General features: G+C 67.3%; 92 protein-coding genes and 1 pseudogene (1 of these 93 running past the window's edge). 16 read left to right on the forward strand and 77 right to left on the reverse strand.

Features of this window, described 5'->3' with window-relative positions:
• The first annotated feature begins 170 nt into the window (after positions 1-170).
• Entirely contained in the window at positions 171-866 is a 696-nt protein-coding gene (locus tag C1Y63_RS05070; RefSeq protein WP_106015393.1) for a DUF4230 domain-containing protein, read from the forward strand.
• 146 nt (positions 867-1012) lie between these two features.
• Here C1Y63_RS05070 and C1Y63_RS05075 read toward each other — a convergent pair whose 3' ends face one another.
• A complete protein-coding gene (locus C1Y63_RS05075; RefSeq protein ID WP_233195586.1) occupies positions 1013-2659 on the reverse strand; it encodes a DUF885 domain-containing protein in 1647 nt (548 codons plus the stop codon).
• 501 nt (positions 2660-3160) lie between these two features.
• Between C1Y63_RS05075 and C1Y63_RS05080 the strand changes: the two genes are divergently transcribed.
• The gene (locus tag C1Y63_RS05080) at positions 3161-4531 is read left to right on the forward strand and encodes an MFS transporter (RefSeq protein ID WP_106015394.1); all 1371 of its coding nucleotides are present in this window, start codon (positions 3161-3163) and stop codon (positions 4529-4531) included.
• A 271-nt stretch (positions 4532-4802) separates the two neighbouring features.
• Complete coding sequence (locus tag C1Y63_RS05085) at positions 4803-5675, forward strand: hypothetical protein (protein WP_146128867.1); 873 nt, start codon at positions 4803-4805, stop codon at positions 5673-5675.
• A gap of 100 nt (positions 5676-5775) precedes the next feature.
• Here the strand turns inward: C1Y63_RS05085 and C1Y63_RS05090 are convergent, their stop codons facing one another.
• The 4 genes from C1Y63_RS05090 to guaB form a co-directional block, all read right to left on the reverse strand.
• Positions 5776-7221, reverse strand: a complete 1446-nt coding sequence (locus tag C1Y63_RS05090; protein WP_106015396.1) for a hypothetical protein — start codon at positions 7219-7221, stop codon at positions 5776-5778.
• A gap of 115 nt (positions 7222-7336) precedes the next feature.
• Positions 7337-9787 (reverse strand): DUF262 domain-containing protein, encoded by a 2451-nt coding sequence (locus C1Y63_RS05095; RefSeq protein ID WP_158256090.1) that lies wholly within the window; start codon positions 9785-9787, stop codon positions 7337-7339.
• A 223-nt stretch (positions 9788-10010) separates the two neighbouring features.
• The gene (locus C1Y63_RS05100; protein WP_106015398.1) at positions 10011-11120 is read right to left on the reverse strand and encodes a GuaB3 family IMP dehydrogenase-related protein; all 1110 of its coding nucleotides are present in this window, start codon (positions 11118-11120) and stop codon (positions 10011-10013) included.
• Positions 11121-11291: 171 nt separating this feature from the next.
• The gene (gene guaB / locus C1Y63_RS05105) at positions 11292-12818 is read right to left on the reverse strand and encodes an IMP dehydrogenase (RefSeq protein WP_106015481.1); all 1527 of its coding nucleotides are present in this window, start codon (positions 12816-12818) and stop codon (positions 11292-11294) included.
• A gap of 618 nt (positions 12819-13436) precedes the next feature.
• Between guaB and C1Y63_RS05110 the strand changes: the two genes are divergently transcribed.
• Positions 13437-13805 (forward strand): DUF5319 family protein, encoded by a 369-nt coding sequence (locus C1Y63_RS05110; protein ID WP_233195587.1) that lies wholly within the window; start codon positions 13437-13439, stop codon positions 13803-13805.
• Between the two features lie 169 nt (positions 13806-13974).
• Here C1Y63_RS05110 and C1Y63_RS05115 read toward each other — a convergent pair whose 3' ends face one another.
• From C1Y63_RS05115 to groES, 4 genes are all read right to left on the reverse strand, one after another.
• On the reverse strand, positions 13975-15024 hold the full coding sequence (locus tag C1Y63_RS05115) for a hypothetical protein (RefSeq protein WP_106015399.1): 1050 nt from the start codon (positions 15022-15024) through the stop codon (positions 13975-13977).
• Positions 15021-15587, reverse strand: coding sequence for a sigma-70 family RNA polymerase sigma factor (locus C1Y63_RS05120; protein ID WP_106015400.1), 567 nt, complete (start codon positions 15585-15587; stop codon positions 15021-15023). Before C1Y63_RS05120 ends, C1Y63_RS05115 begins: the two co-directional genes overlap by 4 nt.
• Before the next feature lie 485 nt (positions 15588-16072).
• On the reverse strand, positions 16073-17692 hold the full coding sequence (gene groL, locus C1Y63_RS05125) for a chaperonin GroEL (RefSeq protein WP_106015401.1): 1620 nt from the start codon (positions 17690-17692) through the stop codon (positions 16073-16075).
• 220 nt (positions 17693-17912) lie between these two features.
• Positions 17913-18209, reverse strand: coding sequence for a co-chaperone GroES (groES, locus tag C1Y63_RS05130; protein WP_106015402.1), 297 nt, complete (start codon positions 18207-18209; stop codon positions 17913-17915).
• 369 nt (positions 18210-18578) lie between these two features.
• Between groES and C1Y63_RS05135 the strand changes: the two genes are divergently transcribed.
• Both C1Y63_RS05135 and C1Y63_RS05140 read left to right on the forward strand, forming a co-directional pair.
• Positions 18579-19802, forward strand: coding sequence for a glutathionylspermidine synthase family protein (locus C1Y63_RS05135; RefSeq protein WP_106015403.1), 1224 nt, complete (start codon positions 18579-18581; stop codon positions 19800-19802).
• A 106-nt stretch (positions 19803-19908) separates the two neighbouring features.
• Positions 19909-20856 (forward strand): hypothetical protein, encoded by a 948-nt coding sequence (locus C1Y63_RS05140; protein WP_106015404.1) that lies wholly within the window; start codon positions 19909-19911, stop codon positions 20854-20856.
• A 79-nt stretch (positions 20857-20935) separates the two neighbouring features.
• Here C1Y63_RS05140 and tsaD read toward each other — a convergent pair whose 3' ends face one another.
• From tsaD to glmS, 8 genes and pseudogenes are all read right to left on the reverse strand, one after another.
• The gene (gene tsaD, locus C1Y63_RS05145; RefSeq protein WP_106015405.1) at positions 20936-22033 is read right to left on the reverse strand and encodes a tRNA (adenosine(37)-N6)-threonylcarbamoyltransferase complex transferase subunit TsaD; all 1098 of its coding nucleotides are present in this window, start codon (positions 22031-22033) and stop codon (positions 20936-20938) included.
• Between the two features lie 39 nt (positions 22034-22072).
• Positions 22073-22603: a ribosomal protein S18-alanine N-acetyltransferase gene (gene rimI / locus C1Y63_RS05150; RefSeq protein WP_106015406.1), complete on the reverse strand. Its 531-nt coding sequence runs from the start codon at positions 22601-22603 to the stop codon at positions 22073-22075.
• Between the two features lie 4 nt (positions 22604-22607).
• Positions 22608-23279 carry a tRNA (adenosine(37)-N6)-threonylcarbamoyltransferase complex dimerization subunit type 1 TsaB gene (tsaB, locus tag C1Y63_RS05155; RefSeq protein WP_106015407.1) on the reverse strand — a complete coding sequence of 224 codons (672 nt, stop codon included), beginning with the start codon at positions 23277-23279 and terminating at the stop codon, positions 22608-22610.
• Between the two features lie 30 nt (positions 23280-23309).
• Positions 23310-23831 (reverse strand): tRNA (adenosine(37)-N6)-threonylcarbamoyltransferase complex ATPase subunit type 1 TsaE, encoded by a 522-nt coding sequence (gene tsaE / locus C1Y63_RS13000; RefSeq protein ID WP_233195592.1) that lies wholly within the window; start codon positions 23829-23831, stop codon positions 23310-23312.
• Positions 23826-24905, reverse strand: a pseudogene (gene alr / locus C1Y63_RS05160) (alanine racemase); the annotation flags it as partial. The gene tsaE and the pseudogene alr, both read right to left, overlap by 6 nt.
• Positions 24906-24986: 81 nt before the next feature.
• Entirely contained in the window at positions 24987-26483 is a 1497-nt protein-coding gene (locus tag C1Y63_RS05165; protein WP_369831021.1) for an NAD(P)H-hydrate epimerase, read from the reverse strand.
• 213 nt (positions 26484-26696) lie between these two features.
• Positions 26697-28343 carry a trypsin-like serine protease gene (locus C1Y63_RS05170; RefSeq protein ID WP_146128868.1) on the reverse strand — a complete coding sequence of 549 codons (1647 nt, stop codon included), beginning with the start codon at positions 28341-28343 and terminating at the stop codon, positions 26697-26699.
• A 305-nt stretch (positions 28344-28648) separates the two neighbouring features.
• Positions 28649-30514 (reverse strand): glutamine--fructose-6-phosphate transaminase (isomerizing), encoded by a 1866-nt coding sequence (gene glmS / locus C1Y63_RS05175; protein WP_106015411.1) that lies wholly within the window; start codon positions 30512-30514, stop codon positions 28649-28651.
• 153 nt (positions 30515-30667) lie between these two features.
• On the opposite strand from glmS, the gene C1Y63_RS05180 reads away from it, so the two are divergent.
• A complete protein-coding gene (locus C1Y63_RS05180) occupies positions 30668-31504 on the forward strand; it encodes a dienelactone hydrolase family protein (RefSeq protein WP_106015412.1) in 837 nt (278 codons plus the stop codon).
• A 97-nt stretch (positions 31505-31601) separates the two neighbouring features.
• Here C1Y63_RS05180 and C1Y63_RS05185 read toward each other — a convergent pair whose 3' ends face one another.
• The 11 genes from C1Y63_RS05185 to eccCa all read right to left on the reverse strand — a co-directional run bounded on the left by C1Y63_RS05185 (position 31602) and on the right by eccCa (position 47908).
• Entirely contained in the window at positions 31602-31880 is a 279-nt protein-coding gene (locus C1Y63_RS05185; protein WP_106015413.1) for a hypothetical protein, read from the reverse strand.
• On the reverse strand, positions 31877-33904 hold the full coding sequence (locus tag C1Y63_RS13220; RefSeq protein ID WP_199189063.1) for a hypothetical protein: 2028 nt from the start codon (positions 33902-33904) through the stop codon (positions 31877-31879). Before C1Y63_RS13220 ends, C1Y63_RS05185 begins: the two co-directional genes overlap by 4 nt.
• Positions 33901-34260 carry a hypothetical protein gene (locus C1Y63_RS05195; RefSeq protein WP_106015414.1) on the reverse strand — a complete coding sequence of 120 codons (360 nt, stop codon included), beginning with the start codon at positions 34258-34260 and terminating at the stop codon, positions 33901-33903. Before C1Y63_RS05195 ends, C1Y63_RS13220 begins: the two co-directional genes overlap by 4 nt.
• A gap of 574 nt (positions 34261-34834) precedes the next feature.
• Positions 34835-36190 carry a phosphoglucosamine mutase gene (gene glmM, locus C1Y63_RS05200; RefSeq protein WP_106015415.1) on the reverse strand — a complete coding sequence of 452 codons (1356 nt, stop codon included), beginning with the start codon at positions 36188-36190 and terminating at the stop codon, positions 34835-34837.
• A gap of 164 nt (positions 36191-36354) precedes the next feature.
• Positions 36355-38259, reverse strand: coding sequence for an acyltransferase family protein (locus C1Y63_RS05205; RefSeq protein ID WP_233195588.1), 1905 nt, complete (start codon positions 38257-38259; stop codon positions 36355-36357).
• Between the two features lie 603 nt (positions 38260-38862).
• Positions 38863-39384 carry a 30S ribosomal protein S9 gene (gene rpsI / locus C1Y63_RS05210; protein WP_106015484.1) on the reverse strand — a complete coding sequence of 174 codons (522 nt, stop codon included), beginning with the start codon at positions 39382-39384 and terminating at the stop codon, positions 38863-38865.
• Positions 39385-39392: 8 nt separating this feature from the next.
• Complete coding sequence (rplM, locus tag C1Y63_RS05215; RefSeq protein WP_106015416.1) at positions 39393-39836, reverse strand: 50S ribosomal protein L13; 444 nt, start codon at positions 39834-39836, stop codon at positions 39393-39395.
• An 805-nt stretch (positions 39837-40641) separates the two neighbouring features.
• The gene (locus tag C1Y63_RS05220; RefSeq protein ID WP_106015417.1) at positions 40642-40935 is read right to left on the reverse strand and encodes a WXG100 family type VII secretion target; all 294 of its coding nucleotides are present in this window, start codon (positions 40933-40935) and stop codon (positions 40642-40644) included.
• A gap of 170 nt (positions 40936-41105) precedes the next feature.
• On the reverse strand, positions 41106-41420 hold the full coding sequence (locus tag C1Y63_RS05225) for a WXG100 family type VII secretion target (RefSeq protein WP_106015418.1): 315 nt from the start codon (positions 41418-41420) through the stop codon (positions 41106-41108).
• Positions 41421-41636: 216 nt separating this feature from the next.
• Positions 41637-43775 (reverse strand): type VII secretion-associated protein, encoded by a 2139-nt coding sequence (locus C1Y63_RS05230; RefSeq protein ID WP_106015419.1) that lies wholly within the window; start codon positions 43773-43775, stop codon positions 41637-41639.
• Positions 43772-47908 carry a type VII secretion protein EccCa gene (eccCa, locus tag C1Y63_RS05235; protein ID WP_106015420.1) on the reverse strand — a complete coding sequence of 1379 codons (4137 nt, stop codon included), beginning with the start codon at positions 47906-47908 and terminating at the stop codon, positions 43772-43774. Before eccCa ends, C1Y63_RS05230 begins: the two co-directional genes overlap by 4 nt.
• A gap of 690 nt (positions 47909-48598) precedes the next feature.
• Between eccCa and eccD the strand changes: the two genes are divergently transcribed.
• Positions 48599-50182 carry a type VII secretion integral membrane protein EccD gene (eccD, locus tag C1Y63_RS05240; RefSeq protein ID WP_106015421.1) on the forward strand — a complete coding sequence of 528 codons (1584 nt, stop codon included), beginning with the start codon at positions 48599-48601 and terminating at the stop codon, positions 50180-50182.
• Positions 50183-50376: 194 nt separating this feature from the next.
• Positions 50377-51780: a S8 family serine peptidase gene (locus C1Y63_RS05245; protein WP_158256092.1), complete on the forward strand. Its 1404-nt coding sequence runs from the start codon at positions 50377-50379 to the stop codon at positions 51778-51780.
• A 405-nt stretch (positions 51781-52185) separates the two neighbouring features.
• On the opposite strand, the gene C1Y63_RS05250 is transcribed toward C1Y63_RS05245, so the two are convergent.
• The 40 genes from C1Y63_RS05250 to rplN all read right to left on the reverse strand — a co-directional run bounded on the left by C1Y63_RS05250 (position 52186) and on the right by rplN (position 93710).
• A complete protein-coding gene (locus tag C1Y63_RS05250) occupies positions 52186-53775 on the reverse strand; it encodes a type VII secretion protein EccB (RefSeq protein ID WP_106015423.1) in 1590 nt (529 codons plus the stop codon).
• A gap of 269 nt (positions 53776-54044) precedes the next feature.
• A complete protein-coding gene (locus C1Y63_RS05255; RefSeq protein ID WP_106015424.1) occupies positions 54045-56348 on the reverse strand; it encodes a DUF6541 family protein in 2304 nt (767 codons plus the stop codon).
• 167 nt (positions 56349-56515) lie between these two features.
• Entirely contained in the window at positions 56516-57481 is a 966-nt protein-coding gene (truA, locus tag C1Y63_RS05260; RefSeq protein ID WP_106015425.1) for a tRNA pseudouridine(38-40) synthase TruA, read from the reverse strand.
• Positions 57482-57765: 284 nt separating this feature from the next.
• Positions 57766-58281 (reverse strand): 50S ribosomal protein L17, encoded by a 516-nt coding sequence (gene rplQ / locus C1Y63_RS05265; RefSeq protein WP_106015426.1) that lies wholly within the window; start codon positions 58279-58281, stop codon positions 57766-57768.
• Positions 58282-58360: 79 nt separating this feature from the next.
• Positions 58361-59377: a DNA-directed RNA polymerase subunit alpha gene (locus tag C1Y63_RS05270; RefSeq protein WP_106015427.1), complete on the reverse strand. Its 1017-nt coding sequence runs from the start codon at positions 59375-59377 to the stop codon at positions 58361-58363.
• 153 nt (positions 59378-59530) lie between these two features.
• Positions 59531-60136, reverse strand: a complete 606-nt coding sequence (gene rpsD, locus C1Y63_RS05275) for a 30S ribosomal protein S4 (protein ID WP_106015428.1) — start codon at positions 60134-60136, stop codon at positions 59531-59533.
• Positions 60137-60160: 24 nt separating this feature from the next.
• Positions 60161-60565, reverse strand: coding sequence for a 30S ribosomal protein S11 (gene rpsK, locus C1Y63_RS05280; protein WP_080793438.1), 405 nt, complete (start codon positions 60563-60565; stop codon positions 60161-60163).
• Positions 60566-60568: 3 nt separating this feature from the next.
• Positions 60569-60937 carry a 30S ribosomal protein S13 gene (rpsM, locus tag C1Y63_RS05285; RefSeq protein WP_075724783.1) on the reverse strand — a complete coding sequence of 123 codons (369 nt, stop codon included), beginning with the start codon at positions 60935-60937 and terminating at the stop codon, positions 60569-60571.
• A gap of 215 nt (positions 60938-61152) precedes the next feature.
• Entirely contained in the window at positions 61153-61374 is a 222-nt protein-coding gene (gene infA, locus C1Y63_RS05290; RefSeq protein ID WP_075724780.1) for a translation initiation factor IF-1, read from the reverse strand.
• 475 nt (positions 61375-61849) lie between these two features.
• Positions 61850-62569, reverse strand: a complete 720-nt coding sequence (locus C1Y63_RS05295; protein ID WP_106015429.1) for a L,D-transpeptidase — start codon at positions 62567-62569, stop codon at positions 61850-61852.
• A gap of 174 nt (positions 62570-62743) precedes the next feature.
• Complete coding sequence (gene map, locus C1Y63_RS05300; RefSeq protein ID WP_106015430.1) at positions 62744-63553, reverse strand: type I methionyl aminopeptidase; 810 nt, start codon at positions 63551-63553, stop codon at positions 62744-62746.
• A gap of 380 nt (positions 63554-63933) precedes the next feature.
• A complete protein-coding gene (locus C1Y63_RS05305) occupies positions 63934-64482 on the reverse strand; it encodes an adenylate kinase (protein ID WP_106015431.1) in 549 nt (182 codons plus the stop codon).
• On the reverse strand, positions 64479-65804 hold the full coding sequence (gene secY, locus C1Y63_RS05310; RefSeq protein ID WP_106015432.1) for a preprotein translocase subunit SecY: 1326 nt from the start codon (positions 65802-65804) through the stop codon (positions 64479-64481). Before secY ends, C1Y63_RS05305 begins: the two co-directional genes overlap by 4 nt.
• A gap of 110 nt (positions 65805-65914) precedes the next feature.
• Complete coding sequence (locus C1Y63_RS05315; protein ID WP_106015433.1) at positions 65915-66628, reverse strand: hypothetical protein; 714 nt, start codon at positions 66626-66628, stop codon at positions 65915-65917.
• Positions 66625-67914: a hypothetical protein gene (locus tag C1Y63_RS05320; RefSeq protein ID WP_146128869.1), complete on the reverse strand. Its 1290-nt coding sequence runs from the start codon at positions 67912-67914 to the stop codon at positions 66625-66627. The genes C1Y63_RS05315 and C1Y63_RS05320 overlap by 4 nt, the downstream gene beginning before the upstream one ends.
• Positions 67911-68666, reverse strand: a complete 756-nt coding sequence (locus C1Y63_RS05325; RefSeq protein WP_106015435.1) for an ATP-binding cassette domain-containing protein — start codon at positions 68664-68666, stop codon at positions 67911-67913. The genes C1Y63_RS05320 and C1Y63_RS05325 overlap by 4 nt, the downstream gene beginning before the upstream one ends.
• 283 nt (positions 68667-68949) lie before the next feature.
• Positions 68950-69609, reverse strand: a complete 660-nt coding sequence (locus C1Y63_RS05330; RefSeq protein ID WP_106015436.1) for a lipocalin family protein — start codon at positions 69607-69609, stop codon at positions 68950-68952.
• 94 nt (positions 69610-69703) lie between these two features.
• Positions 69704-70312 (reverse strand): lipocalin family protein, encoded by a 609-nt coding sequence (locus tag C1Y63_RS05335; RefSeq protein WP_106015437.1) that lies wholly within the window; start codon positions 70310-70312, stop codon positions 69704-69706.
• Positions 70313-70901: 589 nt separating this feature from the next.
• A complete protein-coding gene (gene rplO / locus C1Y63_RS05340) occupies positions 70902-71351 on the reverse strand; it encodes a 50S ribosomal protein L15 (protein ID WP_106015438.1) in 450 nt (149 codons plus the stop codon).
• 7 nt (positions 71352-71358) lie between these two features.
• A complete protein-coding gene (gene rpmD, locus C1Y63_RS05345) occupies positions 71359-71544 on the reverse strand; it encodes a 50S ribosomal protein L30 (protein WP_075724765.1) in 186 nt (61 codons plus the stop codon).
• Between the two features lie 6 nt (positions 71545-71550).
• On the reverse strand, positions 71551-72180 hold the full coding sequence (rpsE, locus tag C1Y63_RS05350) for a 30S ribosomal protein S5 (RefSeq protein WP_106015439.1): 630 nt from the start codon (positions 72178-72180) through the stop codon (positions 71551-71553).
• 40 nt (positions 72181-72220) lie between these two features.
• Positions 72221-72622 (reverse strand): 50S ribosomal protein L18, encoded by a 402-nt coding sequence (gene rplR, locus C1Y63_RS05355; protein ID WP_106015440.1) that lies wholly within the window; start codon positions 72620-72622, stop codon positions 72221-72223.
• Positions 72622-73158: a 50S ribosomal protein L6 gene (gene rplF / locus C1Y63_RS05360; protein WP_106015441.1), complete on the reverse strand. Its 537-nt coding sequence runs from the start codon at positions 73156-73158 to the stop codon at positions 72622-72624. The genes rplR and rplF overlap by 1 nt, the downstream gene beginning before the upstream one ends.
• Positions 73159-73175: 17 nt before the next feature.
• Positions 73176-73574 carry a 30S ribosomal protein S8 gene (gene rpsH, locus C1Y63_RS05365; protein WP_106015442.1) on the reverse strand — a complete coding sequence of 133 codons (399 nt, stop codon included), beginning with the start codon at positions 73572-73574 and terminating at the stop codon, positions 73176-73178.
• Between the two features lie 835 nt (positions 73575-74409).
• On the reverse strand, positions 74410-75741 hold the full coding sequence (locus tag C1Y63_RS05375) for a phosphatase PAP2 family protein (RefSeq protein ID WP_233195589.1): 1332 nt from the start codon (positions 75739-75741) through the stop codon (positions 74410-74412).
• 89 nt (positions 75742-75830) lie between these two features.
• Positions 75831-76700 (reverse strand): alpha/beta hydrolase, encoded by an 870-nt coding sequence (locus C1Y63_RS05380; protein WP_199189064.1) that lies wholly within the window; start codon positions 76698-76700, stop codon positions 75831-75833.
• 175 nt (positions 76701-76875) lie between these two features.
• Positions 76876-78117 (reverse strand): cation:proton antiporter, encoded by a 1242-nt coding sequence (locus C1Y63_RS05385; protein ID WP_106015444.1) that lies wholly within the window; start codon positions 78115-78117, stop codon positions 76876-76878.
• Between the two features lie 316 nt (positions 78118-78433).
• A complete protein-coding gene (locus tag C1Y63_RS05390; protein WP_106015445.1) occupies positions 78434-79243 on the reverse strand; it encodes an ATP-binding cassette domain-containing protein in 810 nt (269 codons plus the stop codon).
• Positions 79243-80310, reverse strand: a complete 1068-nt coding sequence (locus C1Y63_RS05395) for an ABC transporter permease (protein WP_106015446.1) — start codon at positions 80308-80310, stop codon at positions 79243-79245. Before C1Y63_RS05395 ends, C1Y63_RS05390 begins: the two co-directional genes overlap by 1 nt.
• Positions 80307-81272, reverse strand: coding sequence for a substrate-binding domain-containing protein (locus C1Y63_RS05400; protein ID WP_106015487.1), 966 nt, complete (start codon positions 81270-81272; stop codon positions 80307-80309). The genes C1Y63_RS05395 and C1Y63_RS05400 overlap by 4 nt, the downstream gene beginning before the upstream one ends.
• 532 nt (positions 81273-81804) lie before the next feature.
• A complete protein-coding gene (locus C1Y63_RS05405; RefSeq protein ID WP_106015447.1) occupies positions 81805-83094 on the reverse strand; it encodes an ABC transporter permease in 1290 nt (429 codons plus the stop codon).
• A gap of 3 nt (positions 83095-83097) precedes the next feature.
• The gene (locus C1Y63_RS05410; RefSeq protein WP_106015488.1) at positions 83098-83832 is read right to left on the reverse strand and encodes an ABC transporter ATP-binding protein; all 735 of its coding nucleotides are present in this window, start codon (positions 83830-83832) and stop codon (positions 83098-83100) included.
• 160 nt (positions 83833-83992) lie between these two features.
• On the reverse strand, positions 83993-85651 hold the full coding sequence (locus C1Y63_RS05415; RefSeq protein WP_106015448.1) for an HlyD family efflux transporter periplasmic adaptor subunit: 1659 nt from the start codon (positions 85649-85651) through the stop codon (positions 83993-83995).
• A 332-nt stretch (positions 85652-85983) separates the two neighbouring features.
• Positions 85984-87153 (reverse strand): ATP-grasp domain-containing protein, encoded by a 1170-nt coding sequence (locus C1Y63_RS05420; protein ID WP_106015449.1) that lies wholly within the window; start codon positions 87151-87153, stop codon positions 85984-85986.
• A 50-nt stretch (positions 87154-87203) separates the two neighbouring features.
• The gene (locus C1Y63_RS05425; RefSeq protein ID WP_146128870.1) at positions 87204-89651 is read right to left on the reverse strand and encodes an ATP-grasp domain-containing protein; all 2448 of its coding nucleotides are present in this window, start codon (positions 89649-89651) and stop codon (positions 87204-87206) included.
• A gap of 244 nt (positions 89652-89895) precedes the next feature.
• The gene (locus C1Y63_RS05430) at positions 89896-91047 is read right to left on the reverse strand and encodes an MFS transporter (RefSeq protein WP_106015451.1); all 1152 of its coding nucleotides are present in this window, start codon (positions 91045-91047) and stop codon (positions 89896-89898) included.
• Positions 91048-91395: 348 nt separating this feature from the next.
• The gene (locus tag C1Y63_RS05435; protein ID WP_106015452.1) at positions 91396-91923 is read right to left on the reverse strand and encodes a hypothetical protein; all 528 of its coding nucleotides are present in this window, start codon (positions 91921-91923) and stop codon (positions 91396-91398) included.
• 547 nt (positions 91924-92470) lie between these two features.
• Positions 92471-93025: a 50S ribosomal protein L5 gene (gene rplE / locus C1Y63_RS05440; protein WP_106015453.1), complete on the reverse strand. Its 555-nt coding sequence runs from the start codon at positions 93023-93025 to the stop codon at positions 92471-92473.
• Position 93026: 1 nt separating this feature from the next.
• Positions 93027-93341 carry a 50S ribosomal protein L24 gene (gene rplX / locus C1Y63_RS05445; RefSeq protein WP_106015454.1) on the reverse strand — a complete coding sequence of 105 codons (315 nt, stop codon included), beginning with the start codon at positions 93339-93341 and terminating at the stop codon, positions 93027-93029.
• On the reverse strand, positions 93342-93710 hold the full coding sequence (gene rplN, locus C1Y63_RS05450) for a 50S ribosomal protein L14 (protein ID WP_075724736.1): 369 nt from the start codon (positions 93708-93710) through the stop codon (positions 93342-93344).
• A gap of 661 nt (positions 93711-94371) precedes the next feature.
• Between rplN and C1Y63_RS05455 the strand changes: the two genes are divergently transcribed.
• Positions 94372-96021, forward strand: coding sequence for a hypothetical protein (locus C1Y63_RS05455; protein ID WP_106015455.1), 1650 nt, complete (start codon positions 94372-94374; stop codon positions 96019-96021).
• 362 nt (positions 96022-96383) lie between these two features.
• On the opposite strand, the gene C1Y63_RS05460 is transcribed toward C1Y63_RS05455, so the two are convergent.
• The 3 genes from C1Y63_RS05460 to C1Y63_RS05470 all read right to left on the reverse strand — a co-directional run bounded on the left by C1Y63_RS05460 (position 96384) and on the right by C1Y63_RS05470 (position 101369).
• Positions 96384-97721 carry a hypothetical protein gene (locus C1Y63_RS05460; RefSeq protein ID WP_146128871.1) on the reverse strand — a complete coding sequence of 446 codons (1338 nt, stop codon included), beginning with the start codon at positions 97719-97721 and terminating at the stop codon, positions 96384-96386.
• Positions 97722-98901: 1180 nt separating this feature from the next.
• A complete protein-coding gene (locus C1Y63_RS12675; RefSeq protein WP_158256093.1) occupies positions 98902-99849 on the reverse strand; it encodes a hypothetical protein in 948 nt (315 codons plus the stop codon).
• Positions 99834-101369, reverse strand: coding sequence for a hypothetical protein (locus tag C1Y63_RS05470; protein WP_106015457.1), 1536 nt, complete (start codon positions 101367-101369; stop codon positions 99834-99836). The genes C1Y63_RS12675 and C1Y63_RS05470 overlap by 16 nt, the downstream gene beginning before the upstream one ends.
• A 270-nt stretch (positions 101370-101639) precedes the next feature.
• Between C1Y63_RS05470 and C1Y63_RS05475 the strand changes: the two genes are divergently transcribed.
• The 3 genes from C1Y63_RS05475 (at position 101640) to hypE (ending at position 103921) form a co-directional block, all read left to right on the forward strand.
• Positions 101640-101852: a DUF2892 domain-containing protein gene (locus C1Y63_RS05475; RefSeq protein WP_106015458.1), complete on the forward strand. Its 213-nt coding sequence runs from the start codon at positions 101640-101642 to the stop codon at positions 101850-101852.
• 429 nt (positions 101853-102281) lie between these two features.
• Positions 102282-102533 carry a hypothetical protein gene (locus C1Y63_RS05480; RefSeq protein WP_106015459.1) on the forward strand — a complete coding sequence of 84 codons (252 nt, stop codon included), beginning with the start codon at positions 102282-102284 and terminating at the stop codon, positions 102531-102533.
• 281 nt (positions 102534-102814) lie between these two features.
• Complete coding sequence (gene hypE, locus C1Y63_RS05485) at positions 102815-103921, forward strand: hydrogenase expression/formation protein HypE (RefSeq protein WP_106015460.1); 1107 nt, start codon at positions 102815-102817, stop codon at positions 103919-103921.
• Between the two features lie 85 nt (positions 103922-104006).
• Here the strand turns inward: hypE and C1Y63_RS05490 are convergent, their stop codons facing one another.
• The gene (locus C1Y63_RS05490) at positions 104007-104876 is read right to left on the reverse strand and encodes a hypothetical protein (protein ID WP_146128872.1); all 870 of its coding nucleotides are present in this window, start codon (positions 104874-104876) and stop codon (positions 104007-104009) included.
• 662 nt (positions 104877-105538) lie between these two features.
• On the opposite strand from C1Y63_RS05490, the gene C1Y63_RS05495 reads away from it, so the two are divergent.
• The 3 genes from C1Y63_RS05495 to C1Y63_RS05505 all read left to right on the forward strand — a co-directional run bounded on the left by C1Y63_RS05495 (position 105539) and on the right by C1Y63_RS05505 (position 108889).
• Complete coding sequence (locus tag C1Y63_RS05495; RefSeq protein ID WP_233195590.1) at positions 105539-106738, forward strand: low temperature requirement protein A; 1200 nt, start codon at positions 105539-105541, stop codon at positions 106736-106738.
• A 41-nt stretch (positions 106739-106779) separates the two neighbouring features.
• Positions 106780-107121: a hypothetical protein gene (locus tag C1Y63_RS05500; RefSeq protein ID WP_106015462.1), complete on the forward strand. Its 342-nt coding sequence runs from the start codon at positions 106780-106782 to the stop codon at positions 107119-107121.
• A 211-nt stretch (positions 107122-107332) separates the two neighbouring features.
• The gene (locus C1Y63_RS05505; RefSeq protein WP_106015463.1) at positions 107333-108889 is read left to right on the forward strand and encodes a DUF5336 domain-containing protein; all 1557 of its coding nucleotides are present in this window, start codon (positions 107333-107335) and stop codon (positions 108887-108889) included.
• Between the two features lie 59 nt (positions 108890-108948).
• Here the strand turns inward: C1Y63_RS05505 and C1Y63_RS05510 are convergent, their stop codons facing one another.
• From C1Y63_RS05510 to kdpA, 5 genes are all read right to left on the reverse strand, one after another.
• On the reverse strand, positions 108949-109668 hold the full coding sequence (locus C1Y63_RS05510) for a response regulator transcription factor (RefSeq protein WP_106015464.1): 720 nt from the start codon (positions 109666-109668) through the stop codon (positions 108949-108951).
• Positions 109661-112354, reverse strand: coding sequence for an ATP-binding protein (locus C1Y63_RS05515; protein WP_369831020.1), 2694 nt, complete (start codon positions 112352-112354; stop codon positions 109661-109663). The genes C1Y63_RS05510 and C1Y63_RS05515 overlap by 8 nt, the downstream gene beginning before the upstream one ends.
• A gap of 135 nt (positions 112355-112489) precedes the next feature.
• Positions 112490-113056, reverse strand: coding sequence for a potassium-transporting ATPase subunit C (locus C1Y63_RS05520; RefSeq protein WP_106015465.1), 567 nt, complete (start codon positions 113054-113056; stop codon positions 112490-112492).
• 107 nt (positions 113057-113163) lie between these two features.
• On the reverse strand, positions 113164-115239 hold the full coding sequence (kdpB, locus tag C1Y63_RS05525) for a potassium-transporting ATPase subunit KdpB (RefSeq protein ID WP_106015466.1): 2076 nt from the start codon (positions 115237-115239) through the stop codon (positions 113164-113166).
• Positions 115236-115343, reverse strand: partial view of a potassium-transporting ATPase subunit KdpA gene (kdpA, locus tag C1Y63_RS05530; RefSeq protein WP_106015467.1) — the final stretch only. 1533 nt of this gene lie beyond the right edge of the window; only the last 108 of its 1641 coding nucleotides appear in the window; its start codon lies off the right edge, out of view; the stop codon is at positions 115236-115238. The genes kdpB and kdpA overlap by 4 nt, the downstream gene beginning before the upstream one ends.

Below are 115343 nucleotides of genomic sequence, written 5' to 3' on the forward strand. Positions count from 1 at the left end.
GTCGCGTCAGCCGGCACTGGATCGTTGAAAACAACGACCAGTGATCGGCGCTTTGGCATGCCCTCACACACCCTGCTAGGGAGGACCCGGCTGGTAGGCATGAGTATCACCAAGGACTACCAGCCGATTTGCGTTTAACATAGGAACACCCCCCGATAAAATCGGTGGTCATGAGCATAAACCGCCGCGGGCGCAGCCGCCTCGCTGTCGCCGCGATCTCAGTTTTGACCACCCTCGTCGTGGTCGCCGCAGCCCTCGCCGTGTACGGGATGCGCGGAGGATTCTTCGGGTCGAGGACCACCATCACGTCGACCACCCTGAAGGAATCCTTCAACAATATTTCTGAACTGGCGACCGAGGAATATGTGTTCACGAACGCCGGCAAACATTCCGAGAGCCACACGTTTAGGGGGAAGGACATCCCGCTCACGGAGACCTCGTTCGTCGTCACCTACGATGGGCGCGTCACCGCTGGTGTGAAGGACTTCTCCGCCATCGACACCAGCGTCAACCCGCTGACCAAGACCATCACCATCACCGTGCCCGCGGTGGAAGTGTTGAGCGCCAACATCGACGCCAAAAGCGTGCAGCCGTTCCACGAATCTAAGAGCGTGCTCAACCCGCTGAGCACGACAGATGTGTTCGATTTTGTTGCCAAGGAAGAGCGGGTTGTCACAGACAAAGCCATCCAAGGCGGGCTGCTGGACAAGGCCCAGAGCCGAGTGGAGGATCTCCTGCGCGCGCAGACCACTGCCCTGACGCAAGGCACCGAGCTGGAGAAGTACAAGGTGGAATTCACCGTCGCCCCGGCCGATAAGGCCAAGGACGCCGCCCCCGCGCCGAGCACCACCACCGCTGCGGAGTAACTTCCCCACCCCACGACCACCCACGCCGCCGGCAGGAGAACACAGTTCCTGCCGGCGGCGTCGTCGTGGTGGCAGCCTGCGGCCATGGGTGCACGGGGTGGGGTGTGCTCGGCCACCCCATCGCGCGCGGCGGGATCGGCGGGGTGTTAGCCGCCGAGGACGACGTCCCGGAGGATGCCCATCGGCAAACTCCCCGGGGCCAACGCTGCGGCGTGGAAGGCGCGCGTCGACATGCCGGCCGCTTCCGCATCCCGGCGCAAGTCCTGCCACAGTCGCTGCCCGAGGGCATACGAGGGGGCCTGGCCGGGCCAACCGAAGTAGCGGTGCAGTTCAAAGCGGCGGTTCGGGGCCGCCATGACGACGTTGCGGGCGAAGAACTCGTCGGCGTACTCGTAGGTCCACTGCCCGCCCTCCGGGGTGGGCTTGCCCAGGTGCACGCCGATGTCGATGAGGACGCGGGCGGCGCGGAGGCGCTGCGCGTCCAGCATGCCCATGCGGGTGCCGGGGTCTGCGTGGTAGCCCAACTCATCCATGAGGGCCTCCGCGTAGAGGGCCCAGCCCTCACCGTGCCCGGAGTTCCAGCACGCCAACCGCCGCCACGTGTTCAACTCATTTTGATTGCACATCGTCGCCCCCAGCTGCAGGTGGTGGCCCGGCACACCCTCGTGGTAAACGGTGGTGAGTTCCTGCCAAGTGTGGAAGGTGTCCTCCCCCTTCGGTACGGACCACCACATGCGGCCCGGGCGGGTGAAGTCGTCGCTGGGCGGGGTGTAGAAAATACCGCCGGTGCCGGCGGGGTCGATAAGGCACTCGATGGTGCGCACCCGGGGATCAATATCGAAGTGGGTGCCACCCAGGTCCGCGATCGCCTGGTCGGCGGTACACTGCATCCACTCCTGCAGCGCCTCCACCCCGTGGAGGGTGTAGCGTTCCTCCGCGTCGAGTCGACGGCACGCCTCCTGGGCGGTCACACCCGCCCCATAGAGGTCGGTGGCAATGGCATCTTGTTCCGCGGCGATGCGGGCCAGCTGCTCCGCGCCCCACTCGTAGGCCTCATCCAGGTCGACAGCGGCACCGACGAACTGGCGGGAGAACACCTCGTAGCGCTCCCGGCCCACCCCGTCCGCGGTGGGGGCCTGCGGCAGCAGGGTGGTCTCCAACCAGGTGGCGAGCTCCTCGCAGGCGGCCTGGGCCTGCGGGTCGCTGAACATGGACTCCGGGCCCACCAGGTCCCGCAGCTGGGTGACAACTTCCCCGATCTGGCGGGCGGCCGCCACCTGCCCCCGGGAGGCCGCCAGTTCCAGGGACTGCCGGTAGCCGGCCAGCGCCCGGGGAATCTTCGCCATGCGGGACGCCACCGCCTCCTTCTGCTCAGGAGTGTCCGTCGGCATGAGCAGCATCGTGTCGCGGATCGTTTGCAGCGGCGAGGCCAAATTATTCAGTGCCCGCAGGTCTTCGCCCATCTCCGCGAGTTCCAGTTCCACGCCCAGGCGGTCGACCAGCGCCTGGGCGGTGACGACGTCCACCCCGTCGAGCGGCTGCCCCTCGCACTCCCCGGAGGCGAGGGCACCGGCGGCGATGTCGTAGAGCTGCTTCGTACGGTCCGCCACTGCGGCGTGGAACTCTGGGGAGTAGTCCTCCAGCTCGTGGTCGAAGCCCGGCACACCGAACGCCGTCGCGGCGGTCGGCACGAGGCGGGCAAGATCATCCATGTAGGCGTCGCAGGCGCGGTCGAGGGCGCTGGGGTTCACGGCCGCATCGTGGGCAGCCGTGCGAGCAGTGGCGTCAGTCATGGGGTCCACTGTAACGAAGAGAACACCGGTACCTGCGGCGGGCACTGCCCAGCGATTGGCCGTTGCTACATTCCGGGGGCGTCTAAGAAACCCCACAAACTCGCCGCCTTCGTGCGGGGAGGATCTGCCCGTCGAAGAAACCTGGCGGGGTGTGTATGCCTCCTCCACTGCTGGCCTTGTGCGGGAACAGGTGGGCCCCCACCCGCTGGGGTGTGGTGGTGACGACCGGCATCGGGATGACCATCTCCCAGGGCCTCAGGGAGGACACGCTGCTCCGCTCGCCAGCACGTCGCGCACTGTGCACGCGTGGCAAACACCACGGATATTCACTGACACTTCTTCCCATAGTCGGCCACACCACAGCCTAAGGACTGCCATACTTGAAGAGGTCCTTATGCATCCCCCGTGCGGGGGAACACGAGGAACCATCCACACACCCCGCCCCGGCGTCCACCACACACCGCACGCCGGGCACACACCCCACACCCTGGAGGTTCCACCATGCACCTCGGCTGGCTTGCCGCCCCACCGGCGGCACCCCGCAAAACTCCCGCAGAAGTCGACCGGCTCTACCCGCGCCTGCGACTGCAGGTCTTCCTCGGCATCTTCATCGGCTACGCCGGGTTCTACCTCGTCCGCAACAACGTCTCCCTCATCGCGCCGCTCCTGCTCGACGCGAACGGCATCGACAAAGTCGGCGTCGGCATCATCGCCAACGCCGTCCTCTTCGCCTACGGGCTATCGAAGTTCTTCTCCGCGATGATCTCCGACCAGTCGAACGCCCGCTACTTCATGCCGCTCGGCCTGGCGCTGTCCGCACTGGTCAACATCGGCATCGCCACCATCCCCGTGCTCTCCGCCTCCGTCGGCGCATTCGCCCTGGTGATGTTCATCAACGGCTGGGTCCAAGGCATGGGCTGGCCGCCCGCCGGCCGCGTCCTCGTGCACTGGTACTCCACCAACGAACGCGGCTGGAAGACCTCCCTGTGGAACACCGCCCACAACGTCGGCGGCGCCGCACTGCCCGCCCTGACCGGCGCGGGGCTCGCGCACTACACCGACCAGTGGCAGGTCGCCTTCTGGCTGCCCGGCGCCGTCGCCCTCGTCGTCGCCCTCATCGGATTCCTCCTCATCCGCGACACCCCCGCATCCATGGGCCTGCCGCCCATCGAGGAATACCGCAACGACCCCGCCAAAGTCAGCGCAGCACCCGACGACGGGCTCAGCACCTGGCAGCGGATCCGCACCCACGTGCTCACCAACCGCACGATCGTCATGCTGGCCATCGCCAACGTCTTCGTCTACGCCCTGCGCTACGGGGTGCTCAACTGGATCACCGTGTTCCTCAACGAGAAACACCACGCAGAGATCGGCTCCGGCATGGTCGGCTTCGCCGCCTTCGAACTCGCCGGCATCCTCGGCACCCTCCTCTGCGGGGTGCTCTCCGACAAACTGTTCAAGGGCTACCGCTCCGGGGCGGGCATGCTGTTCACCGCCGGCACGGCAGTCTGCATCGCCATTTACTGGCTGGTGCCCGTCGGCACCCCCATGTGGGTACTCATCACCCTCGTCGCCCTCATCGGCGGCCTCATCTACGGCCCCGTCATGCTCATCGGCCTGCAGGCCATCGACCTGTCGCCACAGACCGTCGCCGGCACCGCCGCCGGATTCACCGGACTCTTCGGCTACCTGCTCGGCGCGACGCTGGCATCCACGGGCGTCGGCCTCGTCGTGCAGCACTACGGGTGGAACGTCACCTTCCTCGTGTTCCTCGCCTTCGCGGTCGCCACGGTGGTGCTCTTCGCGATCATCGGCCGCCGCGAGCGGGCACTCATGGCCGACCACGCGGCCCGCGTGCAGCAGCTCACCTAAGGGCGCAGGCCTGAACCCCTCGCGCCACACACTCACGCGCCGCACAGCGCGCCACCGCCCCGGCACCGCCCACCCCGCGGGGCCGGGGCGGAGGTGTATCCGCCGGCGGGTGGGCGCGCGACACGAGCGCCCGGCGCGCGGATGCTGCACCCCGCCACGCACGGGCACGTTGGGACACGTCGACGCAGGACAACACAGCACGCAGATGTGAGTTTGCCCACTTCCACCCACGAGGCGGGTCACAGTTGTTAACATCAGCCACACACGCATCATGACAATCATCGCCACCCCAGGAGGGCACCCCATGGGCTTCTTCGACCGCTTCCGCAGCAACCCCACCCCCGCACCGGACGACAACCTCTCCCGGTCCGCCGGCACCTACTTGCGGCACATCACCGAGGAGGAAGCCGACATCCTTAGCCACTGGTACGACATCGGCCGGGAGCTCTACGCCTTCGAAGATGGCGCCACCCTCGGAGAGATGGACGCGAAATTCTGCGCCGCCCGCGACGCGTACTGGGCCACCCCGAAAGAGGAACGCGAGGACCCCACCCCCTGGATCCTCGGAGCCGCCGGCATTGCAGGCGCCGCCGTCGCATCCCTCTCCAAGGAAGATCTCAGCTGGTACTTCCTCAGCGACGAATACGGCGAGGATCTCGTCGTCGGGCTTGTCACCGACAGCCACCAGATCACCGCCTGCCCGCGAACCGCCATGGAGAAACGCTGGATGCCCGACCACCCCTCCGGGCCCGCATTGTGGGTACAAAACTCCGTCGAAAAGCTCACCTCCGACATCACCAGCGCCCTCAACACGTGGAGCAACCATGACAGCCAAACCCTCCACGAGATCCTCGACGAGCGCGGCACCCTCGACGGCACCGTCGAACGCCACATTGTCGTCTTCCCCACCTCGGAACTCCGCTCCGCCGCCATGGGCGCCCTGACGCTCGGGGAGCCGGAATACACCTTCCTCATCCCCAGCGAACCCATCTACGACTCCGACGGCACCCCCGTCTTCGCCATGTTCCTCACGCCGACGAATGTCACCCCGCACGTCGAAGACAGCATCGTCCGCAACCGCAACCACATCCGCCAGATGATCGCCCCCTTCGAGGGACAGTACGGATACTGGACGCTCAACTAACACCCCACAACGCACCGCTGCCCGGCACCATGACTGAAGGTGCCGGGCAGCAGTCGTCTACGCACGCAACCGTCCGCCACGGGCGCGGCCTCAAGGAGGGCTAGATCATCAACCCAGCCTTGGCGAAAATCTCGAGCATCGTCCGCCGGCGCCGATGCTTGTCCACGAGGTAGGCGAAGAAATCCTCGTACTCCGCCACCGCCTCCGCGCCTGCGCGATGCGCCGCCTGCCGCATCTCCAGCAACATGGTGCGGGCCTTCCGGTAGGCCGGCTGCTTCGCCTCCTCCAACACGGACTGCACCACCTGCCCATACAAATCCAGCACATCCTCCGGGTGCTCCACCGCACGCAGCTCGCACAACTGGTAGGCGAGATCCTCGCCGAGGATGAACACCGGCTGAAACTCAGCCAGCCGCCACGCCTCATCACTCCGCCCCTGGCCCACCAGCCAGCGGATATAGCCCACCGGGTTGCGCTCCAGGAATCGCGGCTCCACCACATCCCGAACGAAGGCCTCCGCCTCCTGGCGGGCCTCGCCCGACAGTGCCGGAATCACCGACAGCAACCCATCGACAGACGACACCGTCCGCAGCCTTTCGTATGCCTCGCGCCGGAACTCGTACAACTCCTGCGCCGACATCTGGGGCGCCGCGAGCAGCGCAATCTCGTTGACCGCCTGATCCGCCAGCCACCCCGAGCTCAAGTGCGGCAACGCCTTTCGCCCCAAGGCCACGGCACGCTCCGGGAAACCCGCCTGATTAAGCGCGATCACAGAATCCCGCACCTTGGCGCCATTGTCCAAGTACGGTTCCACGAATGCTTCCAACGCATCCGCATCCCTCCGCACCACCGCCAGATCACGGCGCACGGAATCGAGGTACCACCGCTCCTGCCCACTGGACTCAATGAGCTGCTCAAACTCCGCCACCGCCGGCGCGTCCAACACGTCCGCATACTCAAGGATCTCCGGCGTGTAGAAACCCGAGACCCCCTTCGCATAGCCAGCGGAGAACATCCACTGCACCAGCCGCGACTGCGCTTGCGGCGACAAAGGAGCCAACGCCCGCGCCGTCTCCCCATGGGCAGCAAGCAGCCAAGCCAAAAAATCTCCGTGGTAGCCATCCGAAGAATCGGATACCAGCGCGTTCTCATCCACCGCCGCCAGGGCCCGCTCGAGCAACTCCAGCAACTCCGCCGACGGGCTTTCCTCCGCCTCCAAGCGCAACGCATCAACCGTTGGCCGCGCATCCAACGCCCAGACCCGCGCTTCACGATAACTGTAGAAGTCCCGGTGCGGCGCCAGCATCATCTCGACCAGCTGCTCCAGGTCCTTCAACCGGGCCGCCTGCTCAGGATCCAACGCCGATGGAGACTCACCACTGTCCACCCGCAGCGCAGCCTCGCGCAGCTGGTCACACACCTCGTCCAGCGCGGCGGCAATGAGCGGAACTCGAGCACGCACCTCGTCAGCAAGCGCATCCACGTCGAGCGCCACCGCATCAAACGAGCGCGCCTCGTGGCCCTCGACCGGATCATCAAAATTCATCGCTCGTCCTTCCCATGAGTCATATTCGCCAGCGGAACTCCGGCGTGCGCCGCACGCTGCCGCTGTACCAGTGACCAGTGTACAAAGCACCGGCAGCGGCCGGGCCATGTTTTCTCTACGTCGTCCCGCCGTCAGTGAAGCGCACGTGCAGCTCCTCCACCCAGCGGCACATCACCGCGACGGGCGCGACCAATTCGTGCAACTCCGCATTGGGAATATTCCGCCACGTGTCCAGCACCTGCACCACTGCGGACCCCAGCGTCGCATCGGCGACGTCCCCCAGATCCTTCCTGCCCTGCAGGCTACTCAGTTCCTGCGGAGTCAGCCTGCTTGTCACGAAGCGCTTCTCCGCCAGCTTCAGGAAGGGCTTGAGCAGGTCCAGCAGCTGTTCACTGGTGACGTCCGGAGTCTGGGCGAGCTGAGCGCTCGCCTGGCTGAGAGCCTCCACAATCCCTTCAGGCTCCTTCACCGGGGTGTTCTCGCGTGCGTCCTCCTCGACGGTCTCCGACGGGTAGTAGCTGATCGTGACTCGATCGAGGTCCTTTTCCATGTGCCGGCAGGCTGCACGGACAACGCCGAGGGATTGCATCGCCGAGAACGTGCCCCGCAGGTACACCGCCGGCGCGACCTCGCGCAGAATCACACCCTCCGGAACCTCGTTGCCAGTGGCGATGACGAAATTAGGATTGTTTCGCGCATAGGCGAGGAACGCATCACGCTGCTCACTGGCGAGATGCCCAAGCAACAGGTTCGTCAGCTCGGCCCAACTGCCCACAAAGACGTCACCGTCGCCCACATCGAAAGACCGCACCTTCAGATTCACCGGGCGGAAATCCTCCGCCAAAGTCACGGTGTCGTACTCCCGCATCGGGGGCGAAAAATCTGTCGAGGGCATCACCCAATAATCCAACGCCCGCTGGGTCAGCCGCTCAGTCCGGGCGGCCATCGCAGACTCGTCCCACCGCTCGGCGTTCTTCACGTCGTCGTTGAGCCGATAAGGAGTGACAGCGAATCCGCCGCGCATCGACTTCTTGTCAGCAAAACTGCGGTTGCTGTAGCTCGTGTTGTACCCCGTGATGGTGAGGTTTCCGAGGCTATGGATCCAGGTGCGGTGCACCCGTTCCCAATTCGGGCCGAGTTCTTCCCGCCACTGCTCCGTCAACGTCTGCGGCATGATGTGCTCCACCGAGAGCTCACCCGACTCGAGACCGCCTGCGACGTCCACCACGTCTTTACTGTCGGTGTTCTCCAGACAATGGAACAGATACGTGCGGTAGCTCTTCCGCAGCTTGTACACGGGCAAGCTCGCGAGCGAATTCGCCACATCCTCATCGCGCGGGAAGTAGCCCGAGGCGCCGTTGCGCTGCAACAGAGTGTGGATCAGCACGTCAGCGAAATCGACGTCCGGCTGACGCTTGCGCGCCAACTCGCGGTACAAGGTGGCGAAGGATTTATTCAGGCCCGTGGTCTGCACCCCGAACAGCATGCGCCGGGCGATATACGTGTCGACGATCTCGACGATACGGGTGAAGTCGGCGGGAGAAATCGTCCCCTCCCGCACTTCCTTCAGCACCGGCAGCATGAAGGGCTGCACGACATCGATGTTGAGGAGCTGGAAGCGCTTGAGTCGCTGATCTGCCGCCGGCACCCCTGTCGTCGCGTGGACGAAGTCCCGGAGGCTGATCGAGTACTCCCGCATCTCCTCCAACAGTTCCCGGGCATCCAGGTCGTTCTTCTTCCGGTAGTTCTGGAAGACCTCATAGACCCGGTCTTTGCGGGGTGCCTGCTCCAGCTTGGTCGTCAGATACGCGCGAATGAAGGCGTCCGTCTTGTACCCGACGTTGACCTCGATGACGTTCCAGTAGTGCTCATACAGGTGGCGCTGCGTCGCAATGTCCAACCCCATGAGGATCGCGTTACGGATCTTGTCCGCTTCGGCCAGCGCAAGCCCAGTCGAGTTCAACGACTCAAAGATGCGCTGGGGATCGTCCGTGGCCTGCAGATCGAGGTACATGACTTCGAGCTTCTCGAACGCCGACCACAGCTCATCGCCACTGATGTCGGAGGCACGAAGCCGACGCCGAAAGAAGCGGTAATTCGCCGTGATCGACGACGTCTCGATCGGCTCCCCTAAGCTTCCCTCCCCGAAAATCCGGTTGTATGCCTCCTGGTCATTTTTCACCGGCTTGAGCTTGATCTTCGCGCTCAGCTCCGCACAATCGTCATCCCGCATGAGGTAGGACTTCCGAATCCGGTGCGCAGTCCCCGGATCCAGATCAATCTCCCCCGCCGCTGCGCCATGCACCAACGCCAGCATCAGCAAACTCGAGGTCGTGATGCGCTGCTGGCCGTCGATAATGATCCTGCGGAAAGAGCCCTCGGGCTGGAAGACGACCACCCCGAAGAAGTGGTTCGCCAACCCCTTACGGGCGATGTCTTCGAGGTCTTCCACGAGCCGCTCGCAGTGGCGTTCCTGCCAGTCGTAGTTCCGCTGATAGACGGGGATGACGAGCTCATTGCTCGCACCATCGAACACCTTCGTCAGTTCGATCACATTGCCCTTCACCGTCTCCGCCTTTCGTCCCGTGGGGTGACACCGCGCTCGTCGAGCCGATGCATCTCCATCATTCTGCGCACTCACTATCCCACACCGCACAACCCGCCGTGGCCATGGCCCGCGCACCACGCCAACGCTGCGCGAACGCCATACCCACAACAGCACAAAGCCTGCCCTGGCGCGGGTGCGCGAGGACAGGCTGGGGGTGGGATGCACCCGGTGGGACGCCGGGTTAGACCGCGAGGTCGGCCTTCTGGAACTTCTTCAGCTCCGTGAAGCCGCACTTCGCCATCGCGCGCTTCAAACCACCCACGAAGTTGAGGGTGCCCGTCGGGTCAGAGCTCGGGCCGTGAAGCACGACAGCCAACGGCACCAGTTCTTCATCGTCGGCGTACGCCGCCATGGTGCCGCGCGGGAAGCGCGGGTGCGCGGCCACGGCGTTCCAGTACACGCCCTTGCCGCCGGCTTCCTGAGCTGCGGCCAGCGGCGCGCCGAGCACCACTGCGTCCGCACCGCATGCAATCGCCTTCACAGCGTCACCGGAGTACAAGATGCCGCCATCGGCGAGCACGTGCACGTAGCGGCCCTCAGTCTCGTCAAGGTAGTCGCGGCGGGCGGCAGCCACATCGGCGATGGCGGTCGCCATCGGGGTATCGATACCCAGCGCCCACGGGGAGGTCGTGTCGCCGCCACCGACGATGACGCCCGCCACACCGGCACGCATGAGGTGCAGCGCGGTGTGGTAGTCGTGCACGCCACCAGCGATAACCGGCACGTCGAGGGAACCGACGAACTCCTTGAGGTTGAGCGCCTCACCGGAGGGCTCCACGTGCTCCGCGGAGACGATGGTGCCCTGGATGAACAGGATTTCCGCGCCCGCCTTGATGACGACGGGGGCGAGCTCCCGGGCGTTCTGCGGAGAGACACGCACCGCGACCGTCGCCCCGGAGGCACGCACCTCGGCGATCCGCTCGGCGAGGAGCTCCTCGTCCAGCGGGGCTGCATGCAGGTCCTGCAGCACCTTGTTCGGGTCCTCCGCGAACGCGGCCTCACGCACCTGCGCCAGCGCGGCATCCAGGTCAGCGTGGCGCCCCCACAGGCCCTCCGCGTTGATGACACCCATGCCACCCTGGCGGTCCATCTCGATGACGAACTCCGGGGATGCCAGCGCATCCGTCGGGTGCGACACGAACGGCACATCAAAAGTGTACGCATCGATGTGCCAGGTGGTGTTCACGTCCTTGCTGCTGCGGGTCCGCCGCGACGGAATGATGGACACATCGTCCAGGTTGTACCCGCGACGGGCCTGACGCCCCATGCCGATTTCTACAAATTCTCGCATAACGCCTTCACTCTACCCGCCCACGCAGACCCAGCAGGGACGAATCCCCACGACGACACGTTATGACACGTCACCCCGAACGCGGCAACGCCGCCCCGCCCCACCCCGGTCACGGACGTGTGAAGGGGCGGGACGCAGGCGGCGCAGCAGCGGTGTCGACGCGGTCGACGGTTAGCGCTGGTAGTAGTTCGGCGCTTCCACCGTCATCTGAATGTCGTGCGGGTGGGACTCCCGCAGACCGGCGGCAGTGATCTGCACGAAGCGGGCCCGCTGCAGATCCTCGACCGTGGCGGAACCGGTGTAGCCCATCGCGGCGCGCAGGCCACCGACCAGCTGGTGGGTGATCGAATCGATCGGGCCGCGGAACGGCACCCGCCCCTCGATGCCCTCCGGCACGAGCTTCTCTTCGCTCTTCACATCCGCCTGGAAGTAGCGGTCCTTGGAGAAGCTGCGCTTCTCACCGGACAGGCCACGACCCTGCATGGCACCCAGGGACCCCATACCGCGGTACAGCTTGTACTGCTTGCCGTTGACGACGACCGTCTCGCCGGGGGCCTCCGCGGTACCGGCCAGCAGGGAGCCCAGCATGACAGTCGACGCGCCGGCGGCCAGCGCCTTGGCGATATCGCCGGAGAACTGCATGCCACCATCGGCGATGATCGGCACACCCGCCTCACGGGCCGGGACTGCCGCCTCCATGATGGCGGTGATCTGCGGGGCTCCCACACCCGCCACCACGCGGGTGGTGCAGATGGAGCCCGGGCCGATACCGACCTTGATCGCATCCGCGCCCGCCTCAATCATGGCCTTCGCCGCGGAACGGGTCGCCAGGTTACCGCCGATGACATCAACACGGTCACCGAACTCGCGCTTGACCTTCGACACCATCTCCAGCACACCCTTGTTGTGGGCGTGGGCGGTATCCACGACGAGGACATCGACGCCAGCATCGACCAGGGCTGCCGCGCGGTTCCACGAATCCTCACCCGTGCCGATGCCCGCGCCGACGAGCAGACGGCCGGAGGAATCCTTCGAGGCGTGCGGGTACTGCTCCGTCTTCACGAAGTCCTTCACCGTGATGAGGCCCACCAGCTTGCCGGCAGCATCAACGATCGGCAGCTTCTCCACCTTGTTCGTCGACAGCAGGTTCAACGCCTTCTCCTTGGAGACGCCCTCCTCCGCCACCACGAGCGGCATCGGGGTCATCACCTCAGAGACCTTGCGGGAGTAATCCTGCTCGAAGCGCATATCGCGGTTCGTGCAGATACCCACCAGGCGGCCCGTCTCATCCACAACCGGCAGGCCAGAAATACGGTAACGGGCGCACAGGGCATCCACCTCACCGATCGTCATGTCCGGGGTACAGGTCGCCGGGTTGGTCACCATGCCCGACTCGGAGCGCTTCACCATCTCCACCTGCTGGGCCTGATCCTCAATGGAGAGATTGCGGTGCAGCACGCCCATGCCACCCTGGCGGGCCATCGCGATCGCCATCCGCGACTCCGTCACGGTGTCCATCGCGGCCGACAGCAGCGGAATGTTCAGACGAATGTTGCGAGTCAGCTGAGAGGAGGTGTTGACCTCCGAGGGGATAACGTTCGACTCGTCCGGCAGGAGCAGCACATCATCGAAGGTCAAGCCAACGAGGGACACCTTGTTCGGGTCGTCGCCGCCGGTGGGAACGTGAGGAGCAGTCATGGTGAGGAAGAAATCCTTTGCGTGAAACGACAAGCAGTCGGTGGAGAAAACGACGAAAAAGAGAAGGAAACGGGCCAAGGACACAACCGGGACACCCGCAGCGGCGACACCCGCCACCCACCGTGTATCCGGCGGGAAACTGAGCACACCGAGCCGCTGACATCCACGTCACCCCACGCTCCTTAGCGGCGCACGCAACCGACCACGCAGGCCCACCCGCCGACGCGCACCGCGCGGCGGGCATCATCCCACCTGCGGCAAACACACACAGCCGAACAACATGGGGGACGCTGGTTGCTACTACCCTAGCGCGTTGACGAAGATTCGGCTCACTTGGTTTGCGCCCCCTCCCGGTACCCCCACGGCGCCACGTAGCAGGAGCGCTATCCCCGCCCGCCCCGGCTGCCGCACCCACTCTGCGAGTCTGCACGCCCACGCGCCCGACACAGCACGCCCACCAACACCTCCACATGCACAACCACGCACGTGTGGCGGGTAGCCCCGGGGGTGCTGCGGACCCGCAGGTCGCCGCCGCATATCCCCAAGACACGCCGAGTTATCCACAGGCTGGCAATCGCCACACTCGCCGGTTCCGGCCCCGGTGTTAGACTCTGCAACGTGTTCCCGAACGAATTGCCTCTGGACCCTTTCGCCAACGACCCCAACGACCCGGCGAAGCTGCTCGACGACCTTGATGACTTCCCGGTCATCACCCCGAAGGATCGTCAGGATGCAGCAGCCGACCTGCAGACCATCCAACTGGTCCGCCCCGTGCTGTCCCTGCGCGGCGTCGACGGCACCTGCTTTACCTGTGAAGACTGCGAGCAGGTTCACTACTACCCCTGGGACATGCTCGAGGCCGCTGTGCGCGCCACGATGAACGGTGAAGTCGCGCCCATCCACGAGCCTGCCGTCAACCAGGACCCCACCCGCTACGTCTCCTGGGACTACCTCCTAGGCTACGCCGACGGCATGATGCTGAGCTAACACCCCTTTCCCGCCCATCTTTCCCCTGTCGCGCACGCGCACCAGGGGAAGGTCGACGGCGGCTCGGCGCAGGCGCGCCCGCGGGAACACCACGACACACATGCGACAGCCCACGTCGCCAGGCACTGACTGTGCCGGCGCCCGTTGGCTGTTTTTCGTGATGTCGTCGTTAGTCGGCGACGCGGGTATCGATCTCCGCCACAATGCCATCATCGGGGCTGGCGACCGTGGTCTCCGCAATCGGGTCAATCTCGCCCACGTTCGGGGTGTCGACCGTCGGCTCAGGGATCACGACCTCCGGGGGAATCTCCACCGCCATCGTCGGCAGCTGCGTGGTGCGCTGCGGATCCGGTACCACCGGGTCAATCTCCGCCGGCGCCTGCGGGGCCACCGTCTTCGTCACCGTCGACACCACAGTCGTCGGGGCCTCAGACTTACGCTCCTCACTCGGCGGCTGCGGCGACGGGGTCGCCGTCACCGTCACGGTGTCGGTCGCGGTTTCCCGCTGCGTGACCGTCACCCGCGGCTGCTCCGCCGGCTTCGGGGTCGGCTTCTGATTGCTCAGGTCGTTGGCCAAGGCCTTCGCCTTGTCCAGCAATGCCAACGCGCCCTCGATATCACCGGAATCGGTGCGGCTTCCCGCCTCATCAAGGGTGGTCGCCAACTCCACAACAGCGGCATGGTCGCCAAAGATCGCGGTATTAGCGCCCCACAGCGGGGACCCCGGGGTGGCGTTGTGGATCGCCACCCCCGACCCTGCAATGAGCAGGGTGGCGGCGGCAGCGCCCACCAGGCCGGACATGAAGTTGCTGCCCCGGCGACGGCGACGGGCAGCCAGGTCGATGACCTGAGCCCCGCCCGCAGATGCGGTAGCGGTTGGCGTGGGTGCAGCAGATGCCGAAGGTGCGGCTTCGGCACCTGCTGCAAGTCGAGGATCGGCCGCAGCCGAATCGCCAAGCCCCGCGGACGCGGTTCCCACGGGCGGGAACACCGTCGTCGGCGCAGCATCCATCCCCGCATCGTCCACCAACACAGGGGCGGGCGGCATGGGGGCGGAGTCAATGCTGTGCTTCAGTTCCAGCAGCAGCCCGGCGAGCGGGTCCATCCCGCCGCTCGGGTCGGTACCCGCAGCCAACGCATCGAGGAACGCGTCATCTGCCGCGATCTCCCCAAGACGCTTGTCGACGAGGCCCTGGCCTTCGTCGTGTGCGTGCTTCATTGCTGCTCCTGGTCGTTCAACATTTTTCTCAAATTCGCGAGCGCCCGATGTTGGGCAACCCGCACAGCACCCGGGGTAGACCCCACAATGGCTGCTGTTTCCTCGGCGCTACGACCTTCAAACACTCGAAGGATGATGATGTCTCGCGCTTTGTCACTTAGTGCATCGAGCAGAAGGCGCACTCTGTTACTTCCATCCGCAACCAGCGCATATGCCTCAGGTGTGTCGTGCTCGAGGGCGGTTTCCGGCACCTCTTCTGTGGGCGAGGATTTATCCCTGCCCTGAAAGCGGTGGGCGTCGGCCACCTTGTTTGATGCGATGCCATACACGAACGCCATGAAGGGGCGCCCCTGATCGCGGTAGGTGCCGATCGACTGGGCCACCGCGAGACACACCTCCTGGGTGACATCCTCCGCGGTGGGGTGCTTGCCCGTCGACAGCCGGGCCCGCGTGTAGCGCAGCACCATGGGGTGGATGATCTCCATGATGCGCTGACTAGCCGCCCTGTCCCCGCCAGCGGCGGCCGGGACAAGGACGTTCAGCTCACTATCAATGGAGTTCATGTCGTCTTTGCTGTCGTGAAACGTGCGATGGGCAACAGAGCACACACCACCACACAGGCAGGCGTGGGCTCACCAGCGATCATCGGCAGCCACACAGGGGATCCCCGTGGTGCGGCAGGAGAACTGCAGCACAGCGCCGCCGACACGTCGCCGTGCATTGAATCGTAGCGTGGCGTGAAAACGTTTCATACCGGCTTGGCTCCGCACAGCACCCCGACACAGCGCCACCTCCCCGGGACGCCATCACCACGAGCCGCACACACCACCTGGGGTGTGCCCAGGTCACCGCGCCCTGCAGCCGCTCCCCACAGACCACCGTGTACGCATGCGCGCACCGAGGTGATTCTGCGCACCAGCAGCACTGCAGCCCCACGCTGCGCACTGGGGTTACACACGGCGCACAAGAAAACCGGACTGCGGCGCGTGTGGCGCAGCAGTCCGGCTTCAATCGTCTACGGGCACATCCTTGCCGCAGGCGGGGTGGATTAGTGGTGGTGGTGACCGTGGCCAGCGGCGGCCGGATCAACCTCCACCGGCTTGTCCACCACGGACGCCTCAGTGGTGAGCACCATGCGGGCCACCGAGGTGGCGTTGACGACCGCCGAGTGGGTGACCTTCACCGGGTCGATGATGCCCTGCTCAATGAGGTTGCCGTACTCGAGGGTCGCAGCGTTGAGGCCCTCACCGTTGCTCATCTCGGAAATCTTGGACACCGCCACGGCACCATCCAGGCCTGCGTTGTAGGCAATCCAGAACGCCGGCTTGCGCAGCGCACGAGCCAGAGCGGTCACACCAATCTTGGCGTCGCCCTCAAACTCGGTGGCGTAGGCGTCGAGTTCCTTCGCGATCTGCACCAGAGCGGAACCACCGCCGGCAATCACGCCTTCGTCGGCGGCAGCCTTCGCCGCGTTGATGGCGTCCTCGACGCGCAGCTTGCGCTCAGAGACCTCGGTCTCCGTGGCAGCGCCCACCTTGATGACGGCGATGCCGCCGGACAGCTTCGCCAGACGCTCGGTGGCCTTCTCCTTATCCCAGGAGGAGTCGGTGCTGTCGATCTCGCGGCGGATCTGCTCGCGGCGAGCCTCCACAGCCTCCGCGGTGCCATTGCCGTCGACGATGACGGTCTGGTCCTTGGTAACGGTGACACGGCGGGCACCACCGAAGTGCGCCAAGGTGACCTCCGGGAGGGACAGACCCACCTCCGGGTCGACGACAGTCGCGCCGGTGACGACGGCGAGGTCATCCATGAAAGCCTTACGACGATCACCGAAGTACGGGGACTTCACCGCGACCACCTTGAGGGTCTTCCGCAGGGAGTTCACGACCAGCATCTGCAGCGGCTCACCGTCGATGTCCTCGGCGATGATGAGCACCTGCTTGCCGGACTCGGCGATCTTCTCCAGCACCGGCAGGAAGTCCGGCAGGGAAGAAATCTTGTTCCGCACCAGCAGCACGAGGGCGTTGTCGAGCTCAGCCTTCTGGGCGTCGATATCGGTGATGAAGTACGGGGAGAGGAAGCCCTTCTCGAAGCTCACACCCTCGGTGACGTCCAGGGTGGTCTCCATCGACTGGGATTCCTCAACAGTCACCACGCCGTCCTTGCCGACCTTCTCCATGGCGGCGGCGACCATGTCGCCCACCTCCGGGTCGCGGGAGGACACGGTGGCCACGTTGGCGATCTCCGCAGCGGAGTTCACCTCCGTGGCGCGCGCCAGCAGCAGCTCCACGGTCTTCTCCGCGCCGGCCGCAATGCCCTTGTTGAGCTCAATCGGGTTCGCGCCCGCAGCAACGTTGCGCAGCCCCTCGTTAATCAGAGCCTGCGCCAGCAGGGTCGCCGTCGTCGTGCCGTCGCCGGCAATGTCGTTGGTCTTAATCGCGACAGACTTCACCAGCTGTGCGCCGAGGTTCTCAAACGGGTCCTCGACGTCGATATCGCGGGCGATGGTCACGCCATCGTTGGTGACCGTCGGGCCGCCGAAGGGCTTCTCCAGCACCACGTTGCGGCCACGCGGGCCGAGGGTGACCTTCACGGCGTCGGCCAGGGTGTCGACGCCAGCCTGAATGCCCTTGCGGGCCTGCTGATCAAATGCAATAAGTTTCGCCATAACAGTGTCTATCTTTGTCATCCCCCAGTGCGCCGCCCACCGGCACGCGCAGTGCGCGGGCGGGGTGACACCTGGGGGTCAGTGTGGATTTAAGAAATAAAAAGGGGGAAGAAGAGGAAGAAGAAAACCCGCCCGGCACCGCCGCACCCGGCGGCGCACCCCTCGTGTAGGGCGGGGCGCCGACGCAGCCGGGTGGTGCGAGCGGGGTGTCGAGAACGTCTTACTTCTCGATGACGGCGAGGATGTCGCGCTGGGCGAGGATGAGGTACTCCTGGCCCTGGTACTTGATCTCGGTGCCGCCGTACTTGGAGAAGATGACAACGTCGCCCTCGTTGACGTCCATGGGGACGCGCTTGCCGGACTCGTCAAAACGGCCAGCGCCGACGGCGATGACGGTAGCCTCCTGCGGCTTCTCCTTCGCGGAGTCCGGGATCACCAGGCCGGACGCGGTGGTGGTCTCAGCCTCATTGATCTGAACGAGAATCTTGTCTTCCAACGGCTTGATGTTGACAGCCATGTCGATGTCCTTCCTTGACATATGGGGGTAGCCACATACGTGGAGCGGGGTGTTGTTTATTCGCGTGGCCGCTGCGGGCTCACGCACTCAGCTATAACGCGTCGGCGATACCCCATCTTCCCGCCTGCGCCGGCCGTTGCCGGACGTGATGTCCTGGCGGTGGCTGCGGTGGCGTGGGGTACGTGACGTGCACAACCTCGTTAGCACTCTACCCTCGCAAGTGCCAGGGTTCAATGAGAGTTGAGCGTTGTTCGCTCAGAGCTTTCACGCCTGCCATCAGCCGCCCGCGGGCGGTAGGTTGGTAGCGACCGCGCGGGTGTTTCCCGCGCCCTGATGTTTCACCCACATTGCTCGTGAAGGGTTTTCGCCGTGCGCCGTTTCGCCGTGTTATCCAACCGCCCCAACTGGGAGCAGATTATCGCCGACGAGAACCTCGTCTACGACCTCGACGGGCCTGACGACACCGACCACTACTGGAACGAGGGCTACGTCTACGCGATGAAGCCCCTCGAGATTGAGGACGTGCGCGCCCAGATCGAGGGCCTGCACACCCTCTGCATGGACGCCATCGACTACATCAGCACCGGGGTGTTCGGGAACCTGGGCCTCACCCCGGAGTACTTCGCGCTCGCGAAACGCTCCTGGGAGGAGCACAAAGCCCACGCCGGCCGCCAGATGGACTTCTACGGCCGCTTCGACGTCATCCTCGACGACACCACGGGCAACGTGAAGCTGCTCGAGTACAACGCCGACACCCCCACCGGCATCGTGGAAGCCGCCGTCTCCCAGATGAGCCACTACCTGTTCCACTTCGACGGCGACGGCCGCTACCTGCAGTACAACCGCATCGGCGATGCCTTCATCGACCGGTGGTACGAGATCCTGCAGAACATGCCGACAGACTCGGAAGGGTACGTCGACAACGTCCTCTACTTCGCGTGCGTCCACGAAGAAACTGGCGAGGACGAAGCCAACCTGCGACTGCTGCAGCACACCGCGCAGATGGCCGGCTGGGACACCCGCTTCATCTACCTCGAGGACGTCGTCTACAACGCCGACGACAACTGCTTTGAGGACGAAGAAGGCCGCCGCATCACCAATATTTTCAAGCTGTACCCCTGGGAAGACATCGCCCTCGACGAGTTCGGTCAGGCCGTCATCAACTGTTTCGACATGACCCACTGGTTCGAGCCCCCGTGGAAAATGTTCCTGTCCACCAAGGTGCTCCTCGCCGCCCTGTGGAAACTGCACCCTGGCCACCCGAACCTCGTGCCCGCGTACTTCGGCTCCCCCGAGGACCTCACCCACTACGTGCAGAAGCCGATCTTCGGCCGGGAGGGCGACGGCGTCGCCATCATCCGCGACGGTGAACTCACCGGCGGCGAACCGGACGAAACCCCGGCGGAGAAAATGGTGTACCAGGAGTACATCCCCACCCCGAATCAGATCGACGAAGACGGCGTCGCCTGGAATCCCGTCATCGGCGCGTGGGTGGTCGGCGGGCACTGTGTTGGCTTCGGCATCCGCGAAACCACCGGCCCCGTCACCGACTACTACTGCAAGTTCACTCCCCTGGTGGTCGAACAGTTCTAACCGGGTCCGCCCCGCGGCTGAGAGTACACTTGGCCAGCAGACCCCAGGTTTTTGGGACCCTGGGACAACTCCCCCACACCTCGATGCGCAAAGGCCACAAGCAGAGTTGAAACACTATTCCCGCACCACGCTTCGCGCCGCGACCGGCTGCACCGTCCTCCTCAGTGGCGGGCTGGTCGCCTGCGGAACGGACGCGCCGCCGCCCGAGCTGCCGCCGGAACCGCCGGCCGCCGTCGCCCCCGCCGTCCCCGGCGAGGCCGAACAGGAAAAACCCAACAGTGACGCCAACGCCGCCGATGCTGCGCCCGCCGAGGGTGAGGAAGAGGAAGAAGCGGTGCGTGTCTGCGGCACCGCCGACGGCAGCCAGCAGCGCGTCGACGACGAGGAGTGCCTCGCCGCCATTGGCGACACCGACGACCCCACCGTCGTGCAGGAAGTTCACTACCACAACAACGGCAGCGGTATCCTCACGCCGCTGCTCTGGTACTACATCGGCCGCTCCTCTGCGTCCGGTTCCGGCCCCATCATCCCGGCCGTCGGTTCCTCCCTGGCGAACTCTGGCGCGACGAACACTCCGCCGAAGTCCGGTGTCATCGCGAAGAACGTCTCGCGGGACGCTCGCCCGTTCAGCGAGTCCTACCGGTCTGCGCAGACCTCCTCGAGGGTGAGCTCCACCGGTGCAGGTACCGGCAAGAAGGCCACGAGCGGCACCAATGGAACCACCGGCGGCACAGGCGACAAGAACTCCGCCAACCGTGGCACCACGGGTGGCACCAACACCGGTGGGACAAATACTGGCGGTACGAACACCGGCGGTACGAACAACGGCTCCGCCAACACCGGCGACTCCAAGTCGGGTGGCACCAATACCGGCGGCGCGAACACGGGCAGCGGCAGCGACGGCGTCACCAACAAGGGCACCTCGGATACGGGCCAGTCCCGCAACACCGGTGGCAGCGGCTCGCACTCTGACTCCCACTCGGGGACGAAGTCCGGCTCCAAGTCGGGCGGTTTCGGTGGCGGTAAAGCCACCGGCGGCCACAGCGGCGGATAGCCCGCACACGCCAACACCCCGGCACCTCACTGTTGTCATCCTGACGCACAGTGGCGGTGCCGGGGTGTTTCTCGTCGCGTTAGACCAGGGGGATTTCCACGTCGAGGGAAGGATCGCAGCCCACCGTCCAGGCGCTCGGCTGTCGGCCCTCGGCAATGAGCTGGGCGGCCAACGCGGCGATCATGACACCATTGTCGGTACACAGCTCAAAACGCGGCACCCGGAGAGTCACCCCGGCGCTTCGGCACCGATCGGCGGCGAGCTGCCGCAGACGACTGTTCGCAGCAACACCACCACCCAGCAGCAGCACCTTCGCGCCCGTTTCCTGGCAGGCTGCCACCGCCTTCTTCGTCAGCACATCCACGACAGCTTCCTGGAAGGACGCGCACACGTCGTTGATGTTGATCTCCTCCCCTGCGCGCTCCGCGGCCTCCACGTAGCGGGCCACAGCGGTCTTCAGCCCGGAGAAGGAGAAATCGTAGGCGGGGTCAGACTTCTTGCTCAGCCCACGGGGGAAGGCAATCGCCTTCGGGTTGCCTTCGGCTGCGAGGCGGTCAATGACCGGCCCGCCCGGGTATCCCAGCTTCAACAGACGGGCGACCTTGTCGTAGGCCTCGCCGGCCGCATCGTCGAGGGTGGAGCCCAACTCCCGCATGGGTGCACCCACCCGATCGACTTCCAGCAGTTGCGTGTGGCCGCCGGACACGAGCAGGGCCACCGCGTGAGGCAGCGGTTCCCCATCCACGTTGGCGACAGCAACGTGGCCGCCCAGGTGGTTGACGCCATAGAACGGCACACCCCACGCCGCGGCATAAGCTTTCGCCGCCGACGCCCCCACCAACAGGGCCCCCGCCAGGCCCGGGCCGATCGTGGCGGCAACAACGTCGGGGGCGGAAATCCCGGCGGTCGCCAGCGCATCCTCCATCACCTGGGTCATGGACTCCAGGTGCGCGCGGGAGGCGATTTCCGGAACCACACCACCGAAGCGGGCGTGCTCCTCCATGGAACTCGCCACCGAGTTGGCGAGGATCTCCACCTGGGGTTCCTCCCCCGGGGTGCATGTCAGGCGCACGATACCCACACCGGTCTCGTCACAGGAGGATTCCACACCCATGACGATGAGCGGGCGGCTGAGATCCAAAGCGGGTGCGGCGGTGGGCACTACGGTATCGGGCATGGGGCACATTCTATGCCGCACACCCCCACCCAGGGAGCATCAGGACTCGTCCTGCTCCTGCGGGGCCGCGTCCGTGGTGCGCTGCGGCTGCCGCATCATCGTGTACGCGTCCGCACCTGACGGCTGATAATAATTCTTGCGCGTGCCGGTAATGGTGAATCCGTAGGCCTCGTACAGGGCGATCGCGGGGGCGTTATCGGTGCGCACCTCGAGGAAAATCGGCCCGCCGTAGAACTCGGAGATCGCCACAAAGCGATCCATCAACACGCGCGCATACCCCCGCCGCTGGTAGGCGGGGTCGATGCCGATGGTGTGAATTTCGAACTCGCAGTCCTCAGGCTTACCCAGCATCGCGATGCCGGCGTAGCCGATGAGCAGCTGTTGGGGGTGGCTGCCGTCGAGGATGACCGTGTAGTCAGTCTGCGGGCTTGTCAGCTCATGGAGAAACGCCGCCTCGGACCAGGGATCGTCGCCCGGGAACAGGATCTGTTCCAACTCAGCACAGCGCTGCGCATCCCCGGGCTGCATGCCACGCAGGATCACCCCGTCACTTGATTCGTTGTCGGCCATGGGATTACAGGTTCTTCGGGATCTGGGCGTCGGGGCGGCGCAGATACAGCGGCACGACATCGATGGCGGGCGCTTGGACAAGAGCAGCCGGAGTGGGAATCCCCTCCGTGCGGGTCCCGGTGGCAGCGAGCTGCTCAGACAGGGCAGCGGGCACGCTGATAAGGGCGGCGGCACCGGTGACATCGGCCGGGGCGCTGACCTCGGGGCCGATGATGCGATGGCCCTCCGCGTAGCGGGCCCAATACACCTCACGTCGGCGCGCATCGGTGGCCACCAGGTCCGCGCCGGTCGCGATGGCAATGGCGTCGAGAGTACAGACACCAACGCAAGGCACCCCCAAAGCGTGGGCGAGTGCCTGGGCAGTAGCCATCCCCACGCGCAGCCCGGTGAACGGTCCGGGGCCGCAACCAACAACAACCTGATCGATCTCGGCCATCGTCATGCCCGCGTGAGCCAGCACCTCGTGCACGCGAGGAATGAGTTCTTCGTTGTGCTTCCGGCACTCCTGCAGAACGACCTCCGCGAGGACCTCCACGGACTCGGCGGGCACCCGCGTGGCCGCCGGCGGGGCGACCGCAAGATCCGTGTCGCGGCCGGTCACGGGGACGGCTGCGTCGTGGCGGACAAGCCCCACGACCAGCGTGGGGGTGGCGGTGTCAATCGCTAGGCTAAGCACGTTCACCACCCTAGCCCACCGGGGCACGGGTTACGCGCGCGGTGCGTGCCGCCACCGCCAGGAGATGATGCGGGCCTCGTCTTCGTCAAAGTCGAGTTCGCCCCCGCGCGAACCCTGGTGGGCGGATTCCCGGTCGATGACGATGTGCAGATAGCGCGACGCCAGTGACTCCACGAGCCCACCGCCCCATTCGGCGACGACAACGGCATCGTCGAGTTCACTATCAAGGTCAAGGGAGTCGAGCTCAGCGGCCAGGTCCACGCTCTGCCCCTCGCGGGCACCGTCAAGGAGTCGGTAGGCGTCAACATGGACCAGGTTCGGCCCGTCGCCGGCCGCGCGATGCTCCCGCGCCAGGACGAAGGTGGGGCTCGTGACCCGCCCCTTCACGTTGAGCCCCCGCGCGAGCCCCTGGGTGAAGGTCGTCTTCCCCGCCCCCAAAGGCCCCTCGAGGAGCACCACATCACCGGGGCGCAGCGCAGCACCAATCTCTTCGGCCAGTGCCCAGGTGTCCGCACGGGTGGCGCAGACTCGCTTGTTCACCTGCTGGCGCACGGTCCGCCCGGTGGGGCGGCAGAGCAGCTCATAGTTGATGGTGCCCATCGCCGCCGCGAGTTCCGTGGCCGTCATCTCCCCCGCGCTGCCATCACCGAAAAGGATTGCCTCGTCGCCGGCAGTAACCTGGTGCTCGTTGTCGCCCAGCCACACGACGATCTGATCCATGCACACCCGACCGACCTGCGGGTACCGGCGGCCACCAATGGTGACCTCCAGGTGACCTTGTGCATTGCGGGGAAGACCATCGGCGTAGCCGACCGGCACGACAGCGGTGTAGCCATCCGCAGGTGCCCGCCACGTCAAACCGTAGGAAGCGCCCTCCCCCGCGGCGATGGGCTTCACGACGACGACACGTGCACCCCACGTCATCGCCGGAACGAGGTGGTGCTCGCCACCGGGGGTGGGTTCCACACCGTAGAGGGCCACGCCGGGGCGCAGCATGTCGAAAGCGGCGGCATCGATGTCGAGGGAAGCGGGTGAATTCGCCGCATGGTTCACCGGAACCTCCAAGCCCTCCGCACGGGCCACAGCAATCGCCCGGTGCAACGCGTCGAGCTGTTCCTGCACGTGCGCTTGGGAGGCATCATCCAGCCCATCCGCGCAGGCAAGGTGAGTAAACAACCCGGTCACGTTCTCCTCACGCAGGAGGCGGAAGACGTCAATCCACTCCGACTCGTCCACTCCGGAGCGGTTGAGACCGGTATCAATCTTCACCGTCAGCCGGGCACCCAATCCCAGCACCCGGCGCGCGTGCGTCAACGACGGCACGGCCAGATCAATTCCTGCCGCCACGGCCGCCTCGATGTCCTGGTCGGGGGACCAGATCCACGCCAAGATTGGCTGGGTGATGCCCCCGGCGCGCAGCTGGTGTGCTTCTGCGAGGGTGGCGACACCGAACTGGTCGGCCCCGTGTGCGGCCATGACGGTGGCGACATCAACGGCACCGTGGTTGTATCCGTCGGCTTTCACCACGCACATCAGCTGCGTGCCCAGGGCGTCGGCACGCTGTCGGAGCACCCGTGTGTTGTGGGCAATCGCGTCGAGATTGATGGTGGTGTAGGCCAAATCCATGTCCCTGACAATAGTCGCCTCCGCGGGGGCTGGTGCGCCGCACCCCGGCGGTGAGGGGTGGCGGGTAGAGGCGGACGCTGGTTAGCGCTGTGTGTCGGCGATGATGCGGGCGATGGCCGGGGTGAGGTGCTCTGCCAGGTGCAGTGCGTCGATGGGTGCGTGCACATCTGCGGTCGCCTGCGCGTGGGCGTAGGCCGCCAGGGCGACTGCGGCCGCCTGTGGGGAGGCGGCGAGGAGTGCCCCCACGACTCCGCTGAGGACGTCGCCGCTGCCTGGGGTCGCCGCCCAGCTTGTTGGCGCGGTGATCACGTAGGCCGGCGCGTGGCCTTCGCTCACGATGGTGACGCGCCCTTTAAGCAGCACCACGCAGCCCAGTTCGCGGGCCAGTGACTGTACGGCGTCGACGCGGCGCGCGAACACGCTCTCGCGTCGAGCATCTGGGGGTACGAGTTCACAGGCCGCGGCGAGGCGGAGGTACTCCCCCTCGTGGGGTGTGAGTACGGTGAACTCCCCGCGTGCGGACCGTTGCCGAAGTCCCTGGCGGAGCGATTCATCGTGGGCCAGGAGGGTGACCGCGTCGGCGTCGACCACGAGGGGTTCCGGGGACTCCAGTGCCGCGTGGAGTTCCTCAGCCGCAGCGCTCTCGGTTCCCCTGCCGGGGCCGATCACCCGAGCGTCGCTGCGCCCTGAGGCGGCCACCACGGAGGGGAAGCGTTCGATGACAGACGCTGCAGCGTCGCCTGCGATGCGCACCATCGAACTCGTGGCCCGCACCGCGCCTGCGGCTGCCAGGACACCCGCACCGGGGTAGCGGGCGCTGCCCGCGTGGAGGGCGACTGTCCCCAGCGAATACTTGTGATCGCGATTCCCCGGCACGGGCCATACTCCGCCGGTGACGAGCCACATCTCAGGTCCAGCGGGCGAGTGGAGCTCCTGCGCGGCCAGCTGGGTGTCAATGCCCACCCCGCACAGCACCACCTCACCGCAGACTGCCGGCTGCAGGACGTGCACCGGCTTCAACCCACCAAACGTCACCGTCACGTCGGCCTCGATGCACGAGCCATCGTGGAGGTCCTCCCCCACGGGGCTTGCCCCACTGGGTACGTCCACTGCGACGACGGCCGTCCCTGCGGCCCGCGCTTCGGCCACGGCATGGGCCCACGTATCCCAAGGTGCCCGAAGACCACCCCGACCGCCGATGCCCAGGAGCGCATCAATCACGAGGTCGGCGCCGTCGACGACAGCGGGGTCCTCTGTGACCCGCAGCTGCCGGCGCGCCGCCAGCGCCGCCGTACCCTCCGCGTGCATGTCCGTCGAAGCCAACACAGTGATGTGCGCGCCCCGGCGCGCCAATTCGCTGGCGGCAAACAGTCCATCGCCCCCGTTATTGCCGGGGCCGCACAAGACGACGACCCGCGCACCGCTCACCCCGGTGGGCCGCCGCCGGGCGAGCACCTCTGCGCATTCGACGGCGAAGGCGAATGCTGCGGCTTTCATCAGTTCCAGTCCCTGCACACGCAGAAGTGGTTCCTCTGCGGCGCGCACCTGGTCGGGAGTAAACACGGGTACACCGACCACGGGCGTGCCCGGGACGCGCTGCGGCCCTGTCGCAAGCTCCTGTGCCTGCGGTGTGGACGTCACGAGCCCTTCATGGAGGACCAGACGGCGGGGGCGCGGGCGCACCGCCTTCGGCTGTGTGGCGGACAGTGGAACACGCGGGAACGTCGCCATGGAAACTCCAACAATGCATCGGGGCGGGGTGTGGGCCCAGTATAAGAACCTGCGGTGAATCTACGGGCGGTGCTGCAACCACACCGGCACAGCATCGTGGTGCTGCTGCGCCCACCCGAACAGCGCTGCAAGCACTGCCAGGATCGGGATCAGCCATCCCCACGCCGACGAGGAGCCTGCGGACGCGTCCTGCGTCCCACGCGGCGCAGGCGCCGTGGCCGTGGTGGTCACGGTCGTCGTCACGGGCGCCGGGCGCAGCGTCACAGTTTCCGTGGCGGTCGTCGTCACAGGTGCCGCCGGGATACGCACCGTCGTGGTGCGGGTGACGGGCGCGGACGGGATCTGCACGGTGGTGGTCACAGGTGCCGGGGTCACCGTTGCCGTCGCGGTGCGGGTCACGGTCGGCGGGGTTGCCGTCACGGTCGTCGTCGCCGTCACCGTGGCCGGTGCGGGTTCCTTCGTCACCGTCACGGGTGCGGGACGCACCGTCGTGGTGACCGGCTCACGCGTTGTCGTCTTCGTGACGGTGGCCGTCGCGGTCGTGGTCACAGGCGCAAGGGTCTTCGTCGTTGTCACCGTCGTCGGAACGGGTTCCTTGGTGACCGTCACGGGTGCCGGGCGCAGGGTCTCCGTGGCATGAACGGTCACGGTCGTGGGCTTCGGCGTGACTGTCACCGGCGCGGCCGTGGTGGTCACCGTCACCGGCTGTGGTTCCTTCGTCACCGTCGTGGTGCGGGCTGGCGCGGTGGTGGTCGTCGTGTGTGTCACCTCGACGGGGTCCGGGGTCACCGTCACCGTCGTCGTGGCGGACACGGTGGTCGTCACAGGCGCTGCCGTGACGGTGCTCGTCACTGTCGTTGGCGGCACCGGCGTGGTGTCTTTGACTGTCGGGATTGCCGGCCCCTCGCTCGAGACGTCAGGGATACCGGGGACCTGGATGCGGGTGTTATCGTCCTCCGCCGGCTGCACCGCACCCTTCGCCTCCGGGATCGGCAGACCCACCGTGCCCGCGATCCACGCTAGGTGCTCAGATACCGGGACCCAGAGGCCTTCTTCACCAGGTCCGACGGGCGAGTCATCGTTGCCCGTCGACAGCACACCCGACAGCGCCCCATCGACGAGAAGCGGGCCGCCAGAATCGCCCGGCCACAGCCGACCATGCTTCACCACACCGAGTACCAAAGCCGAGTTCGGATACTGGTATTCGCCATCGCGGATCACCACGCGGCGCTGCATCTCAACGTCGGAGACATGCAGCCGGTCATCGTCCTGCGCGGCCCCCAGGTTCGTGCCTTGCCAGTTGAGGCTCACGCCCTGATCGCGGGTGAACAGGTGCTCGCGATTGAGGGCCACGGGCGCGGCCGGCGCGTCGGCGTTGAGGTGCACAAGTAGCAAGTCTGCCGTCGTCGACGCAATGACTTCGACGGCGTGGAATCGCGGCCCAGAGCTGTCGACGCCAAAGCGGATCGTGCTGCGGCTGGTGCCGTTGACCCAAGAATTGGCCTGGTAGCAGTGGCCCGCAGTCAGTACCCATCGGGGCGCAATGAGCGTGCCGGTGCATTGCTCCTCATGGCCGGGGTCGCCCAGGACGAGATGCGCAGTCGCGGCAGCACCCGAGGTGGAGGCTGTCGCGACGGGGGCGTCCGGGTTCGGCACGTGGATGGAGACCTGAGCATCGGCGACGACTGGCCGGGCAACAAGGCTCACGGCAAGCAGAAGGCCAGAGATGCGAACTCGTGAAGACAACACGGTCAAAGGTGTCCTTTGGGTGGTCAGGCAGGCAGATCGGGGCACACGCGGACGTACGTGGGAGACATGGACGACCCCACACCACACACGATTGGTCAGACGTCGGAGTAATAGGTGTGTACCGAGTCAAAGTATACGACCACGCCACCGCCGCCGGAGCCACCAGAAGCACGCAGAAAAAAGGAAGAGACCGCCGTCTCACCTGCACATTCGGCGCAGGCAAGGACGGCGGTCTTTCACACTCGGCGTGTGCCGCGAGGGAGTTACTCGACGGTCACAGACTTCGCGAGGTTACGCGGCTTGTCGATGTCCTCGTTGCCGCACTGGCGGGCGATCTCCGCAGCAAGGAACTGCAGCGGAACAGTCGCCAGCAGCGGCTGCATGATGGTCGACGACTCCGGGATACGGATCAGCCAGTTCGCGAAGGGCTCCACCGCAGTGTCGCCTTCTTCGGCGATGACGATGGTCTTCGCACCACGGGCACGAATCTCCTGAATGTTGGAGACGATCTTGGAGTGCAGCACCTTCACACCACGCGGGGAGGGCACCACGACGACGACCGGCAGGTCGTCCTCGATGAGGGCGATGGGGCCGTGCTTCAGCTCGCCAGCGGGGAAGCCTTCAGCGTGAATGTACGCCAGCTCCTTGAGCTTCAGGGCACCCTCGAGGGCGACCGGGAAGCCCACGCCACGACCCAGGAACAGCATGGTCGGGATCGCGCCGAGCTCACGGGCGATGTCCAGAACCACCTCGTCCTGCTCGAGCAGCTCCTGCACCTTCGCGGGGATCGCGGACAGGTCAGCCCAGATATCAGCGATCTCATCCGGGTACTTCGTGCCCTTCGCCTGTGCGAGAGCCAGGCCCACAATGTAGTTCGCAGCGACCTGCGCCAGGAACGCCTTCGTGGACGCCACACCGATCTCGGGACCAGCGTGGGTGTAGAGCACCGCGTCAGACTCGCGCGGAATCTGCGCACCGTTGGTGTTGCACACGGCCAGCACCTTCGCGCCCTGCGCCTTCGCGTGGCGCACAGCCTCCAGGGTGTCGGCGGTCTCGCCGGACTGGGAGATCGCCATGACCAGGGTGCGGGAGTCCAGCACCGGATCGCGGTAACGGAACTCGGATGCGACCTCAATCTCGACGGGGATACGCACCCAGTGCTCGATGGCGTACTTGGCCAGCAAGCCGGAGTGGTACGCGGAACCACAGGCGACGACGAAGACCTTGTCGATGCTCTTCAGGTCCTGCTCGGTGAGGTTCTGCTCGTCGAGGACAACACGACCATCAACGAAGTGGCCGGCCAGGGTGTCACGCACAGCGTCCGGCTGCTCGTGAATCTCCTTGAGCATGAAGGAGTCGTAGCCACCCTTCTCAGCGGCAGCGAGATCCCAGTCGATGACGAAGGGCTTGCCCTCGGCGGCGGAGCCGTCGAAGTTCATGATGCGGTAGTCATCCTTGGTGATGATGACGACGTTGTCCTGGTTGAGTTCAACAGCGTTCTTGGTGAACTCAATGAACGCGGCAACGTCAGAACCGAGGAACATCTCGCCTTCGCCCACACCGACAATCAGCGGGGTGGAGCGACGAGCCGCGATGATGGTGTCGGGGTGATCTGCGTGCAGGAACAGCAGCGTGAACGCACCCTCCAGGCGGTTGAGCACCGCCAGGGCGGAGGCCTCAAAGTCGCCTGCGGTCTCGCCCTCGTTGTACGCCATCGCCAGCATGTGGGCGGCGACCTCAGAGTCCGTCTCGGAGAGCATCTTCACGCCAGCAGCCTCGAGCTCCTCGCGCAGGGGCGCAAAGTTCTCAATGATGCCGTTGTGCACAATCGCCACCTTCTTATCGAAGGAGTAGTGCGGGTGTGCGTTCGCGTCGGTGGGGCGACCGTGGGTGGCCCAGCGGGTATGACCGATAGCGGTCGTACCTGCCAGAGAGTCAGCTCCGACCTGCTCGATCAGAGCATCCAGGTTGGCGAGTTTGCCTTCCTTCTTCACCACATTGATGTGGCCCTTACCGTCCGCGACAGCGACACCAGAAGAGTCATAGCCGCGGTATTCCATTCGTCGCAGAGCTTCAACAGCGACGTTCAGGCCAGGGCGCTGGCCGACATATCCTACGATTCCACACATAGCGGCCAGCCTAGTTCACTCTGCGGGGTTTTGTCGCACCACCGCCGACAGCACGGTTCGTGCGTGTCAGCACATCCGCGACCACCACCGAAACGTCTGACCACTTGGGGGATTCAGCGCACCTGCTGGGGGCATCAACTATTGTTTTTAACCGTGGCTAGTGATTTGAAGAAGAACCTCTCCCGCCTCAGCAAGCGAGGCCCGCACCGCGTCCTCGTTGGCGATATGGACTACGCGGGGCTGCCCGGCAAGATCTACACCCCTGCCGAGGGCAACGCCTTGCCGGCCGTCGCCTTCGGCCACGACTGGATGACGAAGGTCGACAGCTACCACGGCACCCTGCGCCACCTGGCGAGCTGGGGCATCGTGGTCGCCGCCCCGAATACGGAAACGGGCCTGACCCCGAATCACGCTGGTTTTGCCCGCGACCTGACCAGCGCGCTGCAGGTTCTCACTGGCGTGAAGCTGGGCGAGGGCAAGGCCACCGTGTCCCCCGGCAAGCTGGGTGTCGTGGGCCACGGCATGGGCGGCGGTGCCGCTGTGCTGACCGCTGCAGGCCGCAGCCAGGTCAAGGCCTGTGCAGCCCTCTACCCCGCCGCCACGTCTCCCTCTGCGGAGGATGCTGCCCGCGTGGTGAACATCCCGGGTCTGATCCTGGGCGCTGGCGAAGACAGCCTGCTGGAGGCCGGCAACCCGGCCGCACTGGCTGAAGCGTGGAAGGGTGAGGTCTGCTACCGCGAGATCGACAAGTCCACCCAGGTGGGCTTCTCCGAGGCCATCGCTCCGAAGCTCGCACTCGGCCTGGGTCTGCCGCAGTACGGTGCCATCGACACCGCACGTGGCCTGCTCACTGGCTTCCTGCTCGCCACTCTCGCTGGTGAGCGCAAGTACCGCGACTTCGCTGACCCGGAGGCCTCCGCCAAGCATGTGACGTCCTACTGGGGCGAAGAACTCCACGAGAAGGCCACCCGCTACCGCAGCGATGACTAAGTCGTCACCAACCGCATAGCCACGCGGGTTCTCCCCCGCCACAGCCGCCGCACCACGCACACGATGTGCTCGGTGCGGCGGCTTTTCTTGGGGCGGATTACCAGCCTTTGTTGACGAGGCGACGCTGCGCTGCGGGAGTGCTGCGGTGGGTGTTGTTCCGGCCATTCATGTGAGGCTGCCGCCCTACTGTGGCCGCGGGACCCGTGGCTGTTGCCGCAGTGTCGCCGTTTTTCGTGCGATTCGACTGGGTTTGCTTGGCGATCTGGACGGTGTCTGCGTGTGCTTTCTCCACGATCTTTTCGAACGCTTCCATGCGCTCCAATGCGCGGGCACGGAAGCCCTCGAGGTAGTCGTCAAAGCTTTGGGTCGTGCTCACCAGCTGCCTGCCTTTCGGGGGATTCCTTTCACGGACGGTGGGGGTGCCGGCTGACCGGGCACGCACTCAGCTGCCGGCGGCGCCGGAGCAGGTGCGGGTTCCGGCGCAGGAGCGGGCGCCGGTGCCGCAGGCGCGGCAGCCGGAGTTGCGGCCGGTGCAGGCACAGGTGCCGGCGCGGGCGCAGGAGCTGCGGTCTGCGCGGGAGCCGAGGCAGCCTGCGGAGCAGGTGCCGCAACCGGCTCAGGGGCCGGTGCGGGAGCGGGTGCCTCACCGTGCGGGGGCAGGAAAGGCAGATTCAGCCCATCAAGTATCCCGTTGTCAATGGCTGCGCGAACCAAGGCACCGATGCCAGCAATCGCAGCACCCACACCCACCACGCCGAGAACGCCGCGCCCCACGGCACCCCAATCGATGGTGTCAATCGCATCGAAGATCTTGTCCACGATTGTCTTCGGGCCGCCGTCCACCACAACGAGCTCATCCTCATCGGTGGCAGTGTCAGTGTCGGTAGTGCTGTCACCCTTGGGCTCGGTAGAGCCCGTGGCCTCAGCATCCTTTCCGGCAGAATCTGCAGCGTCACCGGGGGTGGAGTCTGCGGAGTCAGTCTTGTCGCTCGTGGCGACGACGTCCTCGCAGTCTGCCCCGATCGTGGCTTCCTTCGTCGGCGGGCATGCCTCAGACGATGCGGTCTCAGTGACGGTCTGCTGCGGACACGAATCCGTATCCTTGCTCGCCCGCGCCGATTCCTGCACGGCTGCAACGTTCTTCGCGGCAGTGTTTTCACAGGAGCGGACAGCCGCTTCCTTCGCAGCGTGCTCCGCCGCCTTCGACGTTTGCTCCGGAGCGCACACTGTGTCTTCGACCGCGGGCTTCTGGGGATTCTCCTGCGGCGGGGTCACCGGGTTCGCCGGCTGGGTGGCCGGCTGCTGGGGTGCCGTCTGCTGCGGGGGCTGAACGCCCTGCTGCTGGGTGGACTGGCCACCCGGTGCGGTCACCGTGGTGCCGCCACCGCCAGAGTTTCCGCCGCCCGAACTGCCCCCGCCCGGGGACGAGGTGTCAGGGGTCGGACAGTCGGCAGGCGGCGTGGCCGGGCCGGTGTCCTCAGGAGTGCCCTGACCGGGAGGAGTGGTCTCCTCCGGCCCTTCCCGGGGAGGCTGCTGCTCCTTTGGAGGCGTGCAGTCCTCAGGCGGGTTCTTCGACTTGTCCCCGTCTTCCGGATTCTTCGACTTGCCCCCGTCTTCCGGCCCCTTCGGCGGGTCCTCCTCTTCGGCCACGCACTCACCGATGTCAGGCTTGTTCTTGTCACCGTCATCCGGAGTGCACTCACCGATTCCGAAGACACGGCTGAGGATTTCAGCGGCGATCGGCAGCAAGGCCATCGGCAGCGGCCGCAGGGGCAAGCGCAGGAGGGCACGCCCCATCTCCTTCAGGGCGATGAGGCAGCCTTCGACGGCCGAGTCGCGAAGACTACAGATCTCCAGGACGAGATTTTGGATGGCGTCGATGATCTGCCCGCCGATGGACGCAACCTGTTTAAACAGTGGCGCCTCAAGCACCGGGTTGAGCAAGCGCAGGAGGGTACGCACGGGGGCCAACAGGACCTGGATCGAGTTCATTGCCCCATCGATGAGAGCGTCCGCGCCGGCCACGATTTCTTCGATGATGCTGGCGCAGTGATCAGCGTTCTCTTTGAACTTTTCCCCGTCGGTGGCGCAGCGTTCCTGATCGTCGAAGAGTTTGCCGAGCGAATCGCTGATGCCGCCGGCCGCCACCCCAATGAGGAGATCCGTCAACAACGACATCGGGCTGCGCATCTTCGAGCCCCTGCCTTTGCGGCCCGCGAAGGCGCTACTCGCGCCCCGCAGCTGCCCCATGTCCATGCCATGGGTGTTGAGGTAGTCGTTGCGCGCCCGCTGCAGACCCTGGGTATCCGGGGTGTAGAAGCCCATGCTGTCGAAGGCGAAGTTGACTGCCTCCTGCGCGAGGGCGTCGATCGGCGTGCTGATGGCACCACGGGCGCTCATCGGGTCTCTCCCGTCGTTCCCATACCGCGGACATGCGTATGGGCGACGCTCGGGACCGCGGTGCGGTCATGCGCCTGGCTGTGGGCTTCGTCGGCGGCATCGATCTCCTCCACGGTGTGCCCGGCGGAGATCAGTGCGGCTTCGGTGTGGGCGATGGCGGTGGCGTGCCGCTGGTGCAGCTCCGCCATGATCTGGTTGATCTCGTGGGCGTGGTTGGAAAACGCCTGCCCCATGGAATCCGCATCGACCGCTGCGGGCGCGCGGGTTGCCGACGCCAGGTTCCGCAGTGTTTGTAGCGCGGAGTCCAGCGTGGCTCTCGTCTCCTGGGAGTCGAGAAACAGTTCTTGGAGTCCCATGGTGATGGTTTCTCCCCTTCTCGTCGTCGGTCATCACAAGCAGCCCCACAACGCGACTCCTCTGCAACACCCAGCCGCCGCGGTGGCGGCCAGGCTGCAGGAGTCCGTGCGTGGTGTGGGTCCACGGTGGTGGGCATCGGCGGGGTGCCGTGCATCAACCCTCGCGAGTCATGCCCAGGGAGACGTCCACCCGACATTGCTCCAGTCACGTGCCGAGTGTCGATGCGCTGTGCGGGCGCACCCACTGCACACAGAGACCTGCGGTCGGCACCTGCGGAAGGTGGTGGGGTGGAGTATCTCCCTCTGCTCTGCCTAGATACGAGTGGGGTGAAAAATGGTGCCCCCGGCACCGTGGAAAAAACCGAACCAGTCACCCCTCCCCCGCCCTACCTGCACTTTCCCACCAACACTGTGTCAGCAATCACTACCCGCGGCAGTGCGCGGCCCCGCCCCGGCTGAGCCACCACACCCCGTTGACGACGACACCCGCCGAGCCACCACAATCGTGGGAACCCGGCGGGTGCGAGCACTCCCCCGAAGGACACGGGGGAAGCGAAGAGAATCGTGCGGAGGTTTAGTCCTGCGGCTCGACGGCAGCGACCACCTGCGCCAGACGGTGGGTGATGTCGCGCGCCTGCTGATCGGTGGGGGCTTCCACCATGACGCGGAAGAGTTCCTCGGTGCCCGAGGGGCGCAGCAGCACGCGGCCCTGGTCGCCGAGCTCATTGACGACGTCCTGCATCGCCTTCTGCACGTTGAGATCGTCGAGGATGATGCGCTTGTCCTTCACCGGCACGTTGATCAGGTGCTGCGGGAGGCGCTGCATCGCGTTCGCGAGGCTGCGCAGCGACAGCTTGGTTTCCGCCATGCGGGCCATGATGGACAGGCCGGTGAGCACACCGTCGCCGGTGGTACCGAAGTCGCTCATGACGACGTGGCCGGACTGTTCGCCGCCGAGGGCGTAGCCGCCGCGGGCGAGTTCCTCCAGCACGTAGCGGTCGCCCACCTGGGTGGCCAGGGTGGTGATGCCCGCCTCCTTGAGGGAGAGCTTCAGACCCAGGTTGCTCATGACGGTGGCGACGAGGGTGGATTCGGTGAGCTTGCCGGCTTCCTCCATGGCGATGGCGAGGATGGCCATGATCTCGTCACCATCGACGAGGTTGCCTTCCGCATCGACGCAGAGGCAGCGGTCAGCGTCACCGTCGTGGGCGATACCCAGGTCGGCGCCGTGCTCCACGACGGCGGCCATGATGTCCTCCATGTGGGTGGAGCCGCACTCGTCGTTGATGTTGTAGGAGTTTGGGGTGTTGTGGATCGCGATGACCTCAGCGCCCGCAGCCTCATAGGCCAGGGGTGCGACCTCGCTGGCGGCACCGTTGGCGCAGTCAACGACCACCTTGATGCCGGTGAGGTCCTGACGCACAGCCTGGGTCAGGTGCACCAGGTAGCGTTCCTTCGCGTCCGGGGCTTCCTCGAGGACGCGGCCGACGCCGTGCCCGGTGGGGCCGGTCTCGGGGAGCTTCTCCATGGCGGCTTCGATCTCATCCTCCACCACGTCGGCGAGCTTCTTGCCGCCGGCGGCGAAGAACTTGATGCCGTTGTCGGGCATGGGGTTGTGGGAGGCGGAGATCATCACGCCCATGTCGGCACCGTAGTCATCGGTCAGGTAGGCCACGGCGGGGGTGGGCAGGACGCCCACGCGCAGCACGTCGACTCCCTGGCTGGCCATGCCGGCGGCCATCGCGGCGGCGAGCATCTCGCCGGAGACACGCGGGTCGCGCCCAATGATGGCGACGGGGCGCCGCTTGGAGGTGCGGTTCTCACTCGTCAACACGTGGGCTGCGGCGGCGCCCAGCCGCAGCGCCAAAGGCGCAGTGATTACTTGGTTCGCACGTCCGCGAACACCATCGGTACCAAAGAGTCGAGTCATGTGCCCCATTATGCCCCGGCAGGCCCAGCATTCCCGTATGCATAAGGTGCCGTGTCCCCCACATCGGTAGAACGCGCACGCCCACCGGCGGGCATGAGTAAACCCCGAGCGCACACGCACCAGGGGTGCTGCGGCCGGGGCTGAACTCTCTTCCGCTCGTCGGTTTACAGCCCGCACTCCTGCGGGGTGAGGCGATCGTCGTCGACCCACTGCTGCAGGGCTGCGGCGAAGTCCTCGGCGTAGACAACCGCACCGTCTTCGGTGGGGTGAATCATGTCCGGGCGGAGCAGCGCGTGGTTGCTCATGGCACTGCCACACCAGTCGGCGACGTAAAGGTTGTCGTAACGATCCAGTGCTGCGGCGATGGCTGCACGGGACTCGGGGATCCACCAACGGTCGCCGTAGGGGTTGGTGATGATGACAGTGCGGTCCGGGCCGAGGATCTCCATGACGGTGTCCATCGTCTCGCCCTGGATGTTGGAGTTCGTGCCGAAGCCGAGGAACACCACGTCCCGCAGCGCGCCCTGGGCGGCGTAGTCTTCCAGCACCGGCGGAATGGACACCAGCGCGCGGCTGACTTCACCGTCGACGTAGATGCCGGGGAACTTCTCCATGAGCGCCGGGGAGGATGCGAGCATCACCGAGTCACCGATGGCGATGATGTTGGAGCCTGCCGGCATGGTGCGCTGCGGGCCCTTCGGCGCCTCACTCGTGGGTGCGGGCGGCGGGGTCTGCTGCTGCGCGAGCTTCTTATATTCGGCAAGGTCCTTTTCCAGTGCGGACTGCGTCGGCGCGGTAGCCAGTGCCACGATCGCTCCCAGCACCAACAGGCCGACCACGCAGAGGCGGGCAAACGCGCGCCCCGCAGTAGAGCCGTCGGCAGTGACATGGTCGAGGAACTTCACCATGGTGCCTTTATAGCCCCCGCGGCGGATGGGTTCCTCAATCGCCAGGTAGCTCCACGCGGACACCGGCAGGCTGATCAGCATCGCGATGAGCCCGATCTCCCAGTACTGCCAGCCGGGCAGCAGGTGGCGCAGCAGCACCACGATCGGCCAGTGCCACAGGTACAGGGAGAAGGATCGCTCACCCAACCACCGCAGCGGAACAATGGAGACGATCTGCGCGAGCCAGCTGCGGCCCGCGACGACGCAGGCCACGAGGACTGCGGTGCACAGCGACGCCCCCACAAGGCCACCGCGGTAGGTGGCCGGTGCGGTGTCCGGCAGCACGTACATGAGCACGCCCAACCCCACGAGGGTGATGATGCCGCCCAGGTTGCGCAGCATCTGGTCCGCGCAAGGGTTCCGCTTGAGTGGCCACGAGTCTGCAGCCTTCGCGACCGGGGTGGTCAGCAGCAGCGCGGTCGCCGCACCGATGAGGAGACCGAAGGCGTGGGTGTCGGTGCCGTAGTAAACGCGGGTGGGGTCCGTCGCCGGGTCGTAGAGGAACGCCATCCACGCCGCCGAGGCGGCAGCACCAGCCAGGCACGCGGCGGGAAGCGACCATCCGATCTTCTTCCGCGTCAACAGCACAAACAGCAGCGGGAAGAACACGTAAAACTGTTCCTCCACCGCCAGGGACCAATAGTGGGCGAAGACCTGCACGCCACTATCGGCGAAGTAGGACTGAGAGCCAGCGATCTGCGTCCAGTTGTTCACGAAGAACAAGGTGCCGAAGAACTGGGTCGGCAACCCGACTGCGGGATCGCCGCCGACGATACCGGTAACAACCGTCATGATGACGAGCACGCTGACGGCCGCCGGCAGGATGCGGCGGGCACGGCGCACCCAGAACTTCTTGAGATCAATGCGACCCGTGGCAGCACGCTCACGGATGAGCAGTGAGGTGATGAGGAAGCCGGAGAGGACGAAGAACATGTCCACGCCGAGGTACCCGCCGGGCAGCAGCGGAGCGAAGAAGTGGTACAGCACCACCGCGCTCACAGCGATGCCGCGCAGCCCGTCGAGGGCCGGCACGCGGCGAATGCGGCTGTACTTCGTCGCCTGGGCGTCCGCCTCACTGAGGGGCTTGTCGACGGAGAGCACCTTCTCGGCGGTGCTCTCCACACGTTCGCCTACCGACTGTCCTGCCGTCGACGCTGTGCCCGTCCGGACGTCGACCCCTGGGGTCGGTTCAGAGGGACGGGACCTGCGCGCGCGGAAAGACACCGAAAGACACCTACTTAGAGTTCTGGAGAGAACAGTTCGACGATCCCGCCCCGGCGGCACCCTGTGCGCGGGCGGGAGAAAAAGACTTCAGAACAAGAGAAAACACAAAACAATCACCAGCCACATCGCACGGCGTGTGCCCCGGCACGGTGGTGCGCGGGAATCGCTGCGGTGGCTGATGAGCCTTTAGGGATGGTAGTCGCCCCGGGGGCACAAGTCACCTACAACTGATGCCCAACAAGGCCATCACCAGCACGAGCGCGGGCACCATTGTTCGTCCCGACACGCGTCCAAGATGGCCTCGTGCCATAGGAAACACCCGCGCCCGCGCGCATGGCGGGGAATGTGGGTTGCTCCACACGGGCGATACGTCACATGTGCAGCCGATGCCGGTGGGGCGGGCCTGCAGATGATGGGTATAAAAAACCACCCCGGTGCCACACAGAGTGTGCGACACGGGGGTGGTCGGTGGCCTGGGTGCCCCAGGCCTGGCAGTACCGCTTAGCGCTTGGAGTACTGCGGGGCGCGACGGGCCTTGTGCAGACCAGCCTTCTTGCGCTCCACGGCACGAGCGTCACGGGTGAGGAAGCCGGCCTTCTTCAGGGCGGCGCGATCAGCCGGGTTGTACAGGTTCAGTGCACGGGCGATCGCGAGGCGGAATGCGCCAGCCTGGCCGGTGGGGCCGCCACCGGTGAGGTTCGCGTGGATGTCGAACTGGTTCTCGCGGTCGATGAGGACCAGCGGAGCCTTGATCAGCTGCTGGTGCAGCTTGTTCGGGAAGTACTCTTCCAGGGTGCGGCCGTTGCAGATGAACTGGCCGGAGCCCTCCACCATGCGGACGCGGACGATGGCGCGCTTACGGCGACCAACGGTCTGGATCGGGCCTTCCAGCGGCATGACCGGAGCAGCGGTCTCGACCTCTTCAGCAACAGCCACGGCATCGCCGATGGTGTTGGTGAACTCTTCGGCGGCAGCGGCAGCAGCAGCGATGTCTGCAGCCTCGGCAACGGCGTTGTCGTTCATGTTCTCGGTCACTGGGCCACCTGCTTGATCTCGTAGGTCTCGGGCTTCTGAGCAGCGTACGGGTGCTCAGAGCCTGCGAACACGCGCAGCTTCTTGACGGAAGCGCGGGTCAGCTTGTTGTGCGGCATCATGCCCTCGATTGCTTCGAAGACAACGCGCTCGGGGTGCAGCTCCATGGAACGACCCAGGGTCATGGTCTTCAGACCACCCGGGTAGCCGGAGTGGCGGTAGCGGAACTCGCGGTCACGCTTGTTGGAGGAAATTGCAACCTTGTCAGCGTTGATGATGATGACGTAGTCACCGCAGTCAACGTTGGGGGCGAACTGGGGCTTGCCCTTGCCGCGGAGCAGGTTTGCGGCCTGCACGGCAAGACGACCCAGAACCACGTCGGTGGCGTCGATGACGTACCACTTACGGGTCACGTCACCGCTCTTCGGGTGGTAAGTAGACAAATTGACTCCTTATAAGTCTGTCTAAAGACTGCCAGCCAGATGTGCTGGTGGAAGGGATTTTTGGTGCTGCGGCGGCCGGTGGAGACCCGCAGGCAACCCTGCTGTGCACGTCGTCGAACGAGCGCACTCCACGCACAAACGTTAAAGACTACCCCACGCGCCCAGCGTGCGCTAGTCCGCACTTTCACCCAAGGGCTGTGTGGGCATGCGGAAGCCCCCGCGCGCGGCGTGGGATTTCGCGCACGCGGGGTCTGCCGCACCGCCGAGGCGTCAGGCGCCCGGGCGGTTGAGCGTGCCGGGTGTGTGGTGGGTGAAGGAAAGTAGGAAACAAGGACTGGTGTCGGGCCTGCGATCCCGACCCCGGCACGCGAGGTGCAGAAGAAAACAGTGGGAGGAATACTACGGTGACCGGGTGCACCTCCCCACTGGTGCGACGGCGGCCGACGCTGGGGGCGTTGTCGATGCCGTGGCAGCGGTGGGGATTGTGGTGCCGGCGGTCGCGGTGCTGCAGCACCTGCCGCAGAGGTGGAGGCGGGCGCGCCGTGGCATCCGGCACCTGCAGTCAGACTGTCGTCTGCGTGCTGTGTGTGCTGGTGTCATCGATCGCCTCCACCGACCCCGGGCACGCATCATCACGGTTCATGAGGTGTGCTCGGAGTGTGGGCGCGAGTGTGGGTGGCCTGCCGGGCCCGGAGGGCACCCACCGCGCCGAGCGACTGGTGGGGTGTTCGCCCCACGCGTCTGCGAGGCTGGCAGGCGGGGCGCGGACGGATGGGTAGCTCACGGTCAGCTCACGCCCCTGGGGTTAGTTGGCCCAGGTGCCGGCGGCGCGGCGGTTGATGTCGCTCATCCGGTCGTTACCCTCCTGCACCGTGTTGGCGATGGTGGCGAGGATGTTGTTGAGCTCGGCGGCGGCGTTGTCCCACTTCAGCTGGGCGGCCTGGTAGGCGGACGCGGAGTCACCTTCCCAGGTGGCGACCATGGGCTTGATCTGGGCCTTGAGCTCGTCGAGGAGCCCGTTGATGCGGCCGGAGGTCTGCTGGATGTCGCCGGAGGCGGCGGTGATCGCACCGAACTGGTACTTGATGGCGCTGTTCATGAGGAATGTCTCCTTACACGTGTGACACAGGGGTGGAAGGGCGCAGACGTCGGGCTTCGACCCGCGCCTGCTCCCGGGTGGGCACCGGCGGCTGTGTGCTGCCGGGCGCGGCGGAGGTGTGTGCCGCAGCCCGGCGCGCACACGGCGCGCGGTGGGGGCTTGACGTCCCGCTAGAGGGCGAGGCCGCCGCCGACGGTGTTGAAGGCGGTGGTGTTGCTGGCCTCAACGTCCTCGAAGCTGCGGGCGTTGGAGCGGATGTTGTCGGAGATCGCCTGGAGCGCCTCCTGCAGGTTGCGGGCGTTGGTGTTCCAGCGGACCATGAGGCTGTCGAAGCTGGCCTGGGCGTCGCCGGTCCAGGCGCCGCGGACGCCGTCGACGACGCCGCGGAGGCGGCTGAGCTCGCCCTGCACCTGGTTGTTGGTGTCATCGACGCGACCGGCGGTCGCGACCATGACGTCGGCTTCGGTCCTAAACAGTGCGGACATTTCTACCTCGTCTTTCACGATGAAATAGGGGTGAACAGTGTGGAAAAGGTGGTGACGGTGCCCGGCCCCTGTGGGAGCTGAGCCCCGCCGGGTGGTGGCGGGTGCCGTCGTGGGGTTCTGACACGCCTGGTGTCGCGACTGGTTCCCCCAGGTTGCGGGGTGTTCCTTCGCGTACGTCGGGGCGTGACAGGTGCCGGATGAACTCCCCGAGAGAGCTCACCCGGCTGCGGTCTCGGACGGCTGGAATGTGGCGAATGCCTGCGTGCAGGTGTCCGCGTGGTCGAGCCGTTCGCGACTGCGGGTGTGGCAGCCGAGGCTGATGTGTGTCTGCCCCTGTGCCCAGGCGAACCAGTGCACCGCCGAGCCGTCGTCCGGGTATTCCCGGTAGGCGATGACGTCGGGGGCGTGGCGCGCTGCGGCGGGCGTGGCGTAGGCACCGTCGGGGGCCCATGCGAGCAGGTCATCTGTTGCGATGTGCTCCTCGAGTGCGGTGCGTAGTGCCGCGCTGGTTGCCGCGTCCCCTGGCGCGGAGGGGTCCTCAAGTTGGTCGAAGGCGACCAGGATGCGGATCTCCGCGCCGGGGGCGGTGACGGTGAACGCGGTGTTCTCCGTCGCTGTCACCTCGTAGCCCTGGGGGACCTCGAGGAGGAACCCAGGGCCGGTGACGAGTGCCCGGCGGGCCGACCCCTCTGCCGCGGGATGCGACGGGGCACGGTGTGCGTGTCCCGGCGTGCCCGTGGGCCCAGGTGCCTGTGTGGCAGGTGGCGTCTCGGCGGGTGCTGCGGGGGCGCGATCTCGGTCAGGAGTGTTGCCTACGTGCAGCGCCAGTGCGAGGACTGCCGTCACCACGGTGGCCACCACCGCGGCGAAGCCGAGGCTGGTGGGGTTCACCTGGTGCCACAGGGGTGTGCGCGCGGCCGTTGCTCGTGCGCGTGGGCGTGGTCGGCGTGAGGAGTGCCCGTCCCGCAGACGCGGTTGCACGGTGTGCGTGTGCGGGCTGGGTGCTGGGCGCGCCCGTCGGCGTGTCCAGCGGCGGTGCCCTTCGGTGGCCTCATCCTGGGGTGGGTGTGCACGCCCACCGCGGGGAAGGATGTTGGCTTCCGGCACACGGGTGTCCTCACGGCCGTCCGCGCCCCACGTGAGCGTGGTGCGCCGATCCTGTGGCAGAGGGTGCTGGGTCGATGCGGGGTGGTGGGGCGGGTCTGCGGTGATATCCCCGTGTTCCTGCCCGACGGCTGCCGTCTCGGCACCAGCGGTGTCGTCCGGGCTGGGGTGCGGTTGCTCCCGCGGTGCGCTGTCGTCGTCCCTTGTGCCGGCCGCTGCATCAGGGGCCTGGGCCTCAAGGAGACGAGGTGGGCGCGGGTGCGGGGGCGGGTGCGCCCCGGGTGGGTGCTCTGTCGAGTTCCCACTGCCCGTGGAGTGCGTGGCGCGGTGTGCGGCACTGGTGGGTGCCGTGTCCGCGTCGCGCGTCCCGGGGTCGGTGGGCACGGTGTCGGCAGTCGTTGTTGTGTCTGCCGCCGGTGGGCTTTCCGTTCCCGGTACTTGTACAGAGGCGCCCGCGGCGAAAAGTGGTTCCTCCGGGGGTGAAGTTTTTTCTTCTGCGCTGGTGGAGGGAGTTTCTTCTACCCCCGTTGCTGCGGAGTCATCGTCGGGCGACACCTGTGGGGTGTGGTTCCCTGGCCACTGGTCGATGGTCGCGCCCGCGTCCTCGGGCCCCTCCCCCACCGGGGTGTCGGCAGGTGCCACCATGGCCGCAGCATGGTCGTCACCGTCTTCACCACCCGTGTCCAGGTGACTGCTGTCGGCGTCGGCGTGTGCGTCGCGAGGGCGGATGAGATCCGGAGCCTCCTCGCCTGCCGCCAGGAGTGCCGCGCGGGCGTCGTCGGCATCAGCATCAAGGTCGGCGTCGCCTACGACCGAGGTGTCTTCGGGCACCCACACGCAGTCCACGCGGGTGCCGCGTAGTGCGTCGGCGAGCAGGCGGTAAGTCGGTTCGTCGGCGTGGAGCTCGACACGCACGTCGGGCCACGCACCTGCGGCTGCGGCCTGAAGTTCCTCGAGCAGTGCGCGCATGCCGTGCTGATCGCGCAGGCTCGCCCGGGGCAGGTCGTAGCGGTAGCGGGTCGTGTCCCCGGCGACGATCGTCGCCGTCGGCGTGCTGCGCACCGTCACTGTGGTGGCCGCGGGGCGTTCTTTCGCCCAGGGCACCTGCATGCTGCGGGCGAGCAGCCCGCGTGGCTGCTGACGGGCGTGCCGGGGGCCGGTGCGCCTGTGCGCGGCGGGCGTGATGCGGTGGACTGCGGATGTTCCGCTGGCGGCGGGCGCCTGCGAGCATCCGGGGCTGCGGCGGCTCATGGCGTCGCCACCTGCATGAGCCCCTGGGAGATGCCGCGCACGGTGAGCGTGCCGCGCCCGACCGGCTGCGTCGAGGGCCGCACCCCGAAGACGGTGCCTTCGTCACGATCCCCGTCGAGGACCAGCGCTGCGGGCTGTTGGTCTTTGAGCTCCGCGAGGAACCCGCCGAACAGGGCGCGGCCGATGCCGCCCATCTTGCGCACATACACAATGTGCAGGCCGATATCGCGGGCGTGCGGCAGGAACTCCACGAGGGGGTTGAGGGTGCCCTCGACGAGGATGTCAGCGTCGTCGATGAGGACGAACAGGTCTGGCCCTGTCCACCAGGAGCGTTCCTTCAACTGCTTCGGCGTGATGTCTTGGCCGGGCAGACGCTCCCGGCAGGTGGCCACCAGGTCGCTGATCGTTGTGGTGGCTGCGGTGGTGGTGCCGCAGTAGGCGGCCACCATGGTGTCGGGGAATTCATCGAGGTGACTGCGGCGCGGGTCGATGATCACCAGGCGGACGTCCTCGCGGGGCAGGGCGGCGATCCCGGTGGCGACGGTCCGCAGGAGGGTGCTGCGCCCGGAGCGGGGCGAACCGACGATGACGAGGTGCCCGCTGGCGGCAGCGTCCCACACCTGGGTGGTGAGCCGGGGGCCACCGACCCCGATGGGGAACGCGAAGCGGTTCAGTCGGCGCTGGATGCGGGCGGCGTCCTCCGACAGGCCCGCGGTGTCCACCTCGGGTGGCGCGGGTGCCGGGTCGAGTTGTGCCATCGATACTGCCGCCGGCAGGGTTTTCAGCGGCGGCACCGGGTCCAGGTGCGCGTGGGAGGCCGCCATCTGGGCGAACATGCAGTCCTGCGAGGTGGCCTGGGCGAACAGCATCTGTTCCCCGTCGGGGGTGATGGCCCGCCCCGGGGCGCGGGCCGGCACTTTGTGTTGCGCGTCGCGGTCGAGCAGCCCCTCACCGTTTTCGGCGAGTTTGAGTTCCATGCGGGTTCCGATGAGGTCCCGGATGCTGGGCCGCAGCACGGTCCACCGTTGGGTGGTCATGACGAGGTGGACGCCGACGGCGGCCCCATCGGCGGCGATGGTGGTGACGTTGTCGACAACGTCCTCGTAGTCGCTGATGATGGTGTGCCAGCCGTCGATGATGAGGATGGTGTGCCGGGTGCGGGGTTCAGCAACCCAGGTGAGGACTTCGTCGATGATGCGCCGCACCCGCTCGGGGTCGTCGCGGGTGGCGATACCTGCGACGTGGGGGAGGCGCGCGAAGTCGCCCAGCCCATTGCCGAGGTCGAGGATGTACACGGCGACATCGTCGGTGGAGTGGGTGACTGCCAGGCCGATGAGCAGGCTGGCCATCGCCGTGGTCTTCCCGCTTTGGGGGCCACCGCAGATCGCCACGTGGCCGCCGTCGACCCCGAGGTCGAGGATGAAGGCATCTTGGCGCTGTTCAAAGGGCTTGTCGATGATGCCGAGCGGCACCCGCAGGTCAGTGCGCGTGCAGCAGGCGGAGTTGTCACCGAAGTGCAGGAAGTCGTCCCACCCGGCGGTGCGGTAGAGCTCCGGGAGGCTGATCGCGGCGGGCAGCGGCGGCAGCCACACGTCGTGGGCTTTCATGCCGCGCGCTTCGCCGGCCTGCTGCGCGAGGGTGACGATGGTGTCGATGATCGAGGTGTCGGCGGCGACGAGTTCGGGCCCACGGGCGGCGGTGGCGTTGCGCTGCGCGAGGGAACGAAACAGCCGCACCGCAGGCACGGCAAACTCCTCATCGGTGGACGCGACGTCCCCACCCGCGGCGGTGTCGGCGTCCTCCTCAGTGCTGTCGGTGTCAGGCGTGGCCGTAGCGTGCTGTTCCTCTGCGCCGGTGTCGGCGTCCTCCCCGCCGACGGTGGTGGCCGCGATGTGGGCATTTTCGGGCAGCATCAGCGGCCCCGACACGTACGCCGCCTGGAAGCGCTGCACCTGATCGGCATCCGTCTTGATGAACCCGGCACCAGGGGTGGCGGGCAAGTGGTAGGCATCCGTCACCCCCAGGACCTGGCGGGACTCGGAGGCGCTGAATGTTTTCAACCCGATGCGGTACGACAGGTGCGAGTCCAGCCCCCGCAGCCTCCCCTCGTCGACGCGCTGACTCGCGAGCAACAGGTGAATGCCAAGGCTGCGGCCCAAGCGTCCGACAGCGGCAAACAATTCCGCGAACTCCCCGTGCTGTCCGAGCAGTTCACTGAACTCGTCGACGATGATGAGCAGCGCCGGCAGCGGCGGGGTCTGCGCCGCTTTCGCGCGGGCGTTGTACTCGCCAATGTTCGCCAGGTTTCCGGCGTGACGGAGTAGCTCCTGTCGGCGGTTCATCTCCCCACTGATCGCGTCGTGCATCCGCTCCACCAGGGTTTTCTCCGCCTCCAGGTTGGTGATCACGGCACTGGTGTGCGGCAACCCGTCCAACCCCAGGAACGTGGCGCCGCCTTTGAAGTCGACGAGCACCATGTTGACGTCCTCCGGGGAGTGGGTGGCCGCCAGCGCCGCGACGAGAGTGCGCAGCAGCTCCGACTTGCCCGACCCGGTCGCCCCGATGCACAGCCCGTGCGGGCCGACGCCACCGTGGGCGGACTCCTTGACGTCCAACAGCAGCGGCTGCCCGTCCAGCCCGGTACCGAAAGGCACGTTGAGTCGCATCCGGTCGGGTCGCGGCCCCCACAGCTGCTCGTGGGTGAGCGTGTGGATCGGCGGTAACCCCAGCATCGTGGCGAAGCCATCGCTGGTGGAGTGCTCCAGGGTGCCGCCCCGCCGATACCCCGACATGCGGCGGGCCAACAGCCGCGCCCCCGTGAGCGACAACTCATCGGGGATGCCGACGGTTTCTTCCTGCCCGAACGCGGAAATACGCAACTGCTCGTCCGACTCCACCAGCACCGCGTCCTCCGGGGGTGTGGCGGTGCCGGATACATCGACGGTGATGGTGCGGGTGCTCCCCCACAACAGCCGGGTCGGCACATCCGGAAACGCCGTGTCCACGACCTGCAGCTGCAGGTCTGCCTGCTCGGGGTCGGTCGAGTGCGGCAGCCACCCAATCCAGCCCCACTGTTTTTCCGCCTCCGCGCGCTGCGACTCCACGTCACGCACCCCGCCCGGTGCCGTACCGGCCGAGGCGGAGGCCCCGCGCGGTGGCGTCAGTGGGGCGGGGACCTGCGGTTGCGCTGCAGGGGCTGCTGCGGGCGCGGGCAGGCCGAGTTCTTCCAGGTCGACGCTGTCGAAGTATTCCGCCAACAGTTCCAGCTCTGCGGCAACATCGTCGGGTACGCGACGGTCCGCCTTCTCCTGCCGCGCCCTCTCCGAGCCGGCCACGTGCGCAGTCGGCCCGCCTGCGTGTTCGTCCTCGGCAGGTTCCGCCACCCCTGGTGCCGTGATGCCGAGGACCTCAGGACCGTGGTGGAAGACCAGCTGGGCGATGATCGCCCGCGCCAGCCCCCGGGCGTTGCGGCCCCGAATGTGGATGTGTGCGAAGTCGAGCAGGCTGGCATCCACCGGGATGTCCCGCACGTAGCCGGCGGCGCGCACCGCGTGCCGCAACGCCACCGCACACACCGGGTCCATGTCCTCCGGGGCGCCGGGATTGTTCACCGTGATAGGCGTGCACAGGCGCGTCACGCCCAGCCCGAAACGCACGGTCATCGCCTCCGGGTCACCATCAACCCGGCCCCACATGCGGGGCGTGCCGACGAGCGACCACAGGTTCTCCGGGTGGGGGTGCACGTAAAAGGTGTGCTCCCGCTGCGCGTCGGCGTTCTCGACGGCCTGGCGGGTCAGTGACCCCAGCTGCCGCAAGTACACCCGGCGCGCCTCCCCCTGGTCGGCCTGCGCCTGCGGCACAAACATGGCGATCATGCTGACGCCCATCATGAGGGGGAACATCAGCATCATCGGGGAGAATCCTCCCCCGCTGAGCATCATGAGGCCGACCATGCCGCCGAGGGCGACGATCATGACGACGGGGATGAGGATACGAATCAAGGGGGTGGGTTGGGGGCGGGCGGCCTGGGGCACGGCGTCGGGCACGAGGGTTCCCTGGGGGACGAGGGGACGGTTCGGCACATCGCTGTGCTGTGGCACGACGCGGTCGCGCACGCGCACGTGGTGATGCATGGGCACCTCCAAAAAAAAGACGGTCGACAACAATTGCTGGTTAAGGGGGTTCTGCGCGGCGCGCACGGCCCCTCGGTGGTGCTTGATACGAGTGGGCCGACAAATGGTTCCCCGGCATCCGGTGCCGCTACCCCCCGCGTGCACCGGTAACGCCACCCCCGCCTGCCCCGCGCCACGAGGCGGCTGCGGCGTCACTGTGGGCCGCTGTCCGGGTTTTTCTTCGTCTGCATCGACGCATTCGCGCTACCCCCACACCGGGGGTAGCTGCGGAGAAGCCACCCGAGACCCCCTCCACCCCGCCCCGATATGCCATTGGTCACACCCCTAGACGCGGCGCGGATCCGTGTGGTTGTATGGGCGGCAACCGCACCACCACCCAGGTGAAAACCGCGAACAGGCACTGGGGAGCCACGTTCGCCGCACGGACATCACCGGTGGTGCACGCTCGGGGACGCGCATCGGGCCCGCACAGCCCTCCATGACGCACCTGCACCCGCACTCCTGGCACGGACCGTGATGCACGCACGGCCCACGCCCGGCAGCGCCACCGCAACGTGCCACGGCACCGCACACGCCGTGACACACCTCCCCCGGGCAACCACCACCCCGCGCCCGCTTCTTCCTGCACGGAGGAACGACGCGCCCTGCGGGGTTCACTGTTCGATTCATTGATCGGGGGATTGTTGACCCATGTCTGACATCGGTGGCGCCCCGCGCCCCACACCGACAGCCGCCACCCCTGCGGAGACGGCCACCACCGCAGCAGTACTCACACTCGAGCCGGGCGAGGACTTCACCCCGCCCGTCGCTGGCGCCGTCGACACCATCGACCTGGTGGTGCGGATCCTGGCCGCCACGGGTGCCAAGCAGCAGGCCCCCGACGACGAGGGCCTCGCCATCGCCTGCACGGTGCCGCTGGCAATCGCCGCAGCCGACGTCTTCGACGACGTCGTCGCCCTGTCCGGTGCCGCGCTGCCGCCCGTGGAATGGCAATTCCAAACCGCCACCGGCCGCCGCCTCGACCCAGCGCAACCCCTCGCACAATCCCACCTGTCCAACGGGGACGTACTCATCATCGCCCCCGCAGAACTCCGCCCCACACCCCAAGTACTGGACTCCGCCCAGGCGGCCAGCGCCCTACCACGCACAGCCCGCGCCACCGGCCTGGCCGCCACCGCCGCCGGCAGCGGATTCCTCGCCACCGCCGCAGCCATCATCGGCATGGTGCCCGCACACACCCAACCGTGGGCGTGGTGCGCCCTCAGCGCGATCGCGCTCCTGCTCTGCCTGCGGCTCATCACCCAACCCACCGACCACCAGGACGGCACCACCCGCGACCACGCCGCCATCATCACCAGCGGCACCGCCTGCTGGCTCAGCGCACTCGCAGCCACCGCCCGCTGGATGATGCCGACCACCACCCCCACCACCACAAGCCTCTGGGACACCCCACACCTGTGGGCCGCCCTCGGGCTCACCGGACTCTGCACCGTCGCCGCCCTCGCCTTCCTATGGAAACCACCCCACCACGCACCCACGCGCCCCCACACCACCAGCAACCCGACCGGCGACGACACCACCGACACACTCCCCGGCGCACCACTGATGGTGCTTGGCACCCTCAGCGCAGGATTCCTCCTCCTCGCCGCAGGAGCAGCCCTCGGCAGCACCCCCGCCAGCGGCGCACTCCTCATGGCCAGCGGAATCCTCGCCCTCCACCTCCTCCCCCGCCTCGCACAAACCCTCGCAGGACTCCGCGTCCCAGAACTCCCCGCCATCGCCGACGAAGACACCATCGACACCATCCCACCCGTCACCACCACCCTCGCCCAAGCACGCCACGCCCGCAGCATCCTCACCGGCGGATACCTCGGCATCAGCATCCTGAGCACCCTCGGCTGCCTCCTCACGCTCACCGCCGGCACCGCCTGGGCACTCTGGGCCTACATCGCACTCATCGCCGCCACCGCCACCCACGCCCTCAGACACCGCGACGAACTCTGCCTCTGGGCCCTCTGGATCCTCGGCGGCGTCGGACTCCTCTGCGCCTGCACCACCATCGCCACCAGCACACTCCACAACGCCCACAGCATCCTCCCCGCCCTCGGCGTCCTCGCCGCACTCACCGCACCCCTCTGGGCCCCACACATCCGACTCACCCCAGCACAAGGGGCCTGGCTCGACCGACTCGAAATCCTCGCACTCACCACCCTGCTCCCCCTCTGCGCCCACGTCGCCGGCATCTTCGGACTCCTCAGAGGACTCGGCACATGACCCCCACACACGCCCGCTGGCGGCACCCCCTGAACCGCGCAGCCACACTCGCCGCCCTCCTCTGTATCGGCGGTGCCACACTGCCCGGCGCGCCGGGCGATGCTGCACGCCCACATCTCTCGGGGTGGGGGTGGTTGCCGCCTGCGGCGGCGCAAGAGGTTCCCGCACCCGGGGCTCCGGCACCGGGTGAAGCTGTGGCTGGTGGTGATGTGGTGGCGGGGCTCGTGGATCCTCCTGCGGTGCCGCCGCTGCCGGGGATTCCGGATTCGCCCTGCCCGGCACCGATGATGGCGACTGCTGAGGATCTCGACGTGGTCGCGCAGACCGCGCAGATTCTTGCCCCTGTGCACCGGCTCGCCACGGGTCAGGGGGTGCGGGTCGTCGTCATCGATACCGGCATCGGCCCCAACCCCAGGCTTGCTCGGGTGACGCCTGGCACGGACTTCACCGCCAGTGGAGATTCCTTGGTGGACTGCGATGGGCACGGCACGATCGTGGCGGGGATTATTGCCGCCAGCCCGAATCCGGTGGGCGACATCCCGGCCGCGCAGTCGCCGCCGGGGGTTGGCGATGGTCTCGTCGGGGTAGCCCCCGACGCGGAGCTCATCAGCGTGAAGCAGTCGACGAATTTCGGGACGAAGGAGGATTCCGGCGATCTCATGACGTTGACGCTGGCGCTGCGGGAGGCGGTGGCCCTGGAGCCGCACATCATCACCATGTCGATTGCTTCCTGCGTGGATCGGGGCATGCTGCCGGCGCTTGCGGCGAGCCCACTGGGCGATATCGTCCGTGACGCCGAGGAGCGCGGCATTGTGATTGTGGCGTCCGCCGGCAATGCCGGACCCCAGTGCCAGCCCGGGATGGCGGTGGTTCCTGCAGAACTTCCCGGGGTGCTGGCTGTGGGCGCGCGGCGCACCAGCTTGACGATGGAGAGTTACTCCATGCCGAACGGCGACCGGGCGATCCTTCCACCCGATCATGCTTTCGGCGAGGACTCGACCGCGCCGCTGTTCCCCGGGCTGTCCGCCCCGGGGACGATTGCTGTCGGCCTCAACCCGCACGGCCCGGGCCTGGTGACGGGGATGCGTGGCAAGGATGGTCCCGCACCGATCACTGGCACGAGTTTTGCCGCGCCGTTCGTTGCGGGGGTGGTGGCTCTGCTCCTGGAGCGCCACCCGGGGCTTACTCCCGGGCGGGTGCGGCATATTGTGGCAGATTCCGCCGACCCCATTACCGGGGCTGTGGATCCGATTCGTGTCCTCAGCCATGCGGCCACCAGCACCGAGGCGGACATCCTCCCGCCAGAGAAGCAGGCAGTGCACTACACGGGCCCCCTCGCCGCGGGCCCCAACCCCAGTGATCCCACGCGCAGGCCGCTGACCATGGTCCTGCGCGACAATCAGCAGGCGCTGGGGTCCACGGGGACCACCCCGCCGCGCCTGGTGGCGACCGCCGACGACCACCGGGAGAACCTTCATCTCCTCGTCGTGGTCACGGCCTTGAGTCTCGGCTCCTTCGCGGCCCTCATGGTGGGGTCACTGCGCCGCTGGTGGCATGGCCGCAGCAGCATCGCTTGCGAGGCTGAGCCGCGCACGTAAAGCTCCCCGCATCCTGCCCTCCCCTTGCCTGGTCTCGGCGCACCGATCAACGCCTGCGCTGCTGTCGTGGCGAACCTGTCGGATCCTTCGGCGGGTTCGCCACTTCTTTGTTTCTTCACTTACCCCCGGCGCGCGGGGTGTGCTCTCCCCCGTAGCTGCCCCGCACACACAAAGAAGCCTCTTCTGGCATCAGGTTGAATGAAAGTGCGAACAACAAACACCCTGAGACTGAAGAAGACTTCGCCGCGTGAGTCTACCGCCTCCAACCCCGCCGACATCATCTGCCGCGCACAGGCGCTTCACCCTTGACGGAGCATCACGCAGACACCCGCGCCACCACCGCGTTCCCCTGTACTGCGGGCACTGGAGGTGTGCGCGGTGGCATCGCGACGTGAGTCTCCGTGCTTAGTACCGGGGCCGGCTGGCGGCTTCCCGGGAGAGCGCCGGCCCTTCGGGGAGCAGGCGGACGATCTGGTAATCGCCGGGGATGCTCACGGTGTCGTTGTCGGGATCCCAGCCCAACGCGCGGGCGTCGGCCTCCGTGGGGACTGCGTGGGCGCGCCCTGTATCGCTGATGACCCACCAGCCGCCGCCAGTATCGACGAGCACACTGTGTCCAGGCCCGCTGTAGCGGCTGACGGTGTCACCGTCACCAAGGGCCACCCCCTGCGGCAGGGGTAAGGCCCGTGTGCCGACGGTGGCCTGTGCACCGTGGACGCAGAGCGCCCCGGCTGCGGGGTCGATGAAACCGGGGGCTTTCTCCGGGAGGTGGATGGGCAGCGCGGCACTATCGATCACGTGGGACAGCTCCCCTGGGGCGGCGGGCCGCACCGGGGTGGGAAGCATGCGCAGGATTTCGAATTGGGTGGCGCTGAGTCGCACGACCCGTCCCTCGGGTTCGTCGAGGATTCCGAAGGTGGCGATGGTGTCCGCCCCGGGGGCCTCGTCCCCCGCGGCCGTAGTACCCGCAGTGCCCGGGGCACCTGCGTCGTCGCGAGGCAAGGTGAGGAGGGTGCGCACCCGTGGCACCTGCAGGGGCGGATTTTCCCGCAGCGCGGCAAGGACTTCTTCCGGTGGCACCCACAGCGGCGTGACGGGCGTGATGCCGAGCCCGCGGCGAATGGCGATCCCTTCCGGGGTGGTGTCTTCGGGAAGGCGGGCCCGGCCAGTGGCGGTCACCAGCCACTGCGCACCGAAGCCGCGGGCAAGGATAGCGTGCCCCGGCGCCAGTTCCACGAAGGGGGCGATGGCTTCAGCCCCGACGTCCGCGCCGGCAGGTGTGGGGGTGCTGCTCACAGCGGTGCCCGGCGCTGCGGTGGCGGATGGTGTGGTGCTGGCGGTGCTGTCCGCCGCGCGGCTGCGGCCGTCCTCGGGTAAGGCGGATGTGCTGTGCTTGTCCGTCGGCGTGAGGGCACGCACAGCGGACTGGAGGTGCTGGTCGACGGTGCTTCCCACCCCGCGTGCGGTGGTGCCCTGCGCGGGCAGGGCGGTGATGATGGTGCGGTGCCCGTGGTGGCACACACCAATCTCTACTCCCGCCGCCCGGGCGGGCGAGTCTCCGCCCTCGGGGGTGCCTGCGGGCACCGTATTCGGCGCGTCCGGGATCCCCAGCGGCACGCCCTTCGGCCGGTGCGCGAGGATCTCGTCGGCGATGCTCACCGCGCCGGCGGCGTCGCCGACGATGAGGTGGGCGCTCGTGAGGTTGACGACGGGGTGGTACACCCCGTCGATCTGCGCGTAGAGGCCCCCTGATTCGGTGCGCACGATGGGCGCGTCCTGGGGGTTGGGTTGCGGGGCGAGGAATGCGAGCGCCACCGCCCCGAGCGCGCCAATGGTGCACACCCCGAGCCCGAAGATGAGGCCCCGGCGGCGGGCGCCGAGCGGTTCGTGAATCATGCGGATGTCACCGAAGACGAGTCCGTGGGTCACCCTCTTGAGCAGGAAGGCGTGTCCGGTGACTTGGGCTTTGGTCGTAGGGCGGAGTAGTCCCCCCATGGCAGCAATCCCCCGAGTGCGTCGATGGCGCGGGCACGGTGGTCCCGCACGCGGTGGTTGGTGGTCAGCCGCACCATATGGTGCTTGCGCCCACCCTAGGTGCCGTCCCCGGCCGCCGGCAAGCAGCTGACGCCCAACGCGTTATGCACCCTCCCCCGCAGTCCCGCCCTGGTCGTCACTGTGGGTGAGTGCTGCCGCCACCGCACCCAGCGCAGCACACTGCCCGGCCCCGTGGTGGGTGCGGGTGGTGCCGGGCAGTGTGGGCGGGGTTAGAAGTCGATGAAGTTCTGGTTGCGTTCCACCGTGGTGTCCTCCCCGGGGTAGGGCACCTCGTAGGGGTTTTGCAGCACCGTCGGCGTCTGTTCCCGGGGGCGGTGGAAGTAGGGCACGTCGGCGTCCTCGGGGCCGGTGGCCACGCCGGCATCGCCGCGGGTGACCAGGGGCGGCAGCGGGCCGGGGCTGTTGCCGGGGGCGCGCATCTGTTCCAGTTCCTCGTCGGTGAAGGCTTCGTTGATGGCGAAGATGCGGACCTGCTTGTCGACGTAGACGGGGGTGACGCCGGGGGCGTCCCACAGGTAGTTCTCCATCGACGGCAGCGGCAGCTGGAAGGCCCAGAAACTCGGCGGGGAGACGTAGATGAAGTTGACTTTGAGGCGGCGGGCGGCGACGTCGACCGCGTTGGGGGCGTCCGGGTCGCCGTAGTTGCCGGCGCCCAGCAGCTGTGTTTTCCAGAACAGGGCGTTGGTGTCGCTCGTCAGCGGCGCGGTGGGCCACAGGTAGTGGCGGAAGAAGGCCGGCAGGTCGTTGTAGGCGTACATCCACCCGGAACCTTCCGCCGGGTTGGAGAACACGTGCCCGTCGAAGGCGTGCGGTTGGCGGGCCAACCACTGGAAGGCCTTGAGGTCGGTGTCGTCGACCATGCGGTCGTCGGCACGAGCCGCGTTGAGGCCAAACGTGTAGGCCTCCTCGCTGTGCTGGTAGGACTGCACGGCGATGATGGTGCCGCCGATCCCGGCGGCCACGATCGCGAGAACGGCAGACACGTACCGCCAGGGGGTGGCTTTGACGGGCCCGAGGAGGATGAGGCGTCCGACGGCCGCGCAGGCGACGGCGGCGCCGACGACGACCATCATGGCTTCCGGCATGACGAGCCGGTGGCCGGTGTTGTAGTGCAGGGAGCTCAGCCCCTCCAGGGCGTCCCCCCAGGGGCCGTCGAAAGGCAGCAGCGAGTACGCCGTCGCCGCGAGCGACACCCCGTAGAACAGCGGGGCCCACAGGTTGCCCCGCCAGAGAAGCAGGATGACTCCGCCTGCGGCGGCCGCCCACAGCAGTGGCCAGATGGGGCCGAATTCTTCGGCGTGCCGGGTGAGCAGTTCCGCAGCCCGCGACCAAGCTTCCTGGTGGGTCTCTGCTTCCACGGCGGTGAACCCGGACACCACCTCAATTTGGGAGGAGCCGGTGAGGATCTGCGGCAGCAGCAGCACGGTGCCGACGATGCCCGTCGCCGCGAGCACCGCCACGTCCCGCAGGCGCACGAGGATGCCGCCCCACACACCCGGCCGGCGGCGGGCGGGCCGCCACACGGCGGCGGTCAGCCACCACAGTGCCAGGCAGATGACGACGAGGGTGGCGGCGGCGGGGTGGGTTTCCACCAGGCCGGTGAAGCCGAGGGCGGCGGCGAAGGCGCGGATGGGGGTGGCGGGCACCGACATGAAGATGGCGATGACGCTGCCGGCCATGAACACGCCCGCCAGGTAGGGCCACATGCCGACGTAGATGCCAATGGGATAGAGGGCGGGCACGACGGGCACGATGACGGCCGCCAGGGCGGCCGCAATCTGGGCCACCAGGCCCCGGTTGCCGACGGCCCGCCACGCGAGCGCCGCCACGCACACGGGCAGCAGCAGGCCCGGCAACACCAGGCCGGTGATGTTCGTCGCCGCAATGGGGTCAAGGTGGCCGACGCGCATGAGCACCCAGCCGCCGGCGTGCCAGGCGGTGGGATAGTACATCTCCTGCAGCGTTTCCGTGTTCTGCAGCTCCCCCATCCGCGTCGAGGACGCCACACCCGTGTCGTCGATGAAGCGGATGACGCTCGCGTGCCAGTGCACGTCCCAGCCCTGGTAGATGTTGTCGATGCCGTACTTGACTTCCCCCAGCAGGCTCAACGCCCGGTGGATGATCATGTACTGGCCGGTGACGACGCCGATCGCGGGGATCACCCACACGGGGTCGAAGAGGCTGCCGCGCCGCCAGCGGGCGACGGGATCCTCGCTGGCCGTATCCCCGCCACCGGGGGCGCGGTGCGGGCGGCGCCGGTAATACACGTACATTCCGCCCCGCCACAGCAGCGCCAGCAGCAGGAAGAATGCCCACAGGATCGCCACCGAGGTGAGCGTGTACCGCCAGGGGGTGAGCCCGTAGAACCAGGCCGCCAGGCCGTAGATGCCGAAGGAGACGGGGATGGAGATCCCCGCCGCGACGGGCATCTTGCACCCGGAAACCCAGGAGAGGATGAATCCGGGCCCGACACACACTGCCACCGCCAGGATGACGATGCTCAGGGTCGACATAGGTCCCTCCAGGGTTGGCAGTGCGGGCGTGACACCACCGACGGCGGCGGTGGGGTGGCGAATCGTTGGGTTAGTTTATCCCCCGCTGTAGCGATTGTGGTGCGTGCCCCGCCGGGGCGGGAGGGAAAGCACCCGCAACACCCTCCCGCGGGCACACCCCACCCGGCTCACATCAACTGGCCGCCGGGGACGTCAAGGTCGGCCGCGCTGCGCTTCGCCCGGGTCAGCTGGGCGCGGGCACTAAGCTCCGCGTCTGCGGGGTAGTCGACGCGGACGAGGCTGAGCCCGCAGGCCGGCGCCAGCGGCACCAGCGGGGAGCGCTGCGTTTCCTGCAGCAGCTGGGTGGGGAAGTCGACCGGGCGGCGACCCTCGGCGACGGCGAGGCTCGCGCCGACGAGACAGCGCACCATGTTCCAGCAGAACGCGTCCGCCGTGACAGTCGCCTGGTAGAGCTGCGGCTCCAGCGGGGTGGAGATGTCGGCGAAGTCGAAGGCCTGAAGGTGCCGGATCGTGGTGGCCCCCTCCTTGTGCTTGCACACGGCGGCGAAGTCGTGGAGGCCGACGAATTGGCCGGCAGCCTGCTTCAGCAGTGCCACGTCGATGGGTTTGGCCCAGTGCGCGGTATCGCGTGCCCGCGTGGGCAGCGGGCCCGCGGGCGCGGTCGTCACCCGGTAGTGGTAGGTGCGCGCGAGCGCGCTGAAGCGGGCGTCGAAGCCGGGGGCGGCTTCCTCCACACTGGTGATTCTCACGTCCTGCGGCAACAGGCGCGCCAGCCGGCGCACAAGATTACTCACGTCGCCCCCGACGGAGCGGGTCTCAAGGAACGCTCGCGGAATATCGACGTGGGCAACCTGGCCGGCGGCGTGGACGCCGGCATCGGTGCGGCCCGCCACCGTGAGCGGGCAGTGCACGCGGGTGATGAGCGCAAAGGCGTCCTCGATCGTCTTTTGCACGGTCCGCAGCTCGCTCGCCCCTTGCGCGGCCCAGCCGTGGAAGTCGGTGCCGTCGTAGGCGATGCCCAGCTTGAGGCGCAGCCGCGACTCCGCGTCCCCTGCGGGGGCGAGCACGGGCGAGGACTCTTCGCCGCAGGCTGCGGCGGGCGCGCTGGTGGGGGCCTCGGGGGGTTGAGTCATGCGGGATAGTCTAACCCCCGCCCGCACCCCGGTGCGCCCCGCACCCACCACACCCCGAGCACCCCAAGGCGCGTAGCCACTGAGCCCCAAGATAAAACGACGACCGCCGCCCGCGTCCGCCCCTCCCCTGCATCACACAGGGTGGGCGGCCGACAGGCGGCGGTCGATACAAGCAGTAGATCAGCGCCGGCTGCGGCGGTCACCCACAAGCAGTGGGTGCGGGCCGCAGGCGGCACACCCGGCGACGACACGTGTGTCGCAGCACCGCGATGGAAAGGCCGTGATTACTTCTCGCCCTCGGCGAGGGTCTCGACGGCTTCAGCTTCCTGCTCAGCCTCGATCTCAGCGACGATGGCTTCAGCCTTCTCCTTGTTGGCCTCGTCCTCGGCGGACAGCTTGGAGGCTGCGGCGCGGGCGGTACGGTTGGCCTCGGTGGAGACGGTCGGCTCGAGCACCAGGGAGATCTGGGACATCGGGGCGTTGTCGCCCTTGCGGTTCTCCAGCTTGATGATGCGGGTGTACCCGCCCTCACGGCCTTCGAACTGCGGAGCCAGCTCGTTGAAGAGGTGGTTGACGACGTCCTTGTTCGGGACGAGCTTCAGCACGTTGCGGCGGTCGGCAACGGTGCCGGCCTTCGCCTTGGTGATGAGCTTCTCAGCGTAGGGACGCAGCAGCTTCGCCTTGGCGTCGGTGGTCTTGATTGCACCGTGCTCGAACAGCTGGGCAGCCAGGTTAGCCAGAATCTTCTTCTGGTGGGAGGCCGAGCCGCCGAGACGGGCGCCCTTCTTGGGCTTAGGCATGGTGTACTCCTGTAGGTACTGTCAAAAGTGGGGTGGCCGGCCACCGGGTGTGTCGGCGGCGGGCCTGCGACGGCAAGAACTACTCGTTGTCGGCTTCGTCCGGGTCAATGAAGCCACCCGTTTCGGCGTCGTACCCCTCCAACTGGGTGGGGTCGAAGTCCTCGGGGGCGTCCTTCAGGGTGAGACCCAGGGAAGCCAGCTTGATCTTCACTTCGTTGATCGACTTCTGACCGAAGTTGCGGATATCCAGCAGGTCGGATTCGCCGCAGGCGGCGAGTTCACCGACGGTGTGGATTTCCTGGCGCTTCAGGCAGTTGTAGGAGCGGACGGAGAAGTCCAGATCCTCGATCGGCATGCTGTAGATGGCCTCGTGCTCAGCATCGGCACCGCCGGCGCCGATTTCCAGGCCTTCGGCGTTGGTGTTGAGCTCGCGTGCGAGACCGAAGAGTTCCACCAAGGTCTTGCCTGCGGACGCCATGGCGTCGCGGGCGGTGATGGAGTTCTTGGTTTCGACGTCGATGATCAGCTTGTCGAAGTCGGTGCGCTGACCCACACGGGTCGCCTCGACCTTGTAGCTGACCTTGAGCACCGGGGAGTAAATCTGGTCGACCGGGATGCGGCCGATTTCACCGGTGCCGCCGTACATGGTGGCCGGCACGTAGCCACGGCCGGGCTCCACGACGAGTTCCATCTCCAGCGAGCCCTGCTCGTTGAGGGTGGCGATGTGCAGGTCCGGGTTGTGGACCTGGACGTCGGCCGGCACCTCGATGTCGGCTGCGGTGACCTCGCCTGCACCAGACTTGCGCAGGTACATGACGACCGGGTCAGGCGACTCAGAGCTCAGCACCAGGTCCTTGATGTTGAGGATGATGTCGGAGACATCTTCCTTGACACCATTGATGGTGGTGAACTCGTGGAGCACGCCGTCGATCTTCACGCTGGTGACTGCGGCGCCCGGGATGGACGACAGCAGGGTGCGACGCAGCGAGTTACCAAGGGTGTAGCCGAAGCCGGGTTCCAGCGGTTCGATGACGAATCGGGAACGTGCGGCGCTGATCGGCTCCTCGGTCAGCCGGGGACGCTGGGAAATGAGCATGTATGTAACTCTCCTAGTTCGACGCCCGCTATATGACGTCTTACGGAAATCAAGGATTGGTGTGAAGAGTGCTCACCCGCGACCTCCACCCTGCCGCCACGCCGCCACCGGAGACGGTGGGGTGTGTGGGGGTGGTGCGCGGGATAAGGCCGCTTACTTCGAGTAGAACTCGACGATGAGCTGCTCCTGCAGCGGCACGTCGATCTGGGCGCGCTCGGGCAGCTGGTGCACGAGGATGCGCAGGGTGGAGGGAACGACCTGCAGCCAGGCCGGGACGACTGCGTCGACGAGGTTCTCCTGAGCCTCTTCGAACCACAGCATCTTCCGGGACTTCTCGCGGACATCGATGATGTCGTACTGAGAAACCTGGTAGGACGGGACGTTGACCTTCTTGCCGTTCACGGTGAAGTGACCGTGGGAGACCAGCTGGCGGGCCTGGCGGCGGGTGCGGGCCAGACCTGCACGGTAGATCACGTTGTCGAGGCGCGACTCGAGCAGGATGACCAGGTTTTCACCGGTCTTGCCCGGGCGGCGGTTGGCCTCGGCGTAGTAGCGACGGAACTGCTTCTCCATGACGCCGTAGGTGAAGCGAGCCTTCTGCTTCTCCTGCAGCTGGAGGAGGTACTCAGACTCCTTGATGCGAGCGCGGCCAGCCTGCCCCGGGGGGTAGGGGCGACGCTCGAATGCCATGTCGCCGCCGACGAGGTCGACGCGCAGACGGCGGGATTTACGGGTTGCGGGGCCGGTGTAACGAGCCATATCTAGTGACTTTTCCTTTCCCTACTAGACGCGACGACGCTTCGGCGGACGGCAGCCGTTGTGCGGCTGGGGAGTCACATCCGAGATCGAGTTGACCTCGAGGCCGGCGGCCTGGAGGGAACGGATGGCGGTTTCGCGGCCCGAACCCGGGCCCTTGACGAACACGTCAACCTTCTTCATGCCGTGATCCATTGCCTTGCGGGCAGCGTTCTCGGCGGCCATCTGAGCGGCGAACGGGGTGGACTTACGGGAACCCTTGAAGCCGACGTGGCCGGAGGAAGCCCAGGAGATCACAGCACCGCTCGGGTCCGTGATGGACACGATGGTGTTGTTGAAGGTGGACTTGATGTAGGCGTGGCCCTGGGCCACATTCTTCTTGACGACGCGACGGCCAGTGCGGCGTGCGCCAGAGCGTGCTTTAGGAGGCATTGGTTACTTCTTCTTTCCGGCGATCGTCTTCTTCGGACCCTTACGCGTACGAGCGTTGGTCTTGGTGCGCTGACCACGAACGGGCAGGCCACGGCGGTGGCGCAGACCCTGGTAGCAGCCGATTTCGATCTTGCGGCGGATGTCGGCCTGAACCTGGCGGCGCAGGTCACCCTCCACCTTCCAGGTTGCTTCGATGACGTCACGCAGAGCAGCAACCTGCTCGTCGGTGAGGTTATCGGTGCGCAGGTCGGGAGAGATACCAGTCTCTTCCAGCAGCTTGGCGGCACGGGCGGGGCCGATGCCGTAAATGTAGGTGAGTGCGACTTCCATGCGCTTGTTGCGCGGGAGGTCAACTCCAGCAAGACGTGCCATGTTGGCAGTTACCTTTCCGGTTTTGCGGTGGTTTTCTCCTCATTCGTCCCCATCAGGTGGTCCCGCAGCCTCGGTCGGCGCCGAGGGGGCGGATGCTTTATCTCGGGGCTCCGGCCACCGCGGCCAGAGGTGATGCAAGCCCGGGCGCACACACGCGGCGTGCTGCGCTGCCGATAAGGCAGTGCCCTGGGCTATGGAATGAGGAGGCGAATGCTCTACTTGTAGCGGTAGACGATGCGACCTCGGGTCAGGTCGTACGGCGACAGGGCGACGACGACTCGATCCTCGGGCAGGATACGGATGTAGTGCTGGCGCATCTTGCCACTGATGTGGGCAAGAACCTTGTGACCGTTGTCGAGCTCGACACGGAACATTGCATTCGGCAAGGGTTCGACGACGCGACCCTCAACCTCGATGGCGCCTTCTTTTTTAGCCATATCCTCCACTTTCCTTGCAGCGCCGAGGTGGAACCGTCGGTGCTGTGTAAGGTGTTTCGCGGCCGTTTCACCAGCCCCTGACAAGTTGGTGCACGCGGAAAACGCGCACACCATTTGACGAGACTACACCGGGTGCGGAGAAAACAGCAACACGCAACCGGGTTCGTCACATCTGTCAACCCGGCAGGTCACACCCCGTGGCGCCCAAGGTCACCCTTGCCCCGACCCCTGGATTGGCTCCTCCTCGGCAGCACGCCGCCGCCACAGACACCCTGTCGCACCCGCACCGGGAGTGTACTTCTCCCCCACCGCCCCCAGCGCACCACCCCGGATGAGCAGGCTGAGCACCCGCGGGCAGCAACGCCGACGGCCCGCCGCACTCGTCCTGGACGGGGGATCACGTCCGGGGCGGGTACTGCGGGCCGCGCAAGGGGCTCGACCTGCCGCACGGGGTGCGGCGGGGAGTCACAGGGTGTTAGTAGACGAAGACGGCGTCGCCGATGTTGAGGTCGTCGAAGTAGCGGATGGCGTCCGCGTGGTTCAGGTGGATGCAGCCGTGGGACAGCAGGGCCACGGAACCGGAGTGGAACGCGATGCCGTTGTTGGTGAAGTAGGTGGAGTACGGCATGGGCGCGTTGTTGAACTCGCGGGAGATCTCGTCCTTGATCTGGCGGTTCACGTAGAAGGTGCCGGTGGGGGTTTCCCAGCCGGGGGCACCAGAAGAAATCGGCACGGCGCCGTAGGTGACGTTACCGTGGCCGTCCTGCAGCCAGGAGCGCTCGCCCTTGAGGTCAATGCAGGCCCGGGCCCAGGCGGGGCAGGGGCCCTTGTCGAAGGCGGCGCGCTCGGCGGCGACGCGGGCTTCCTCGGCGGCGCGCTCAGCGGCGATGCGCTCAGCTTCGGCGCGCTCGCGGGCGGCGCGGATCTCTGCTTCCTTCTCGGCGATGACGCCGGGGAACAGGCCGTTGACGGCACCGTCGACGGCGTTCTTGGCGCCCTGGGCCAGCTCGGGCGGGAGGCCGCCGGCGGCGTTGTGGAGGGCGTTGCGGGTATCCCATGCGCCCTGGCGCAGGTCGATGCCGGGGACGCTGGAGCCACCGACGGGCTGGGCGTGGGCGGCCGCGGGCTGGGCGACGGTGACGGCGGCAGCGCAGGCCACGACGGCCGCCAGTCGGCGTGCAGAGTTTCGGAACATGCCTAGCAGTATATGCCCGGGGGATGCTGACAAAGCAACTACGTCATCCACAGGCGGGCACCTCGGGCGCGCGCGGCGCGCCCGGTGTGCACCTCCGAGCCAGCCACACCCACCGGCATGCCAGCTGCGGCGTGCCCGCAGCGGGCGTGCCCCGCCGGGAGGCGAAACGTGCTGCTAGAACTCGTGACCCACAGGGCGGGGGGTGAGGATCCGGGGGCCGCCGGCGGTAGCGGCGACGGTGTGCTCCCAGTGGGAGGCCCAGGAGCCATCAAGGGTGACGACCGTCCAGTCGTCTTCCAGCACGGCGGAGTCCTCGGTGCCGAGGGTGAGCATCGGTTCGATGGCGAGCACGCTGCCCTCCTGGATGACGGGACCGCGGCCGGGCTTGCCCTCGTTGGCGAGGTAGGGCTCCTCGTGCATGGTGCGGCCGATGCCGTGGCCGCCGTAGCCGTCAACGATGCCGAGCTGCACCCCGAACTTCTGCTCCGCTTTCCGGGTGGCGACCTCGAGGGCGTGGGACACGTCAGTGAGCCGGTTCCCGGGAACCATGGCCTTCAGGCCCTCCATGAGCACCCAGGCGGTGGCGTCGTTGAGGGCACGGGCATCCTCGGCGAGGGTGCCGACCCCGAAGGTCCAGGCACTGTCGCCAACCCACCCGTCGAGGGTGGCGCCACAGTCGATGGACACCAGGTCGCCTTCGGCAAGGACGACGTCGGCGGTGGGGATGCCGTGCACGATCACTTCGTTGACGCTGGCGCACACGGAGGCCGGGAACCCCTCGTAGCCGAGGAAGGTGGGGATGGCGCCCGCGTCACGAATCGTCGCCTCCGCGATCGCGTCGAGCTCTTTGAGGCTCACGCCGGGCCGTGCAGCGTCACGCACGTTGACCAGAGCTTGGCCCACGATGCGGCCGGCGGCCTCCATCGCGTCGAGTTCCTGGGGCGTCTTGGCGGGGATCATTTTGTGCTTTTTGCGGAAACCCATGGCGTGGAGTAATTCACCGTCTTCTCTAGATGGGGTGGGCAAGGGGGAAAACAAGGGGATACACGGAGCAACCTCAGGGTGCGTGGCGGGGACCGTGACGGCCCCTCACACCCCGGCCCCATTGATGGGTGCCACCCTACGCGCACCCGCCGGGCAACGGGCCACACGCCACAGCAAGCCAGGCGCGCCCGCGCGGGCGACACACCGTGAAAGACGCCGACAGGCCCAGCACCGCACGCACGCACCGGGGCGCGGGTGGGGTGTGGGCCTGAGGGGAAGTCTTTTTTCTCATGCAGGAGGCCACGGGCACGGGTGCGTGCCTGTGTGGCCGGGGTGCGGGAACACACAACTGGGTTCCCGTCGTGGGCGGCGTGCGGCGCTTAGAGCGCCTGCAGCGCCTCCATGGTGCGCTTGTTGATGTCCTCGACGGAATCCTCAGCGACGATGGTGATGAGCTGGTCGACGTAGTGGTCGATCAGCGGGGCCGTCTCGTCACGGTAGACGTGCAGGCGGGTGCGGATGGTGTCCTCGTTGTCGTCGGCACGACCGCGGGCCAGCATGCGCTCCACGACGATGTCTTCGCCGACGCGGAACTCCACCACAGCGTCCAAAGACGCATCCTGCTTCGCGAGGATCTCCTTGAGCAGCTCGGCCTGCTCCACGGTGCGGGGGAAGCCGTCGAGGAGGAAGCCGTTCTTGGCATCGTCCTCGTTCAGGCGGGCCTCCACCATGCGGGCGGTCACATCGGTCGGCACCAGCTTGCCGGCGTCGATGTACTGCTTGGCTTCCACGCCGAGCGGGGTGCCCTCACCAATGTTCGCGCGGAACAGGTCACCGGTGGAGATGTGCGGCACGCCCAGCTTCTCGGAGAGGATGGCGGCCTGGGTGCCCTTGCCGGCACCGGGGGGACCAAGGAGGACGAGTCTCATTTGAGGAACCCTTCGTAGTTACTTTGCAACAGCTGGCTTTCGATCTGCTTGACCGTGGTCAGCGCCACGGACACCAGAATCAGGATTGCGGTGCCGCCGAAGGCGCGCAGCGCACCGCCGCCCGCACCGGCAATACCGAAGTCCATCATGATGTTCGGCAGAACAGCGATGATGCCGAGGTAGAGGGCGCCGACGAACAGGAGGCGGTTCATGACGTAGCCCAGGTACTGGGCGGTCGGGCGGCCGGGGCGGATGCCCGGGATGAAGCCGCCGTACTTCTTCATGTTATCGGCCTGCTCGTTCGGATCGTACTGAACCGAGACGTAGAAGTAGGAGAAGAAGATGATCAGCACGAAGTACAGCACAATGTACTGCCAGCTGGAGGGCGCCTGCAGGTACTGGATGACGTTGCGCTGCCACCAGTTGTCGCCCATCTGCTGGGAGCCGGAGTTGATGATCTGGGTGATGAGCACCGGCACGTAGATGAGGGAGGACGCGAAGATCACCGGGATGACGCCACCCTGGTTGACCTTGAGCGGCAGGTAGGTGGAGGTGCCACCGTACTGGCGGCGACCGACCATGCGCTTGGCGTACTGCACCGGAATACGGCGCTGACCCTGCTCAATGAAGACCACGCCGACGACCAAGATGAGGACCGCGACGACAACGGCAGCGAAGACGACGCCGCCGCTAGACTCCAGCACCTGCATGCCCTGGGAGGGCATACGGGTGGCGATACCCGCGAAGATCAGCAGCGACATGCCGTTGCCGATGCCGCGCTCGGTGATAAGCTCACCAATCCACATCACCAGCACCGCGCCGGCGGTCATGGTGAGGACGATGATGACGAGGTCGAAGATGGACCGGTCGGCCTTGAGCACGGACACGCCGTTGCCCAGCAGCTGGCCACGGTCAGCCAGAGCCACAATGCCGGAGGACTGCAGCAGCGCCAGCGCGATGGTGAGGTACCGGGTGTACTGCATCATCTTCGCCTGACCGGACTGCCCCTCCTTCTTCAATTCCTCGAAGCGGGGAATCACCACGGTGAGCAGCTGCACAATAATCGAGGCCGTAATGTACGGCATGATGCCGATCGCGAAGATACTCAGCTGCAGCAGCGCACCGCCGGAGAACAGGTTCACCATCGAGTAGATGTTGGACCCGTCAGCGGTGGCGCTCTTCAGCGCCTGCATGACGGTCGAGTAATCGACGCCCGGGGTGGGGATCTGGGTACCGATGCGGTACAGCACGATCATGGCGATCGTGAACAGGATCTTCTTTCTCAGATCCGCGTCTTTAAAGACGGAAACAATGGCGGACACATATCCTCCTGCGGCCCTGCGCGGCCGCCTGTGGTCTCGCGCAGGGTGAGAAATGGTGGACAGCCAAACCTGAATGGATACAGTTGGCCGGTCATTACAACGTTCCCAACCTACCAGGGTGTCGACAGATTGGCTAGACGAGACCAGGCCCCACCTGTACGCCACCACACCAGTGCGCCGACCGCGAGAGCACCAAGAGCCCAGGCAACAGACCACGGATCGAACCACGGGTCCGTCCCGGCATGGTAGGTGTACGGCATGCCGCGGCCGCTGGGAACGACATAGCAGAGGCCGACACAGCCGGCAATCACGAGGGCCGCGGCAGCACTCCCCCACACGCGCCCCAACAGCGGGATGAGGATCAAAGCGCACCCCATGGTGAACACAGTGTTGCTCACCAGCTGCTCGAGGTGCACCCACCCCTTCTCATAGATATTGGCTGCCACAAACCCCTTGCGCAGCCGGTGGGAATGCACCACCACACCGATGGCCAGCACAAAGACTGCGGCCTGGCCCAGCAGGACCACGACGAGGTTGCCCCACCGCGCAGCGGGGCGCGCAAGGTCGTATTCCCGCAGCCGCGGCACACTGACGGCCGCGACGCCGATCGCGGCGGCGGACAGCACGAGCCCGGAGCCGTACCACAAAATCCGGTACGTGTTGTGCCCGAGAGTAAAAGTCAGTGGCCCTAAGGCAAAGCTCAACACCGCGGCGAGGACGACAATGAACAGGAGCTGCGCCCAGGGGAACACCGTGAGCGGCGGCCAGAGCCGAGCCGTGCGCGGGACACCACTCTGAGGTGTGGGATGTGCGGTGACACTCATCGGACTGTTGCCACCTCCGAGTCGGCGATCGTACACCCGCGCAGCTGCTCACCGCGGTTGTGAACACTGTCGAGGACACGCTCACCGTCGGTTCCCGCGGGGACGTCCTCGCCTGTGGACAATGCAAGCAAAGCACTCATCACCCGGGCGTTGGCAGTGGGCTCCTCACCCACCAGCGCGGCGTAGCAGGCGTCCCTGCCCGTCACCTCATTCACGAGCACCTCGAGGGGGCCACGCGCATGCCGCTCAATACTGACGAAAGACACAGGCCGCTCCTCAGCGCCGGGAACCCCACCGCTGATCAGCGCGTAGCTCGCCAGCGTGCGGGGTGCCGACAGCGCCTCCGGGCCGATCACATCCGCCAGCCGGTTCACGCTCTCGACCTCGCGACGCACGAGAAGCTCGTCGGCCCGAGGCCCACACACTTTCACGGGCACCGTCGACGCGTCGCGGCAGACAACCTTCACATCGGTAGCGGTCGCCTGCACCCCAACAAGAGGCAGGGCAAGCGCGACGAGCGCGCCGACCACGGCACCAATCAGCGGCACCCGCGGGCCCTTGGTGTAGGAATCACCGACGCTGAAAGCAGCCCACATGCAGCAGGCAGCGAGGGCAGCCGACACGCCAAACTTCAGCGCTACGCTGGGCCCACCCATGGCACTACTGACAGCGAACGTGGGGCCGACCAAGCCGAGGATCCACAGCGCAGTGACGCTTGAGCTATAGCAAGCCACTGTGGCCACAACGACAGCGCCGGCCGCGGCGACAACGAAGGCGGGGAATTTCACACGCGCTGACAGCACCCCAAGCAGCGTGCCGAAACCAGCTGCGAGGAGCACAAATCCGCTACTCCGAGCGATGAGGCCAACCAGCCACCAGGGATCAGCGAGGCCCTGCGACCACAGTGGGACGACGGCGACGACGGAGATCACCAGGACGCTCACAACGGCGGGGACGAGGATGCTCGCCGCCGCAGCCCCGATTCGTTGCGCCACGCTCCACCGGGCGGCAGGCAAGGCCAACAAAGACCCCGGTGCCAGTGTGCTCACGCTGAGCGTTATGCACAGCTGCATGACAACCGCCACAATGGTCGTGGCGTACATCACCGTGGTGTCCGCCTGTCCCCAGGTCCGATTGTCGTACGGCAGGCCCATCAGCTGCCATACCGTGAACCCAAGGACACCGAGGACACTCAGCACAAGGAACGTGCCCGCCGGCGGCAGCGCCGCTGGTGGAAGAATCCGCCGGGAGGACGGCGTGGAGTGGTGTCGTCGTGCCCCACTCATAGCACGTGGCTTCCGACGATGGTCGAGTAGTACGTCTCGAAACGCGTCGCGAGGCTATCCCCACCGGAATCGGGGATCCGACTGGACAGCTCGTCGAAAGTTCCCCGGAACTTCAACACACCGGCAGACAGCACGGTCAGCGAAGCTCCAAGCATCGTGACGTCTTCCGTGAGGTGGGTCGACATGAGCACGCAGTGCCGCTCCCCCAGCGCGGAGATGAGGTGACGCATCTGCAAGCGCGCCTGCGGGTCAAGGCCCACGGTCGGCTCATCAAGCAGCAACACTGCCGGATCACCGACCAATGCGGTCGCGAAACCGACCCGTCGAAGTTGGCCACCAGAAAGCTCACCGATGCGGGAGCCGAACCGGTCGGCAAGCTCGACCCGCTCCAGCGCATCCATCACCTGGGCGTCACGCTGGGCACGGGGAACACCCTGCGACCACGCAACATACCCCAACACGTCGGCCACGCGATGCCTGTGGGGCAACCTGATGTGCTGCGGAACGAGACCGACGAGGGTGCGGTACTCGTCGATGCGGGACTTCGTCAGCGGCACTGAATTGATCTGCACAGCACCGGACGTCGCCGGCAACAGGCTCGCAATGATGGACATCAGCGTGGTTTTGCCACTACCGTTAGGCCCAATCAGCGCGTGGACCCCCACAGGATAGGTGGCCGTGAAGCTGCGGAGAACTTCACGAGACTGACCGCCCCTTGAAAAGGTTTTGGATACTCGGTCAAGGTCGAGCACGTGCTCTCCCCTCTCGGTTGATCTGGCGGCCGGCGGCCGACACACGTGGGCGTAGGCCCACCGTGGAATGGCAAGTCCTCACGGACTTCCCGCCCCAGAGGCGGTGATGTCTTCACCGCGACCATGACCTTCATTGTGGCCTGGGCGGCGGGTGATGACAATGCAACCCGAACTCTCTGGCCACCGCAAGGGTTTCCGCAGAAGCGAGACGCCGATCACAGATGCGGGGGTGGGGCTCAGCACCCCCACCCCACGCTATTCACACGTTTCCAGAGCGATAAACCTACAGTTCAGCCAGGCTGCGGAAATGCTGTAACCCGCCATCCTGGGGACTGGTGACGAAAAGCATGGGATTCCACCCGGCGGCGGCGATCGCGGGGCGGAGTGTGTCGCGCAACGTCGCCTCGCTGACGTCCGGCGTCCGGGAGAGAACGAAGCCACTGAGGCCGTTCGGGGAGCCGATCACCATGAGCGTCTTTTCGGCGTTGCGGTAGCGCACCTGGTAGTTGGCCGGGCCGTCGATGTTCTGGAAGGGGATGTCGTTGAATGCGACGCGGAGCTCGTTGTTGTTTTCCGCGCCGGTGAGCCGCGCACGCCCGTTGATGACAGAGGCGCCACCGAACCAGTCGGTGCAGGCGTTGCGCACACTGATCATCTCGGGGCTGAGCACCTCGTACGTGGCGGTCGTGTTCTTCGCGCACTGGAGGTTGAAGGGGGTGGGGATGGCGGCGACTTGGTACCAGGTGCCGCGGAGTTCCTCGAGGGAATCAATGCGGGGCATCTCGAGGCCAGCGGGCGCGCTCGAGCCAAAGTTGGCGGTAGACGACAGGTCCGCGGTGGGCACGCCAGTGAAGCCTTGGTCTTGCGCGGCAGCAGGTGCCGCAAGCCCCAGTGCCAGTGCACCGGTGGCAAGAATGGGCAGAAGGGTGGGGAAAACTCGCATGTCGCCCACCCTACCGGAGTATCCCACCCCTGAAGAGGCAAGGACCTGCGGGCATGCGCTTGCACGCGGGCTTCTCCCCCAGCGCCGTGGGGCGCTAGAGCACGCAGACCGGCAGCGGCGCCGGGCCGCCCGGCTGCGGGGTGGCGATGAACTGGCAGGGGTTCCACCCGGCGTAGGTTGCGGCGGGCACGATTTCCCGTTGCCAGCGCACGCTGTCAAGCACGGGGGTGCGGGAGTACACGGCGGCACTGCGCCCATCGCTGCTGGCGAGAATCATCAGCTTGCCGTCTTCCTCCGAGCGGAACACCAGGTGGTAGGGGGTGGCGGGCCCCTGATTCCACCTGACCTCGAAGCGCTTGTGGTCGTCCGGGGTGAGGTCGTCCATTGCGCCCACCGTGGTGCTGCGCTGACCGGTGATGGAGGTACAGGCGCGGGTCCACGTACCCGCAGTCTCGCTCGTCGACTCCTGGGTGAGGGTCGCGTCCGCGAAGCAGTCGAGGAGATCCTTGGTGGCCAGGGCGGCGACCTGGTACCAGGTCCCATCCTGGTAGTCGGGGTGGGTGATTCCGCCGTTCATCACCGGCGGGATGTTGGGGCCAGGCGCGCTGGAGGAGGCGGGCGCGGCGATGGCCGGGACGGAGAGGGACACGGTGAGCGCGGCGGCGGCAGCAACTGCGGCGACGGCGCGGAGGTGAGTACGCATGGCCCCAACCTAGCCGCACTCGCGGCGCCGCGCAGGACACTGCGGCGAACGATCCGAGGAACACATTCCCCCGGCCGCATCTTTGCCCCGAGGAACCACGGCCCAACAACCGCAGGGTGCGCCGCCCCACCAGAGGACCCTGCCACCTCCCCCACGCGTGAGCCAGTGGGATTGAGGACCGTGCCGACCGCATGCGCTCTTTCCGCAGGCAGACGACACACTAGTGTCGGCCACATGGTCGCGGAACCGAAGCACACATCCGCACGGATCAGGAGCCCACAGCACTACACACGTGGTCACGCACGGTGGCAACAGAGCCGCACAAACTCACCACGGACGTGATGTGCGCGTGATGGAATCGTCGCCGCAGCGTGACCGTGTTGTGCCCGTCTCGCAACCGGATTGTTCCCACATCGCAACCTCGGCACACGGGGCGACAGCGCCACTGCGGCGGCGCGGGTGCCGGGTACAGCGGGGTCGACCCCGCGCAGCACAAAGGCACCAGCCCGCTCCCCTTTTTCGGGGAGTCGGTGGCTGGTGCCTGAAGTGTGTGCGGCGATGGGCGCTCGCCGCGGGCGCGAAGAAAAAGTTACTTCACGGCGGTGATGGTGCCGCCGGCAGCTTCAATCTTCTCCTTGGCGGAGCCGGAGAACTTCTGCGCGGTCACGTTGACCTTGACAGAGATCTCGCCGGTGCCGAGGACCTTGACCGGCTGGTTCTTGCGAACCAGGCCGGCGGCCACGAGAGCGGCAACGTCGACGTCGCCACCCTGCGGGAAGGCCTTGTTCAGGTCGGCAACGTTGACGACCTGGTAGTAGACCTTGGCGGGGTTCTTGAAGCCCTTGAGCTTCGGCAGACGCATGTGCAGCGGCATCTGGCCACCCTCGAAAGCAGCGGAAACCTGCTTACGAGCCTTGGTGCCCTTGGTACCGCGACCAGCGGTCTTACCCTTGGAGGCCTCACCGCGACCGACGCGGGTCTTGGCCTTGTTTGCGCCCGGAGCCGGGCGCAGGTCGTGGAGCTTAATGGGTTCGCTCATGTTTTACCTACTCCCCCGCTACTTCTTCAACGACGACCATGTGGCGCACCACGTTGATCATGCCGCGCACCTCGGGGGTGTCGGGGCGGACCACGGAGTGGCGAATGCGCTTGAGGCCGAGGCTGCGCAGCGAGTCCTTCTGGTTCTGCTTAGCACCAACGGTGCCCTTGAGCTGAGTGATCTTCAGGGCCATGAGTGTTTAAGCCTCCTGACCTGCGCGTGCGCGCAGCATACGGGCCGGAGCGACCTCTTCGATGGTCTTGCCGCGGCGGGCGGCGACCTCTTCGGGGCGCTGCAGCTGCTTCAGGCCGGCCACGGTGGCGTGGACGACGTTGATAGCGTTGTCGGAGCCCAGCGACTTGCAGAGGATGTCCTGCACGCCGGCGCACTCGAGCACGGGGCGGGCGGCGCCGCCGGCGATGACACCGGTACCGGGGGCTGCCGGGCGCATCATGACGATGCCCGCAGCGGCCTCACCCTGGACCGGGTGGGTGATGGTGCCACCGACCATGGGGACGCGGAAGAAGTTCTTGCGAGCCTCTTCGGCACCCTTCTGGATAGCGGCGGGAACTTCCTTGGCCTTGCCGTAGCCGACGCCGACCATGCCTTCGCCGTCACCGACGATGACGAGGGCGGTGAAGCTGAAGCGACGGCCACCCTTGACCACCTTGGAAACGCGGTTGATGGTCACGACGCGCTCGATGTACTGCGAGCGCTCGTCCTGCTGCTGGTTGCGGCGGTCGTCGCGGCCGCGGCCGCGACGCTCGTTGCGGTTGTCCTTGTTGTTGTCGGCGGTGCGTCCGCCGTCACGCCGTTCACGTCCCGGCATTACGCGATCCTTCCGTAAATGTTCTTGGCTGCGGTGATCATTAGAACTTCAGACCACCTTCGCGGGCGGCGTCAGCCAGAGCGGCGACGCGACCGTGGTACTTGTAGCCCGCACGGTCGAAGACGATCGTCTCGATGCCGGCAGCCTTGGCGCGCTCAGCAATGAGCTGACCGACCTTAGCAGCCTTGGCCTTCTTGTCGCCCTCGAGTGCGCGCACGTCGGCTTCCATGGTGGAAGCAGCGGCCAGAGTGTGGCCCTTCAGGTCGTCGATGACCTGGACGTGCATGTGGCGGGAGGTGCGGTGCACGACGAGACGCGGGGTCTCGGCGGTGCCACGCATGCTCTTGCGGATGCGGAAGTGACGGCGGGCGCGTGCAACGCGACGGCGCGTGGAGATGTCCTTGCCGATGGGCAGGCGCTTGGATTCTGCAGTGTTGCTCATTACTTACCCGTCTTTCCGACCTTGCGGCGGATCTGCTCACCCTCGTAGCGGATGCCCTTACCCTTGTAGGGGTCATCCTTGCGCAAACGGCGGATGATAGCGGCGATCTGGCCGACCTTCTGCTTGTCGATACCCGAAACAGAGAGCTTCGTGGTGCCATCCACCGCGAAGGTGATGCCTTCCGGAGCCTCAATGAGGATCGGGTGAGAGTAACCCAGGGAGAACTCGAGGTCCTTGCCCTTGGCCTGCACACGGTAACCGACACCGAAGATTTCCATCTTGATGGTGTAGCCCTCGGTGACACCAACAACCATGTTGTTGATCAGGGAGCGGGACAGGCCGTGCAGTGCACGGTTCTTACGAGCATCGTCCGGGCGGGTGACAACGATCTCGTTGTCTTCCACGGCGACGGTGATCGGGGCGGGAACGTCGAGGTTCAGGGAGCCCTTCGGGCCCTTGACGTCAACGTGCTGGCCGTCAACCTTGACCTCCACACCGGAGGGGATGACGACGGGGTTCTTACCGATACGCGACATATCTTTACAAACCTCCCTTACCAGACGTAGGCGAGGACTTCTCCGCCTACACCCTTCTCGTGAGCCTGGCGGTCGGTCAGCAGACCCTGGGACGTGGAGATGATCGCCACGCCCAGGCCACCGAGGACCTGCGGCAGGTTGGTGGACTTGGCGTACACGCGGAGACCCGGCTTGGAGACACGACGCACACCAGAGATGGAGCGCGTGCGGTCAGCAGCGTACTTGAGGTTGATGGTCAGGGTCTTGCCGACCTTGGCATCCTCAACGGTGTAATCAGCGATGTAACCCTCGGACTTCAAGATGGAGGCGATGTTGACCTTCAGCTTGGAGGAGGGCATGGACACGGAGTCGTGGTACGCGTTGTTAGCGTTGCGCACGCGCGACAGCATGTCGGCAATGGGATCAGTCATGGTCATAGGTTGACCTTGCTGCCTTTCTCGTTGCGGTTCCTTCTCACCCGGCGTTATCGCCTGTGATTGGCCACTTGACGCCCCCGGCACTCAGTAGTGCGGGAGCTCGCTGCCTCCAAAAAGAGACGGACGCTAGTGGGCGAGGGGCCTACAACAAAGTAGGTACTTTCGGACATGTGGGATCTGTCGTTGACGCAGGTCACTACGATTATTGGCCGCAGGAACCTGGCGCGGTGGCCGTGAACGAACACCGCGTGACAGTCCGACGGGCAAGATTATCAGCACGACCACCCACGACGCAACAAGGAGTTCCGCAGGTCACACCGGCGTTCACATGTAGGTGATGCCGCCGTACCACCCTTCGCAGTAGTGGCAGGCGTATCCGACCGGGTGCCAGCCACACACTCGCGTCGTCTCGCACGCCGGGCAGACGCACTCGGCCGGGTGATGGCCAGGGGCGGGGACGCACGTGGAGCAGCTGCAGCAGCTGTCGTGGAGGCGGTGATCGCCCCAGTCACGGCGCGGTGCGGGGCGGACGGTGATGGACCACGTATGCGCTGGTGGCTCGCCCTCTGCGTCCAGGTCACGGCTGAAAAATTGGGCACCAGTGTCCGCGTCGAGAAGCGCCATATTGCCGAGGACAGGTTCAAGCCGCCCGCTGGGACCATAGTGGTACAGGGCGAGTCCCGCCTCGCGCAGCGCGGGGTCGCCGGCGACGCGGTGCATGTCCCCTCTCCCCTCTTTGAGCTGTGCCAGGGCCGCGCGGGTGGCTGAGGGCAGAGAGTCTTCGGGGAGGGTGCCGATGCCGCCGGGGACGAAGGGCACCACCCATAGGGTGGGTTTAGTGCACGGTGACATGACCGTCATCGCCGATGGTGACGGAGGCTGTCATCGCCTTGGCGAGGTTGAGGCGCTGCCAGGAGCCGCGGCTGCCCTGGTCGTCGAGCGGCAGGCCAGCGGGCAGTGCGGTGGCGGCGAGCACCTGGCGGCGCTGCTCCCAGGTGAGGGTGGGGTGCGCCCCGAGCAGCAAGTCGGGGGCGGCCTGGGGGACGATCATCGGCGCGTCTGTTGCGCCGGTCGTGCCGTCGGCAGTCCACCCGTAGGTGGCGCGCGCCGTGTACTCGCCGACGGGGTCGGCGCTGTAGGCGTGGCCGGCGGCGGCCTGGGCGGCCACGCAGTGGGCGAAGGTGTCGCCGCAGCGCCAGGACAGCTCGGCGCGGATTTCTTCCGCCGCGGCCTGGAGGTTGGCGCGCATCTTCGGGTCGTTCCACCGGTCGGCGGCCGCCGCGGTGCCGGTCATGCGGCCGGCGATGACGTCGAGCGGGTAGTGCACGCCCATGACGACGCGGTTGTAGCCGGCTTCGCTGCCGCGGGCGAGGAACTGCGGCCCCAGCTCGGGGAGCATGACGGCGAGCAGCGTCGTGGTCCAGGTGGCCTGGTTCGTGTGCCCGGAGGGGAAGGACTTGGAGCTCAAGTACAGCTGCCGGTCGGGCACCTCGTAGCGGTGGATGCGCTCCGGGGCGGCGACGAAGGGGCGGGGGTTTTTGTAGATTTCCTTCTCGACGAACATCGAGGAGGCGACGCCGCCGGCGCGGGCGAACCAGCCGCCGCCCAGCAGCATTTCCGTCTTCGGCAGCCGGTGTTCAGCCAGCGCGGCCCGCACGTGGGGGGCGAGGTCCTCACCGAAGGCGTCGGCGAACGCCCCGAGCAGGCCATCCTGGTCGGCTTTGGCGTCCTGCTGTGCCCGCGCCACAAGCGCCGGGTTGTCGGCCGCCGCGTTGTTGATGGCGACGACGGTGTCAAGGTTGCGGGCCATCACCGCCGGGTTGTGGCGCAGCCCCTCGTAGCCGGCGATGACGTCCGTGTAGATGCCCCAGGAGTGGGAGGAGACATCGGAGACGTAGCCGACGTAGTCCGCGAGGCCGAAACGCTGCGGCACGGGCGCGCCCGGGTGGTAGACGGGCTCGTGCTGCCCGGGGGCCACCGCGGGCAGCGTCGGCAGGCGATCGGCCGCGGCCACGGGCGCCACCCCCGCCAGCACCCCGACCCCACACAGCGGGGCAGCGAGCAGCCCGGCGACGCGCACCGCCCGGGTGCGGCGGGGTTCAGTCGCCTGCGCGGCGGGGGCACGGTGGGTGGCGGGGTGTGGTGCGGTGGCGCGTCGGTGCATCATGCCGCCCATCCTACGGCCCACCCCCGCCGCAGCCACGCAGCCCACCCCAAGAACGTGTCCTTCCCCCGAGTCCCCTCCCCCGCGGCGCCCTAGCGCGCGGCCTCCGGGTGAGCACCCTGCATGCGGGTGAGCAGCTCGCCCGCGGCCTCAGTGATGGCGGCGTTCATCTGCTCGTCGCTGGCCGTGCCCACGCCATCACCGGACTGGGGGCCATAGTCACCGAAGGCGGCGTGATTGGCCTCCGGGATCTCCACCATGAGGGCGCCCGCCGGCAGCGTGTCCCGGTGGTCGGCGACCTTCGCCGGGGTGCTCAAGCCGTCCTGTCCGCCGCTGAGGCTCAGCACCGGCACCTGCGCTTCGCTGAGATCGTTGGTGCAGTAGGAGGCGAAGAGCACCAGGCCGGCCTGCTCCGGGGCCAGCATGCAGGCCCGCACCCCGCCGAGGGAGTGGCCGCCGACGAGCCACTGCCGTACCTCAGCCGCGTCACCGGTGAACGCGTCGATGCCCCGCAGGTCAAACAGCGCCAGGTTGAGCGTGGGCTTCGCGATGACCACGGTCATGTGGTGGTCGGTGACCAGGTCCGCCAGGCGGGCCGCGTAGGCCGCGGCCTCGACCTTCGCCCCCGGGTAGAACACCAGGCCCGGCACGTCGGGGTGGACGCCGTCGGCGGGGGTGAGGGTGATGGCGGCCTCGTCCTCCGCCCAGCTGATGGCGGGGTTGGCGCGCACGGCGGCCAGGGGTTGTTCCTCCGCGGCCATGACACCGGTTTTCGCCCACACCACCAGGCCAACAACAGCGGCGAGGAGAAGCGCGAGCAGCACCAGCAGCACCCGCAGGGCAATCCGCCGCCAGCGCCGACGCGGGCGCGGGGCACCGGCACCGCCGGTGGGGTGGTCTGCAGGCGTGGCCGGGCCGGGCGTGGCCTTATCGGGCATCGCCTCGTGGCTGTGAGCGTTCATGGGGTTCCCTTCCGACGTGCCGCTGCCGCGCACCTGCGGCAGCCAGCGCCCCGCCCCGCAGCACCTTGTCTCTCAGGGGGTGCGGCCGGGCGGGCGTGTGTGCGTGACAGTCTAACCCCGCCACACCTCCGCGCGGCGCGCGTCGTCGCACCTGCACGGGGCACCGCGCGTGGCCTCACGGGTGGTGGGCCGCCGCTGGCTTCGGTGTAGCGCCGGGGCTGCGGCGTAGCACCTGGTCCGCCAGCAGCGGGAACACGAGCACCGTGACTGCCCCGGCGGCGACCAGGATGCTGCCCTGCTCGTCGGTCATGAGCCCGGTGGTGGTGGCGACCTCGGTGACGGCGACGATAATCGGCAGGCCAACCGCGGCATACAGTGCGAGCGCCACCGTCTCCTGGGGGTTGAGCGCGTCACTGGCGCTGCTGCGGCGCAGCCGCTCAAGCAGGTAGACGGGCACCCCACGCACGAGGAGCATGAGGCCCGCGAAGAGCAGCACGGTCGCCCAGTTGTGGGCGACGACGCGGGCGTCGATGCCCATGCCGCTGGTGACGAAGAAGACGGGGATGAGGAAGCTGAAGCCCAACACTTGGAGCTTGGATTCGAAGATGTCTTTCGCCTCCGGGTGCAGGCCCACCAGCCGGCCGATGAGCAGGCCTGCGGCGAATGCCCCGAGCACCACGTCGAGGTGCAGCACACTGGTGAGCGCCATCAAGCTCATGAGCACCCACATGCTGAACCGCAGCCCGGTCTGCGCGGTGGTGTTCACCCCGGACACCATGGCCCGCCCCACCCAGGGCACGGTGCGGAACACGTGCGCCGGCAGGTACACCACGAAGCCTGCGAGCAGCGCGAATGCGAGGAGCACCACGGCGGATTTCCAGGGGGCGCGGGCCGACAGCAGCAGCGTCATCGCGATGATCGGCCCGAGTTCCCCGACCGCGCCGTGCCGGAGCGCCATCGCCCCCAGCGGGGTGCCTACCCGGCCAGCGTCCTTGAGGATGGGCAGCAGGGTTCCCAGCGCCGTCGATGTCGTCGCGATCCCCAGCGCGATGGCGGCCTGCAGGTTGCCGGCGGACAGCCAGAACCCCACCCCGATGCCGAGGATGAGGCACACCAGGTAGGTGAGGCGGGCGTGCTTGCCGGCGGCATCGGCAAGGTCTTCCATGTTGATTTCCACGCCGGCGATGAAGAACAGCAAACCCAGCCCGATTTCCCGGACGAAGCTCACCCCGGCGGACAGCTCCGCGAGGTGCAGCACGCTGGGGCCGATCACCACCCCGAGGAGCAGCAGCCACACGACGTCGGGGACTTTCCGCCGGGTCGCGGACGCAAGGATGGGGGCCAGGAGTGCCGCGCCGGCAATCCACCACGCGGAGAGCAAGTCCGAGTGGCTAAGGAGGTCATGGAGTGCGGGCATCGTGGTTCCACCTGTCGCTGGGGTGTGGTGATCGTGGGGCAGCCGGCGTGGGTGCAACGCACCCACCACCACTGTGCAAGGTACTCCCTTCCCCACCCCGGCCCCCAGCGCAACCACCAGCACAGCCCCACCGTCTGCTCCCCGACGCCGCCGAGCAGCGCGGCCCACTCCCCCACGCCAGTGGGTGCCGACCACGGATATGCCGCGACCGCGCACCCGACGGGCGTGTCGGGGTGCGCGGTCGCAGGAGCCGGGCGCAGCCGTGGTGGGCTGGACCGGTGTTTTTCAGCCTCCCGCCCGCATGCCTGCCCGACTCTTAGTGGCCGAGCTCGTGGCTGAGGGTGTCGAGTTCCCCACCGCCGGCCATCTGCAGGGTGAGCTCCTCCAGGGTGACCTCGTCGCGGGGTGCCGCCAAGGTCTGCTGGCCCAGCTTGAGGATGGTGAAGTAGTCGCCCACGAGGTGCGCGTGGTGCGGGTTGTGGGTGATGAGCACGACGGCGATGCCGCGGGCGCGGGCTTCGGCCACATACCGCAGCACCATGCCGGACTGCTTGACGCCGAGGGCGGCGGTGGGTTCGTCGAGGATGACGACCCGGGCGCCGAAGAAGATGGCGCGGGCGATGGCGACGACCTGGCGCTGCCCGCCGGAGAGGTGGCGGACCTGCACGTCAATGTCGGGGATGTCGATGCCAAGGCCGGTGAGTTGTTCCCGGCACAGGGAGCGCATCTTCTGAATCTTCAGCCGCCCAAACGGCGGGCTGACGAGCTCTTGGCCGAGGAAGAAGTTGCGCCACACCGGCATCGTCGGCACGACAGCCAGGTCCTGATACACGGTGGCGATGCCGGCTTTCAGCGCGCCGGCGGGGTCCTTGAGGCGGGTGACCTCACCGTCGATGAGGACCTCCCCGGAGGTCGGTTCGTGGAGCCCGGAGAGCACCTTAATGAGCGTCGATTTGCCGGCGCCGTTGTCGCCGAGGATGCAGGTGACGGTGCCGGGGCGGATCGCCAGGTTGATGTCCTGCAGGGCGTCGAAGTGCCCGTAGGACTTGGAGACGTGCCGCAGCTCCACGATGGGGGTGCCTGTGGCATCCGCCGTGGTGGCGGTGGTGGTGTCGGTGGCAGTCATTAGCGCTTCTCCGTCCACTTGCCGACCTGGGTGTTCGTCAGCACCGCGAAGAGCAGCATGATGCCGAGGAAGAACTTGAACCAGTCGGGGTTCCAGCCGGCGTAGACGATGCCCTGGTTGGTCATGCCGAAGATGAGGGCACCGATCGCGGTGCCGACGGCGGTGCCTTTACCGCCGGTGAGGGCGCAGCCGCCGATGACGGCGGCGATGATGTAGAGGAACTCGTTGCCCACACCCTGGCCGGCCTGGATGGAGTCAAAAGCGAAGAGGTTGTGCATGCCCACGAACCAGGCGGCGAAGCCGACGAACATGAACAGGTAGATCTTCACCCGGCGGACCGGCACGCCGACAGCGTGGGCGGCGTTTTTGTCGCCGCCGACGGCGAAGACCCAGTTACCGAAGCGGGTTTGGTACAGCATGAACGAGGCGATGCCGACGAAGAGCAGCCACCACAGGATGGTGACTTTGAAGGTGACGCCGCCAATGGTGAAGGAGGAGGCGAAGACTGCGCGGGCGGAGTCGAAGCCCGCCATGTCGGAGATCACCGGGGTGGCCACCGCGCCGGTGACGATCTTCGTGATGGCGAGGTTCAAGCCCTGGAGGCTGAGGAACGCCGAGAGGGTGATGAGGAAGCTGGGGATGCCGGTGCGGGTGACGAGGAAGCCGTTGAGGGCACCGATGCCAAGCGCCATGACGAGGGACACAACAACACCCACCCAGGAGTTGAAGTGGCCGTTGTAGTTGATCATCGTCGCGGCGAGCGCCGCGGTCGTCACGGCGACACCGCTGGACAGGTCGAACTCGTCGCCGATCATGAGCATGCCGACGGCGAGCGCCATGATGCCCATGGTGGAGGAGGCGTAGAGCACGGTGGCCAGGGCATCCATGCTGCGGAAGGGTGGGGCGACGACCATGAAGAGGGCGAAAATGAGCACCGCGCCGAGGAAGGAGGCGAGCTCCGGGCGGCGGATGATTTTGCCCCAGAGGGTGCGTTCTTTGGCCCGCCGGTCACCGGTGGGGGTGGGCGTGGCGCCGGCCAGCGCCACGGGCGAGGGATGCTCGCTCATCGAAGTCCCTTCTTCGCTGCGTCTTCAATCTTGTCTACGTTAGCAGCGTCAACGAACGCGGGCCCGGTGTAGACGGGGCGGCCGCCGCCGACGGTGGAGCCGTTGCGCATCGCCAGCCACAGGGAATCGACCGCGAGGTAGCCCTGCACGTAGGGCTGCTGGTCGACGGCGAAGACAATGTCGCCGCGCTTGATGGCCTCGACGAGTTCGGCGTTGGTGTCGAAGGTGGCGACCTTCGCGGCGCTGCCGGCGTCCCGCACGGAGTTCACGGCGGCGAGCCCGACGGGGGCGACGAGGCTCATGACGAAGTCAACGTCGCGGTCTTGGGAGAGTTTCGCCTGGATGGTGGAGGTGACGGCGGTGAGGTCCTGGCCGTTGACGTAGAGGATCTCGGTGGCCGCCCCCGCGCCCTGCTTCACACCCTCGCAGCGCGCCTCCTGGGAGGAGTTGCCCTGCTCGTGGATGACGCAGAGCACCTTCTTCGCGCCTTCCTCCTTCAGCCTTTGCCCGGCGAGGGTGCCGGCGACGGTTTCGTCCTGGCCGAAGAAACCCGTCAGCCCGTAGGCGTCGTAGTCGTTCATGCCGGCGTTGAGGCCGACGACGGGGATGCCGGCCTCCACGGCACGGGCGGCGGCGGGGCCGACGGCCTGCGCGTTCGGCAGGGTGACAGCGATGCCGTCGACGCGGGCGTCGATGGCGGACTGTACGAGGTTGGCCTGGTTGGGTGCCTGCGGGTCGGAGGAGTAGCGCAGCTCAATGTTGTCTTTCTTGGCGGCGTCCTCCGCGCCCTTGCGCACCAGGTCCCAGAAGGTATCGCCGGGGGCGCCGTGGCTAACCATGGCGACGACGGCGCGGGGGGTGTCCGCCTGGCCGGCGGCACCTGCGGCCGCACCCTCGACGGGGGCGCCGCCGGTGGGGCTGCACACGGAGCAGCCGGCGAGGAGTGCGGCGGCGGCCGTCACGACGGCGGCGAGTCCGAGGCCCCGGCCGCGGCGGGCGGGGGCCAACACATGATTCTGGGCATCACTATTGCTAGACACCCCATCAATTCAACGCAACCTGGGTGCAAAGGTCAAGGGTTTGGGCGACAATCGCCCCAGTTTCCTTCCACCCCGCTACCCCCGCTGTGGGCGCGGTGAGCGCCCGGTATGCCCACCCCGCTCGGGTGGGGTGGGCTGCCCCACACCACTCCCGCCCGGGGGCCACAGCACCCCACTCCGGGCAGCAAGAGTGCTGCTCAGAGGGGTGGGAGCCGAGGGGCGCCAGCCCTGGCTGCTCCCCGGCGACGTGTCCACCGTCTGTGGCTGCGCCGGGGGCGTTGTCCTGCGGGCCGGGCACCCCCGCCGCACTGGTCCCCGCAGGTGGTCTGACGTTACCCCCGCGGGGTCGTCCGTTGTGGCCTGGCCACCACTGGGTGCACCCCCGCCCGCGGGCGGGGGTGGCAGGGTGTGCGGCGACTGTGAGCCAGCACATGTGGCACCAGGGGCTGCTGCCCTACTCGTAGCGCAGCGCCTCGATGGGGTTGAGCTTCGCGGCCTTGTTCGCCGGGTAGTAGCCGAAGAACAGGCCGATGCCGATGGAGAACGCGAGCGCAACCACCACGCCGAGCAGCGGCGGGAACACGAGCACGCCCATCGCCAGGCCGCCGCCGGTGCCGATGATGCCGCCCAGCAGCACGCCGATGACGCCGCCGAAGAAGCAGATGATCATGGCCTCGACGACGAACTGGGTGCGGATCGCGCCGCGGGTGGCACCCAGTGCCTTGCGGACGCCGATTTCGCGGGTGCGTTCCGTGACGGTCACCAGCATGATGTTCATGATGCCGATGCCGCCGACGAGCAGGGAGATGCCGGCGATGAAGGAGATGACCATGCTCACGGTGGTGAGAACCTTGTTGATCTGGCCGAGTTCGTTGGAGAAGTCCTGCGCCTTGGCCTGCACGTCCGGGTCGTTCGCCCAGGTGGTATCGAGGAAGGCCTGCAGGTCGGCGGCGAACGCCGCCTCATCGTCCTTATTCGCGGCGCGCAGCGTCATCGAATCAAACACGGGGGCCTTGCCGAGGACCTCGAAGCCGGCGGTGTAGGGAACGTAGAAGTTCTTCTCCTCGTAGCTGCCGATGAGTCCGCCTTCCGGCGGGGCGAGGATGCCGACGATTTCGAATTCGCCGGAGCCTTTGCCGTCGAACTCCACCAGGGAGCCCAGCGCTTTCTGCGGGTCGCCGTCAAACATGTCGGTGAGCAGCACGTTGGGGATGACGGTCACCGCCTTCGTGCCAAAGACGTCCGCTTCGGTGAGGCCGCGACCGTAGGCAATCTTGTCGCTGGTGAGCTCCAGGTAGTCGGCGTTGACGCTCTTCATGGTGACCTGCTGCGGGCGGCCCACGAGGGCGCCGGCCGCACTCACGGCGGTGAGCTCGCCACTGTCGAAGGTGTCCGCGCCGAGGGAGATCCCGGCCACGCGGGGGCCGAAGTATTCGCGGGCGTGCTCCACGATGTCCTCGGTGATCTTCGAGGAGTCATCGAAGGTGTCGACCATTTGGTAGGAGGCAGAGGAGTTCAAGTCCGCGTCGTCGCCGCTGGCGCGGCCCACGAGCCGCACCTGCAGGTCGTTGATGCCCAGCCCGGCGAGCTGTTCGGAGGTTTGTTTCTTCAACCCGGCGCCGAGGGTGAGGATCGCGATGACGGAGGCGATGCCGATAATGACGCCGAGCAGCGTGAGGAAGGAGCGCATCTTGTTCGAGCGCAGGCTCGCCCACGCCAGGGCTACTGCTTCAGCAATACTCATGTGTCAGCTCCCCTGGGTGCCAGTGTGGGACCCCACCTGGGCCTGCACGGCCGGGGGCAGGGTGAGGCCGGGCAGCAGCGCGCCTTCGACGCGCCCGTCGACCATGGTGATGATGCGGCCGGTTTCTTCCGCCAATTCCGGGTTGTGGGTGATGAACACGATGGTGGCCCCCATGTCACGGTTGAGGGTGTGGAAGAGGTCCATCACCATCCGGCCCGTCTGGGAGTCGAGCGCACCGGTCGGCTCATCCGCGAGCAGCAGCGCGGGCGAGTTCGCGAGCGCCCGGGCGATCGCCACACGCTGCTTCTGCCCGCCGGACAGTTCGTTGGGCAGGTGCTTGCGGCGGTCCGCCATGCCGACCAGGTCGAGGAGTTCCTCGGCGCGGGCGCGGCGCTGTTTCGCCGGGACACCTGCGTACATGAGCGGCATCTCGACGTTTTTGGTGGCGTCGATGCGGCCAATCAAGTTGAAGTTTTGGAACACGAACCCGATCATTTGGGAGCGGTAGTGCGCGAGCTCATCGTCGTCGGCGGCGAACATGTCTTTGCCTTCGAGGAAGTAGCTGCCGGCATCACCCCGGTCGAGGAGACCGATGATGTTCATGAGCGTGGATTTGCCGGAGCCGGAGGCACCGACGATGGAGACGAATTCGCCGGCGGCGACGTCGAGGTCGACCCCGGGCAGGATGGTCAGTTCGTTTTCGGTGCCGACGTTGAAGGTGCGGGTAATGCCGCGCATCGTCACCAGTGCGTCCTGCTGCGGGGAGCTGGTGTGGGTGGGGGGAGATGTCGAAGTCACGGTGGGTGAAACGTCCTTTTCTCGACGTCGAGGGGCGCCGACGAGGAGGGGTGCGGTCAGGGGGCGGCGACGCCCGGTGCGTGAGTGTTCCCGGGGGCGTTTAAGGCTGTGCGGGTTCGGCGTCGAGCGGGGGCAGCGTCACGGGCGTGCCCGCCAGCGGCTTGGCGCTGGTGGCGTTGGTGAGCACGATGTCGCCGGCGCCGAGGCCGGCAGTGATGGCGACTTCGGTGTCGTTGCCCTCGCCGAGGGTGACGTCGCGGGCTTCGACGAGGGTGTGGCCGTCGCGCTCCACGGCGACGTAGACGACCGGGTGCTCGCCGTCGGTGTCGATGGCGGTGCGGGGCACCGCGAGCACATCCTTCGCGCTGGAGGTGATGATGCGCAGCTTGGCGCTGCCGCCCAGCCGGAGGCCCTCGGGGGAGCCGTCGATGGTGATCTCGACGGGGAACTGGGCTTTCTTCGCCTCGGCGGTGCCTTCGCCGGTGGGCTTGGCGGCGACGGTGCTCACCTTATGAACGGTGCCGGTGAATTCCTTCGCCCCAGTCGACGGGGTGGTGAAGGTGACTTTCTGGCCGGGCTTGACGCCGGCGGCGTCGGATTCCCGCAGAGTGGCGGTGATCTTCAGCTGCTTGTCGTCGGCGATGGTGAGCAGGGTTCCGGTGGCGGGCTTGCCTTGTTCGGCGACGACCTCGGTGACGACGCCGCCCAGGGGTGCGGTGACGGTGGAGCGGTTGATGTCCATCTTCAGGCCTTCGGTGCCTGCGCCGCTGACGGTGCGGGTGATGTTGGCGTTGCGCTCAGCCTGGTCGACGGCGGTCGCGCGGGTGGCGAGCTGCTGCTGCACGCTGAGTTCTGCGGCCTGGTAGGCGCGGTCGGCGTCGTTTTTCGCGGCGAAGGCGGCAGCCACGCTGCGCTGCGCGTCCGCGAGCGACTTGTCCACCTCGGCGAGGGCGTCAGTGTAGGCGGCCTGCTGCTTGGCGAGGTTGTCGACGGCCTGGTCCATGCCGTTGGCGGATTCGAGGTTCGCCAGCGTGTCGGTGATGTTGACGGGGATGCGCGCGGCACCGGCCTCTTCCGTGCCGGCGAGTGCCGTCGCCAGCGTCTGGTTGGCGGCGCGACCGGCGGCAATACCGGCGCTGATGACCTGGTTGCGGGCGTCATCGACGGCCGCGGCACCCGCCACGAGCTGCTGGTTGCGGCCCAGCTGGGCGCGCTGCTGCGCGAAGTCGAAGTTCTGCTGCGCCTCCGTGAACGCCTCCTCGGCCTGCCGCTGCGCGGCGGCCGCCGAGTTGAGCTCCGCGTTGAGGCCCGCGTCCAGGGTGGCGCGCAGCTGGTTGTACTGGTTCTGCGCGTCCTCGACCTGGTTCATCGCCCCGGTCAGGCTCTGGGCTTCGGAGGCGAGTTTTTGGTCGAGTTCCTGCTGCAGGTTGGAGACGTCGATGCGGGCGACCTCCTGGCCGGGGCCCACCCGGTCGCCGACGGCGACGTTGAGGGCCTCCACCGGGCCGCTCAAGGTGGTGAAGAGGGTGACGCTGCGGGCGGACTCGATGGTGCCGTTGGCGGGGATACGGCTGGCCACGTCCTTCTGGCCGACGACCCGCACGTCGCTCGCGAGCAGCGCGGGCGCCGAGTCGCCCGTCAGGGCGTAGAACCCGCCGCCGCCGAGCAGCAGCAGCGCGGCAGCACCAGCGGCGATGAGGGCACCTTTGCGGCGCGGTTTCTTCGTGCGGGACGAAGCGGAGGAGGAAGCATCGGACATAGGAACACCCTTGGGGGAAGGAAACTCATCATGCGCGCGGTCACCTGCGCACGAACATCAGGACGACAACACGACAGCCGTCACGCCCCTGCGCGGCACAGGGCACAGGGCACAGGGCCGGCGGCGTGGGGGTGACGGGTCGTGGGATGACCTCCACTTAAGCACCACCACTCACCCCGCCGCAACCCCTAGGGGCAATCCCCCACCCCCTATGAGCAGCAGAAATTACCTCCCGCAGCGCCGTGGGCAGCGTCACCCGCACCGGCCGTGCGGGTTTCTCCCCCACCCCTGTGGGAGACTCCCCTACCCCCGCGGGGTGCACCCTGGGTATGTCAGGGGGCGGCGTAGTCGATGCGGATGTGCGCGAGCGCCCGGTCGAGCACCACCTGCGGGTCCTGCCCGCCGGTGGCCCGGGCGACGAGGCAGCCGATGCGGCCGGTGGAGTCCGTGGCCGTGGCGATCGTGTCCCCGGGGGCCAGGTCCACGCTGCCGGCAATGATGCCGGGGCTGCGCAGCGCCTCCTGCACCCCGTGGATGTGTGCCACGGTGCCGGGCCGGGCGGTGAGATAACGGACCGCGGCCCGCACTCCCTGCTGTTGACCAGGGAATGGTGGCGTAGGCACGCCCGCCGCGGCGGCGACGAGGGGGCGGAAGATGTTGTCGCCGTGGACTGCGCTGACGAGGAGGTGGATGAAATCCCCGCCGGGGCGGACGTGGGCCTCCCCGAGGATGATCCGCCCGTCCGGGGTCACCCAGCCTTCGGCGTGGACGATGCCGGCCCGCAGGCCCCAGGCGCTCACCGCGCGGCGCAGCGCCGCAACAATGGCGGCCTCACTGGCGGCGACCCGCCGGGCGGGGTACTCGTGGCCGAGCTCGACGATGCCCGCGGCATCGAGGTGTTTGTCGGTGACGCCGAAGACGGTGAGCTGCCCGTCGTGGAGGAAACCTTCCACGGAGAATTCCTGCCCCTCCACGAAGCTTTCGACGAAGGAGCCGGGGGTGGCGGCGAGTGCCCGGCGGGCGCCGGCGGCGTCGTGGTGGATGCTCACCCCGCGGCTGCCGGATCCTTCCACGGGTTTCACCACCCAGGGGCCGGGTACGTCCTCCGGGGCGTGGCCGGTCAACGGCTGGTCGAGCCCTGCGGCCCGCAGGACTGCGCGCGCCCGGTCTTTTTTACGGATGCAGGCGACGGCATCCGGGTCGTTGCCGCGCGGGTCGAGCCGTGCCGTATCGAGGGTGTGGTCTTCCCGGAAGCACACGTACCCCAGGTCGCCGGCGGGCAGCGGCGCGCAGGACCCGCCGCCGGCGACGGCGGCACGCACCGCATCGCTGCTGAGCTCCACGAGGCGGACGCCAAGGTCCGCGGCGGCGGCCCGCAGCATCCCGAGCTGGTGTTGGCCGTGGGCCATGCGGGGCTGCGCGCCGACGACGACCACGGTGCGGGGCCCGGTCGGGGGTGCGCCCGTGGGCGCACCGGGTGCGGGCGTCGGGTGGGTACTCATTGCTCCAATCCTCCTCGGGTGGGTGGTGCTGACAGTGCCGCGGCGACAGCTCACGGGGTAGCGGCTGCGGGGGTATCGCTGTCGACGACGATGTCGACGGCGCGGAGCCGCGCCACCTCCTCCGCCAGCTCCTCGTGGCTGCCCGCCACGAGGATGACTTCCGCGATGATGGGGCTGATGGTGTCTGCGGGCGGCTGCGTGATGCGGTCACCGGGGTGGGCGTGGTGGATCACCTCCACGATGGCGGGGCTCGGCGGCAGGGGGCCGACGCTCCGGAGCACCCCGGTCTCCGCCGTGTGGAGCTTGACGGTGGCGGCGACATAGCCGTCGCGGGGGCGCGCCCCGCTGGGGGTGCTACCGGTAGCGATGCGGATGACGTCCTCGGCAAAGGACACCCCCGTCGTCAGGGGCACGAGGTGGGAGGCGATGAAGTCGCCGCCGGGGCGGGCGGCGATCTCCACGAGGCGGACCCTACGATCGGGAGTGCGGAAGAACTCCAGGTGGAAGGCGCAGTTGTCGATGCCGGTGGCCCGCACCGTGGTCTCCACGAGTGGCCACACGTCCTGCTCAATGCCGGGTGTTGCGGAGGGAAACACCTGGCCGATTTCGAGCCGGTGGACCGGCTCGGTCGTCTTATCCGTCACTCCGAGCAGGTGGATGCGGCCGTCTGCGACGTAGCCTTCGGCGGAGTGCTCCGTGCCGGTGAGGAGTTCCTCGATCACCATCGGCCCCGGCCATGCGGCCCAGGCGGCGCGGGCGTCCGCCGGCGAGTCGACGAGGTGGAAGCCCCGGGAGCCGGACGAGTCCACCGGTTTCATCACACAGGGGTACGCCCACGCGGCATCGCCCAGGATCTTATCCAGCGTGTCGGCGCTGTCCACGAGGCGGCAATCCGGCACTGCCTCGGGGTCGAGTGCGCGGACCGCTTGACGCATGGCGTACTTGTTGCGTGCCTTGTGGGCGGCCTCCGGCGTAGGCCCGGGCAGGCCACGCTCGTGGGCGACGCGGGCCACCATGGCGACGTCGCGGTCGCTGAAGGTGACGACCCCGCGGATGTCGTAGCGGCGCTCCAGGTCTGCGAGGGCAGCCCGCACAGCCTCCGCATCGGCAGTATCAACGCGCACGACGTCGACTACACCGGCGGGCTGCGTCGCCCCGTCGGTGAGCAGCACCGCGCCCGGGTGCGCGGCGAATGCTTCCCCGTATTCCACGGGGGTGCGGCGGTGGTTGAAGTACACCACCACCTCGGTGCTCGTGCTGAATCGCACCCCGGCGGCCAGGCGAAAGGCCTCGGCAGCGCTGTCGGCCTCCACGAAGCCGGCCCGCTCCCAGGAGGAGGTCACCGGCCGCAGCACCGTCCCCGGCTGGGCGGTGATGACCGCCCGCCCGGAGGGGTCGTGGACTGCGGTGACGATGCCGGGCGGGCCGAAGAGGAAACGGATGGCGGCCTCCCCGTCGGCTGTGCGGGGCAGGTCGACGGGCAGCCCGCACAGGGCCCGGGCCCACGCCTCGTAGAGGTTGAATCCCCACGCCCGGCTGATGAGCCGGGCGATGCGGTCGCCCGGCGGGCGGCCGGCGCACTCCACGGGGGTCGTGCCAATGAATTCGGCGTGGAGCAGCACCGTGGAGTGCTGGTCCGCGAGCTGCAGCGCATCAATCAGGTGCCGCATGGCGGCCTCCACCTCCGGGTAGGTGCGCGCCACGGTGTGCCCGAGTTCCACGACCCCGGCGGTGGTTTTCTCCGTGACGTTCATCCAGCGGGGCGTGCCGTCGATGACGAGGCATTCGACGGAGTACTCCTGCCCGGTGAGGAGCTCTTCACACATGTAGGTGCCGTGGGTGTCGCGGGAGGCGTCCTGCAGCGGCTCCGCCGCGGAGGTGGTGTGCTCCCAGGCGGCCGGGATGTCCTCCGGGGTGTGGATGAGGGACACCCCCACACTGGCCTGCCGGTCCGCCGGCTTGAGCACGCAGGGCGGGGGCAGCAGGTCGTCGACGCTGTGCACCTGCACCCACCGTGGACCGCCGACGTGCGTACGGAACTGCAGCTTGTTGGTCAGCGCGCCCACGGTCGCCGCGGCCTGCGCGGCAGTAGCCTGGGTCTCTGCCAGCACGCCGGGGGCCACGCACCGCAGGCCGAGTAGTGCTGCCAGGGTGTTGGCGGGGGCCACGGCGTACTCGAGCCCGGGGAGCACCGCAGCCACCGCGGTCCCCCGGCCGGCGTCGGGGTACTCCTCCCGCAGCTGCGCGGCCAAGCGGCGGACGTCGGTGTCGTCGCGCTGGTACTCGCACCACATCCACCGCTCAATGAGGTCGAGCCCCTGGCTGCGCGCCGCTAACCCCTTCTTGGTGAACAAGGCTTCTTCTTCGGCGACGATGACCCGGAACGGGGTGTCGGCCGCCTGCAGCATCTCGAGGGCTTCGTGGTTGTACCCGAGCATGACCACGAGCAACGGATCAGACCCCGCAGCCGAGGCAGCACCAGATGCAGCAGTGGGCATGGCAGTGGACGCGGGGGACGCCCCGGCACTGGTGGGTGTGGTGGGAGGACACATCAAGCAACAACTCCTGTGATGAACGACTGCGAAGGCACGGGCGCGCACAGCCGCGGGCGGAAGAAGGAAGTTAAGAAGAGGAAAAGAGGTAAAGACGACGACGGCGGTTACCGCGCGTGACGCCACTGTGACGCAAGGTGCGTGCGGCGTACGCGCTTGTCCGGCTACCGGTGACAGAAGAGGCGGCTGCTTAGGCGGGTGCCTGCACCGCCAAGGATCGTCGACCCACCAGCGCTGCGACGAGGAGGAGAGCGACGCAGCCGGCCGCAATCCACACCGGGAGGACCGCCACACCGAGGGCCATGCCGGTGCCTTCCCCGAGGGCGACCACCAGCTGGCGGCCCTGGACGGCACTCATGGACGTCGGGAACGGCATCGACAGCATGGTGGCGTCGACCATGGGGATGAACAAGGCCTCCGCGAAGGAAAACACGACGATGGCGATGAAGGGCTGCACCGCAATGAGGAGCACCGCGAGGACGAACACCAGTGGGGAGGCGAGCAGCTGGTAGCCGTGGCTGATACCCCGGGCGCGCGCCCGCGAAGAGACGGCCGTCGCGACGGGTTGCAGCACGATGACCGCGATCGCATTAATTGCGTACACCGCGCCCCGCAGCAGCGGATTGTCGTAGGCGTCGTGCACCGCGACCGCGATGGAGGAGAACAGCTGCCCGTAGAGGATGTAGCCGGCGAACACGGCCGCAGCGACCGCGAGGACCGCCCGCGAGCGGAACGACCCCAACACATCCCGCACGAACGACGGTCGCGTCTGGCTGGGGGTGGGGCGGGCGTGGGTGCCCAGCACGAGCACCGGAACGGCTGCCGCGAGCAGGTAGCAGCAGCCCGCGCCGAGGAAAATGACCGATTGGCCGTGGCCGAAGACGATGTTGCCCACGACGGGCCCGACGCCGGCCGCCACGTTGACCGCGACGTTGATAGCACTGAACACCGCGAGCTTGGCGTCCGCGTCAGGCACAGTGTCAGCCACGTACAGCCGCACGGCGGAGCCGTTGCAGTTGATACCCGCGCCGGCGAGCATCAACGCCACCACGACAACTACTGCGGGGACGTCCATGCTGAGCAGCAGGAAGGAGCATCCGGCGAGCAGTAGGCCGACGGTCATCGACCAGGCGTAGGGCACCCGGGACAACACCGAGCCCAGCAGCAGCACACTGGCGCGCACGGACACCCCGAAGGCTGCCAGCGCACATGCCGAGTACACAGGGCCGTAGCTGTCCGGCAGCCACACCGCGAGCAGCGGCATGATGGCGAAGTAGCCCAGGTGTGACAGGAAGTAGTCCGCGACGAAGGCGCGGGTGGTGCGGGCACGCAGCGTGGCCATCCGCCCTCCTTCTGTCGTGTGCGGCGCGGGGCAGCTCGTCGCACGCGCCGTGTCGTCGTCTGTGCGGACCTGCCGAACGGACCAGGACCGGACAATATTGTGACCAAGCTATCACCAGCCCATAGAGACCCACAACACACACCAATCGGCAGCCGGCCACCCTCACAGCACACTGTTCCCCACATCAGATGTGCAGCCAGCACGGACGAGGAGTTTCCCCGCACGCCACCCCAGAGGCACAGCCCACGCGAAGGCGCACCCCACCCCCACGCGCTACCCCCATCTGGGGGCGCAGGGTGCACACACGACCGGTGTCCGCCCCGCACCCTCGCAGAAAACAGCCGACGACTAGACGAGCTTGAGGAAGTAGCTGCTCTGCACCACGTCGCCTACCCGCAGATCGGACTCGGGCGCGAAATCGTAGCCGACAGTGACGACGAGGTACTCCACCTCGGCGGGCACCGCAACGTGGAAGCTGGTGTTGCACGCATCGAATTCCGCGCGTTGCGGATCCTGGCCCAGCATCTCCACGAAGGCGGGTGCGCTCTCACCGGGGGTGGGGCGCTCAGCAAAGCCGAAGAGGGTGGCCTCCGCAATGGCATAGCGGGCGCGAGAGGCAAGGCTGAAGACCTCGGCGCGGGGCACTTCCGCCCAGCGGGGCGAGGACGAATCATCACGATCCAGCTCAGTCCCCCACTCGACGACGTCAGCCACGACGGGTGCGGCATCCCCCACCCGCAGGCCGGGCACCGCATCCGTCCATGCGGGATCCACCGCACTGGCGGACTCCTCCCCTTGCGCGCACTCGGCGAAGTTCTCCGCCGCCGTCACGTCGGCGAGCATCTCGCCACCCCAATCGCGATCGAGTGGGTTCATCGGTTCAGCCTCCCATTCTGGGCCACCACCGGCCCCTGGTGCGTAGATCGTGCCCCCGGGCGGCGTCGGCAAGAGTTCCGCGTAGGCGCAGCCAGAAACCGTGGCAACACAGCAGAGTGCTGCCACCACGCCCAGCATCCGCCGCGACGCACCCGTACGCGTACCCGACGCCGGGCGCCGGCTGCATGCGTCAGCGGGCAGAGGTTCACCGGGGAAGAATTCATAGGTCGCCACGGCGGGATTCACCTTTCCAGTGGGCTCGCCCCACAGGCCGCATCGTCGACCGCCTGCGAGGTCAGCGCGGTGGCGCTGACGCCGCACACTCTAACACCACCCCTCGCCTGCTCCCCACGCGCGAGGGACCCGCCACCCCCGCCGCTTCCCCCTTGAACCTGCCCGAACGCGCCGGCGTACTACCCCACGTGCCACGCCACGCACGCAACGCCCCGCCCCTCGCGCCAACACACCCCAGGCACGACGAAACCCCGGCGCACACTGTGCAGCCGGGGCCGAATCTCCTCACCTCATGGGGTGAGTGACGAAGTATTTACTTCTTGAAGGGGAAGCCCAGCTCGCGGAGCAGCGCACGACCCTCATCGTCGTTGGTGGCGGTGGTGACCACGGTGATGTCCATACCGCGCGGACGATCAACCTTGTCCACGTCGATTTCGTAGAACATGGTCTGCTCGTTCAGGCCGAAGGTGTAGTTACCGTGGCCGTCGAACTGCTGATCAGACAGGCCGCGGAAGTCACGAATACGCGGGAGAGCGACAGTCAGGAGACGGTCGAGGAACTCCCACATGCGGTCGCCACGCAGGGTGACGCGGGCGCCGATCGGCATGCCCTCACGCAGCTTGAAGTTAGCGATGGACTTCTTCGCGCGACGCATCTGCGGCTTCTGACCGGTGATGAGGGTCAGGTCCTCGAGTGCGCCGTTGATGAGCTTGGAGTCGCGGGCAGCGTCGCCGACACCCATGTTGACGACGACCTTGGTCACGCCGGGGATCTGCATGACGTTGTCGTAGCCGAACTCTTTGTTGAGGTTCGCGCGGATTTCCTCGCGGTAGCGGGTCTTCAGACGCGGAGTGTAGTTCTCGCTCATGTTAGATGTCCTTCCCGTTGCGGCGGGAGATACGAACGCGCTTGCCGTTCTCATCCACACGGTAGCCCACGCGGGTGGGGTTGCCGTCGGAGTCCAGAACCATCACGTTCGACACGTGGATGGGGGCTTCCTGGGTCACGATGCCGCCGGACTCAGCGCCACGCTCGGGGGCGGAGTTGGCAACGTGCTTCTTGATGCGGTTCACACCTTCGACGAGGACCTTCTCGGTCTTCGGGAACGCCTGAATGACCTTACCCTTAGCACCCTTGTCCGGGCCGGAGATGACGAGGACCATATCGCCCTTGTGGATCTTCATTTAGATAACCTCCGGTGCCAGCGAAACGATCTTCATGAACTTCTTGTCGCGAAGCTCACGAGCGACGGGGCCGAAGATACGGGTGCCCTTGGGCTCGTTGTCGTTCTTGATGATGACGGCAGCGTTCTCGTCGAAGCGGATGTAGGAGCCGTCGGCACGACGGGTTTCCTTCTTCGCGCGAACGACGACAGCCTTGACGATCTCGCCAGCCTTGACGTTGCCGCCCGGGGTGGCTTCCTTCACGGTGGCGACGATGACGTCACCGATACCAGCGAAGCGTCGGGTGGAGCCGCCGAGAACGCGGATGCACAGAATCTCTCGTGCACCAGTGTTGTCGGCAACCCGCAGACGCGATTCCTGCTGAATCATGGGTCTCCTGACCTGGTGGTTGTATGCGCGTCAGATTTCCGTCCTGAACACGCGCGGTCTTGAAAACGTTGGCCTCAACAACTCCGCCGCAGCGGCACCGGACAGATACGACCGCACACTCACGGTGTGGGGTGTGCCGGAGGGTCTCGCGCGGGGTGCCGGAAACTGCACGCACCACGCGACCTGTTGGAAGCAACCCAAGCATTAAACCACTTGCGCACCTGCCGAGCAACCCGGCCGAGCAGCATCACAGCCCGGCACCCGCCAGGTCACACCGCACCCACAGACCTCCACTCCCCCACTCATCGCCGCAGGTGCATACGGCTGCGCGCCCGCTTGTAGGCCGCTAGGGTGGGTGCCACGACAACCGCTGTCGCTTTTCGCAGACGGTGGTCGCCACGGCAGCGCCGGTGGCGGTTGGTTCCCAGCTGACTGGCGGTGCCCATCGCTCATGTCACTGGTGGCGCCCATCGCTGCGGTGTCGTTATCGTGCACCATCCCCGTGTTGATCTTGTCGATCTTCTTCCCCCCTTCTATGGAGGTATCACCATGTTCCCCCCCGCATCCCACTCCCGGGCCCGCGCGGCCCGCGACTGACCGCCCCGCCGACAGGAGTGACGCGATGAGGCACAGTATGACCCCGCCCCTGTAGGGCCTGGGCGTGGCCCTGCTGTTGGCGGTGTACCTGCAGACCGCGGGCGACGTAGTGCCGGCAGTGTGGACGCTGCTGTCCGGGGTGCCGACGGCACTGGCGGCGCTCTCGCTGGGCTGGGTGGCTGACCGCTGGGCCCGCGCACGCGGCTACGTGGCCGTCATGTGGGCGGCGATCAGCCTCGTGGTGGTCGGTCTGGTGGGCAGCGTGTTTGTCACTGGCGGTCTGCCGTTCTTCACCATCGGTGTGGCCTTGGCGTTCACGACGCTGCTTCTGCCACTGTCCCGTCGGGTGCTGCTCCTCCTCGGCTGCGGGGTGCTCATCGTGTGGGCGCTCACCGCACTGGGCGACGCCTCGGTGATGAGTAACGTGGCGAACCTGTTCCAGCTGGACACCTCGGCGCAGAACTACGGCCACACGACCTGGCTGGCACTGATGCCGGCGGGCGTGGTGCTGTCCCGGGGGTTGCTCCCCGGTGTGGGGGCCGGTCGTGACGCCGGCGACGCGGACGAGGCTGAGCATTCCGCATCGTCCGCCACCGGCACGTCGGTGGAGGACCCTGCGGCGTGGTCGCGCTTCGCCCGCTGGGCGGTGCCGCTCGGCGTGGTGGCCGTGGCCGCGAAGGCGGGCCTGCTGCTGACCTCCGCCGGTGCGAGCGTGGCGGCCAGTACCGGCTTCCAGCGCCTCGCGGAGGCATTCCACTCCACCCCGTATGGCTACGCCCGCGGTTTCGTCGCCTACCTGCCCGGGAGCGGTGGCGTGCCGGATCTTGTTCTTGAGGGAGCAATTGCCCTCGGCGTGCTGGGAGTAGCTGCGGCACTCCTGGCGCGCACGCCTCGCCGCACTGCGCCATCCGCCGACGCCGCGGACGGGGAGAATCCCCCGACGCGGCCGCTGCTGGTGCAGGTCGGCGCGATGGCCGCCTCCTTGTTCGTGCTGCACACCATCATCGTGCAGGCCGTCATCGCGTTGACGCCCAACGACCTGGTTCTCAACTCCGAGGGTGTCGTGGTTGCCAACTCCGAGGATGTCAGCGTGCAGGAGCCCATCGACCCCGTCTGGTACTACACCGACGACGAGGATGCCGCGCTGGAGAACTCCCAGTACGAGCAGTTCCTGGGGCTGCTGCGGCAGCGGCTGGACGCCATTCCCGCGCACGACATGACGCCGAAGGAGATGGCCGTGGTGCTGTCTCTCGGGCAGCGCACCGTGGCGACCGCAAACACCTGGATGGACACCATCGAAACCCCCGTGCCGAATGATCTCACCGCCGTCGATGGTCTTCCCACCCTCGCGGAACAGACCCGTGAGGAGCTGCTCGCAGCGAAAGACTTGAGGGAGGTGCTCGCCATTGGCGAGCGCGCGGAGCGCAGCACCTACGACCTGGTGGGCGCCTATTGGCGCGCCCACGGCCGCCCCGATCTGGCGGACGTGTACACCTCCTCGGGGGATCCTGCCGCCGACTATGAGGCCACCGCGTACCCCGCGGCCGCCGCCGCTGGCCCGGGTGTGGCCTGGTGGCGGTTCTTCGTCGACGCAGCCCTGCTGCTGGTGGTGGCGTGGGTGGCCCGTGCCCGCGCACTGCGCGGCCCTCTGGAGGCCCTGTGCGCCCGCATCACCCCGCGCAGCAGCACCCCCGGCGCCGACGCAGAGATATAGATACAGCCCCGAGACCGACAGGTACGTCAGATAAGTACTGCCGACAGATACGTACTCACATACTTCAGTATCGAGCCAGCTTCGAGCAGACTCGCAGCGGCTTCGCAGCGAACCCCCGCAGCACAGACCTCCCGCACAGGCGAACGCGAAGAGGAAAGAGGAAGAGGCACCCCCTCACGCGAGGAAGCGACAGCGCCAGCCGTTTCAGGCCCCGCACTCCCCCGTGGAGACGCGGGGCCGTGGGCTTTCTGGCTGAAGCCCCGCGCGTGCACGCCCACCTGCCCACTCACGAGTCATCCTGCACTCCTGTCATGCCGGCCCCTCGTGTCACGACGACACAACGCCGCACCATCCATAACCCGTTAGGGTGCTGCATCCTCCCCGGCGGCGTCGGCGTCCACATCCTCGTCGGCTCGCGCGACGGCTGGCACGTCCGGCTGCTCCGGGAGTGCGCGCACCGGGCGGGCAGGGGCCTCGGGCTCGGGGCGCGGGCCGCGCCCACCAGTGCTCTCCTGCGGGTCACCCCCGGCCTGCGGGCCGTCCCCGGGTGGGAGTGGCTCGTTCTGGGGCTGCGGGCGCTGGACACCGCCGGCTGTTGCGGGGTCCTGTGGTGCGGGGTCAGTCCCCGGCCCAGGAGCAGTGCCCGGCACGGGGCCAGTGCCGCCGACACCCGGGGTGGTCCCGGGGTCCCCGGGATTGGGATTTCCGGGACTGGAGTCCGGTGCGGGTGTTGGCTCCACGGTGGGCACCGTCTCCTGGGCGGGCGACTGGGTCGTCGTGGTGTCCACGTCAGCCCAGGGATCGTCATCGTCGGCCGGGGTGGGTGTCGGCACGGCCGTCGGCGGCGCGGGCGTCGTCGCCCACGGGCTGGTTGCCCACGCGCTCGTCGTCGGGGTGGCGGCACCTGGGGTGGCGGCAGGGGTTGCCGGTGTCGTGGCCACGGTGGGCCCGCCCGGGCGGGCCGGGGTCTGACCCGTCCCCTGGCTGTGGCCGGGGTTGTGCGGGCGGGCTTCGCACCATGCCGTCCAGCCGGTCGTCCCATCCGTGAACAGGGTCGCCCCCGGGGATTCCCCGCCGCGAGGGGAATTGAGGCAGCGCTCAATGACCTTGCCGACGAGGACTTGGGGTGCGGCGTGGGGATTGCTGCCGACGATGCCGATGGGGCCGTCGGCGGTCGGGGTGCGGACCGCCGACCGTGCGGGTTCTTCGGCGCTGGTGGGCCGGGCGGGTTCCGTTGCTGCCGCAGGATCGTGGACGGGTTCCCACACGCCACAGCCGTGGGATCGGAACGCCACATCACTTGCCAGGAGTGTCACCACGACGGGCTGGGTGCCGTCGCCGCGGGCCACAATATTATCGACGCCGTCATCCGCGGCCCCGAGGCGTTCCCAGTGGCAGTCCCCTAAGGGCTGTGCTGCCTGGTAGGTGCCGACGGGGATTTCAGCACCCACCCGGTAGGTTCCTTCCCCGAACACGGTGTCTTCACGGGCGCTCGTGCTGACTCCCGGGGCGGACGCCCCTGTCGATGTTCCCCCACCCCCGCAGGCACTGAGCACCCCGCCCAGGGCGCACAGCCCCACCGCCACGCCCGTGCGCAGTGCGAACACCCGCAGGGTGTGCGCACCCCCTGCATGCGCCCGCAGGACAGCAGCACCCGGCACAACGTGGGGCGTGGGGGAAGACGAGGAAGAAGAAGTCACAACGGGCGGAATTCCTGGACTAGCGAGGACGGTGTGCGGACGCGACCACACCCCCGGCGGGCGAAACCCCGGCACGGGCACCCCGGCAGTGAAGCACGACCGGTGTGTGAAGGTGCCTAGGGCGGGTGTGGTGGCCTGTGTGCGCAGTCTATGTGCTCTTCGGGTGTCCTTGCTACCCCTCACGCCCACGCAGCACCCACCGGACGACTATCAACGGCGACGCAGGAACACCACCCCGAGCAGCACCACCACCCCACACAACAGCGCGAACGTACTCCCAACACCGCCCACGACACCACGGCCCGCAGCGCCGTGTGCACACCCCCGATCCCCGGGGAGGCTTCAGGCTCCTGGTGTATTGCAACTCCTCGCCGTGCGGTCCCGCGGGGGCGCTGCACGTCTGGGGCCCGGGGGATACGACATCACGCGCCGTTGTGACGCGCGGGGATTCCTTGCGGCACCACACCGGCTCACACATCCCCCAACCGGGGGTAGAAAAGGCCTTTTCCCACGTGCTGTCCCACACACTGTTGACAGGCTCTGAGCACATCGTTAGCTTGTCAAACACGCCACCCACGGGGCAACGTCACCGTCACACACGTGCCTCGTGGCGGATCGAGTAGTCGGCCGGACCACGCACGCCGTGATCACGCGAAGCCAATTGTTGTCTCCTCCGCTGTGGTGGCCATCTATGGCTGTGCGGATGGCCCGATGCTGGGTGCACTGCGCAGTCAGGCGGCACGAATCACGCGTGCCGGCGTAGTTCTGACCACCGTTATGATGCTGAGGAATTGTGGGTAGTCTCTTCTTTCCCATCGTCATCATGGGGTGCGGCACCGTGCTGTGCGCCACTGCGGTACCGGCCGCCCGTAGCGGCCGTGGAGACCACCCTTTGGTTAATCGCCACTCCACAGCGGCCGCCTGGTGGTTTGCTCTCGGAACGGTTGCCTATGGAGCCTCCGCCACCGCACTCATCCTGTCATTCCCGCAGGCAGTGGCGATCGGCTGCGGATTTCTTGGCTTCATCGCCTGTCTCGGCGGCTCCTTCCCCACGGAGAGAGACTCGTGACGTGCAGGACTCGCCACAGCGCGCTGCGCGAGGCGCTGACACCTCTTTTTCTTTCACGGGGTCGTCATCACGGGGTGTGCGCCCCTCCCCGGGGCACAGCGAGGCGCAGCACTAGCGCAGGAACTCCTGCAGGTCGTGGTGGACCTTGGCCCAGCTGGTGTGGGGCACGGAGTCGGCGGCGCGGGTTTCCATCGCGATGGCCGCGCCCATCCAGGCAGTAATGGGGCGGGCGGCGTCGACGACTTTGTGCCAGCCACTCTCCTTCCCCAGGTGCCGCACCGCATCCAGGTAGGAGGGGTCCCCGCCGCTGTTGAGGTGGGTGAAGGCGTTGCGGAAGTGCACGACCTCAAGGAAGTTCTCCCAGTACGCCAGGCGCACAGGTCCTGCCTGCGCGCCGAAGGCATCGCTGAGGATTTTCGTCGCTTCCGCAGAGCGCCCCGGCCACCCGGCGAGAGCATCGACCAGCCCTAGCAGGCGCACGAGGACCGCGCCGAGGGCGATTTCGTTGCGTTGCTCGTGGGGCAGCTCCGCGAGGAACAGGATGTGGCTGGTGAGTTGGTGGTAGGCGCAGGCAATGGTGTCGTCCGGGTAGTCGAGCGCCCAGTGGACGACCATGTCGCCGGTAGAGCGGTGGGCTTGGCCGGCGAGGCTCCAGCCGATGATGGCCGGAGTGATGGCCGCCCGCTGGTCCTCAGGGAGGGTGATTCCCTCGGCGGCAAGTGCATCCCAGGTCGTGGCACGCACCCGGCCCTGGAGTTTCTTGGAGGGGTAGTTACGGGCGTGCCCGGCCAGCACCCACGCCGCCAGGCGGGTGTGCTCCTCCCCGCAGAGGAGCAGCTCGTGGTCGTCCCCCGGGCGGCCGGCCCGGTGCCGGGCGTGGGCCGCCCGGTAGGCCTCGGCCACAGCCCCCGGCCCGGCGAGGTGTTCGTCGACGGCGCGCAGGCGCCGCGCACTCACGCCGCGCAGGGGCTGCTTATCCAGCTCCTCGTAGAGTGCCGCCAGCGCGAGCGCTGCGAACGTCGGCGTCGGCGTAAAACGACGGTTCAGTGCGTCGGCCACAGCAGCTCCTCCCATCGGGCCCACGCGTCCGCCCCGGGCAGGCCGTGCCCGCTGTGTGCACCGTGCGCGCCCTGCGCCAGGCGCTCCTCAGCGCTTCCCCGCAGCAGCTGATCGGCGGGCAGTTCCTCCAGGGCGGGCGGGATAGCGATCGCCTGCAGCAGTGCCGCATGCTGGGCAACACTGCCCTGTGGGTGGGGCGCCGTCGCCCCAGCCACGAGGTGGGATCCTCGTGGGGAGTTCACCCACGCCCACACCCGTTGCAGGATCACCTGCGGCCCGCGCAGGCAGAGGAAGTGCCGGGAGAATTTTCTCCCCGCATCCGCCGTCGTCACGAGGTGCGCAACGGGCCGGGGCCCGCCGGCCACCATGAGGTCGCCTGGGGCCACCCCGGGGCCGCGGGCAGGCGCCGGCGGCGACGCGGCGCCTGCTGCGGCAGCGGGCGTCGAGGAGCTGGTGGGCGCGCTGGGGGCGACCACGAGGTAGGCGGGCCCGGCGTAGCTATCCCGCTGGGAGACAATCCGCCCCGTGCCGGGCTCAACTTCCCCCGGGAGGATAACGTCGTCGCCCGCACGCACGCTGCTGGTGGGGCGCAGGTTCGTCAGCATGCTTGGATACTCGCCGCCGGTGGCGTCCAGGGGGTGGTCAAAGCGCCGCACGAGCTGCACCAAGGGCACTGCGGGCGCACCCCACTGGGGTGCAGGCAGTACTGCATCTTCCCCGCCCCAGGCCGGCCGCGCCGTTGCGGAGGCCGGCACGGGGGCCTGGGCCGGCAGACCTACCGGGACCTGCGCAGGCGTCCGGGCCTGGACCTGCGCCCCGCCGGAGTCACGGGCCGCATCGCCCACACCTTCGGGCGCGCTGCCATCACTGGGGTCGGCGGCGCATGCCTCTTGGGCGTCCTCCAGGGCCGCGGCGATCGCGCGGTTGAGGGTCTTCTCCCCCACCGGCAGCGTGCCGGCCACCACCCCGAACGCCGCATCGGGGTCCTGCGCCATCGCTGCTGCGGCAGCCGCACGGGCCCGGGGTGCCGACCGTGAAGCCTCCCAGGCGCGGCGATACGCCACCGCCGCCCGGTCGGCGAGCGCATGGCGCGCCAGGGTGGTGCTCCGGAGCTGCCCCGGCACCCACCAGCCGCCCCAGCGGGGCGGGGCCGGGGTGGCGGCACACTCTGTCAGGCCGCTGCCCGCCACCCACCAGCCGCCCTGGGAATCGACGACCGCGTGGCGGCGGGTACCGAACAGGTCCCGCGCCTCGTCCAGCAGGACCAACTCCCGCCCGCCGGGGACACTGCCGTTGGCGACGACGACAACAATCCCGGGGATGAGCGCCCCGGACCAGTCGACACCCCACCCCACGAGATACTCCGGCAGGGGAGCCACCGACTGCGAGCCGGCAGCCGCAGCGGGATCCTCACCGGCGCCGTGCGCGGTGACGGCAGCAAAACCCGCGTCGCGCAGCGCCGCCGCAGCCTGAGCGACGAGCGGCGAGTGGGGCAGGTCAGGAAGCAGGGAATCACACATAGCAACACCACGATGGCGCGAGTGGCACACGCACGGGACAACAAGACGACAAAAAAGACGAGGACAACCGGCGGAGATGCGGCTGTGCTTGCGAGCATAGCCACCCGGCCGTGCGGCTCGGGCCGCGGCCACACCCCCGCCGCCTCCCACACCCCCGGACCACAGCAAGCTCCCCAAGGCCTGGATCACATGGGACGCCCCACGGGCGGCGGGGGCAGCAGTGGGGGTATACCGCCCCCGGTATCCGGCGGGCGGGGTTATCGTCAAGATATGAACACCAATGAATCCACCCTTGACCGTATCGTTCGCGCCGTCATCGCCCTCGCCGCAGGCGGCGGGGCACTGGCAACCTCCGGGGCAGTGTCCATCGTGCTGTGGGTGGTGGCCGCCATCATGGCTGTCACCGCCGCGATCGGATTCTGCCCCCTGTACCGCGTGTTCGGAATCAGCACCTGCCCGGTGAAGACCCGCAACCTCAAGTAGGGCGCACAGCGCTCTCAGCAGCACTGTCACACGCCCATCGGTGCGGCGGGAACACCCGCCCCTTTTCTGCCCCCACCAGACCCCGCCACGCAGACTGTTGTGGGGGCAGATTCGTAGGCCCAGAGCCCCTGATTTAAAAAAATTTACAGAAAAAATCCCCCTGATGCGCAGGAAAGACGCCGATAGCTGACAACAAATTTAGCCCGCACGGGTAGCGAGACCAACCAACCTTCGTTACGGTGGGGGATGTCCCCACAGCCTCAGGGTCATGAAAGCTGGCTTAAGCCTGAAAACACCATTCAGGCTTGAGCGCTCGACGCTCCAGCGACCGAAGGAAGTGAGATATGTTTTCTCCCCGTATCCAGGCGCGACTCGTCGCAGTAATGGCGATTTCCGCGCTGCCCTTTGACAGGATCGCAGGTGCAGGCAATGGCTGCTAAGGATAACGCCAACCTCACCTCCACTACACAACGCCGCAGGATTCGCGTTTTGCCGGCCTGGACAATCGTCGCCGCATGGATCTTCTGCATTATCGTGGAATACATCATGCGCTATTCAGGCGTCGATCGCACGGGAGTGTTGAGCTTCTTTCAGAATCCCGGATCGTGGGGCCTGTGCATGGTGACGCTGCAGCAGATTGCAGCGCGTAAGCAAGCTCGTGAAGCTGCAGAGCAAGAATAATGAGCAACGTCCAGCGGCCCATTCCCCCGACAATCAAATGATCACAAACGGGTGGCAACTCTCATCATCTCGATGCGATGCCGCCCGTTTTTGCGCGCCCACAATGAACGATCTCCAGGCTGCTCTTCCGCAGAGTACACCCCGGACAAAAGCCTTACCCACCAGCAGCGGAAGCGATCTCACGCACTGAGCGCCAGAGGCATGCCATGTGAGCGAAGCACAGTGCGCGGGGGTGGTGATTGTGTCCGCGGGCTGGGGTGCGCGCATTAGGGTGGGTAGATGTGGATCCGAAAAACCGCCTCAATGACAACGAAGCCCGTGTGAACTCCAACATTGATCGGGTGCGTGCGCGTCCCCTGCCGTTGAAGGACACGCATGTGACCTTGGCGCACGGCTCTGGGGGTAAGGCCTCCGCCGCGCTCGTGGAGCACGTCTTCATGGACGCCTACGGCAACGAGGTGCTGCAGCAGGCCGGGGATTCTGGCGTGCTGCCGATGAGTGCTTTCGGCGCCGCCCCGGGGGACAAGTTGGCGATGTCGACGGATTCCTACGTGGTCAACCCGGTGGAGTTCCCCGGCGGCACCATCGGCGAACTCGCCGTCAACGGCACCGTGAATGATCTGGCAATGGCGGGCGCGGTGCCGAAATTCCTCACTGCTGGTTTCGTGCTGGAGGAGGGCCTCGACATGGAGCTGCTGCGGCGCATCGTGGCGAGCATGCGGGCCGCCGCCGACGCCGCCGGGGTGCAGATCGTCGCCGGTGACACGAAGGTCGTGCCGCGGGGCGCGGCCGACAAGCTGTACATCACCACCGCCGGCATCGGCCACATTCCCGCCGAGCGCTCAATCGCCCCGGAGCACGTCACCGCCGGGGATGTGGTGCTGCTGTCGGGCCCGATTGCGGACCACGGGATGGCTGTCATGATGGCCCGCGGGGATCTCGCGATCGCCGCCCCCATTGAATCCGATACGCGGGCGCTCAACGGCGCCGTGGAGGCACTGCTGGCGGCCGCGCCGCACACCCGCTGGATGCGGGACGCGACCCGCGGCGGGGTGGCCACCGTCTGCAACGAGTTGGCGCGCGCCACCGGTATGGCTGTGGTCCTCCACGACGAGCAGATCCCGGTGCGGGAACTCACCCGTGCGGCCTGCGACATTTTGGGCATTGACCCCCTCTACGTCGCCAACGAGGGCACCTTCCTCGCCGTCGTCCCCGCCGACGAGGCCGATGCCGCGCTGGCAGCCCTACGGGCGCACGGCGCCCCGGAGGCCACCCTGTGCGGCCGGGTGGAGGAGCAGCCCGCCAACTCGGTGGTGCTGGTCACCGGCTTCGGCGGGACCCGCATGGTGGACATGCTCGTCGGCGACCCGCTGCCCCGCATCTGCTAGGCGGGGTGAAGGAGGAAACACACGGCAGCAACCCACCACCGCTTGGTAGTCCGCGCAGCGTTCACAACCTCGCGAGGAAATACACCTAGTAGTCGCCGTACTCCTCCCCGGTGCCGGCCCCACCCGTGGTGGCATCGACTGTCTCGACGGCACCCGCCCCGACGGTGCCCGTGCCGCCACTGGGCGCCGGCGGCACGTACTCGGCCGCGCACTCGGCAGTCCAGCCCGTGGTGCCGTCGGTAAACAACGTGGTGCCGGGCTGGTACGACAGGGGGTCGGTGGTCGACAGGCAGCTGGCGATCCGCTTGCCGTCGAGCACGTGGGGTGTCTCCCGATACGGGTCACCGGTGAAACCCACCGGCCCGTCGGCACCCGCCTGCTGAGCGGGGGTGGCGGGTGCCTGCGGGGTGAGCTGCTTCTGCGGGGATGGCTGCTGTGGCTGCGGGGTAGTACTCGCCGCGGCACTCACGGCTGCACTGGCGGCAGCGCTGGCGTTGTCGCCTTCGTCGAGCAGTTCCCAGGTGCCGCAGCCGCGGCTGGTGAACCCGTGATCGCTCGGCAGGATGGTGACAATGGCTGTGCCTTGGGCATTGTCGTTAGCGATGATGTCCTCAAACGCGCCGGTGAATCCGCTGAGGCGCTCCCAGTAGCAGCTCTCCCCGGCGTGTGCGGCACGGTAGGTGCCGGGCGCAATGTCGTCGCCGACACGGTGGGTGCCGGCCCCGAACGTCACCGGCGCGGACTCCGAGGCGGACTGGGTGACCACGGTGGTGCTGGGCGCGGAGTCGGCACTGTCGTGGGCGCAGCCCACGCTGAGCAGCGCCACCCCCACCAGTGCTGCACCGCGCACTGCCCGGCGCGCGGTGTGGGCCTGGTGCGGGGCACGCCCGCGGGAATACGCGCCTGACGGCGTGGGGTTGTTGTCAAAGGTCGTCGTCATAGGTGTTCTCGTCATAGGTGTTCACTGTAGGCGGGGTGCTGCACAGCTGCTATCCACCCAGTCGATGCGCGGCGACCAGTGCGCCCGCCTTCGCCTTGTCGACGTGCGTCCCGGTTGGTGGGCATCCCCTGTGAAGGGATACAATTCCGGAACAGTTATCGCAGCACACAGCCCTGTTTATGCCCCCCTCATCAAGCGTCACACGCGGCGGGTGGGTGCGGGTGCTGCGGTACCGGATGGGAGTAGCCCGCCGGGTGGGATGATCCCGCCCGGCGCCACTGCGCTACCTGCGGCGTGAGGGACACCTCCCGCGCGGCGGGACCTGGGCTGCGAAAAGATCGTGCTGCTGAGTGCGACCATGCTGTGGCCGTGCCCTCGCGGGGCGCCCCTGTGGTGTGCCATCGTCGCGAGTTGCCCCGTGTCGCCCTGTGTCTCTGCTCGTTCTTTTCCCGGGCGTTGAGTCGCGGTCGCGCGCGGTGCGTCGTCGCACACGTCTGCTCTCTTCCTCTCTCCTTCTCCGCTCTTCTTCGCGCCGCGTTCCGCGCGCGGGTCTTTTCTTCTTTTTCTCCCCTTCTTCGTTTCCCCCCTTTTTTGTTGTGTTCTTCTCCCCCGCCGCCAGGCACCACCTCCTTTTCGTGGTGTGCCGGGGGCCGATGTGAAAGCCGGTGCTCATTCCCGTGTCTTCTCTCCTGCGCCCGATGATGGCGCGCGACCCCAACGAGTCTGGCCGCACCGCCAGCGTGCTGGAACTGTTCTTTGATCTGGTGTTCGTCATTGCGGTGGGCCGCGCCGCCGGCGAACTGCACCACGGCATTGCCCACGGGCATGCGGCCCACGCACTCGGGGTGTACGCCCTGATGTTCTTCGGCATTTGGTGGGCGTGGATGAACTTCACCTGGTTCGCCACCTCCTTTGATGTCGACGACTGGCTGTACCGTGTGCTCACGTTCGTGCAGATGCTCGGCGTGTTGGTGTTTGCGGCCGGCATGGCCAGCTTCGGCGAGGGCAATCTGCGGATCATCCTGCTGGGCTATGTCATCATGCGTGTGGCGTTGGTGTCCCAGTGGTGGCGGGCCTCCCGCAACGCCACCGGTGAGGTGAAGGCCGCGACCCAGGTCTACGTGGTGGGCACCGCGGTGGTGCAGTGCGGGTGGGCACTGTTGGCGTTCGCCGCCCCGGAGCAGATGGTCGTGCCGCTGTACGTGCTGTTGCTGCTCGCGGAGCTGGTGGTGCCGATGCTCGCGGAGAGCAAGGGCTCCACCCCGTGGCACCCGCACCACATTGCGGAGCGCTATGGCCTGTTCACCATCATCCTGCTCGGCGAGTCGCTGCTCGCGAGCGCGAATGCGATTTTTAACCTCGTCGAGGACGGGGAGCACCCCTCGGCCCTGATCGGCCTGGCCCTGGTGGCGTTCGTCATGGCGGCGATGTTGTTCTGGGTGTACTTCTACCCGCCGCACCACAGCAACATCACCCAGTCGGCGCGGACGTCCGCGCTCTACAGCTATGGGCACTACTTCATCTTCGCCGCCGCGGGCGCCCTGGCCGCCGGCATGGAGGTGCAGTTGGATCTGCTGGATCATGCCGCCCACGTCGATCATGTCGTGGCGAATGCGGCGATCACCGGCCCTGTGGCCACGTTCCTGGTGGTGACGTGGCTGGTGGCGATGCGCCGGCATGTGCCCCGCCTCGTGTCGGGCGCCACGCTGGCAGGCGCGGTCGTGATTGTGGCGGCAACGTTCCTGCCGTACGCGATGCTGATCACGGCGGTGACGCTGGTGGCGGTCGTGGTGGTCATTATTCGCTGCCCGCTGACCAACGCCCACGGCCACGGCGCCGCCGCGGAAGCACCCGCGACCGCACCCGCCGCCGAGTAGCGCCCCCACTCCCCCACCCGCTTCAGACAAGGAGAGACACGATGACTGCAGACTCGCCGCACACGTCCGCACCCCACCCGACCGCCGCCCCGGCAGCCGCCACGACGTCGTTCTTTGTCTCCGCCCGGCCGGCCATGGTGGGGGTCATGGTGGGGGTCGCCGTGTTCCTGGTGGGCGCCCTGGCCCTGGGCTCTGAGAAAGGCACCATGGCGGCCGTGGTGCAGTTCTCTTTGGCTGCGGGCATGCTGTCCAGTGGGGCGCTCAGCACGAAGGCGGCCCGCCGAGGCAATCCGCAGCCTGCTGCAGTGTTGTGGCTCAACGCAGCACTGTCCACCGTCCTGGTGTACCTCGCCGCAGGCTGGGCGGTCTTCCACCTGCTCTAAGCGGTGGTGCCAGCACCCCACGGCACCCCCGGATCGGGGGTAGCTAGGTGCGGCGATGGGCGGGGTGACGCGCCCTTATGACACCATCGGCCACAGCAACCGAACACGACTCCCTCCTCGTGTGGTGCCTGCTGAGCCCGGCCCTCATGCTGTGTGCTCAGGCGCTGGTGCGTACGTCACGGGGTGGGGGTTGCCCTTGAGGGAGGCTCCCATGGCTACTGGCTCCACCACCCACACTCTTCGCATTCTGCTGGGATGCTCACTGCTGCTGGCATGCGTCGTGCAGGTGCTAGGTCCCAGCGTCAGCGGGCTGCGGCTGCTTCTCGCGGGGATTCCGCTGACGATGCTGGCGCTGCTGCTGGGCATCCACATGGAGCTGACGTTCCGCACTGCGGGCCCGCTGCGGGTGGTGGGGCTGGGCTTTGTGCTGCTGGCGTTGGGGTACGTCATCGACGACAGCAGCCCGGCCGCGTGGATATTCACCACTTTCGGCACAGCGCTGGCTGTGTGCGCGCCTCTATTGTGGGCGCCGACTGCGCTGGTGTGGGTGGCGGTGGTACTGCTGGCTGCGGGGGATGTGCTCGGCATCCTCCCTACTCCGCAGCAGGCGGTGTTCCTCCCGATCAGTGTGCTGCCCCTGTTTGAGCGCGCCGGCTGGTTGGTGCTCGTCGCTTTCGGGATGCTGGCGGGGCGCGCGATCCCACAACAGGCTGAGCCTGCTGAGTCCGCTGAGTCCGCTGAGTCCGCTGAGTCTTCTGACGCTGCGTCCCCCTCCCGGGGCCGCCGCCTGCTGGGTGTGCTGGTGGCAGTGGGCGTCGTCGCGCTCGGGGTGCGGGTGTACCTGTTCGGTTTCGGTGGTGGCGAAGCCCTGGCCACAGCAGTGGCGTTCCTATTCGACGGCGATTCCTACGGTTTCGTCAACGGCGCGCTGGCGTTCGTGCCGCTGTCCGGCGGGTGGCCGGATCTGCTCCTCCGGGGTGCGATAGCCGCCGGGCTGCTCAGCGGGCTGGCACTCATGCCGTGGCGGGCTCGTCTCCTGCGTCCCCTCAGCGGCTTCGTAGCCGCCTGCGGCGCCATGGTGGTCTCCGTGGCGGTCGTGCATGCGGCCGTGCTGGCGGCAGCATACGACGAGACGGCCACCGCCCCGCAGGCGAAGGTCTACCAGGACGTGTCCTCGACTGTGCCTGCGGCGGCGGAGACGCAGCTGTTTGCGCTGCGGGATGCCCTCCTGGCGGACCCGCAGTGGCAGGCGGACGACACGGAAGCGCTCATCCGGCTGCTCAACATGCCGGCGCAGTTGCTGGCCGCCCACAGCATGGTGGAGGAGTCCTCCCTTGAACTGCCCAGTCCTACCCCCGCCGGCGTCGAGGAAGGGGAGGAACCTATCCCTGGGCTTATGGTGTTCGCCCAGCAGGTGCGCGCCCGCCTTGCGGCGGCCACCACCTTCGAGGACCTCGGCCAGCTCGACGAGGACATTGATGACTTCCTCGCGGACGCACTCGCTGATTCCACCCTGCCGCAGGGAATGCCCCCGGTCGACGAGGATGACCCCGCAGCCGACATCATTGCGGCCTACCGCACGAACCCCTGGCCGGCGGACACGCTGACGCTGGGGGTGCTTCCCGGGTGGGCGCTGGCACTCGACGCGACAGCTATCGTTGGCTGGGTGCTGCTGTGGTGGCGGGGGCTGCGCAGCACTCCCCTACAGTGGCTGCAGCGCCGCACCGCCACATGGTGGCGCCAGCCCTCGCCCTCAGTGACGTCCTGACACACAGCTTCCACCGCTGCGCCACGCCCCGTGGGCCCACGCCCCTGTGCGGCATCGTCTCAGAGTTCGAAGCGATAGCCGGTGCCCGGCACCGTGAGAATGTGGGCCGGGTTTTTCGGGTCTCGTTCCAGCTTGTGCCGCAGCTGGGAGATGTAGACCCGCAGGTAGTTGGTTTCCCGGTTGTAGTTGTCGCCCCACACAGCGTGGAGGAGATCCAATTTGCTCACCATGCGTCCCCGGTGACGCAAAAGGTAAGTGACGATATCCCACTGGTTGGGTGACAGGCGCACCGGTGCGCCGTCGCGGTACACCGCACCGGCAGCGAGATCGAAGCGCAGCCACCCATCATGGGTACTGATCTGGGCGGCGCCCTCGCCGGCGGGGGCGGACCGTCGCCGCAGCGCCGCCCGCACGCGGGCGAGGAGTTCGCCCATGGCAAAGGGTTTGGTGACGTAGTCGTCGGCACCGCTGTCAAGAGCTTCGATTTTGCCTGCTTGTTCGTGCCGGGCGGAGACCACGATGATGGGCACGTCGGACCAGCCGCGGGTGCCGCGCAGCACCCCCAGCCCGCTGGTATCGGGCAGCCCAAGGTCCAGCAGCACCAGGTCGGGTGCCCAGTCGGAGACGTCGACGAGGGCTTGGGTGGCGCTGGTGGCGACCCGGGTGGCATAAGAGCGGGCTTTGAGATTAATGGCGATTGCCTGCGCGAGGGCAGTGTCGTCTTCGACGATGAGAATGCGGGTGGCGGTGGATGCGGTGGTGTCGCTGGGGCTACCCATGGGTGGTGCTCTCCTGGGTGTCGGCGGGTGCTGCGGGGAGGGTGATGATGAAGGTGGCGCCGCCGCCGGGGGTGGGTTCGTAGCCCAGGCTACCGCCCATCGCTTCCACGAAGCCTTGGGCGACCGCCAACCCCAATCCGAGGCCTTGGTTGCCGTGGTCGCCGAGGCGTTGGAAGGGCACGAAGAGATCCTCCACTTTGTCGGGCGGTACTCCCGGACCGTGGTCACTGATCCGCAGGGCCACCTCGGCACCCGGGGTGCAGGTGGCGGTGATGTGCACCGGGGAGGCGGGCGCATAGAGCCGGGCGTTGATGAGCAGGTTCGCCAGCACTCGTTGCATAAGGCCGGCATCGCCGATGACCTCCGGGCAGTCATCGGGGATGTCTGTTGTGGTGTGAGCAGCGGCTTCGGGCAGTTCGGCGACGGTGGCGTCCACCACGTCGGCGACGCGCAAGGGGGTTTGGCTGACTGTGACGGCGTGGGAGTTGACCCGGGACATGTCCAGCAGGTTGCCGACGACGGTGTCGAGGCGGTCGGTGGATTGCTCAATCATGGCCACCAATTGGCGGCGCGTGTCCTCGCCGAGGTCGACGTCGTCGAGGGTGAGGGAACTGACGGCCGCTTTGATACCGGCCAAAGGGGTGCGCAGGTCGTGGCTGACGGCGGTCAGCAGCGCCGTGCCGACCCGGTTACCGGCTTCCAGGGCGGCGGTCGCGCGCCGCATCGCGTCGATGTCTTCCCGCGCCAGGAGGGTGGCGATACGGCCCCCGTGGGCCTCCATAATGGTGAGGTCTTCGGGGGTAAGCTCCCGGCCGGCGTCCCACACCACCAGCCGAAGTTCCTCCGACAGGGGGATGCGGGCCCGCCCGGGGGCGGCGGGCTCCGCATCAACCAGCGCCCCATCGCCGGCACTGGAGGCGACGGTGAACCACTTCTTCCGCTCCGCGGCATAGCGTTGCAAGTCCACCCTGCCCAGGGCGAAGGTTTCCCGCAGCCGGCGCAGCAATCCCGTCATGTCGTCACCGCCGCGCAGCACCCCTGTCGCCAGATCAGTGAGGACCACGGCTTGTTGTTGGGCGCGACGCGCCTGCCGGCCGCGCCGCTCCGCGAGGTCGACGACGAGGGACACAGCGACCGCGATGACGAGGAACAGCAGCAACGCGACAATGTTTTCCGGGTCCGTCATGTTGAACGTGTGGGTGGGTTCGGTGAAAAACCAGTTCGCCAGGAGGCTGCCGCTGAGCACCGCGACGATGGCGGGCCTGAGTCCTGCGGCCATGACGATGAGCACGACGAGCGTGAGGTATCCCAGCAGGATGGGGGCGAAGAAGTCCGGGGTGGGGTTGAGCGCCAGCACCCCGGCGGTGAGTAGCGGTGGGCCGGCCGTTGCCGCCGCCCAGCCACCGAGGGTGCGGTGCCGGCTCAGCGGCATACCGCGCCGTAAGTACCGCCACGGGCGGCGCGGGGTGTGCTCGGCGGCGGTGGACACGATGTGCACGTCGATGCCTTTGCCCGCCTGGTCGATGATGCGGCGGCTGGTGCGCGCCGAAGGCGAAAAACGCCCGATGCCCGCCGTGCCGATGAGCAGCTGGGAGGCGTTGACACTCGTCGCGAAGTCAATGAGCGTGTCGGCCACGTCGCTGCCGAGCACGATCCGCCACTCGCCTTGGAGTTCCTCGGTGAGTTGCTGCAGCCGCGCCAGGGTCTGCGGCGCCTGGTAGCGCAGCCCATCATCAACGGCAATGTGCACGACGATGAGTTCGCGCCCGGCCTGGCGGCCGGCGATGCGCGCGCCACGCCGGATGAGCATGTCACTGTCGGCACCACCGTCGACGGCGACGACGATGCGTTCCCGGGTGGGCCAGTGCTCAGTGATGTCCTCCCGCTGGCGGTAGGCGTCGAGGCCTTCCTCCACCTTGTCGGCGAGCCACAGCAGGCTCAGCTCGCGCAGGGCGGTCAGGTTGCCCAGGCGGAAATAGTTCGCCAGGGCCGCTTCGGCGCGCACCGCATCGTAGATGTCGCCGCGGGACAGCCGGATCCGCAGCGCATCGGGGGTGAGATCGACAAGCACCACATCGTCGGCGTCGCGCAGCACCTGGTCGGGCACGGTTTCCCGCTGGCGGGTGCCGGTCACAGCGGCGACGACGTCGTTGAGGGACTCCAGGTGCTGGATATTGACGGTGGAGATGACGTCAATGCCGGCGTCCAGCAGCGTGTAGACGTCCTGCCAGCGCTTGGTGTGGGGTTCGGTGTCCTCCCCCGGGTCCGCAGGGGTGGCGGGTGCGGCAACGATAGTGTGGGCGAGCTCGTCGACGAGGGCGACCCGGGGCGCGCGGCGGAGGATGTCGGCGACATCCATGTCCTCAAACGTCGCGCCCTTGTGCTGCACCGTCAGGCGGGGCACGACAGGGAGACCCTCCACCTGGGCGCGGGTGCGGGCCCGCCCGTGATCTTCAACGAAACCGACGAGCACATCCACGCCCTGGGCGGCGAGTTCGTGCCCTTCCTGCAGCATGGCGTAGGTTTTGCCGACTCCGGGGGCGAATCCGAGGTACACCTTGAGGCTTCCCCGCCGCGTCCCGCGGGCATCTCCTGTGCCTGCCGTCTCGTGTGTGCTCGCAGTTGCTTGCGTCGCCGTGTGCCCCACGTGCTTGTGTTCCTTACAGCTTGTCTCGTGCCACGGCACCGAAGGAAGGGCGTCTGCTCCCCTTCGGTGCAGCGGCGGGGTGCGCGACTGCGCACCATCAGTGCTTTCTTTTCTAGCGCGTGTACCCCTGTGCGCGGGCCGTGTGCGGGGGCCTTACGGGGGTAGCACGGTGTGTTAATTGGTGGCCGCGGTGCGCTGAACCGCCAGGTTCAGCAGGAGCACGTTGACGCCGCGGCCTTCGGTGGCGTCGCCGATGAGCTCCAGGAGCTGTTCCTCTGCCACTCCGGTGGCGCGGGCCACGCGGGGCACCTGCAGTGCCGCGTAGTCCGGGGAGATATGGGGGTCAAGCCCGGAGGCGCTGGCGGTCACGGCGTCCACCGGCACGGCCGCCGGGTCCTGCAGTCCTTCCTCCGCCATGATGGCGAGCCTGCGGGCATCGACAGTGGCGATGAGCTCCGCATCGGTGAGGGTGAGGTTCGTGGCCCCGGAGTCCATGGCGTCGTAGCCGGCGGCCGAAGGCCGGGAGTGGAACATGTCCTGACCGGGGAATTCTTGGCCGATGAGCCGGGAGCCGACCACGGTGCCGGTGTCGTCGGTGACGAAGGACCCGTCGGTCTTCGCCGCGAACGCCCGCCCCACACCCCACATCGCGAAGGGGTACACCACCCCCAGCACGAGGGTGAACAGCAGGAGAAACAGTGCGGAGGTGGCCAGGGTACGGCCGAAACGCGGAGGCAACATGGGTGATGCCCTTCCTTTCGTCGGTGGGTACGTGCACCACGCACCCGATCACAGAGGGGGTCCCGCGCCCCGTGGGTGGGGCGCCGGGTGGGGCGGCAGCTGCCGCACTAGAGGGTGAGTACCGCGCTGAGCAGCATGTCGATGAGTTTGATGCCGAGGAAGGGCACGAGGACCCCTCCGAGGCCAAAGATCGTCAGGTTGCGGCTGAGCAGCTTCGCCGCGCTGCCCGGGGTGTAGCGCACCCCCTTGAGCGCCAAGGGGATGAGCGCGATGATGATGAGCGCGTTGAAGATCACCGCCGACAGGATCGCCGACTGCGGGGAGTGCAGGTGCATGATGTTGAGCACCTCCAAGCCGGGGATGGTGGCGACGAACATGGCGGGGATGATGGCGAAGTATTTCGCCACATCGTTGGCGATGGAGAACGTCGTCAGCGCACCACGGGTGATGAGCAGCTGTTTGCCGATGTCGACGATTTCGATGAGTTTGGTGGGGTCGGAGTCCAGGTCGACCATGTTGCCGGCTTCTTTGGCGGCCATGGTGCCCGTGTTCATCGCCACGCCGACGTCTGCCTGCGCGAGCGCCGGCGCGTCGTTGGTGCCGTCACCTGTCATGGCGACCATCCGGCCGCCTGCCTGTTCCTTGCGGATGAGGGCGAGTTTGTCGTCGGGGGTGGCTTCGGCGAGGTAGTCGTCGACACCGGCCTCCGCGGCGATGGCTTTTGCGGTCAGTTCGTTGTCGCCGGTGACCATGACGGTGCGGATGCCCATCTGCTTCAGGGTGGCGAAGCGCTCCACAATGCCGTCCTTGACGATGTCCTTGAGGTAGATGACGCCCAGCACTTCTGCCGAGCTCGGAACCCCGGGCAGTGCCGCATAGGGGGTGTCCCCCGGGGTGGTGGGCCCGGTGCGGGCCACCACCAGGGCGGTGCCGCCCCGGGAGCTCACGTCAACCACGGTGTCGCCGACCTCGCCGGGGACGGTGCCGCCGTAGGTCTCGACGAGAGCGCACATTTCACTCGCCGCCCCCTTGAGCACACAGGAACCGTCCGGGAGCGCCACACCGGACATGCGGGTCTGGGCGGTGAAGGGGATGAACGTCGCGTCCCGGAACTTGTCTTCCGGCAGTGCGCCGACAAGTCCCTCAGCGAGGGTGACGATGGAGCGCCCTTCCGGGGTGTCGTCCGCCAGGGAGGACAGCTGGCAGGCGGTGGCCAGGTCATCGCGGTCGACGCCGGGGGCGGCGATGATCTCGGCGGCGTGGCGGTCGCCGACGGTGATGGTGCCCGTCTTGTCGAGCAGCAGCGTCGACACGTCACCGGCGGCCTCCACGGCGCGGCCCGACATGGCCAGCACGTTGCGCTGCACCAGGCGGTCCATGCCGGCGATACCGATGGCGGAGAGCAGCGCCCCAATCGTGGTGGGGATGAGGCAGATGAGCAGCGCGACCAGCATGACGGGGTCCTGGCCGGCACCGACGAACTCCGCGGTCGGCGCGAGCGCCATGACCACGACGAGGAAGATGAGGGTGAGCACGTTGAGCAGGATCGACAGGGCGATCTCGTTCGGGGTCTTCTTCCGCTCCGCGCCCTCGACGAGGGCAATCATGCGGTCGATGAAGGTCTCCCCCGGTTTGGAGGTCACAGACACCACGATCGCGTCGCTCAAGACCCGGGTGCCGCCGGTGACCGCACAGCGGTCGCCGCCCGACTCCCGGATCACCGGGGCCGATTCGCCCGTGATGGCCGACTCGTCGACACTGGCCGCGCCGAGGATGACATCACCATCACCGGGAATGATCTCCCCGGCGGCGACGAGCACCGTATCGCCGGGGCGCAGCTGGTCGGCGGGGACCTCCTCGACGGTCGGCGACTCCAGGCTCGGCTCGCCCACGATCCTCAAGGCCATGGTGTCGTGGCTGGTGGCGCGCAGGGTCGCCGCCTGGGCCTGGCCGCGGCCTTCGGCGACCGCTTCAGCCAGGTTGGCGAAGAAGACCGTCAGCCATAGCCACACCGTGATGAGCCAGGTGAACGCACTCGGCGTGACGATCGCCAGCACCGCGGTGAACAGGGCACCGACCTCGACGAGGAACATCACGGGGGTGCGGATCATCAGCCGCGGATCAAACTTCTTGCATGCCAGCCACAGGGTGGCGGGGCTCAGCAGGCTGGTGGAGTGGGTCATGACAGCACCTCGGTGACGTATTCAGCAACAGGGCCCAGCACCAGGGTGGGCAGGAAAGTCAGGGCGCTGACGATGAACGCCACACCGACCATGAGGCCGACGAA

It is taken from the genome of Corynebacterium sp. 13CS0277, from assembly GCF_002994655.1.
Taxonomy (GTDB): domain Bacteria; phylum Actinomycetota; class Actinomycetes; order Mycobacteriales; family Mycobacteriaceae; genus Corynebacterium.

Bases quoted from the DNA above. Each gene is read 5' to 3' on its own strand.
- C1Y63_RS05070 (WP_106015393.1), top strand. From the start codon at position 171: ATGAGCATAAACCGCCGCGGGCGCAGCCGCCTCGCTGTCGCCGCGATC.
- C1Y63_RS05075 (WP_233195586.1), bottom strand. From the start codon at position 2,659: ATGACTGACGCCACTGCTCGCACGGCTGCCCACGATGCGGCCGTGAAC.
- C1Y63_RS05080 (WP_106015394.1), top strand. From the start codon at position 3,161: ATGCACCTCGGCTGGCTTGCCGCCCCACCGGCGGCACCCCGCAAAACT.
- C1Y63_RS05085 (WP_146128867.1), top strand. From the start codon at position 4,803: ATGACAATCATCGCCACCCCAGGAGGGCACCCCATGGGCTTCTTCGAC.
- C1Y63_RS05090 (WP_106015396.1), bottom strand. From the start codon at position 7,221: ATGAATTTTGATGATCCGGTCGAGGGCCACGAGGCGCGCTCGTTTGAT.
- C1Y63_RS05100 (WP_106015398.1), bottom strand. From the start codon at position 11,120: ATGCGAGAATTTGTAGAAATCGGCATGGGGCGTCAGGCCCGTCGCGGG.
- guaB (WP_106015481.1), bottom strand. From the start codon at position 12,818: ATGACTGCTCCTCACGTTCCCACCGGCGGCGACGACCCGAACAAGGTG.
- C1Y63_RS05115 (WP_106015399.1), bottom strand. From the start codon at position 15,024: ATGAAGCACGCACACGACGAAGGCCAGGGCCTCGTCGACAAGCGTCTT.
- C1Y63_RS05120 (WP_106015400.1), bottom strand. From the start codon at position 15,587: ATGAACTCCATTGATAGTGAGCTGAACGTCCTTGTCCCGGCCGCCGCT.
- groL (WP_106015401.1), bottom strand. From the start codon at position 17,692: ATGGCGAAACTTATTGCATTTGATCAGCAGGCCCGCAAGGGCATTCAG.
- groES (WP_106015402.1), bottom strand. From the start codon at position 18,209: ATGGCTGTCAACATCAAGCCGTTGGAAGACAAGATTCTCGTTCAGATC.
- tsaD (WP_106015405.1), bottom strand. From the start codon at position 22,033: ATGCCCGATACCGTAGTGCCCACCGCCGCACCCGCTTTGGATCTCAGC.
- rimI (WP_106015406.1), bottom strand. From the start codon at position 22,603: ATGGCCGACAACGAATCAAGTGACGGGGTGATCCTGCGTGGCATGCAG.
- glmS (WP_106015411.1), bottom strand. From the start codon at position 30,514: ATGTGTGGAATCGTAGGATATGTCGGCCAGCGCCCTGGCCTGAACGTC.
- C1Y63_RS13220 (WP_199189063.1), bottom strand. From the start codon at position 33,904: ATGAGCGCCCGTGGTGCCATCAGCACGCCGATCGACGCCCTCGCGCAG.
- C1Y63_RS05195 (WP_106015414.1), bottom strand. From the start codon at position 34,260: ATGGGACTCCAAGAACTGTTTCTCGACTCCCAGGAGACGAGAGCCACG.
- glmM (WP_106015415.1), bottom strand. From the start codon at position 36,190: ATGACTCGACTCTTTGGTACCGATGGTGTTCGCGGACGTGCGAACCAA.
- rpsI (WP_106015484.1), bottom strand. From the start codon at position 39,384: ATGAACGACAACGCCGTTGCCGAGGCTGCAGACATCGCTGCTGCTGCC.
- C1Y63_RS05220 (WP_106015417.1), bottom strand. From the start codon at position 40,935: ATGAACAGCGCCATCAAGTACCAGTTCGGTGCGATCACCGCCGCCTCC.
- C1Y63_RS05225 (WP_106015418.1), bottom strand. From the start codon at position 41,420: ATGTCCGCACTGTTTAGGACCGAAGCCGACGTCATGGTCGCGACCGCC.
- C1Y63_RS05230 (WP_106015419.1), bottom strand. From the start codon at position 43,775: ATGAGCCGCCGCAGCCCCGGATGCTCGCAGGCGCCCGCCGCCAGCGGA.
- eccCa (WP_106015420.1), bottom strand. From the start codon at position 47,908: ATGCATCACCACGTGCGCGTGCGCGACCGCGTCGTGCCACAGCACAGC.
- eccD (WP_106015421.1), top strand. From the start codon at position 48,599: ATGTCTGACATCGGTGGCGCCCCGCGCCCCACACCGACAGCCGCCACC.
- C1Y63_RS05250 (WP_106015423.1), bottom strand. From the start codon at position 53,775: ATGGGGGGACTACTCCGCCCTACGACCAAAGCCCAAGTCACCGGACAC.
- C1Y63_RS05255 (WP_106015424.1), bottom strand. From the start codon at position 56,348: ATGTCGACCCTGAGCATCGTCATCCTGGCGGTGGCAGTGTGTGTCGGG.
- truA (WP_106015425.1), bottom strand. From the start codon at position 57,481: ATGACTCAACCCCCCGAGGCCCCCACCAGCGCGCCCGCCGCAGCCTGC.
- rplQ (WP_106015426.1), bottom strand. From the start codon at position 58,281: ATGCCTAAGCCCAAGAAGGGCGCCCGTCTCGGCGGCTCGGCCTCCCAC.
- C1Y63_RS05270 (WP_106015427.1), bottom strand. From the start codon at position 59,377: ATGCTCATTTCCCAGCGTCCCCGGCTGACCGAGGAGCCGATCAGCGCC.
- rpsD (WP_106015428.1), bottom strand. From the start codon at position 60,136: ATGGCTCGTTACACCGGCCCCGCAACCCGTAAATCCCGCCGTCTGCGC.
- rpsK (WP_080793438.1), bottom strand. From the start codon at position 60,565: ATGCCTCCTAAAGCACGCTCTGGCGCACGCCGCACTGGCCGTCGCGTC.
- rpsM (WP_075724783.1), bottom strand. From the start codon at position 60,937: ATGGCACGTCTTGCTGGAGTTGACCTCCCGCGCAACAAGCGCATGGAA.
- infA (WP_075724780.1), bottom strand. From the start codon at position 61,374: ATGGCTAAAAAAGAAGGCGCCATCGAGGTTGAGGGTCGCGTCGTCGAA.
- C1Y63_RS05295 (WP_106015429.1), bottom strand. From the start codon at position 62,569: ATGTTCCGAAACTCTGCACGCCGACTGGCGGCCGTCGTGGCCTGCGCT.
- map (WP_106015430.1), bottom strand. From the start codon at position 63,553: ATGGGTTTCCGCAAAAAGCACAAAATGATCCCCGCCAAGACGCCCCAG.
- C1Y63_RS05305 (WP_106015431.1), bottom strand. From the start codon at position 64,482: ATGAGACTCGTCCTCCTTGGTCCCCCCGGTGCCGGCAAGGGCACCCAG.
- C1Y63_RS05315 (WP_106015433.1), bottom strand. From the start codon at position 66,628: ATGAGTGTCACCGCACATCCCACACCTCAGAGTGGTGTCCCGCGCACG.
- C1Y63_RS05320 (WP_146128869.1), bottom strand. From the start codon at position 67,914: ATGAGTGGGGCACGACGACACCACTCCACGCCGTCCTCCCGGCGGATT.
- C1Y63_RS05330 (WP_106015436.1), bottom strand. From the start codon at position 69,609: ATGCGAGTTTTCCCCACCCTTCTGCCCATTCTTGCCACCGGTGCACTG.
- C1Y63_RS05335 (WP_106015437.1), bottom strand. From the start codon at position 70,312: ATGCGTACTCACCTCCGCGCCGTCGCCGCAGTTGCTGCCGCCGCCGCG.
- rplO (WP_106015438.1), bottom strand. From the start codon at position 71,351: ATGAGCGAACCCATTAAGCTCCACGACCTGCGCCCGGCTCCGGGCGCA.
- rpmD (WP_075724765.1), bottom strand. From the start codon at position 71,544: ATGGCCCTGAAGATCACTCAGCTCAAGGGCACCGTTGGTGCTAAGCAG.
- rpsE (WP_106015439.1), bottom strand. From the start codon at position 72,180: ATGCCGGGACGTGAACGGCGTGACGGCGGACGCACCGCCGACAACAAC.
- rplR (WP_106015440.1), bottom strand. From the start codon at position 72,622: ATGAGCAACACTGCAGAATCCAAGCGCCTGCCCATCGGCAAGGACATC.
- rplF (WP_106015441.1), bottom strand. From the start codon at position 73,158: ATGTCGCGTATCGGTAAGAACCCCGTCGTCATCCCCTCCGGTGTGGAG.
- rpsH (WP_106015442.1), bottom strand. From the start codon at position 73,574: ATGACCATGACTGATCCCATTGCCGACATGCTGTCGCGCGTGCGCAAC.
- C1Y63_RS05375 (WP_233195589.1), bottom strand. From the start codon at position 75,741: ATGATGCACCGACGCGCCACCGCACCACACCCCGCCACCCACCGTGCC.
- C1Y63_RS05380 (WP_199189064.1), bottom strand. From the start codon at position 76,700: ATGAACGCTCACAGCCACGAGGCGATGCCCGATAAGGCCACGCCCGGC.
- C1Y63_RS05385 (WP_106015444.1), bottom strand. From the start codon at position 78,117: ATGCCCGCACTCCATGACCTCCTTAGCCACTCGGACTTGCTCTCCGCG.
- C1Y63_RS05390 (WP_106015445.1), bottom strand. From the start codon at position 79,243: ATGACTGCCACCGACACCACCACCGCCACCACGGCGGATGCCACAGGC.
- C1Y63_RS05395 (WP_106015446.1), bottom strand. From the start codon at position 80,310: ATGAGCGAGCATCCCTCGCCCGTGGCGCTGGCCGGCGCCACGCCCACC.
- C1Y63_RS05405 (WP_106015447.1), bottom strand. From the start codon at position 83,094: ATGAGTATTGCTGAAGCAGTAGCCCTGGCGTGGGCGAGCCTGCGCTCG.
- C1Y63_RS05410 (WP_106015488.1), bottom strand. From the start codon at position 83,832: ATGCGCGGCATTACCCGCACCTTCAACGTCGGCACCGAAAACGAACTG.
- C1Y63_RS05415 (WP_106015448.1), bottom strand. From the start codon at position 85,651: ATGTCCGATGCTTCCTCCTCCGCTTCGTCCCGCACGAAGAAACCGCGC.
- C1Y63_RS05420 (WP_106015449.1), bottom strand. From the start codon at position 87,153: ATGAGTACCCACCCGACGCCCGCACCCGGTGCGCCCACGGGCGCACCC.
- C1Y63_RS05425 (WP_146128870.1), bottom strand. From the start codon at position 89,651: ATGCCCACTGCTGCATCTGGTGCTGCCTCGGCTGCGGGGTCTGATCCG.
- C1Y63_RS05430 (WP_106015451.1), bottom strand. From the start codon at position 91,047: ATGGCCACGCTGCGTGCCCGCACCACCCGCGCCTTCGTCGCGGACTAC.
- C1Y63_RS05435 (WP_106015452.1), bottom strand. From the start codon at position 91,923: ATGAACCCACTCGATCGCGATTGGGGTGGCGAGATGCTCGCCGACGTG.
- rplE (WP_106015453.1), bottom strand. From the start codon at position 93,025: ATGAGCGAGAACTACACTCCGCGTCTGAAGACCCGCTACCGCGAGGAA.
- rplX (WP_106015454.1), bottom strand. From the start codon at position 93,341: ATGAAGATCCACAAGGGCGATATGGTCCTCGTCATCTCCGGCCCGGAC.
- rplN (WP_075724736.1), bottom strand. From the start codon at position 93,710: ATGATTCAGCAGGAATCGCGTCTGCGGGTTGCCGACAACACTGGTGCA.
- C1Y63_RS05470 (WP_106015457.1), bottom strand. From the start codon at position 101,369: ATGTGTGATTCCCTGCTTCCTGACCTGCCCCACTCGCCGCTCGTCGCT.
- C1Y63_RS05475 (WP_106015458.1), top strand. From the start codon at position 101,640: ATGAACACCAATGAATCCACCCTTGACCGTATCGTTCGCGCCGTCATC.
- C1Y63_RS05480 (WP_106015459.1), top strand. From the start codon at position 102,282: ATGGCTGCTAAGGATAACGCCAACCTCACCTCCACTACACAACGCCGC.
- C1Y63_RS05490 (WP_146128872.1), bottom strand. From the start codon at position 104,876: ATGACGAGAACACCTATGACGACGACCTTTGACAACAACCCCACGCCG.
- C1Y63_RS05500 (WP_106015462.1), top strand. From the start codon at position 106,780: ATGACTGCAGACTCGCCGCACACGTCCGCACCCCACCCGACCGCCGCC.
- C1Y63_RS05505 (WP_106015463.1), top strand. From the start codon at position 107,333: ATGGCTACTGGCTCCACCACCCACACTCTTCGCATTCTGCTGGGATGC.
- C1Y63_RS05510 (WP_106015464.1), bottom strand. From the start codon at position 109,668: ATGGGTAGCCCCAGCGACACCACCGCATCCACCGCCACCCGCATTCTC.
- C1Y63_RS05520 (WP_106015465.1), bottom strand. From the start codon at position 113,056: ATGTTGCCTCCGCGTTTCGGCCGTACCCTGGCCACCTCCGCACTGTTT.
- kdpB (WP_106015466.1), bottom strand. From the start codon at position 115,239: ATGACCCACTCCACCAGCCTGCTGAGCCCCGCCACCCTGTGGCTGGCA.